The 114,486-nt window shown below is 72.0% G+C and carries 102 protein-coding genes (2 of these 102 only partly in view); 67 read left to right on the top strand and 35 right to left on the bottom strand.

The annotated features are described in order from the left end of the window. On the top strand, positions 1 to 689 hold the 3' portion of the coding sequence (locus ACTFTM_RS22485; protein WP_449562459.1) for an ATP-grasp domain-containing protein. Its footprint begins 232 nt before the window's first position; only the last 689 of its 921 coding nucleotides appear in the window; the start codon falls outside the window, past its left edge; the stop codon is at positions 687 to 689. A gap of 816 nt (positions 690 to 1,505) precedes the next feature. On the opposite strand, the gene ACTFTM_RS22480 is transcribed toward ACTFTM_RS22485, so the two are convergent. Next, entirely contained in the window at positions 1,506 to 2,447 is a 942-nt protein-coding gene (locus tag ACTFTM_RS22480) for a COX15/CtaA family protein (protein ID WP_449562458.1), read from the bottom strand. Positions 2,448 to 2,563: 116 nt separating this feature from the next. Between ACTFTM_RS22480 and ACTFTM_RS22475 the strand changes: the two genes are divergently transcribed. The 13 genes from ACTFTM_RS22475 (at position 2,564) to ACTFTM_RS22415 (ending at position 13,127) form a co-directional block, all read left to right on the top strand. Next, a complete protein-coding gene (locus tag ACTFTM_RS22475; RefSeq protein WP_449562457.1) occupies positions 2,564 to 3,361 on the top strand; it encodes a helix-turn-helix transcriptional regulator in 798 nt (265 codons plus the stop codon). Then, positions 3,358 to 4,788, top strand: a complete 1,431-nt coding sequence (sufB, locus tag ACTFTM_RS22470; protein WP_449562456.1) for a Fe-S cluster assembly protein SufB — start codon at positions 3,358 to 3,360, stop codon at positions 4,786 to 4,788. Before ACTFTM_RS22475 ends, sufB begins: the two co-directional genes overlap by 4 nt. Positions 4,789 to 4,852: 64 nt before the next feature. Continuing rightward, positions 4,853 to 5,998: a Fe-S cluster assembly protein SufD gene (gene sufD / locus ACTFTM_RS22465; RefSeq protein WP_449562455.1), complete on the top strand. Its 1,146-nt coding sequence runs from the start codon at positions 4,853 to 4,855 to the stop codon at positions 5,996 to 5,998. Next, positions 5,998 to 6,324, top strand: a complete 327-nt coding sequence (locus tag ACTFTM_RS22460; protein WP_449562454.1) for a non-heme iron oxygenase ferredoxin subunit — start codon at positions 5,998 to 6,000, stop codon at positions 6,322 to 6,324. Before sufD ends, ACTFTM_RS22460 begins: the two co-directional genes overlap by 1 nt. Continuing rightward, positions 6,324 to 7,097: a Fe-S cluster assembly ATPase SufC gene (sufC, locus tag ACTFTM_RS22455; protein ID WP_449562453.1), complete on the top strand. Its 774-nt coding sequence runs from the start codon at positions 6,324 to 6,326 to the stop codon at positions 7,095 to 7,097. The genes ACTFTM_RS22460 and sufC overlap by 1 nt, the downstream gene beginning before the upstream one ends. A gap of 20 nt (positions 7,098 to 7,117) precedes the next feature. Further along, on the top strand, positions 7,118 to 8,422 hold the full coding sequence (locus ACTFTM_RS22450) for a cysteine desulfurase (protein WP_449562452.1): 1,305 nt from the start codon (positions 7,118 to 7,120) through the stop codon (positions 8,420 to 8,422). A 2-nt stretch (positions 8,423 to 8,424) separates the two neighbouring features. Continuing rightward, positions 8,425 to 8,898, top strand: coding sequence for a Fe-S cluster assembly sulfur transfer protein SufU (gene sufU / locus ACTFTM_RS22445; RefSeq protein WP_449566700.1), 474 nt, complete (start codon positions 8,425 to 8,427; stop codon positions 8,896 to 8,898). Continuing rightward, the gene (locus tag ACTFTM_RS22440) at positions 8,895 to 9,329 is read left to right on the top strand and encodes a metal-sulfur cluster assembly factor (protein WP_449562451.1); all 435 of its coding nucleotides are present in this window, start codon (positions 8,895 to 8,897) and stop codon (positions 9,327 to 9,329) included. The genes sufU and ACTFTM_RS22440 overlap by 4 nt, the downstream gene beginning before the upstream one ends. Before the next feature lie 177 nt (positions 9,330 to 9,506). Next, positions 9,507 to 10,115 carry a TIGR03086 family metal-binding protein gene (locus ACTFTM_RS22435; protein ID WP_449562450.1) on the top strand — a complete coding sequence of 203 codons (609 nt, stop codon included), beginning with the start codon at positions 9,507 to 9,509 and terminating at the stop codon, positions 10,113 to 10,115. Positions 10,116 to 10,679: 564 nt separating this feature from the next. Further along, on the top strand, positions 10,680 to 11,312 hold the full coding sequence (locus ACTFTM_RS22430) for a LysE family transporter (RefSeq protein WP_449562449.1): 633 nt from the start codon (positions 10,680 to 10,682) through the stop codon (positions 11,310 to 11,312). 221 nt (positions 11,313 to 11,533) lie between these two features. Further along, entirely contained in the window at positions 11,534 to 12,187 is a 654-nt protein-coding gene (locus ACTFTM_RS22425) for an acVLRF1 family peptidyl-tRNA hydrolase (RefSeq protein ID WP_449562448.1), read from the top strand. Between the two features lie 272 nt (positions 12,188 to 12,459). Next, positions 12,460 to 12,765: a muconolactone Delta-isomerase family protein gene (locus ACTFTM_RS22420; protein WP_449562447.1), complete on the top strand. Its 306-nt coding sequence runs from the start codon at positions 12,460 to 12,462 to the stop codon at positions 12,763 to 12,765. Beyond that, positions 12,762 to 13,127, top strand: coding sequence for a YybH family protein (locus ACTFTM_RS22415; RefSeq protein WP_449562446.1), 366 nt, complete (start codon positions 12,762 to 12,764; stop codon positions 13,125 to 13,127). Before ACTFTM_RS22420 ends, ACTFTM_RS22415 begins: the two co-directional genes overlap by 4 nt. A gap of 64 nt (positions 13,128 to 13,191) precedes the next feature. On the opposite strand, the gene ypfJ is transcribed toward ACTFTM_RS22415, so the two are convergent. Continuing rightward, positions 13,192 to 14,118, bottom strand: coding sequence for a KPN_02809 family neutral zinc metallopeptidase (gene ypfJ, locus ACTFTM_RS22410; RefSeq protein ID WP_449562445.1), 927 nt, complete (start codon positions 14,116 to 14,118; stop codon positions 13,192 to 13,194). Between the two features lie 262 nt (positions 14,119 to 14,380). Between ypfJ and ACTFTM_RS22405 the strand changes: the two genes are divergently transcribed. Continuing rightward, the gene (locus tag ACTFTM_RS22405) at positions 14,381 to 15,985 is read left to right on the top strand and encodes an ABC-F family ATP-binding cassette domain-containing protein (RefSeq protein ID WP_449562444.1); all 1,605 of its coding nucleotides are present in this window, start codon (positions 14,381 to 14,383) and stop codon (positions 15,983 to 15,985) included. A 34-nt stretch (positions 15,986 to 16,019) separates the two neighbouring features. On the opposite strand, the gene ACTFTM_RS22400 is transcribed toward ACTFTM_RS22405, so the two are convergent. Continuing rightward, a complete protein-coding gene (locus ACTFTM_RS22400) occupies positions 16,020 to 16,619 on the bottom strand; it encodes a cadmium resistance transporter (RefSeq protein ID WP_449562443.1) in 600 nt (199 codons plus the stop codon). 198 nt (positions 16,620 to 16,817) lie between these two features. On the opposite strand from ACTFTM_RS22400, the gene ACTFTM_RS22395 reads away from it, so the two are divergent. From ACTFTM_RS22395 to ACTFTM_RS22385, 3 genes are all read left to right on the top strand, one after another. Beyond that, positions 16,818 to 17,045 carry a helix-turn-helix domain-containing protein gene (locus ACTFTM_RS22395; RefSeq protein ID WP_007462679.1) on the top strand — a complete coding sequence of 76 codons (228 nt, stop codon included), beginning with the start codon at positions 16,818 to 16,820 and terminating at the stop codon, positions 17,043 to 17,045. 46 nt (positions 17,046 to 17,091) lie between these two features. Continuing rightward, the gene (locus ACTFTM_RS22390; protein WP_449562442.1) at positions 17,092 to 17,859 is read left to right on the top strand and encodes an enoyl-CoA hydratase/isomerase family protein; all 768 of its coding nucleotides are present in this window, start codon (positions 17,092 to 17,094) and stop codon (positions 17,857 to 17,859) included. A 113-nt stretch (positions 17,860 to 17,972) separates the two neighbouring features. Further along, a complete protein-coding gene (locus tag ACTFTM_RS22385) occupies positions 17,973 to 19,949 on the top strand; it encodes an ABC transporter ATP-binding protein (protein ID WP_449566699.1) in 1,977 nt (658 codons plus the stop codon). A gap of 4 nt (positions 19,950 to 19,953) precedes the next feature. Here the strand turns inward: ACTFTM_RS22385 and ACTFTM_RS22380 are convergent, their stop codons facing one another. The 8 genes from ACTFTM_RS22380 to ACTFTM_RS22345 all read right to left on the bottom strand — a co-directional run bounded on the left by ACTFTM_RS22380 (position 19,954) and on the right by ACTFTM_RS22345 (position 25,327). Further along, positions 19,954 to 20,439: a hypothetical protein gene (locus ACTFTM_RS22380; RefSeq protein ID WP_449562441.1), complete on the bottom strand. Its 486-nt coding sequence runs from the start codon at positions 20,437 to 20,439 to the stop codon at positions 19,954 to 19,956. A gap of 98 nt (positions 20,440 to 20,537) precedes the next feature. Then, a complete protein-coding gene (locus ACTFTM_RS22375; RefSeq protein WP_449562440.1) occupies positions 20,538 to 20,804 on the bottom strand; it encodes a hypothetical protein in 267 nt (88 codons plus the stop codon). A gap of 130 nt (positions 20,805 to 20,934) precedes the next feature. Further along, positions 20,935 to 21,540 carry a G/U mismatch-specific DNA glycosylase gene (gene mug, locus ACTFTM_RS22370; RefSeq protein WP_449566698.1) on the bottom strand — a complete coding sequence of 202 codons (606 nt, stop codon included), beginning with the start codon at positions 21,538 to 21,540 and terminating at the stop codon, positions 20,935 to 20,937. Positions 21,541 to 21,617: 77 nt separating this feature from the next. After that, positions 21,618 to 22,379, bottom strand: a complete 762-nt coding sequence (locus tag ACTFTM_RS22365; RefSeq protein ID WP_449562439.1) for an SDR family oxidoreductase — start codon at positions 22,377 to 22,379, stop codon at positions 21,618 to 21,620. Further along, positions 22,364 to 22,918: a hypothetical protein gene (locus tag ACTFTM_RS22360; protein ID WP_449562438.1), complete on the bottom strand. Its 555-nt coding sequence runs from the start codon at positions 22,916 to 22,918 to the stop codon at positions 22,364 to 22,366. The genes ACTFTM_RS22365 and ACTFTM_RS22360 overlap by 16 nt, the downstream gene beginning before the upstream one ends. Then, a complete protein-coding gene (locus ACTFTM_RS22355) occupies positions 22,915 to 23,733 on the bottom strand; it encodes a DUF692 domain-containing protein (RefSeq protein WP_449562437.1) in 819 nt (272 codons plus the stop codon). The genes ACTFTM_RS22360 and ACTFTM_RS22355 overlap by 4 nt, the downstream gene beginning before the upstream one ends. Then, entirely contained in the window at positions 23,730 to 24,650 is a 921-nt protein-coding gene (locus ACTFTM_RS22350) for a TIGR04222 domain-containing membrane protein (RefSeq protein ID WP_449562436.1), read from the bottom strand. Before ACTFTM_RS22350 ends, ACTFTM_RS22355 begins: the two co-directional genes overlap by 4 nt. A gap of 104 nt (positions 24,651 to 24,754) precedes the next feature. Next, a complete protein-coding gene (locus ACTFTM_RS22345) occupies positions 24,755 to 25,327 on the bottom strand; it encodes a TetR/AcrR family transcriptional regulator (RefSeq protein ID WP_234591495.1) in 573 nt (190 codons plus the stop codon). A 77-nt stretch (positions 25,328 to 25,404) separates the two neighbouring features. Here ACTFTM_RS22345 and ACTFTM_RS22340 point away from each other — a divergent pair, with 77 nt between their 5' ends. The 3 genes from ACTFTM_RS22340 (at position 25,405) to ACTFTM_RS22330 (ending at position 28,091) form a co-directional block, all read left to right on the top strand. Beyond that, the gene (locus ACTFTM_RS22340; protein WP_449562435.1) at positions 25,405 to 26,265 is read left to right on the top strand and encodes a carbon-nitrogen hydrolase family protein; all 861 of its coding nucleotides are present in this window, start codon (positions 25,405 to 25,407) and stop codon (positions 26,263 to 26,265) included. Positions 26,266 to 26,329: 64 nt separating this feature from the next. Then, positions 26,330 to 26,974, top strand: coding sequence for an HAD family hydrolase (locus ACTFTM_RS22335; protein ID WP_449562434.1), 645 nt, complete (start codon positions 26,330 to 26,332; stop codon positions 26,972 to 26,974). A 184-nt stretch (positions 26,975 to 27,158) separates the two neighbouring features. Continuing rightward, positions 27,159 to 28,091: a serine protein kinase RIO gene (locus ACTFTM_RS22330; RefSeq protein WP_449562433.1), complete on the top strand. Its 933-nt coding sequence runs from the start codon at positions 27,159 to 27,161 to the stop codon at positions 28,089 to 28,091. Positions 28,092 to 28,140: 49 nt separating this feature from the next. On the opposite strand, the gene ACTFTM_RS22325 is transcribed toward ACTFTM_RS22330, so the two are convergent. Beyond that, positions 28,141 to 28,389: a DUF2630 family protein gene (locus tag ACTFTM_RS22325; protein WP_449562432.1), complete on the bottom strand. Its 249-nt coding sequence runs from the start codon at positions 28,387 to 28,389 to the stop codon at positions 28,141 to 28,143. 465 nt (positions 28,390 to 28,854) lie between these two features. Between ACTFTM_RS22325 and ACTFTM_RS22320 the strand changes: the two genes are divergently transcribed. The 9 genes from ACTFTM_RS22320 to ACTFTM_RS22280 all read left to right on the top strand — a co-directional run bounded on the left by ACTFTM_RS22320 (position 28,855) and on the right by ACTFTM_RS22280 (position 38,570). Further along, the gene (locus ACTFTM_RS22320) at positions 28,855 to 30,192 is read left to right on the top strand and encodes a cytochrome P450 (RefSeq protein ID WP_449566697.1); all 1,338 of its coding nucleotides are present in this window, start codon (positions 28,855 to 28,857) and stop codon (positions 30,190 to 30,192) included. Next, positions 30,189 to 31,106, top strand: a complete 918-nt coding sequence (locus ACTFTM_RS22315; RefSeq protein WP_449562431.1) for a terpene synthase family protein — start codon at positions 30,189 to 30,191, stop codon at positions 31,104 to 31,106. Before ACTFTM_RS22320 ends, ACTFTM_RS22315 begins: the two co-directional genes overlap by 4 nt. After that, on the top strand, positions 31,099 to 32,712 hold the full coding sequence (locus tag ACTFTM_RS22310) for a prenyltransferase (RefSeq protein WP_449562430.1): 1,614 nt from the start codon (positions 31,099 to 31,101) through the stop codon (positions 32,710 to 32,712). The genes ACTFTM_RS22315 and ACTFTM_RS22310 overlap by 8 nt, the downstream gene beginning before the upstream one ends. A 123-nt stretch (positions 32,713 to 32,835) precedes the next feature. Next, positions 32,836 to 35,388, top strand: a complete 2,553-nt coding sequence (locus tag ACTFTM_RS22305) for a nitrate- and nitrite sensing domain-containing protein (protein ID WP_449562429.1) — start codon at positions 32,836 to 32,838, stop codon at positions 35,386 to 35,388. A gap of 91 nt (positions 35,389 to 35,479) precedes the next feature. Then, positions 35,480 to 35,902, top strand: coding sequence for a roadblock/LC7 domain-containing protein (locus tag ACTFTM_RS22300; protein ID WP_433534743.1), 423 nt, complete (start codon positions 35,480 to 35,482; stop codon positions 35,900 to 35,902). 5 nt (positions 35,903 to 35,907) lie between these two features. Further along, positions 35,908 to 36,294: a DUF742 domain-containing protein gene (locus tag ACTFTM_RS22295; protein ID WP_449562428.1), complete on the top strand. Its 387-nt coding sequence runs from the start codon at positions 35,908 to 35,910 to the stop codon at positions 36,292 to 36,294. Further along, the gene (locus tag ACTFTM_RS22290) at positions 36,275 to 36,886 is read left to right on the top strand and encodes a GTP-binding protein (protein WP_449562427.1); all 612 of its coding nucleotides are present in this window, start codon (positions 36,275 to 36,277) and stop codon (positions 36,884 to 36,886) included. Before ACTFTM_RS22295 ends, ACTFTM_RS22290 begins: the two co-directional genes overlap by 20 nt. 84 nt (positions 36,887 to 36,970) lie before the next feature. Further along, positions 36,971 to 37,306, top strand: a complete 336-nt coding sequence (locus ACTFTM_RS22285) for a YciI family protein (protein WP_449562426.1) — start codon at positions 36,971 to 36,973, stop codon at positions 37,304 to 37,306. Positions 37,307 to 37,310: 4 nt separating this feature from the next. Continuing rightward, positions 37,311 to 38,570 carry an RNA polymerase sigma factor gene (locus ACTFTM_RS22280; RefSeq protein WP_449562425.1) on the top strand — a complete coding sequence of 420 codons (1,260 nt, stop codon included), beginning with the start codon at positions 37,311 to 37,313 and terminating at the stop codon, positions 38,568 to 38,570. Positions 38,571 to 38,901: 331 nt separating this feature from the next. Here ACTFTM_RS22280 and ACTFTM_RS22275 read toward each other — a convergent pair whose 3' ends face one another. Next, a complete protein-coding gene (locus ACTFTM_RS22275) occupies positions 38,902 to 39,339 on the bottom strand; it encodes a DUF6228 family protein (protein WP_449562424.1) in 438 nt (145 codons plus the stop codon). A gap of 109 nt (positions 39,340 to 39,448) precedes the next feature. Next, positions 39,449 to 42,301: an aconitate hydratase gene (locus tag ACTFTM_RS22270; RefSeq protein WP_449562423.1), complete on the bottom strand. Its 2,853-nt coding sequence runs from the start codon at positions 42,299 to 42,301 to the stop codon at positions 39,449 to 39,451. 261 nt (positions 42,302 to 42,562) lie between these two features. Here ACTFTM_RS22270 and ACTFTM_RS22265 point away from each other — a divergent pair, with 261 nt between their 5' ends. Continuing rightward, the gene (locus ACTFTM_RS22265) at positions 42,563 to 43,294 is read left to right on the top strand and encodes a DedA family protein (RefSeq protein ID WP_449562422.1); all 732 of its coding nucleotides are present in this window, start codon (positions 42,563 to 42,565) and stop codon (positions 43,292 to 43,294) included. Positions 43,295 to 43,370: 76 nt separating this feature from the next. Here the strand turns inward: ACTFTM_RS22265 and ACTFTM_RS22260 are convergent, their stop codons facing one another. Both ACTFTM_RS22260 and ACTFTM_RS22255 read right to left on the bottom strand, forming a co-directional pair. After that, on the bottom strand, positions 43,371 to 44,033 hold the full coding sequence (locus ACTFTM_RS22260; RefSeq protein ID WP_449562421.1) for a C39 family peptidase: 663 nt from the start codon (positions 44,031 to 44,033) through the stop codon (positions 43,371 to 43,373). Between the two features lie 652 nt (positions 44,034 to 44,685). Then, positions 44,686 to 44,865 carry a hypothetical protein gene (locus ACTFTM_RS22255; RefSeq protein WP_449562420.1) on the bottom strand — a complete coding sequence of 60 codons (180 nt, stop codon included), beginning with the start codon at positions 44,863 to 44,865 and terminating at the stop codon, positions 44,686 to 44,688. A 19-nt stretch (positions 44,866 to 44,884) separates the two neighbouring features. On the opposite strand from ACTFTM_RS22255, the gene ACTFTM_RS22250 reads away from it, so the two are divergent. The 5 genes from ACTFTM_RS22250 to pulA all read left to right on the top strand — a co-directional run bounded on the left by ACTFTM_RS22250 (position 44,885) and on the right by pulA (position 53,315). After that, the gene (locus ACTFTM_RS22250) at positions 44,885 to 45,664 is read left to right on the top strand and encodes a hypothetical protein (protein WP_449562419.1); all 780 of its coding nucleotides are present in this window, start codon (positions 44,885 to 44,887) and stop codon (positions 45,662 to 45,664) included. A 50-nt stretch (positions 45,665 to 45,714) separates the two neighbouring features. Then, a complete protein-coding gene (locus ACTFTM_RS22245; RefSeq protein WP_449562418.1) occupies positions 45,715 to 46,104 on the top strand; it encodes a hypothetical protein in 390 nt (129 codons plus the stop codon). 135 nt (positions 46,105 to 46,239) lie between these two features. Then, positions 46,240 to 46,905, top strand: a complete 666-nt coding sequence (locus ACTFTM_RS22240; protein WP_449562417.1) for a cellulose binding domain-containing protein — start codon at positions 46,240 to 46,242, stop codon at positions 46,903 to 46,905. Positions 46,906 to 46,998: 93 nt separating this feature from the next. Next, on the top strand, positions 46,999 to 47,691 hold the full coding sequence (locus tag ACTFTM_RS22235) for a cellulose binding domain-containing protein (protein WP_449562416.1): 693 nt from the start codon (positions 46,999 to 47,001) through the stop codon (positions 47,689 to 47,691). 110 nt (positions 47,692 to 47,801) lie between these two features. Further along, a complete protein-coding gene (gene pulA / locus ACTFTM_RS22230; protein ID WP_449562415.1) occupies positions 47,802 to 53,315 on the top strand; it encodes a pullulanase-type alpha-1,6-glucosidase in 5,514 nt (1,837 codons plus the stop codon). 73 nt (positions 53,316 to 53,388) lie between these two features. Here pulA and ACTFTM_RS22225 read toward each other — a convergent pair whose 3' ends face one another. From ACTFTM_RS22225 to ACTFTM_RS22215, 3 genes are all read right to left on the bottom strand, one after another. After that, positions 53,389 to 55,035 carry a hypothetical protein gene (locus ACTFTM_RS22225; RefSeq protein ID WP_449562414.1) on the bottom strand — a complete coding sequence of 549 codons (1,647 nt, stop codon included), beginning with the start codon at positions 55,033 to 55,035 and terminating at the stop codon, positions 53,389 to 53,391. 338 nt (positions 55,036 to 55,373) lie between these two features. Continuing rightward, positions 55,374 to 57,116 (bottom strand): right-handed parallel beta-helix repeat-containing protein, encoded by a 1,743-nt coding sequence (locus ACTFTM_RS22220; RefSeq protein WP_449562413.1) that lies wholly within the window; start codon positions 57,114 to 57,116, stop codon positions 55,374 to 55,376. 517 nt (positions 57,117 to 57,633) lie between these two features. After that, a complete protein-coding gene (locus tag ACTFTM_RS22215; protein ID WP_449562412.1) occupies positions 57,634 to 59,115 on the bottom strand; it encodes an aminopeptidase P family protein in 1,482 nt (493 codons plus the stop codon). Between the two features lie 133 nt (positions 59,116 to 59,248). Here ACTFTM_RS22215 and asnB point away from each other — a divergent pair, with 133 nt between their 5' ends. Beyond that, positions 59,249 to 61,210, top strand: coding sequence for an asparagine synthase (glutamine-hydrolyzing) (gene asnB, locus ACTFTM_RS22210; RefSeq protein WP_422735861.1), 1,962 nt, complete (start codon positions 59,249 to 59,251; stop codon positions 61,208 to 61,210). Positions 61,211 to 61,292: 82 nt separating this feature from the next. On the opposite strand, the gene ACTFTM_RS22205 is transcribed toward asnB, so the two are convergent. Beyond that, a complete protein-coding gene (locus ACTFTM_RS22205; RefSeq protein WP_449562411.1) occupies positions 61,293 to 62,441 on the bottom strand; it encodes a lytic polysaccharide monooxygenase auxiliary activity family 9 protein in 1,149 nt (382 codons plus the stop codon). 400 nt (positions 62,442 to 62,841) lie between these two features. Here ACTFTM_RS22205 and ACTFTM_RS22200 point away from each other — a divergent pair, with 400 nt between their 5' ends. The 3 genes from ACTFTM_RS22200 to ACTFTM_RS22190 all read left to right on the top strand — a co-directional run bounded on the left by ACTFTM_RS22200 (position 62,842) and on the right by ACTFTM_RS22190 (position 66,923). Further along, a complete protein-coding gene (locus ACTFTM_RS22200; RefSeq protein WP_449562410.1) occupies positions 62,842 to 63,978 on the top strand; it encodes an XdhC family protein in 1,137 nt (378 codons plus the stop codon). A gap of 94 nt (positions 63,979 to 64,072) precedes the next feature. Continuing rightward, complete coding sequence (locus tag ACTFTM_RS22195) at positions 64,073 to 65,008, top strand: PfkB family carbohydrate kinase (RefSeq protein WP_449562409.1); 936 nt, start codon at positions 64,073 to 64,075, stop codon at positions 65,006 to 65,008. An 88-nt stretch (positions 65,009 to 65,096) separates the two neighbouring features. Then, positions 65,097 to 66,923 carry an RICIN domain-containing protein gene (locus tag ACTFTM_RS22190; protein WP_449562408.1) on the top strand — a complete coding sequence of 609 codons (1,827 nt, stop codon included), beginning with the start codon at positions 65,097 to 65,099 and terminating at the stop codon, positions 66,921 to 66,923. A 107-nt stretch (positions 66,924 to 67,030) separates the two neighbouring features. Here the strand turns inward: ACTFTM_RS22190 and ACTFTM_RS22185 are convergent, their stop codons facing one another. After that, positions 67,031 to 67,861 carry an MBL fold metallo-hydrolase gene (locus ACTFTM_RS22185; RefSeq protein WP_449562407.1) on the bottom strand — a complete coding sequence of 277 codons (831 nt, stop codon included), beginning with the start codon at positions 67,859 to 67,861 and terminating at the stop codon, positions 67,031 to 67,033. Beyond that, positions 67,858 to 68,262 carry a thioesterase family protein gene (locus ACTFTM_RS22180; protein ID WP_449562406.1) on the bottom strand — a complete coding sequence of 135 codons (405 nt, stop codon included), beginning with the start codon at positions 68,260 to 68,262 and terminating at the stop codon, positions 67,858 to 67,860. The genes ACTFTM_RS22185 and ACTFTM_RS22180 overlap by 4 nt, the downstream gene beginning before the upstream one ends. A 116-nt stretch (positions 68,263 to 68,378) precedes the next feature. Here ACTFTM_RS22180 and ACTFTM_RS22175 point away from each other — a divergent pair, with 116 nt between their 5' ends. Beyond that, positions 68,379 to 69,455, top strand: coding sequence for a phosphatase PAP2 family protein (locus ACTFTM_RS22175; RefSeq protein ID WP_449562405.1), 1,077 nt, complete (start codon positions 68,379 to 68,381; stop codon positions 69,453 to 69,455). Between the two features lie 113 nt (positions 69,456 to 69,568). Here ACTFTM_RS22175 and ACTFTM_RS22170 read toward each other — a convergent pair whose 3' ends face one another. The 3 genes from ACTFTM_RS22170 to ACTFTM_RS22160 form a co-directional block, all read right to left on the bottom strand. Further along, a complete protein-coding gene (locus ACTFTM_RS22170) occupies positions 69,569 to 71,116 on the bottom strand; it encodes a PH domain-containing protein (RefSeq protein ID WP_449562404.1) in 1,548 nt (515 codons plus the stop codon). Between the two features lie 43 nt (positions 71,117 to 71,159). Beyond that, positions 71,160 to 71,744 carry a PH domain-containing protein gene (locus ACTFTM_RS22165; protein ID WP_449566696.1) on the bottom strand — a complete coding sequence of 195 codons (585 nt, stop codon included), beginning with the start codon at positions 71,742 to 71,744 and terminating at the stop codon, positions 71,160 to 71,162. A 234-nt stretch (positions 71,745 to 71,978) separates the two neighbouring features. Further along, complete coding sequence (locus ACTFTM_RS22160) at positions 71,979 to 72,209, bottom strand: hypothetical protein (protein ID WP_449562403.1); 231 nt, start codon at positions 72,207 to 72,209, stop codon at positions 71,979 to 71,981. Between the two features lie 241 nt (positions 72,210 to 72,450). Here ACTFTM_RS22160 and ACTFTM_RS22155 point away from each other — a divergent pair, with 241 nt between their 5' ends. The 3 genes from ACTFTM_RS22155 to ACTFTM_RS22145 are packed head-to-tail and all read left to right on the top strand — an operon-like array spanning position 72,451 to position 75,484. Next, positions 72,451 to 73,557 (top strand): AAA family ATPase, encoded by a 1,107-nt coding sequence (locus tag ACTFTM_RS22155; RefSeq protein WP_449562402.1) that lies wholly within the window; start codon positions 72,451 to 72,453, stop codon positions 73,555 to 73,557. Beyond that, positions 73,536 to 74,537 (top strand): DUF58 domain-containing protein, encoded by a 1,002-nt coding sequence (locus tag ACTFTM_RS22150; protein WP_449562401.1) that lies wholly within the window; start codon positions 73,536 to 73,538, stop codon positions 74,535 to 74,537. The genes ACTFTM_RS22155 and ACTFTM_RS22150 overlap by 22 nt, the downstream gene beginning before the upstream one ends. Further along, positions 74,534 to 75,484: a VWA domain-containing protein gene (locus ACTFTM_RS22145; RefSeq protein WP_449562400.1), complete on the top strand. Its 951-nt coding sequence runs from the start codon at positions 74,534 to 74,536 to the stop codon at positions 75,482 to 75,484. The genes ACTFTM_RS22150 and ACTFTM_RS22145 overlap by 4 nt, the downstream gene beginning before the upstream one ends. Before the next feature lie 475 nt (positions 75,485 to 75,959). On the opposite strand, the gene ACTFTM_RS22140 is transcribed toward ACTFTM_RS22145, so the two are convergent. The 4 genes from ACTFTM_RS22140 to ACTFTM_RS22125 form a co-directional block, all read right to left on the bottom strand. Next, positions 75,960 to 77,147 carry an acyltransferase family protein gene (locus tag ACTFTM_RS22140; RefSeq protein WP_449562399.1) on the bottom strand — a complete coding sequence of 396 codons (1,188 nt, stop codon included), beginning with the start codon at positions 77,145 to 77,147 and terminating at the stop codon, positions 75,960 to 75,962. After that, positions 77,144 to 78,040 carry an alpha/beta hydrolase gene (locus ACTFTM_RS22135; RefSeq protein ID WP_449562398.1) on the bottom strand — a complete coding sequence of 299 codons (897 nt, stop codon included), beginning with the start codon at positions 78,038 to 78,040 and terminating at the stop codon, positions 77,144 to 77,146. Before ACTFTM_RS22135 ends, ACTFTM_RS22140 begins: the two co-directional genes overlap by 4 nt. A gap of 101 nt (positions 78,041 to 78,141) precedes the next feature. Further along, complete coding sequence (locus tag ACTFTM_RS22130; protein ID WP_357128104.1) at positions 78,142 to 78,804, bottom strand: response regulator transcription factor; 663 nt, start codon at positions 78,802 to 78,804, stop codon at positions 78,142 to 78,144. Continuing rightward, positions 78,801 to 80,021, bottom strand: coding sequence for a sensor histidine kinase (locus ACTFTM_RS22125; protein WP_449562397.1), 1,221 nt, complete (start codon positions 80,019 to 80,021; stop codon positions 78,801 to 78,803). Before ACTFTM_RS22125 ends, ACTFTM_RS22130 begins: the two co-directional genes overlap by 4 nt. Before the next feature lie 154 nt (positions 80,022 to 80,175). On the opposite strand from ACTFTM_RS22125, the gene fabG reads away from it, so the two are divergent. The 4 genes from fabG (at position 80,176) to ACTFTM_RS22105 (ending at position 83,603) form a co-directional block, all read left to right on the top strand. Beyond that, positions 80,176 to 80,880 (top strand): 3-oxoacyl-ACP reductase FabG, encoded by a 705-nt coding sequence (gene fabG / locus ACTFTM_RS22120; protein WP_449562396.1) that lies wholly within the window; start codon positions 80,176 to 80,178, stop codon positions 80,878 to 80,880. Between the two features lie 28 nt (positions 80,881 to 80,908). Next, positions 80,909 to 81,676, top strand: a complete 768-nt coding sequence (gene fabI / locus ACTFTM_RS22115) for an enoyl-ACP reductase FabI (RefSeq protein ID WP_355052726.1) — start codon at positions 80,909 to 80,911, stop codon at positions 81,674 to 81,676. A gap of 102 nt (positions 81,677 to 81,778) precedes the next feature. After that, the gene (locus tag ACTFTM_RS22110; protein ID WP_449562395.1) at positions 81,779 to 82,831 is read left to right on the top strand and encodes a ferrochelatase; all 1,053 of its coding nucleotides are present in this window, start codon (positions 81,779 to 81,781) and stop codon (positions 82,829 to 82,831) included. Continuing rightward, positions 82,824 to 83,603: an HAD-IIA family hydrolase gene (locus ACTFTM_RS22105; protein ID WP_421472120.1), complete on the top strand. Its 780-nt coding sequence runs from the start codon at positions 82,824 to 82,826 to the stop codon at positions 83,601 to 83,603. Before ACTFTM_RS22110 ends, ACTFTM_RS22105 begins: the two co-directional genes overlap by 8 nt. Before the next feature lie 158 nt (positions 83,604 to 83,761). Here ACTFTM_RS22105 and ACTFTM_RS22100 read toward each other — a convergent pair whose 3' ends face one another. Then, a complete protein-coding gene (locus ACTFTM_RS22100; protein WP_449562394.1) occupies positions 83,762 to 84,556 on the bottom strand; it encodes a hypothetical protein in 795 nt (264 codons plus the stop codon). Between the two features lie 321 nt (positions 84,557 to 84,877). Here ACTFTM_RS22100 and ACTFTM_RS22095 point away from each other — a divergent pair, with 321 nt between their 5' ends. Next, positions 84,878 to 85,690: a DUF3097 domain-containing protein gene (locus ACTFTM_RS22095; protein WP_449562393.1), complete on the top strand. Its 813-nt coding sequence runs from the start codon at positions 84,878 to 84,880 to the stop codon at positions 85,688 to 85,690. A 24-nt stretch (positions 85,691 to 85,714) separates the two neighbouring features. Here ACTFTM_RS22095 and ACTFTM_RS22090 read toward each other — a convergent pair whose 3' ends face one another. Beyond that, the gene (locus ACTFTM_RS22090) at positions 85,715 to 87,016 is read right to left on the bottom strand and encodes a serine hydrolase domain-containing protein (protein WP_449562392.1); all 1,302 of its coding nucleotides are present in this window, start codon (positions 87,014 to 87,016) and stop codon (positions 85,715 to 85,717) included. A gap of 110 nt (positions 87,017 to 87,126) precedes the next feature. Between ACTFTM_RS22090 and ACTFTM_RS22085 the strand changes: the two genes are divergently transcribed. The 9 genes from ACTFTM_RS22085 to ACTFTM_RS22045 all read left to right on the top strand — a co-directional run bounded on the left by ACTFTM_RS22085 (position 87,127) and on the right by ACTFTM_RS22045 (position 99,404). Continuing rightward, positions 87,127 to 87,600 carry an NfeD family protein gene (locus tag ACTFTM_RS22085; protein WP_449562391.1) on the top strand — a complete coding sequence of 158 codons (474 nt, stop codon included), beginning with the start codon at positions 87,127 to 87,129 and terminating at the stop codon, positions 87,598 to 87,600. 5 nt (positions 87,601 to 87,605) lie between these two features. Then, entirely contained in the window at positions 87,606 to 88,712 is a 1,107-nt protein-coding gene (locus tag ACTFTM_RS22080; RefSeq protein ID WP_449562390.1) for an SPFH domain-containing protein, read from the top strand. Between the two features lie 200 nt (positions 88,713 to 88,912). Next, positions 88,913 to 89,710: a hypothetical protein gene (locus tag ACTFTM_RS22075; protein WP_449562389.1), complete on the top strand. Its 798-nt coding sequence runs from the start codon at positions 88,913 to 88,915 to the stop codon at positions 89,708 to 89,710. A 491-nt stretch (positions 89,711 to 90,201) separates the two neighbouring features. After that, positions 90,202 to 91,197: a hypothetical protein gene (locus ACTFTM_RS22070; RefSeq protein WP_449562388.1), complete on the top strand. Its 996-nt coding sequence runs from the start codon at positions 90,202 to 90,204 to the stop codon at positions 91,195 to 91,197. 223 nt (positions 91,198 to 91,420) lie between these two features. Beyond that, positions 91,421 to 92,422 carry an L-histidine N(alpha)-methyltransferase gene (locus tag ACTFTM_RS22065; protein WP_449562387.1) on the top strand — a complete coding sequence of 334 codons (1,002 nt, stop codon included), beginning with the start codon at positions 91,421 to 91,423 and terminating at the stop codon, positions 92,420 to 92,422. Between the two features lie 13 nt (positions 92,423 to 92,435). Continuing rightward, positions 92,436 to 93,938, top strand: coding sequence for a class I SAM-dependent methyltransferase (locus ACTFTM_RS22060; protein ID WP_449562386.1), 1,503 nt, complete (start codon positions 92,436 to 92,438; stop codon positions 93,936 to 93,938). A gap of 56 nt (positions 93,939 to 93,994) precedes the next feature. Further along, on the top strand, positions 93,995 to 96,694 hold the full coding sequence (locus tag ACTFTM_RS22055) for a hypothetical protein (protein WP_449562385.1): 2,700 nt from the start codon (positions 93,995 to 93,997) through the stop codon (positions 96,692 to 96,694). A gap of 26 nt (positions 96,695 to 96,720) precedes the next feature. Then, positions 96,721 to 97,110: a hypothetical protein gene (locus ACTFTM_RS22050; RefSeq protein ID WP_449562384.1), complete on the top strand. Its 390-nt coding sequence runs from the start codon at positions 96,721 to 96,723 to the stop codon at positions 97,108 to 97,110. Between the two features lie 92 nt (positions 97,111 to 97,202). Further along, a complete protein-coding gene (locus tag ACTFTM_RS22045) occupies positions 97,203 to 99,404 on the top strand; it encodes a transglycosylase domain-containing protein (RefSeq protein WP_449562383.1) in 2,202 nt (733 codons plus the stop codon). Positions 99,405 to 99,546: 142 nt separating this feature from the next. Here the strand turns inward: ACTFTM_RS22045 and ACTFTM_RS22040 are convergent, their stop codons facing one another. Continuing rightward, on the bottom strand, positions 99,547 to 99,909 hold the full coding sequence (locus ACTFTM_RS22040) for a DUF1330 domain-containing protein (RefSeq protein ID WP_449562382.1): 363 nt from the start codon (positions 99,907 to 99,909) through the stop codon (positions 99,547 to 99,549). Between the two features lie 179 nt (positions 99,910 to 100,088). Between ACTFTM_RS22040 and ACTFTM_RS22035 the strand changes: the two genes are divergently transcribed. After that, positions 100,089 to 100,649, top strand: a complete 561-nt coding sequence (locus tag ACTFTM_RS22035; protein ID WP_449562381.1) for a TetR/AcrR family transcriptional regulator — start codon at positions 100,089 to 100,091, stop codon at positions 100,647 to 100,649. Positions 100,650 to 100,766: 117 nt separating this feature from the next. On the opposite strand, the gene ACTFTM_RS22030 is transcribed toward ACTFTM_RS22035, so the two are convergent. After that, on the bottom strand, positions 100,767 to 102,614 hold the full coding sequence (locus tag ACTFTM_RS22030; protein ID WP_449562380.1) for a thiamine pyrophosphate-requiring protein: 1,848 nt from the start codon (positions 102,612 to 102,614) through the stop codon (positions 100,767 to 100,769). Positions 102,615 to 102,733: 119 nt separating this feature from the next. Here ACTFTM_RS22030 and ACTFTM_RS22025 point away from each other — a divergent pair, with 119 nt between their 5' ends. From ACTFTM_RS22025 to ACTFTM_RS22015, 3 genes are read left to right on the top strand one after another with little or no spacing between them, the layout of a single operon-like run. Continuing rightward, entirely contained in the window at positions 102,734 to 103,546 is an 813-nt protein-coding gene (locus ACTFTM_RS22025) for a TrmH family RNA methyltransferase (RefSeq protein WP_449562379.1), read from the top strand. Between the two features lie 28 nt (positions 103,547 to 103,574). Continuing rightward, positions 103,575 to 105,026, top strand: coding sequence for an argininosuccinate synthase (gene argG, locus ACTFTM_RS22020; protein ID WP_449562378.1), 1,452 nt, complete (start codon positions 103,575 to 103,577; stop codon positions 105,024 to 105,026). Between the two features lie 52 nt (positions 105,027 to 105,078). Continuing rightward, the gene (locus ACTFTM_RS22015) at positions 105,079 to 106,752 is read left to right on the top strand and encodes a PucR family transcriptional regulator (protein ID WP_449562377.1); all 1,674 of its coding nucleotides are present in this window, start codon (positions 105,079 to 105,081) and stop codon (positions 106,750 to 106,752) included. A gap of 146 nt (positions 106,753 to 106,898) precedes the next feature. Here the strand turns inward: ACTFTM_RS22015 and ACTFTM_RS22010 are convergent, their stop codons facing one another. Further along, positions 106,899 to 108,248, bottom strand: a complete 1,350-nt coding sequence (locus ACTFTM_RS22010; RefSeq protein WP_449562376.1) for a hypothetical protein — start codon at positions 108,246 to 108,248, stop codon at positions 106,899 to 106,901. An 82-nt stretch (positions 108,249 to 108,330) separates the two neighbouring features. Between ACTFTM_RS22010 and murD the strand changes: the two genes are divergently transcribed. Further along, positions 108,331 to 109,677, top strand: coding sequence for a UDP-N-acetylmuramoyl-L-alanine--D-glutamate ligase (murD, locus tag ACTFTM_RS22005; RefSeq protein WP_449562375.1), 1,347 nt, complete (start codon positions 108,331 to 108,333; stop codon positions 109,675 to 109,677). A gap of 51 nt (positions 109,678 to 109,728) precedes the next feature. Here murD and ACTFTM_RS22000 read toward each other — a convergent pair whose 3' ends face one another. Then, a complete protein-coding gene (locus ACTFTM_RS22000) occupies positions 109,729 to 110,679 on the bottom strand; it encodes a hypothetical protein (protein WP_449562374.1) in 951 nt (316 codons plus the stop codon). Positions 110,680 to 110,751: 72 nt separating this feature from the next. Here ACTFTM_RS22000 and ACTFTM_RS21995 point away from each other — a divergent pair, with 72 nt between their 5' ends. The 4 genes from ACTFTM_RS21995 to ACTFTM_RS21980 all read left to right on the top strand — a co-directional run. After that, on the top strand, positions 110,752 to 111,636 hold the full coding sequence (locus tag ACTFTM_RS21995; protein ID WP_449562373.1) for a hypothetical protein: 885 nt from the start codon (positions 110,752 to 110,754) through the stop codon (positions 111,634 to 111,636). Continuing rightward, positions 111,633 to 112,349 (top strand): hypothetical protein, encoded by a 717-nt coding sequence (locus ACTFTM_RS21990; protein WP_449562372.1) that lies wholly within the window; start codon positions 111,633 to 111,635, stop codon positions 112,347 to 112,349. Before ACTFTM_RS21995 ends, ACTFTM_RS21990 begins: the two co-directional genes overlap by 4 nt. Positions 112,350 to 112,450: 101 nt before the next feature. Further along, a complete protein-coding gene (locus ACTFTM_RS21985; protein ID WP_449562371.1) occupies positions 112,451 to 113,749 on the top strand; it encodes an aspartate aminotransferase family protein in 1,299 nt (432 codons plus the stop codon). Between the two features lie 44 nt (positions 113,750 to 113,793). Further along, positions 113,794 to 114,486 carry the beginning of a CoA-acylating methylmalonate-semialdehyde dehydrogenase gene (locus ACTFTM_RS21980; protein ID WP_449566695.1) on the top strand. 795 nt of this gene lie beyond the right edge of the window, so the window shows 693 of its 1,488 coding nt (coding positions 1-693); its start codon is at positions 113,794 to 113,796; the stop codon falls past the right edge of the window.

Below are 114,486 nucleotides of genomic sequence, written 5' to 3'. Positions count from 1 at the left end.
CCTGGGCCGCCACCGTGCCCACCCTGGTCAACCCCGCCGACGTGGTGCGGTGGAACACCGACAAGCGTTACCTCGGCGAGCTGAGCGCCGCCGGGGTGCCCACCGTGCCGACCTCCTGGGTCGAGCCGGGCGAGACCTGGTCCCCGCCCGCCGACACCGGCGAGTACGTGATCAAGCCGGCGGTCAGCGCGGGCAGCCAGGACACCGGCCGCTACCACCTGGCCGACCCGGAGCACCGGGCCCTGGCCGAGGCGCACGTACGCCGCCTCTCGGCCGCTGGCCGGACGACAATGGTCCAGCCGTACCTGCGCGCCGTCGACACCGAGGGCGAGACCGCGCTGCTCTTCCTGGCCGGCCCGGACGGTCTCGCGTTCAGTCACGCCATCCGCAAGGGGCCGATGCTGACCGGCCCGGACCTCGGCCCCGACGAGCTGTACAAGGACGAGGAGATCAGCCCGCGTACCGCCCGGGCCGAGCAGTTGGCGGTCGCGGACCGGACCCTCGCGGCGATCCCCGGCGGCACCCGGCAGCTGCTCTACGCCCGCGTGGACCTGATCTCCGGCCCGGACGGCGGCCCGGTCCTGGTCGAGGTGGAGCTCGCCGAGCCGTCGCTCTTCCTCGGGTACGCCGACAACGCGCCCGACCGCCTCGCCGCCGCGATCGCCACCCACCTGACCCGCCCGGCCTGACCTCGTCGGGCTGGGGCGCCGTCCCGGCGTGGCCCTTCGGGACGTGCGGCGGGGTTGCTGCGCCGTGGCGTGTCGAGGCGGCGACGGGCCTGGAGGTGCACGGATGCTGGGCGGGAGCCGATGCGGCGCTGCCTCGACGTTGGCGGCTGGGCCAGCTCCGCCGACTCGACGGCGACGGCGCTCAAGATCGCGCTGCATCCAGGATGTAGTGGTATCGCGGACACGTCGACGCCACTACATCCTGGTTCGAGCGTGACCATGAGTACTGCGGGGCGCCCCACCGCCGCGCCGGGTCTGCCGCGCCGCTCGCCCGTCCTCGCGCCCCGCGCCCCTCGTCAAGATCCGCGCCCCTCGCCCCTCGCCCCTCGTCAAGATCCGCGCAACTTCGGGGATGTTGCTGTCTCCCGCGTCCCGGAAGCAGCAACATCCCTGAACTTGCGCAGATCTTGGGCGAGCGTGCAGACGCGGAAGCGCAGGCCGCGGCGGCGTGCAGCCCGGACGCGCGCCAGCGCCCGGGGCGCAGTCGCGCGTCCGAGAGGCGCGGGCACCAAAACGCGAGGGCGGGGCCGCGGACACCTCGCCCGTCGCGCCGATCTTGCACTTTCTGTCTCGACCTGTCGGGCGAATCTCGACACTTCGGCCTTCACAAGTGCAAGATCGGCGCGTGTGCGGGGTGAGGCGTGCGGGGTGAGGCGTGCGTCCCTCGTCAGGATCCGCGCAACTGCGGGGATGTTGCGGCTTCCCGCATCCCGGAGGCGGCAGCATCCCTGGAGTTGCGCGGATCTTGCGGGGGCGCGCGGCGGGGGCGCGTGGGGGTCAGGCGGGGACGGGTTCGGTCTTCGTTGCGGGGATGGTCTGGGGTTCCGGGGTGACCGGGCGGCGTTCGCGGGTGGACCACTGGACCGCGAGCGCGGCCAGGAGCACCAGGCACGAGCCGAGCATGTGCGCGCCGACCAGGAGTGCCGGCACGTGGGTGAAGTACTGCACGAAGCCGATGAGTCCCTGGCCCAACTCCACCGCCAGCAGGACCACGGCGGCCCGGGCGGCCCGTCGCGCGCCCACCGCGCGGAACGCGAAGATCAGCGCCACCGACAGGCCGATCAGCAGGAAGACAGCGTCGGCGTGGACCTGGGAGATCGACTCCGGGTCCAGGCCGTTGCGGGCCGCGCCGTGGTCGCCGGCGTGCGGTCCGCTGCCGGTGACCCAGGTGCCGATCACCAGCACCGCGACGGTGACGCCGGTGGTGACCCGGGCGAGCGTGCGCAGGGGAGTGGGCACCACGGCGACCGTCGGGCCGTCCGGGTCGCCGATCCGCCGCCAGAGGGTGTACGCGGCGGCGATCACCGCCATCGAGGCGAGGAAGTGCAGCCCGACCACCCACGGGTTGAGATTGGTGAGCACCGTGATGCCGCCGACCACCGCCTGGGCGGGGATGCCCAGGAACACGGCGACGGCCAGCGCGAGGAGCCCGGGTCGGCGGGGCCGGTGGATCAGCACGGCCAGCAGGGTGGCCAGCGCGATGAGGCCGACCGCGAAGGTCAGCATCCGGTTGCTGAACTCGATCACCCCGTACACGCCCATCTCGGGGGTGGTGACGTACGAGTCGTCGGTGCACCGGGGCCAGGTGGGGCAGCCGAGTCCCGACGCGGTCAGCCGGACCGCCCCGCCGGTGACGACGATCGCCACGTTCGCGATGATCGAGGCGAGCGCGAGGCGGCGCAGCAGGACGCCGGATACCGGACGGACGATTCGGTTCACGGCGCAAATCCTACGCACCGTAGTGATCGAGGTTCGTCCGACTCCGTCGACTCGGTGGTTCGGATCACCGGGGCCCGGGTTTGCCACCCTCCGGCCAATTACGTAACGTTGGCGTTGTGAAAAACGCGGCGGCGCTCTCCGGGCACCAGCCGGCGGCTGTCCCGGCCGTCGGCGCGTCCGCGTCCGCCCCCGTCGGGGCCTCGCCGTCCGTCCTGGGCGGCTCGGCGACGGAGACCCCCACCCGGGACCGCGTCACCCAGTTGCTGTTGGAGCGCGGCGCGACGACCGCCGCGCAGCTCGGTCTGGCGCTCGGCCTCAGCCCGGCGGCGATCCGCCGGCACCTGGACGCGATGCTCGCCGACGGTGACGTCGTCGCCCGCGAGCAGGCGGTGCAGGGCAGTCGTGGCCGGGGCCGTCCGGCCAAGGTGTTCGTGCTGACCGAGGCGGCTCGGGTGCGCTGTGGCACACACCACTACGACAACATGGCCACCGCGGCCCTGCGCTGGATCGCCCGCAGCGGCGGCCCGGACGCGGTCGAGGCGTTCGCCGCCGAGCAGGTCTCCGCGCTCGAATCGCGCTGCCGTGCCGCCATGGAGGACGCCGGCGACGACCCTCTGGCGCGGGCCGAGGCACTCGCCGGAGCGCTCACCGCCGAGGGTTACGCTGCCAACGCGACCACGATTGCCTCCGGCGGCCAGCTCTGTCAGCACCACTGCCCGGTGGCGCACGTGGCCGCCGAGTTTCCCCAGCTGTGCGAGGCCGAGACCGCGGTGATCTCCCGTCTGGTCGGCACCCACGTGCAGCGCCTGGCCACCATCGCGCACGGCGACGGGGTGTGCACGACGCACATCCCGACCCAGCCGGGCCGTGCTCCATCCGGTAATCCCGTCACCACTGTGAGGACAGATAGATGACCGAGCAGATCGTCCAGCCCCTGACCCAGGAAGAGCAGCTCGCCGCCCTGGGTCGCTACGAGTACGGCTGGTCCGACCCGGACGCCGCCGGGGCGGTCGCCCAGCGCGGCATCAACGAGGCGGTGGTACGGGACATCTCGGCCAAGAAGAACGAGCCGGCCTGGATGCTCGACCTGCGCCTGAAGGGTCTGCGGCTGTTCGGCCGCAAGCCCATGCCGGCCTGGGGCGCCGACCTCACCGGCATCGACTTCGACAACATCAAGTACTTCGTGCGGTCCACCGAGAAGCAGGCCACCAGCTGGGAGGACCTGCCCGAGGACATCAAGAACACGTACGACCGGCTGGGCATCCCGGAGGCGGAGAAGCAGCGGCTGGTCGCGGGTGTCGCGGCGCAGTACGAGTCGGAGGTCGTCTACCACAAGATCCGTGAGGACCTTGAGGAGCAGGGCGTCATCTTCCTGGACACCGACACCGCCCTCAAGGAGCACGAGGACATCTTCAAGGAGTACTTCGGCACGGTGATCCCGGTCGGCGACAACAAGTTCGCCGCCCTGAACACCTCCGTGTGGTCCGGTGGCTCGTTCATCTACGTGCCGAAGGGCGTGCACGTGGAGATCCCGCTGCAGGCCTACTTCCGGATCAACACGGAGAACATGGGCCAGTTCGAGCGGACGCTGATCATCGTCGACGAGGGTGCGTACGTGCACTACGTCGAGGGCTGCACCGCGCCGCTCTACTCCTCGGACTCGCTGCACAGCGCGGTTGTGGAGATCATCGTGAAGAAGAACGCGCGCTGCCGCTACACGACCATCCAGAACTGGTCGAACAACGTCTACAACCTGGTCACCAAGCGCGCCGTCTGCCACGAGGGCGCGACCATGGAGTGGGTCGACGGCAACATCGGCTCCAAGGTGACGATGAAGTACCCGGCGGTCTACATGACCGGCGAGCACGCCAAGGGCGAGGTGCTCTCGGTGGCGATGGCCGGCGAGGGCCAGCACCAGGACGCCGGCGCCAAGATGGTGCACGCGGCTCCGCACACGAGCAGCACCATCGTGTCGAAGTCGATCGCCCGTGGTGGCGGCCGGACCTCGTACCGGGGCCTGGTCCAGGTGCTGGAGGGCTCGCACCACAGCCGCAGCACGGTCAAGTGCGACGCGCTGCTGGTCGACACCATCTCCCGCTCGGACACGTACCCGTACGTGGACATCCGCGAGGACGACGTGTCGATGGGGCACGAGGCGACCGTCTCCAAGATCAGCGACGACCAGCTCTTCTACCTGATGAGCCGGGGTCTGAGCGAGGACGAGGCGATGGCCATGATCGTGCGCGGCTTCATCGAGCCGATCGCCAAGGAGCTCCCGATGGAGTACGCCCTGGAGCTGAACCGGCTCATCGAGCTCCAGATGGAGGGCGCGGTCGGCTGACGCCGCCCGTACCGTCCGGTCGACCAGACACCGTCGTCGTAGCACAGAACAGACCAAGGAAGAGATGACTACCCAGGCTTCCGCGCCGCCGCCCAGCACCAAGTCGCAGGCGCTGCGCTCGTACGACGTCGCCGACTTCCCGGCCCTCACCGGCCTGGAGGAGGACTGGCGTTTCACCCCGCTCAAGCGCCTCCGTGGGCTGGTGGCCGACGTTCCGGCCGCGACCGGAACGGTCCGGCACGAGTACGGCGACCTGCCCGAGGGCGTGTCCGTCACCCGGATCGGCCGCGACGACGAGCGGGTCGGCAGCGTGCTCACCCCGGTGGACCGGGTCAGCGCGTTGGCGTACGGCGCTGCCTCCGACGCCCTGCTGGTGCGGGTGGCGCAGGATGTGGTGCTCGGCGAGCCGGTGACCCTGCGGGTGGTCGGCACGGGCGCCGAGCAGGCGGCGTTCGGGCACACGTTCGTCGAGATCGCCCGCTTCGCCGAGGCGACCCTGGTGCTGGAGCACGTCGGATCGGCCACCCTGGCCGACAACGTCGAGGTCGCCGTGGCCGACGGCGCGAAGCTGACCCTGGTCACGGTCGCCGACTGGGCCGACGACGCGGTGCAGGCCCAGCACCTGAAGATCAAGCTGGGTCGGGACGCCAAGGTCGTCCACATCCAGGTGTCCCTGGGCGGCGACCTGGTCCGGCAGTTCACCTCGGTGGAGTACACGGGCCGGGGCGGCGAGGCCGAGCTGTACGGCGTCTACTTCGCCGACGGCGGCCAGCACCTGGAGCACCGGCAGCTCGTCGACCACAACGTGCCGGACTGCCGCAGCTACGTCGGCTACCGGGGCGCGTTGCAGGGCGCGGACGCGCACACCGTCTGGGTCGGCGACGTGCTGATCCAGGCCGAGGCGACCGGCACCGACACGTACGAGATCAACCGGAACCTGCTGCTCACCGACGGCGCGCGCGCGGACTCCGTACCCAATCTGGAGATCGAGACCGGCGAGATCGCCGGCGCGGGCCATGCCAGCGCGACCGGCCGCTTCGACGACGAGCAGCTGTTCTACCTGATGGCCCGGGGCATCCCGGAGGGTGAGGCCCGGCGTCTGGTGGTCCGCGGCTTCTTCGCCGAGGTGATCAACAAGATTCCGGTGGAGCCGCTGCGCGAGCGCCTGGGCGACGCGATCGAGGCCCGCCTGAGCAAGGCCGGCGCCTGATGATCCGGATCTGTTCCACCGAGGACGTGCCGAAGGGCACCGCCATCAGGGCGGACGTCGACGGCACGCCGATCGCCCTGGTGCACGCCGAGGACGGCCAGTTCTACGCCGCCTACGACGAGTGCTCGCACGCCGCGGTCGCCCTCTCCGAGGGTGAGGTCGACGGCTGCACGCTGGAGTGCTGGTTGCACGGCTCGCGCTTCGACCTGCGCACCGGCGCGCCCACCGGCCTGCCCGCGACCGAACCCGTACCCGTCTACCCCGTCGAAGTCCGCGACGGCGACATCTACCTGAGCCTGACGCCGAGTAATGGAGTGACCCGATAATGAGCACCCTGGAGATCCGCGACCTGAAGGTGTCGGTCAAGCTGCCCGAGGGTGAGCTCAAGCCGATCCTGGCCGGCGTCGACCTGACCGTGAAGTCGGGTGAGACCCACGCCATCATGGGCCCGAACGGCTCCGGCAAGTCGACCCTGGCGTACTCGATCGCCGGTCACCCCAAGTACGAGATCACCGGCGGCTCGGTGACCCTCGACGGCGAGGACGTCCTGGCCATGACGGTCGACGAGCGCGCCCGCGCCGGCCTCTTCCTGGCCATGCAGTACCCGGTCGAGGTGCCCGGCGTCTCGGTGGCGAACTTCCTGCGGACCGCCAAGACCGCCATCGACGGTGCGGCGCCGAAGCTGCGCACCTGGGGCGGCGAACTGCGGGGCGCCATGGAGCGCCTCCAGATGGACCCGGCGTTCGCCCAGCGCAACGTCAACGAGGGCTTCTCCGGCGGTGAGAAGAAGCGGCACGAGATCGTCCAGTTGGAGCTGCTCAAGCCGAAGATCGCCATCCTCGACGAGACCGACTCGGGTCTCGACGTGGACGCGCTGCGCGTGGTCAGCGAGGGCGTCAACCGGGTCCGCGACACCGGCGACACCGGCGTGCTGCTGATCACCCACTACACGCGGATCCTGCGCTACATCAAGCCGGACCACGTGCACGTCTTCGTCGCCGGCCGGATCGTCGAGCAGGGCGGCCCGGAGCTGGCCGACAAGCTCGAGGCGGAGGGTTACGAGCGGTACGCCGCCGGGGCCGGCTCGGCCAAGGCCTGAGTGGAAAGGGCGCTGCCGAGATGACCAGCATCGCGATCCCCGAGGGGATGCCGCAGTACGACGACGTGCCGCGTTTCGACGTGGCCCGGGTGCGCGCCGACTTCCCGATCCTCGACCGTGAGATCAACGGGCGTCCGCTGGTCTACCTCGACAGCGCCAACACCTCGCACAAACCGCGCCAGGTGCTCGACGTGCTCGACGAGCACTACGCGCGGCACAACGCCAACGTGTCGCGCTCGGTGCACACGCTGGGTACCGAGGCCACCGAGGCGTACGAGGGGGCGCGGGCCAAGCTCGCCGCGTTCATCAACGCGCCGAGCGTCGACGAGGTGGTGTTCACCAAGAACTCCACCGAGGCGATCAACATCGTGGCGTACGCCTTCTCCAACGCCTCGCTGCGTCCGGACGGCGACCCCCGGTTCCGGCTCGGTCCCGGCGACGAGGTGGTGATCTCCGAGATGGAGCACCACTCGAACATCGTCCCGTGGCAGTTGCTCTGCGAGCGCACCGGCGCGACCCTGCGGTGGTTCCCGGTGACCGACCAGGGCCGGCTGGACGAGTCGGGCCTGGAAGACCTGGTCACCGAACGGACGAAGATCGTCTCGCTGGTGCACATGTCGAACATCCTCGGCACCGTCAACGCCACCTCCCGGATCACCGCGCGGGTGCGCGAGGTGGGCGCGCTGCTGCTGCTGGACTGCTCGCAGTCCGTGCCGCACCTGCCCATCGACGTGGTCGACCTGGACGCCGACTTCATCGTGTTCACGGGGCACAAGATGCTCGGCCCGACCGGCATCGGCGTCCTCTGGGGGCGCGGTGAGCTGCTGGCGGCCATGCCGCCGGTGATGGGCGGCGGCTCGATGATCGAGACGGTGACCATGGCCCGGTCGACGTTCGCCGCGCCGCCGGCCCGCTTCGAGGCGGGCACCCCGCCGATCGCCGAGGCGGTCGCGCTCGGCGCGGCGGTCGACTACCTCACCGGCATCGGCATGCCCGCCGTCCAGTGGCACGAGAAGGAGCTGACGGCGTACGCGCTGGACGCCCTCGGCTCGGTGCCCGACCTGCGGATCTTCGGTCCGACCGTACCGATCGGCCGGGGCGGCACGATCTCGTTCGCCCTGGGTGACGTGCACCCCCACGACGTGGGCCAGGTGCTCGACTCGCTGGGCGTGCAGGTGCGGGTGGGTCACCACTGCGCCAAGCCGGTGTGCAGCCGGTTCGGCGTGCCGGCGATGACCCGGGCGTCGTTCTACCTCTACACCACCACCGGGGAGATCGACGCCCTGGTGGGCGGTCTGGAGCAGGTACGGAAGGTGTTCGACTGATGGTGCAGCTGGACCAGCTCTACCAGGAGATCATCCTGGATCACTACAAGCACCCGCACGGGCGGGGCCTGCGTGACGCGGACGACCCGGCCGACCAGGTCGCGGAGGCGCACCACGTCAACCCGACCTGCGGCGACGAGGTGACCGTCCGGGTCGCCACCGACGGCAGCGTGCTGCACGACATCTCGTACGACGGCATGGGCTGCTCGATCAGCCAGGCGTCGGCGAGCGTCCTGCACGAGTTGCTGCGCGGTCGGGGCGCCGGGGAAGCATTCGAGGTGCACGAGGCGTTCGTCGAGTTGATGTCCGGACGTGGCCAGGTCACGCCGGACGAGGACGTACTCGGTGACGGGGTCGCTTTCGCGGGCGTGGCCCGCTATCCCGCCCGGGTCAAGTGCGCGCTGCTGCCGTGGATGGCGTTCAAGGACGCCGCGGCACGCGCCGGTGTGGGCGTGAGCCCGGAGGTGAAGGCATGAGCAGCGAGGATACGGCTACTGCGGCGACGCCGGAGGCCGGCGACACCGTCACGGCGCAGACCGGCGCGGTCGGTGGCGACGCCGCCGCCCCTGCGGGCGGCGTCAGTAAGGCGATGATCGCCGACATCGAGGAGGCGATGAAGGACGTCGTCGACCCGGAGTTGGGCATCAACGTGGTCGACCTGGGCCTGGTGTACGGGGTGCACGTCGACGACGAGAACGTCGCGACCCTGGACATGACGCTCACCTCGGCGGCGTGCCCGCTGACCGACGTGATCGAGGACCAGGCCCGGCAGGCGCTCACCACCGGTCCTGGTGGCGGGCTGGTCAACGACATCCGGATCAACTGGGTGTGGCTGCCGCCGTGGGGCCCGGACAAGATCACTGACGAGGGTCGGGACCAGCTCCGTTCCCTCGGCTTCAACGTCTGACCCGACTCCCGACCTTCTTCGTCGAGCGCGGTGCCCTGTGGGGGTGCCGCGCTCGACTCGTTCTGGTGAAACTTGTTGTGGAACGGATCGTTCCGATCTGCTAGGCTGAGTTCAGAACGGAGCGGAACGTTCCGTTTCACGGGGAGACCCGGTGGATCAGCGGAGAGGGTCGGGACAATGAGCGAGACGGCAGCGGGGCAGTGGCGGATCGTGCTCGACGAGGCGCACCGGGCGCTGCGGACCACCGCCGAGGGGATTTCCGCCGACGCCTGGGACCTGTCCACCCCCTGCGAGCGGTGGACGGTCACCCAGGTGCTCCAGCACGCCACCGGCGACCAGCTCGCCTACGTCGCGGCCATCACCGGCGGATCGGGGCCGGAGGAGGACCCGTTCGCCCCCTCCGGGCGGATCGAGGGGAACAAGCTCGCCGGCCTGTACGCCGCCCTCGACGCGTCGGCAGGTGCCTGGGTGGGCGTCGCCGACGAGGATCCGCAGGTGCCGACGCCGCTGCCGCACGGCGCGCTGCCGGTCCACACGGCTGCCGTCGCCGCCGCTATCGACGCGGCGGTGCACGCCTGGGACATCGCGGTGGCCACCGGCCAGCCGTCCCCGATCGACAATGACCTGGCCCGCCCCCTGCTCGAGGTCGCCCGGCAGATCGTCGAGCCGCTACGGGCCTACGGCGCGTACGCGGCGGCGCTCGACCCGGGCGCGGAGGCCGACGACGTGACCGCGCTGCTCTCCTACCTCGGCCGCGACCCCCGGTGGGCCGAGTCGCGGCACTGATCCCTTGCGATCCGGCCAAGATCGCGCTCGATCATGGATGTAGTGGCCTCGGCGGCGCACCGAGGCCACTACATCGTGGTTCGAGCACGATCTTCGACTGGCGCCCGCGGCTCGCCTGCCGGGCGGGCTCACCGGTCGGCAGGCCCCGTCAAGATCTACGCAACTTCACCGATGTTGCTGCTTCCCGCGCGGGGGATGCAGCAACTTCACCGATGTTGTGAGGATCTTGGCGCGGGGCGCGGGGCGCGGGGCGCGGGGCGCGGGGCGCGGGGCGCGGGGCGCGGGGCGCTCTCGCCCCGTCGATCTTGCACTTACTGTGGCGACATAGAGCGCGAAGCGGGACGGATCGGCAACCGAAAGTGCAAGATCGGCGCGACGGCGCGACGGCGCGAGGATTCACGATCGACGCGGGGCGCACGAAACTCCTTTGCGGAGGGGTGTTTGTGGCGTGCAGGATGCCGATGTGATCGAGGCGTACGCGATGCGGGTTCTGGTTCCTGCGACGACTGCCGGTCGTCGACAGCGGCCGGTACCGGGGCGGGCCTCGATCCTGCGCCGACGGCCATGAGCGGGGCGTTCCTCGCCGGCCTGGTGGCCGGCTACGGCGTCGCCATCCCGGTCGGCGCGATCGCGATCCTCATCCTGGGGCTCAGTGCCCGTACCTCGTTCCGGGTCGGCGCGGCGGCGGCGCTCGCGGTGGCGACGGCCGACGGGCTCTACGCCTCGGTGGCCGCTTTGGGCGGTGCCGGCCTGGCCGGGGTCATCGCGCCGGTCGCCGGTCCGCTGCGGGTGGTCGCCGCCGTGGTCCTGCTGGGGCTCGCCGGGCATGGCCTCTGGCGGACCTGGGTCGCCCACCGCTCCCGTCGGACGCCGTCGGCGCGCGGCGGTCGGGGTATGGGTACTCCGGGCCGGGCCTACGCGGCGCTGCTCGGGTTGACCCTGCTGAACCCGACGACGGTGCTCTACTTCGTCGCGTTGGTCCTCGGTCGTCCGGACACGACCGATGCGGGACTGTGGTCGGCGGCCCTGTTCGTGGCCGGCGTGTTCCTGGCGTCGGCGAGCTGGCAACTGCTCATCGCCGGCGGCGGCACGGTGGTCGGTCGGGCGCTGACCGGTCCGCGGGGCCGACTGATCACGGGCGTGCTCTCCAGCGTTCTCATCGCCGCGCTGGCGGTGGCCGCGCTGCTACCCGGCTGACGGTCCCGCCTGCCCCGGATTGGTCAAGCCCAAGGGGCCGCGCTGCTGCCCGACTGACGGTCCGCCCGCCCCCGACTGGGCAAGGCCAAGCTGCCCCGCTGTCCACGACGTCGCGTCGGCCGTCCCTGCCCGCCGTTCCACGACGCCGCGTCGGCCTGTCCGCACGCCGGTCGGGAGGCCGGGCTGGCCGTCAACCCGAGCCGTCCGTGTACGGTCGGGCGGTGACCAGTCGACCCGCCGCCGGGGGAGGCCGGTGGGTCGAGGTCGATCCGGCCCGCGTCGGCCGCTGGGTCGAGGGCTTCGCCGACCGGCACGGCCCGCCCACCACCACCGTCCGGGAGTACGGGCTGCTGCTCACCGCCCCCGACGGAGCTACCGCCGAGCTGCACACCCCACCCGGGTCGCCCGCCAGCGACGACGTGGCCGCCTTCGTGGCCGCCGCCGGCACGCCGTCCCGGATCGGTCTGCTGTTGGCCCGCAAGGGTGCGGTGGCGATCGGTGTGGCCCAGGGCACGGAGCTGGTGGTATCCAAGGTGGACACCCGGTACGTGCAGGGGCGCACCGCGGCGGGTGGATGGTCGCAGCACCGGTTCGCCCGGCGGCGCGACAATCAGGCGAAGGCGGCGCTGGGTGACGCCGCCGACCTGGCCGTACGGCTGTTGTTGCCGGAGGCGGCGAAGCTGGCGGCCCTGGTCTGCGGCGGTGACCGGAAGGCCGTGGACACGGTGCTCGCGGACCGGCGCCTGGCCCCGCTCGTGCCGCTGCGGGCCGAGCGGCTGCTCGACGTGCCGGAGCCTCGGCACGCGGTGCTGGTCGCGGCGGTGGGGGCGGCCCGGGCGGTACGGATCCGGTTGCGCGACCCGGCCCCGGACTGACCGCGACGGCAGCCGCCCGGCCCGGACTGACCGCGACGGCAGCCGCCCAACCCCGGGCTGACCGCGACGGCGGCGCCCGGCCCGGACTGACCGCGACGGCAGCGCCCGGCCCCGGGACTGAACCGCGACGGCAGCCGCCCAACCCTGGGCTGACCGCGACGGCAGCTGCCCGGCCGCCGGCTGGTCGCCCGGTCGGGTCCGGAGCGGAGACGACCGCCACCCGTACGGGGGTTCTCGGCGTGGTGCGGCGCGGGTGGTCGGAGGATGGGCGCGTGGAGTTCCTGGTGGACATGGTGACGACGGTGCCCGACGGCACGTCGGAGGACGGGGTTGCCGAGATGCGTGCGCGTGAGGCGGCGCGTTCGGCCGAGTTGACGGCGCAGGGCAGTCTGCTGCGCCTGTGGCGGCCGCCGCTGGCGCCGGGGGAGTGGCGTACGTGGGGGCTGTTCGAGGCTGCCGACGCGGACGAGTTGGAGGCGGTCCTCGCGTCGATGCCGCTGCGCGCCTGGCGGCGGGAGACCGTCACGCCGCTGACGCCGCACCCGAACGACCCGGGTCAGCCGGGGCGGCGGCCGTGACCGCCGGCGAGGCGGAGATCCTGCGCACGGTCCTGGACCGGTGGAGGTCGGCGGTCGACGCCCACGAGCCGGAGCGCGTCGCGTCGCTCTTCGCCGAGGACGCGATCTTCCAGGGCCTGCACCCGTACGCCGTCGGCCGGGACGGTGTCGCCGCGTACTACGCCGCACAGCCGCTCGGCCTGACCGCCGCGTACGAGGTCCGGGAGACCCGGCGGTTCGCCGCCGACGTGGTCCTCGGCTATCTGGAGGTCGAGTTCGGCTTCGTCGACCGGCCGGCGTTGACCGTGCACCTGAGTGTGGTCGTGCGGCGGGTCGGGGACGACTGGTTGATCGGGCACTACCAGGTGTCGAAGCTCGACTGAGCGCCGAAACGACGATCGTGGCAGGCCCGCCGGGCGGACCTGCCACGATCGTGCGGTACGGGTGTCAGAGCTGGTCGGTGCCGAAGGTGTCGCAGGTCTTCGGGTCGCCCTGGTCGTAGCCCTGGCTGAACCAGCGCTTGCGCTGCTCGGACGTGCCGTGGGTGAACTGGTCGGGGTTGACCCGTCCGCCGGAGCGCTCCTGGATGCTGTCGTCGCCGATCGCCTCGGCGGTGTCGACGGCCTGGCTGATGTCGGCCTCGGTGATCGACTTGAACAGCGGCTCCTTGCCGGTCTTGTCCTTGCTCTCGGTGGCGTGCTTGGCCCACGCGCCGGCGTAGCAGTCGGCCTGCAACTCCAACCGCACAGAGGCGGACTCGGGCCCGCTCTGGTCGCCCTGGCCGGCCTTGGCGTTGGTGCCGAGCAGGTCCTGGACGTGGTGGCCGTACTCGTGAGCGAGCACGTACGGCTGGGCGAACTCGCCCTTGGCCCCGAACCGGGTGGCCAGCTCGTCGTAGAAGCTCAGGTCGATGTACACCTTCTGGTCGGCGGGGCAGTAGAACGGGCCGACGCCCGAGTCGGCCTGCCCGCAGCCGGTGTTGACGGCCTGCTGGAAGAAGTTCGTGGTGGTGGGCTCGTAGTTGCCGTTGCCCAGCTCCGGGTACGCCTTCTTCCAGTAGTCCTGGATGCTGTTGACGAAGAGCAGGTTGCGGCAGCGCGCGTCCTGAAGGCGGTCGGCATTCTCGGTGGAGCACACCTGGTCGATGTCGTCACCCCCGGCCTGGCCGCCCTCGTCGCCGTTGTTCATCGCGTTCAAGCCGAAGCCGCCGCCGAGCAGGGCGATGATGACGGCGACCACGATGCCGATGATGCCGCCCCGGCCGCCGCCTCCCGGGATGGGGATGCCCATGCCTCCGCCGCCCCCGCCGCCGCTGCCGCGGCCCAGGTCGTTGGCCTGGGAGGTGTCGAGCTCGGCCCGCTCGTTGAGTTCCATGCTGACCCCGATCGCCTGAAGTCGGTGAATGTCGTGTGTATGTCGTTTCGTCGCCTGGGTGCCGGACGGGGTCCGGACAGGCGTTCCGGTACCCGATGATCTTGATTGGTAATCCGGGCGGGTGGTACGTGAGCGCCCGGTACACTTGTCGCCGTGCCGCGCTGCGAAGGCTGAACCGCCCCGCGCCGACGGGCCCACCGCCCGCCGGCGCTTTCGCGTGCCCTGTGTCAGCCTTCCAGACCCCGAGAGCGAGTCCCACGAGATGATCACTGCAACCGGCCTGGAACTGCGTGCCGGCTCCCGGATCCTGCTGTCCGACACCACCCTGCGCGTGCAGCCCGGTGACCGGATCGGCCTGGTCGGCCGCAACGGCGCCGGCAAGACCACCACGCTGAAGGTGCTCGCCGGTGAGGGGCAGCCGTACGGCGGCCAGATCGACCAGCGCAGCGCCATCGGCTACCTCCCGCAGGACCCCCGCACCGGTGACCTGGAGGTCACCGGCCGCGACCGGGTGCTCTCCGCCCGCGGTCTGGACGTGCTGATGTCACAGATGAAGGAGGTCGAGGAGCGCCTCGCCGAGGACGCCGACGAGAAGCTGGTCCGTCGCTACGGCGCGCTGGAGGACCAGTTCGCCGCCCTGGGTGGGTACGCCGCCGAGGCCGAGGCCGCCCGGATCTGCGCCAACCTCGGTCTGCCGGACCGCGCTCTCGCCCAGACCATCGGCACCCTCTCCGGCGGTCAGCGTCGGCGCATCGAGCTGGCCCGGATCCTGTTCCGCGACGCCGGCGAGAACGGCGGCGGCATCCTGCTGCTCGACGAGCCGACCAACCACCTCGACGCCGACTCGATCACCTGGCTGCGTGGCTTCCTCGCCAACCACAAGGGCGGTCTGATCGTGATCTCCCACGACGGCGCGCTGCTGGAGTCGGTGGTCAACAAGGTCTGGTTCCTCGACGCCACCCGCTCGGTGATCGACGTCTACAACCTGGGCTGGAAGGCGTACCTGGAGGCCCGCGAGACCGACGAGCGACGCCGCCGCCGCGAGCGGGCCAACGCCGAGAAGAAGGCCGGTGCGCTGATGGCGCAGGCCGACAAGATGCGGGCCAAGGCCACCAAGACCGTCGCCGCGCAGAACATGGCCCGCCGCGCCGAGAAGCTGATCTCGGGCCTGGAGGAGGTACGCGTCGCCGACCGGGTGGCGAAGGTGCGCTTCCCCAGCCCCGCGCCGTGCGGCAAGACGCCCCTGACGGCGACCGGCCTCTCCAAGTCGTACGGCTCGTTGGAAATCTTCACCGACGTCAACGTGGCGGTGGACCGGGGTTCCCGGGTGGCAATCCTCGGGCTCAACGGCGCGGGCAAGACGACGCTGCTGCGGATGCTCGGTGGCCTGCTCAGCCCCGACACGGGCGAGGTGCACGCGGGGCACGGCCTGCGGTTGGGCTACTACGCGCAGGAACACGAGACGCTGGACGTGGAGCGGACGGTGCTGGAGAACATGCGCGCCGCCGCCATCGAGCAGTCCGACACCGACCTGCGCAAGATCCTCGGCGCGTTCCTGTTCTCGGGCGACGACGTGAACAAGCCGGCCGGGGTGCTCTCCGGCGGCGAGAAGACGCGGCTGGCCCTGTCCACGCTGGTCTGCTCGGGCGCGAACGTGCTGCTGCTCGACGAGCCGACCAACAACCTCGACCCGGTCAGCCGCGAGCAGGTGCTCGACGCGATCGCCAACTACCCGGGCGCGATCGTGCTGGTCACGCACGACCCGGGCGCGGTGCTCGCGCTCAAGCCGGACCGCGCGATCCTGCTGCCCGACGGCGACGAGGACGCCTGGAGCGACGATCTCCTCGAACTGGTCGAGCTGGCCTGACCGCGCACGACGGCCGGGTCGCGCCGCGCGGCCGTCAGCCCAGCAGGTCGACCAGCCGGCCGAGCACGCCGGAGCTGACCAGGATCACCACGCCGATGCCGACGAAGATCGCCGGCACCAGCCAGTGCCCGGCCCGCTCCACCAGGGCGACCACCCGCCGGTGGCCGCCCAGCCAGGCCGCGGCGGCGCACCACAGCCCGATCAGCACCACGAAGACCAGCAAGAACATCGCGCTGTCGCCGGGGCCGAGGGCCCGGAACACGGGTACGTAGACGGCTACGTTGTCGGCGCCGTTGGCGATGGTCACCCCGGCCACGCCGAGGGTGCCGGTGACGACCGTGGCCGGCTCGTCGTCGTCGCGGTGCCAGAGCGCGCGGACGCCCAGCGCGATCGGCAGCAGGCCGAGCAGCCCGGTCCACGGGTCCGGCACGACCAGCAAACCGGCGGCGACCACCGCGCTGACCAGGGCGAGCGCGCCGATGCCGAGGTACTGGCCGGCGACGATCTGCGCGGTGCGGGGCCGCCCGGTGGTCCGGGCCGCGACGAAGAACAGCGTGAGGATGACGATGTCGTCGATGTCGGTGGCGGCGAAAACGACGGCCGCGCCGGCTGCGGTGCCGAACAGGTCGATCACCCCGGGAGCGTACGGGTGGGGGCGTCACGGGCCGAAGTGGCCCGCGCGGAACCTTTCGGGAGGATCACTCTATCGGGAACCTGACATTGCATAGCGTGTCGGTTGGCGAAGAGTTGATATCTGGCGCATGATCGTCCGAGGCGGTCTAATAGGTGGGACCGTATCCGAACCGCACAGTCTGGGACGTGAGGACACAGCATGGCAGCCACTGGCACAGCCACCAGCACTGAGAAGGGTCGCCGGATCGTCGGAGCCGAGCGTCAGACGCTCGCCAAGGACCTGGTAAAGCGGTACACCTCGGGGGAGAGCATCCGCGCGCTGGCGGCCTCGACCGGCCGTTCCTACGGGTTCATCCACCGAGTGCTCACCGAGTCCGGGGTTCAGCTGCGTCAGCGCGGCGGTGCCCGGCGCCGCAAGAAGGCGTGACCCGCCCCTTCGCGTCGTTGACCAACGCCGCGCCCCGGGTAGTCCGGTGACCACCGAGGCGACCGGGGTTCGGCTGACCTGCGACGGGCCGGTCGCCACGGTGACGTTGTGCCGGCCCGACGTACTCAACGCTCAGACGCCGGCCATGTGGCGCGCGATGAGCGAATTCTCCCGCGACCTACCCGGCGACGTACGGGTGGTGGTGGTGCGGGGCGAGGGGCGTGCGTTCTCCGCCGGCCTCGACCTCGCGGTGGCCGGCGCGTCCGGCCCGGGGTCGTTCGCCGAGCTGGCCACGCTGCCCGAGGACGAGTGCGCGGATCTGATCGCCGAGTTCCAGGGCGGCTTCACCTGGCTGCACCGGCCGGACGTCATCTCGGTGGCGGCGGTGCAGGGGCACGCGATCGGCGCCGGCTTCCAGCTCGCCCTCGCCTGCGACCTGCGGGTCCTCGCCGCCGACGCGAGATTCTCGATGGCCGAGGTGACGCTCGGGCTGGTGCCCGACCTGGCCGGCACGAAGCGTCTCGTCGAGCTCGTCGGCTACTCCCGGGCGCTGGAGATCTGCGCGACGGGCCGTCGGCTCGACGCCGCCGAGGCGGACCGGATCGGGCTGGCCACTCTCGTCGTACCCCCGGCGGAGCTGGACGACGCGGTCCGTGACCTCACGGCGGGCCTGTTGGCCGGGCCGCGCGACGCGGTCGTGGAGATCAAGGCGCTGCTCGCGGGCGCGGCCGGGCGGTCGCACGCCGACCAGCAGCGCGCCGAGCGTGAGGCGCAGACCCGCCGCCTCCGCGATCTCGCCGGCCAGGGCGAATAGTAAGGACCGCACGGGAAGATCCGGGTTACGACCGAGGTTGTCACAGCTGTCGGGAGAATTGACCCGACGGTACGGTTCGCCCGACGACCCGGAGGTGATCGGTGTCCAACCCGATGTCCGGCGGTGGCATGGCCGGGTGGAGCATGCTCCGGTCGATGCGTAACCGCGACGAGGTCTCGGCCCACCGCCTCAAGCGTGGGGTGGCCCGTCGCATCGTGGCCTTCGCCCAGCCCTACCGGCGCGACATCGTCGTCTTCCTGGCCACCGTCGTGCTGGCCGCCATCATCGGTGTCGCCACGCCGGTGCTCGCCGGTGACGTGATCAACGCGATCAACCGGGGCGGCACCGAGGCCGGTCGGCTCGTCATCCGGTTGGCGCTGTTCATCGCCGGGCTGGCGGTCGCCGACGCGTTGCTGTCCCTGGCCCAGCGGTGGTATTCCGCCCGCATCGGCGAGGGCATCATCCTCGACCTGCGCACCCGGGTCTACGACCACGTGCAGCGGATGCCGTTGCAGTTCTTCACCCGCACCCAGACCGGCGCACTGGTCAGCCGGCTCAACAACGACGTGCTCGGGGCCCAGCGGGCGTTCACGTCCACCCTGTCCGGCGTGGTCAGCAACGTCATCCAACTCGTGCTGACCGCCGCCGTGATGTTCACCCTGTCCTGGCAGATCACCGCGCTGTCGCTGGTGCTGCTTCCGATCTTCATCATCCCGGCGCGTCGGGTGGGTCGGCGGCTGGCCGACATCACGCGTGAGGCGTACAACCTCGACGCCAAGATGAACGCGACGATGACCGAGCGGTTCGGCGTGTCCGGCGCGCTGCTCGTGAAACTCTTCGGCCAGCCCGACATCGAGGCCCGCCGGTTCGCCGGCCGCGCCGAGCGGGTCCGCGACATCGGCATCCAGTCCGCCATGTACTCGCGCACGTTCTTCGTGGCGATGCTGCTGGTCGCCTCGCTGGCGCAGGCGCTCACCTACGGTCTCGGCGGCTGGCTCGCCGTCACCGGGGGCGTCAGCGCCGGCACGGTCGTGACCCTCGCGCTGCTGCTCACCCGCCTGTACGGGCCGCTCACCGCGCTGTCCAACGTCCGCGTGGACGTGATGAGCGCGCTGGTCTCCTTCGACCGCGTCTTCGAGGTGCTCGACCTCCAGCCCGGCATCGTGGAGAAGCCCGACGCCGTGGCGGTGCCCCGGGGCGCCGGCCGGGTCGACTTCCGCGACGTGCGCTTCCGCTACCCGAGCGCTGCCGAGATCTCCCTCGCCTCGCTGGAGGAGGTCGCCACCCTCGACCGTACGGTCAACGAGCCGGTGCTCAAGGGCGTCTCGTTCAGTGTCGAACCGGGGCAGATGGTCGCCCTGGTCGGCCCGTCGGGCGCCGGCAAGTCGACGCTGTCGATGCTCGTCTCCCGGATCTACGACGTCACCGACGGCCAGGTCCTGGTCGGCGGCGTGGACGTGCGCGACGCGACGCTCGCCTCCCTGCGCGACGAGATCGGCGTGGTCACCCAGGACTCGCACCTGTTCCACGAGACGATCGCCGAGAACCTGCGCTACGCCAAGCCCGACGCCACCGACGACGAGATCTGGGCCGCGCTCGCCGGCGCCCAGGTCGCCGATCTGGTCCGGTCGCTGCCCGACGGGCTGGACACGACGGTGGGGGAGCGCGGCTACCGCTTCTCCGGCGGCGAGAAGCAGCGGATCGCCATCGCCCGGCTGCTGCTCAAGGCTCCGTCGATCGTCATCCTCGACGAGGCGACCGCACACCTGGACTCGGAGAGCGAGGCCGCGGTGCAGCGTGCGCTGTCGGTGGCGCTCGCCGGACGTACCGCCCTGGTGATCGCGCACCGGCTCTCCACCGTTCGTGACGCCGACCAGATCCTCGTCCTCGACGGCGGTCGGATCGTCGAGCGGGGCCGGCACGACGAGCTGGTCGCGGTCGGCGGGCTCTACGCCGAGCTGTACCGCACCCAGTTCGCGGTCGCCGACTCGCCCCGCCCCTTCGTGGACGCGACCGGTCCCGAGCCGGTGGTCATGCCCCTGGGCACGTACGTCGCCGACGAGGCGATGCCGCCCGCAGCCGCCAACTGACCCGTCAGGCGCCGGTCGCGGGGCGTGGCGAGTCGATCGTGCGGATGCCCCGGGAGCGCAGCAGTGCGTTCATCCGGTCCGTTGTCTGCGGGTCGGGCCTGCGCAGCATCCAGACGCGACCCACGAGGACCGCGTTGTTGGGGCCGGGCACGTCCCACGGCCCGCCGTCGGGGTAGACGGCCAGGGCCACCTGGCCGAAGCCAGGCCGGGTCAGTCCCGCTTCGCGGATCTCCTCCCAGCGGTAGCGACGGGTGACCCGGCCGCGACGCCGCACCCACAGTCCGGTCTCGTCAGCCAGCAGGGCGTCGTCCCGCTGCCGCCAGGCCACGACGACCGTGGTGAGAAGGAGGGCCACCGGCACGAAGGGGAACGTTGCCCGCCAGATGCCGACGGCGACCAGCGCGGCGAGCACCCCGGTCGGGATGAGCACCGCGGGCCACAGGCGCGAGGCGAGGATCTCGTCCCGATCAGGCTCGTGCGGGTCGGCCATGCGGCGTTGATTCCCCGTCCACCATGGAACGACACCTCTCGATCATCGTGCGAGGCGATCCATCCCCCGGCCGGCAGCCGTACCGACGACCGACCGGGCTACGGCATCCCGCCGGAATCGCTCGTCACGCCCGCGTCCATGGCCCGGTTCTCGTCACCGCCGCCGCCCTTGCCGCGAAGGCTGCCCCGGCGACGTTGGCGGCTCTCGCGGGCGCTCTGGCGGATCGCCTTGCGTGCGGAATCCAGCCCCGCCGCCCGGTCGTCCGACCGAACGGCCCGGCGCCGACGCCGCAGTGCCACGACGACGACCAACGCGATGACAAGGACCAGGGACACTGCGAGCAGCGCGAGGCGAATGCCGGTCATGCGCGCAGGGTATCGGCACCGGGCAATGCACCTCGGGCGCCGCCGGCCACCCTGGTTGACCATGAAGTTGTTGCCACTCGCATCGGCGTGTCGTGGCCACAACTTCATGATCAGCGCGCTTGGGGGTGGGTCAGGTTGGGCGGCGGTCGGGCAGGTCGGTGGCCGCGCGCAGCTCGGCGAACGCCGCGCCCAGCGTCACCGGGGTGAAGTGCGCGTTCAGGCCGCTCGGGTTCGGCAGTACCCACAGCCGCGCCCCCGCCAGCGACTCCGGCTGCGGTCCGAAGGTGGCTTTTGGTCGCTGGAAACCGATCCGGTACGCCGTCACGCCCACCACGGCCACCCACCGCGGCCGGTTCCGGGCCACCTTGTCGGTCAGGATCGCCGCGCCGTCGAGAAGTTCCTGAGGGCTCAGCTCGTCGGCGCGGGCGCTGGCCCGGGCGGCCATGTTGGTGATGCCGAGCCCGAGGGCCGGCAACTCGTCCTGCTCGCTCGGGTGCAGCAGGCGGGGAGTGAACCCGCCCAGGTGCAGCGCCGGCCAGAACCGGTTGCCGGGTCGGGCGAAATGCCAGCCGGTGGCCGCCGACCAGAGGCCGGGATTGATGCCGACGAACAGCACCGCCAACCCCGGGGCGAGCACGTCGGGGATGGTCCGGTCCGCGGCCGCGGCCAGGTCCGCCCGGGTAGGCCGGGGATGCGCGACGCCCGCGCCGGCACGACCGCCCGGCGCCGGCGGCACAGCGCCGGCACGGCCGTCGGTGCCCGGAGTCGGAGCGCCGGCACGGCCGTCGGTGCCCGGAATCGGAGCGCCGGCTGTCACAGGCCGCGTAGCGCGCCGCCGTCGACCGGCACGGTGAGGCCGGTCAGGTAGCTCGCGGCGGGGGAGAGCACGAACGCGGCCACCCGACCGAACTCGGCCGGGTCGCCGAGGCGTCGCAACGGGATGATGGCCTCCGCCTCGGCTCGGGCGCGGTCCGGGTCGCCGGTCGCGGCGAACAGCTGCCGGTTGCGATCGGTCATGATCCGGCCGGGCAGCAGGCCGACGACGCGTACGCCGCGCGGGCCGTAGTCGTCGGCGATGTCCTTGGCGACGCCGACGAGGCCGGGCCGCAGGCCGTTGGAGATGCCCAGGCCGGGTACCGGACCACGGGCCGAGGTGGACAGCACCAGGCCGATCGCGCCTCCCTCGGGCAGCGCCCCGGCAATCGTGCGTGCCGCGCGGACGGTGCCCAGGAAGACGGTCTCGAAGGAGTGTCGCCACTGCTCGTCGGTGATCGACGCCGCGTTGCCGGCGGGCGGGCCGCCGACCGAGATCAGCGCGCCGTCGAGCCGGCCGAAGTGGGTACGGGCCGCCGCGACGAGCCGTTCCGGGGTCTGCGGGTCGGCCAGGTCGGCGGCGACGCCGACCGCCTTGCCCGGACCGCCCAGTTGCTCGGCTGCGGCGGCCACCGCGTCCGCGTCCCGCGCCGAGAGCACCACCCGGGCGCCGTCGGCGACCAGGCACTGCGCCGTCGCGTAACCCAGGCCACGGGAGGCGCCGGTGAGCACGTACACCCGGTTGGTCAGTCCGAGATCCATAACGCCGATCCTGCCCCATCCGGCGGGGCCCCGCCAACGTCCGCCGGTGGACGGGTGGCGGGACGCAGCAGTCGTACCCGACCGGCGATCTGCACCGCGACGGCGCCGCCGGCGCGGGCCACGGCCGGCAGCCGGCGCGGACGTGGCGCGGTGTGCCCGTCGTAGCGCAGTCCCGCCTCCCGAACGGCCAGCTCCTCCGCGCCCGACGGCGGCAGGGAGTCGCGCTGCCGCAGCGTCCGGGCCAGGTCCCAGCCGTCGCGCAGCGAGCCGGCGGTGGGGCGGTCGGCGGCCCAGTCGGCGAAGGTCGTGGGCCATGCGACGCCGAGGCCGGCGGCGAGCAGTGGCCAGTGCCGGGCCACCTCGCCGGCGCGTTTGCGCAGCAGCGCGGCCCGGGCGGCGGCCAGCGGCCCCGCCGCGAACCCGGCCGGCGGCGGACCTCCGGCGACCAGCGCCGCCACCAGCTCCGCCTGCCGCGCCGCGAGACCAGAGTGCGGCGGCTCGTGCCCGCTCTCCCGGTCGTGAGCGACAGCTCCGGTCATGTCACGGCCGGGAAGCCGGACGCGGCGGCCAGGGCGTCCAGTTCGGCGCGCAGCTCGGCGGCCGGCGGGTACCCGCCGTCGCGTTCCAGCAGCAGCGCCGGCGGCCGGTGCCGGGCGCAGAGCGCGCCAACCAGCTCCAGCACCTCCGGCGGCACCGGGTGGGTGTGGGTGTCGTGGTAGAAGCCGCCGTGTTCCGCCCCACCGGCCACGTGCACGTAGCCGATCCGGTCCAGCGGCAGCCGGTCGAGCAGCGCGAGCGGGTCGGTGCCACGGTTGCGGGCGTTGGCGTGCACGTTGGCGATGTCCAATAGCAGCAGCGCGCCGGTCCGGTCCAGGATCTCGGTGAGGAAGTCCGCCTCGTCCAACTCGTCGTCCGGCCAGTCGAAGAGGGCGGCGATCGGTTCCAGCGCGATCGGCACCGGTAGCTGCTCCTGCGCGCGGGCCACGTTCGCGCAGACCGCGTCGACGGCCTCCCGACTGCGGGGCAGCGGCAGCAGGTGCCCGGCCTCCAGCCCGCCGGCCCGCACGAACGCGATGTGCTCGCTGACGAGCGGGGCGTCCACCCGTTGCGCGACCGCGGCCAGGTGGGCGACGCGGGCCGGGTCGACCGGCTCGGCGCCGCCGAGGGAGAGCCGCACCCCATGGGGTACGACTGTCACACCGCGCTCGCGCAACTGCGCCAGCCCGGTCTCCAGTGGCCCGGTCGACGCCACCGACTCGGCCACCACCTCGACGAAGCGCAACCCGGGCAGCTCGGCCACGAAACCGGCGATCTCGGGCCGCCAGCCGATGCCGACGCCGTACGGGCCGGTCATCCGCCGCACCCACCGCCGCCGCATCCGCCCCCGCCCCCGCAGGAGCTGCCACCGCCGCAGGAGCTGCCGGTCGTACCCGACGACCCGGTGCCGGCACCCGACGACCAGCCGCTGCTGGCGATCGCCTGGCGCTGGATCTCGGCCTGCTCGGCGAAGCCCGGGTCGATGGCCCACAGCGACGCCGTGCCGTACAGGGCCACACCCATCGCCGCGCCCGCCGCGCCGTAGGTCGCGTACGCGGGGGAGGAGTCGGGCGCGAGGTGGTGGTGTCGGGTCCGCAGGTCGCGCAGCGCGTGGCGACCGGCCCGCGTGGTCTCGGGCACCCGCCAGAGCAGCAGCACGGCCACCCCGACACCGAGGAGGGTGAGCAGCAGGAAGCCCACCGGCCGCCCGTTGGCGAGGCCGGCGAACAGCCGTACGACGCCGAACAGCAGCAGTGCGGCGAGGACGAGCCTCCACTGTCGCGCGGAGGCCCGCCGCGCCTGGCTGACGCGCAGCCCCCGCCCTTCGAGGCTGGCCCCGAGCTGGTCGAGCGCGGCGGCCACCCGCTGGTCCTGGGCGAGGTCCCGGGCCCGGGTGCCCTGGTGGGCGGCCCAGTGGATCGCCTGCTCCAGCGGGGTGAGTCCGGTCGGGGCCGGGCCGGTGGTGAGCAGCCGGCGATCCGGACCGACGTCGATCGCGCCGCTGCCCCGCAGGCCGCCCAGCGCGGCGTGCACCGCGAGGGCCGGCCCACCGTTGAGGTAGGCGACCTCCTGGGGGCCGAGCGGCTCGGCGACGAGGGGTTCGGTGCCGGTGGCGAGGCGTACCCGGTGCAGCACCGCGAGGGCGGCCACGACGACGGCCGCCACGAGATAGAGCCGGAGGAAGGTCGGGCCGGGGATGCCCCAGGTGTCACCCGAGGCGGCATGGACGATCATCGGCTGCTCCTGTCGCCGGAGGGGTCGGCGGCCCCATTGTGGAGCACCGTCGCCATGCGGGCCGGCCGGGGCACCCGCGCTGTCCCCGGCGACGGAGACACCGCTCAGCGGCGGCGGACCGCCTCCTCGACCAGGTCGAGCACCGGGCCCAGGTCACCGGCCGGTCGGCCCATGGCCAGGTGCAGCACCAGGCCGTCGTAGGCCAGCTCCAGGAACTGGGCCAGCACGTCGATGGGTACGTCCTCGCGCAGCACCCCGGCGTCGCGCTGGCGGGCCAACCGGTCCCGGGTCGCCTCGGCGATCGCGGCCGACCGTTCGGCCCAGCGCTTGGCGAACGCCGGATCGGTGCGCAGCCGGCGGGAGACCTCCAGTTGGCTGCCCAGCCAGCCGGTGGTGTCCGGCGAGACGGCGCGGGCCAGCAGGTCGCGCATCACCTGCACCAGACCGTTACGGGCGACCGTTTCGACCATGGCGGCGGCGTCGTCCTCCGCGACGGCGAGAAAGAGGGAGTCCTTGTCGCGGAAGTGGTGGAAGATGGCGCCCCGGGAGAGCCCGGTGGCCTCCTCGAGGCGGCGGACGGTGGCCCCCTCGTAGCCGAGTCGGGCGAAACACGCCCGGGCCGCGGCAAGGATCTCCTGCCGGCGCGCGTCGAGCTGGTCCTGACTTACTCTGGGCACACCTCGATCGTCGCAGGTCACCCCGGGCGGTGCAAACCGTACGTACGGCTTGGTAACGTGCCGTTTACGATCCACCCGTGACCCGCTCGTACCCCGCGCCGTCCGGCCCACTGACCGTCGCCACCGTCCAGGCCACCCCGACACCGGGTGACGTCGCCGGCAACGCGGCGGCGGCCGCCGAACTGGTTCGGCGCGCCGCCGGGCAGGGCGCCCGCGTGGTCGTCCTCCCCGAGCTGTACCTGTGCGCGTATCACCCACCGACCCTCGCCGCCGATCCGGCCGGCACCCACGTGACGGCCGATCCCGCCGGGGCGGTCGCCGACGGCCGGCTCGACCCGCTGCGCGACGCGGCACGCACCGCCGGGATCACCGTGGTGGTCGGCGCGGCCGTCCGGCACCCGGACGACCGGCGGACCATCGCCGCTCTCGTGGTCGACCACGTCGGCGTGGTCCGGGTCGGGTACGACAAGCAGCAGCTCTGGGGCGACGAACGCGACCTGTTCAGCCCCGGCGGGCGGGGGTCCACGCTGCTCGTCGACGACTGGCGGCTCGGGCTGGGCATCTGCTACGACGGCTGCTTCCCCGAGCACGGGCGGGCCGCCGCTCTCGACGGCGCGCACGCCTACCTGTGTCCCAGCGGCTACCTGGCCGGCTCCGAGCACCGCCGGGACCTGTACTACGCGGCGCGGGCCCTGGACAACACGATGTTCGTGGTCTTCGCGAACGTCGTCGGCGGCAGCGACCCGTGGCGCTTCAACGGTGGGGCGGCGATCTACGACCCGCAGGGACGTACGCTCGCCCGTGGCGCCGACGAGGGCACGGACACGCTCGTGGCGACCCTCGATCCGGCCGTGCTCACGGCCACCCGGGCGGCCCATTCGATGCTCGCCGATCTGCTGCCGGGCCAGGGCGGCCCACGCGTGTCGCTGACCGGTTAAGCCCATCGTGAAGTCGAAACACGTGGGTCTGTTGGCGGACACGTCGGTCCCGTAGGGTGCCCGAGTGCCACTGCTCCTGCTGGACCTGGACAACACCCTGCTGGATCGGGCCGGGCCGTTCCGCCGCTGGGGTGAGCGCTTCCTGGACGGCATCGGCGCGCCCCCCACCGACATCGACTGGCTGGTCTCGCTCGACGCGGACGGGTTGACCGACCGCTGGGACCTGGCCGACGCGATCCGGGACCGCTACGAGCTGCGTATCCCCTCGATCGACCTGGTGGAGGAGCTGCACGACGGGGTGGTGGCGCAGACCCGGCTCGATTCGCTGACCGCCTGCGCGCTGCGCATCGCCGACGACGCGGGATGGGTGCCCGTGGTGGTGTGCAACGGCACGGTACGCCTGGAGGACGCCAAGATCCGTCGTACCGGCCTGGACCGCTACGTCGCCGACTGGGTGATCTCCGAAGAGGCCGGGGTCAGCAAACCCAACCCGCGGATCTTCGCGCTCGCCGCGCAGCGGGTCCGCATGCCGTTGCGCGGCGCGTGGGTGGTCGGCGACAGCCCGGAGGCGGACATCGGCGGCGCCGCCGCGGTCGGGCTGCCCAGCGTCTGGCTGCACCGGGGGCGGACCTGGTCGGACGTGCGGTTCGCGCCGAGCCGCACGGTGGACGGGCTGATCGCGGCGGTCGCGACGGTGCTCGCGAGCTGACGCGGCTCGCTGCTCGCGTCCCCGCCGTAATTCGGTTGACCCGTGCTCGGAGCTGCCGCGAGGATGGGCGGCGCATCGTGCACCGGGCGAGCAGCCCGATCGAGGAGAGGAGGCCGGTCATGACCGTCTTCACCTGTCGCTTTCCGCTGCCTACCTCCGCCTCGACCAAGGGAACCTCACCACAGTGCGCGATCATGACCTTCCGGCGCTGGAGCGCCGGACCCGCGGCAAACGCCGCTTCGACGACGACGAGCCGCAGTTCCTGAAGCGGGCCCGGCCCACCGAGCCGCCCGTCGATCCCGACACCGAGCCCGATCCCGACACCGGCGAACGCTGGTCGTCGTGGGACGACGCGGTGCACGGGCCACAGCCGTACCCGGCCTGGTTGGTCACCGAGTTGGCCGCCAAGGACACCGAGTTGGGTGTGCTGAAGACCGGCAAGGAGGCGGACGTCCACCTGGTCCGCCGCGCGGTACCGGACACGGACCGGTCCTGCCTGCTGGCGGTCAAGCGGTACCGGGACGCGGAGCATCGGCTGTTCCACCGCGACGCCGGCTACCTGGAGGGTCGCCGGGTGCGGCGTTCCCGGGAGATGCGGGCGATGGCCGGCCGGACGGCCTTCGGCCGTCAAATGATCGCCGGGCAGTGGGCGGCGGCCGAGTTCGCCGCCCTGACGCGGCTCTGGGAGATCGGCGCCGGGCACGACCGGATCGCCGTCCCGTACCCCGTGCAGGTGCGGGGCACCGAGTTGATGTTGGAGTTCGTCGGCGACGCCGAGTCGGGCCTGGCAGCGCCCCGGCTGGCCCAGCTACGGCCCGGCCCGGCCGAGCTGCGCGACCTCTGGGGCCAGATGGTCGAGGCGCTGCGCGTGCTGGCCCGGGCGGGCTACGCCCACGGCGACCTGTCGCCGTACAACCTGCTCGTGCACTCCGGGCGGCTGGTCGTGATCGACCTGCCGCAGGTGGTCGACGTGGTGGCGAACCCGCAGGGGCCCGAGTTCCTGGCCCGCGACGTGCGGGTGGTCAGCGCCTGGTTCGCGGCCCGGGGGCTGGGCGCCGAGCACGTTGACCCCGGGAGGCTGACCGGGGAGTTGCTGCGCGAGGCGGGCATCCGCTGACCGGAGCGGGTCGGGTGGCCACGGTGACCGCCCGACCCGTCCGTGTCGATCACTGCAGGTAGCGCTCCACCTCGGGCTTGGGGCGTTCGCCCTGCGAGTCGGGGTCGCCGTGGGTGGCACGGGCGGCCCGGCGGCGGCGCAGCAGGTCCCAGCACTGGTCGAGGGATTCCTCCAGGGCGCGCAGGCGCTCGCTGGCCTCGCCCTCGGTGCCCGACTCGTGGGCCTGGGCTTCCGCGCGCAGCCGGTGCTCCTCGTCTACCAGCTCGGAGATCCGGTTCAGGATGGTCTTGTCGTCCATGCCACAGAGCCTGGCACAGGGTGCCCGCCATCGCCCGGATTCGGGGGTACCGGTGCGTCCTTGCTCACTGCGCTGCCCGCCCTCTGGGATCGCACGGGCGCGACCCCGACCGACGGGGCCCGTGGCCCACCGGACCGTGGGCCCGTCGTCGTCCGGGCCCGCCGACGACGACGGCCGATCGGTGTACGGGCGCGACCTGCGCCGGTGCCGGCACCTGACGATCCACTCAGGACAACGGGCCGCTACGGACATCGATGCTCGTCTGGGGCATCGGTGAAATCTCACCGGTCACAGATCTAGAGGTGTCCTGGAATTGGTGAGATGCTTCCGACGCCCAGAAGGTGAAAATTCCACAGCCCCGACCGGCCGAAGTGGACCGCTTAGGTCGTCGGGGCGACGAGGAGACGACGCATGTCCCAGGTGTCCGATGCCGGCCCCGCCCCCGTCAGCACCGAACCCCGGATGATCCCACTCCGTCGTGCCCTGCCCGCGCTGGTCCGCGATCCGCTGGGCGCGCTCGTCGGCTTCGCCGACGCCGCCGGCGGCGAGGTGGTCCGGCTGAACCTCGGCTCGTTCCGCCCGTACCTCGTCAGTCATCCCGAGCATCTGCAACGAGTGCTGCGGGACAACGTTGCCAACTACACCCGCGACGGCGAGGGTCTGTTGTGGCGGCCGGTCCGCCGGATCGTCGGCGACGCCATCCTGGTCGCCGAGGGCGAGATCTGGGAGTCCAGCCGGGGCGCGCTGCAACCGCTGTTCACCGCGAAGCGGGCCGAGACGCTCGTCGACAGGATGGCCGAGGCGATCAACGAGGCCGTCGACGAGTGGTGGGAACCGGCCCGCGAAGGCCGTCCGATCGACGGCGGGGCCGAGCTGACCCGGATCGTGCTGCGGACCACCATGCGGGTGCTCTTCGCCGACCGCATCTCGGTACCCGACGCCCTGCGGATCAGCGCGGCGCTCGACACCGTCACCACCGCGATGCTCCCGCGCCTGCTGGTGCCGTTCGTGCCGTACGCGGTGCCGATGCCCGGCGACCGGCGCTTCCGCGAGGCGGTGCGGACCATCGATGAGGTGGTGCTGCCGATCATCCGGGAGGCCCGGGCCCGGCCCACCGACGGCGAGGACATCATCTCCACCCTCTGCCGGCCGCGCGCCGACGGCAGCGAGCCCGACGAGTACGCGATCCGCGGCGACGTGGTGGCGATGTTCTCCACCGCCACCGAGACCACGATCGCCCTGCTCTCCTGGCTGTGGCCGGTGCTGGCGTCCCGGCCCGACGTGGCGGAGCTGATGACCGGGGAGATCGAGCGGGTGGTCGGCTCCGAACGGGTCGGCCGCGAGCACCTGCCGCACCTTCGCTACGGCCGCATGGTGCTCGACGAGATGCTGCGGCTCTACCCGGCCGGCTGGATGATCCCCCGTACCGCCGTGGGCGACGACGTGCTGGGCGGTGTGCGGATCAAGGCCGGTGGCACCGTGCTGGTCAGCCCGTACGTCACGCAGCGGATGTCGACCTTCTGGGACGACCCGACGCTGTTCGACCCGGAGCGCTTCGCGCCCGAGAAGCCCCGTCGACGCTACCGCTACTCCTACTTCCCGTTCGGCGGCGGCCCGCACCAGTGCCTCGGGCAGTACCTGTTCCTGCTGGAGGCGCAGCTCATCGTCAGCACCGTGCTGAGCCGCTACCGCTTCCGGCTGCGTGAGCCGGTCGGCCTGACACCCCGGCTCGGCGCCTCGCTGCAACCCAAGCAGCGGGCCGAGCTGATCGTCACCCCGGTCGAGCGTCCGGTCGCCTCGTGACCGGCGCGCCGTGGCCGGTGCAGGCCGGGCCCGACGCCGTCGCCGAGCAGGGCCGGGTGTGCGCGCTCGCCGTACGGGGCGTCCGCGACCTACAGGGTGTCACCGCCGCCCACCCGGAACTCTTCGACGCCGCGCCCTTCGACGCCGCGCTGCTCAGCTCGGTGGCCACCGCGATCGCGTTCACCGCGCCGTGGCACACCGCCGCCGAACTGCGGATCACCACCCGTACCCTGCTCTGGGTCTTCGCCGCCGACTGGCAGGTGGACTACCTGGCGCGGTCCGCCGACGACGTCCGGGCGATCGTGACCGACTGCCTGGCGGTCGCCGACGGCGCCGCGCCCCCGCCCGGCCGGCACCTCGCGCGGCTGCTGGCCGACCTGCGGGACGAACTGGCCACCGTGCCGGCGTTCCTTCGGCTGCGCCCGATCTGGCGCGACGAGCTGGGCCGGATGCTCGCCGCCGTGTCGCGCGAGTGGGACTGGAAGAACCTGCCCACCGACCCGACCACCGGGCAGCGTCTGCCGGACCTCGACCGCTACCTGGACAACGCCGACAACCTGGCCTGCTCCTTCGTCAACGTCACGCACTGGATCGCCACCGGCGACGACAAGACCCTCGCCCAGCTGACCGACCTGCTCGACGCCGGCCGTGGCGTGCAGCGGGTGCTGCGGCTGGTCAACGACCTCGCCACGCACGAGCGGGACGCCGAGTGGGGCGACCTCAACGCCCTGCTGCTGGTCGACGACCCGGCGCGGGTGCACGCCCGGCTCGCCGAGCTGACCAGTCGTGCCCGGGGCGACCTCGCCGCCCTCGCCGAGCGCTGCCCCCGTCAGGCGGACTACCTGCACCGGCAGATCTCCTTCACGGGCGGCTTCTACCAGGTGTCCGACTTCTGGGGAGCACGCGATGAGTGAGGGCACGGGACACGTGCTGGTCGAGCCCGCGACCGACGCCGCGCGTGAGCTGATCGCCGGCCTGGCGCTGCGACCGTGGGGGCAGGTCGCCCCCTCGGTGTACGAGAGCGGCCGGCTGGTCGCCGACGCGCCCTGGCTGCCGGGGCACCACCAGCGGATCGGGTTCCTGCTGCGCGAGCAGCGCCCCGACGGGGCGTGGGGCCCACCCGACGGGTACGCCCTGGTGCCCACGCTCAGCGCCACCGACGCCCTGCTCGCGGCGCTGGCCGACGGTGGCTCGGCCGGCGCGGACCTGGTCGCGCCGGTGGGGCGCGGGCTGCACGCGCTCACCGGCGGGCTGCTCGCCACGCACGCGCGCGCGCTGCCGGACACCCCCGCGCTGGACCTCATCGTCCCCGCGCTGGTCGAGTCCATCAACGGCCGCCTGTCCCGGCTGTCCCGGCTGGCCCGGGCGACCGCCGAGCGGCTGCCGCGCTCCCCGCTGGCGCTTCCGGCCGGGCTCGGCCCCGACCGGCTGCACGCGGTCCGCGCCGCGGTCGCCGCCGGGGTGGTGCTGCCCGCGAAGCTGGCCCACTTCTACGAGGTGCTGGGCGCGACACCGGCCGACGCCGGACCGACCCTCACCGCCGTCGGCGCGTCACCCGCCGCGACCGCCGCCTGGCTCAGCGTCGTCGGCCCGGACGCCGGCCCCGCCGCGCACACCTTCCTGCGGACGCTGATCCGCGACGGTGACGGGCCGGTGCCCTGCCCGACGCCGATCACCGTGTTCGAACGGGCCTGGGTGCTCAGCGGCCTGCGTCGCGCCGGCGTCGCGGTCAACCCGCCGGCGAGCCTGCTGCGCACCCTGGCCGGCGCCACCGCCGCCGAGGGCGTCGCCACCGGCGAGGGCCTGCCGACCGACGCCGACACGACCTCGGTCACGCTGGACGCCCTGGCCCGGCTCGGTCGCCCCGCCGACCCGGCCAGCCTCTGGGCGTACGAGACGGCGGACGGCTTCTGCACCTGGCCGGGGAGCGAGGACGGTTTCTCGGTCACCACCAACGCGCACGTGCTCGACGCCTTCGGCCAGCACGTGGCCGCCCACCCCGGCGCGGACGCGCGGTACCACCGGACGGTCGACCGGCTCAGCGCCGTGCTGCCGGCACACCAGCTCGCCGACGGCCGCTGGCAGGACCGGTGGCACGCCTCGCCGTACTACGCCACGGCCTGCTGCGTGCTGGCGCTGGCGGAGTTCGGTCGGGGCGGCATGGCGGCCGAGGCGCTCGACCGGGCGGCCCGCTGGGTCCTGGACAGTCAGCGGGCCGACGGATCGTGGGGGCGGTGGGGTGGCACGGTCGAGGAGACCGCGTACGCCCTGCAGGTGCTGGTGGCCGCGCCGACCGGAGCGCCCCGGGTCGACGACGCGGTGACGCGGGGCCACGCCTACCTGCATCAACCGTCGGGCCGGACCGACCCTCCACTGTGGTACGGCAAAGAGCTGTACTGTCCTACCGCGATCGTTCGCGCGGCGATCCTGGCGGCCTGCCGGCTCGCCTCCGTCCATCTGGGCGGGGTCGACCGATCGGTGGTGGATTGTGGTTACCAGGCAACAAAAACAGCGACTTGAGGGGTTGTGTGGACACTGCTAGCGTACGCAGAGCCTCAGCCCCGTACGCCCCGTCACGGCGGGACGTCGTCCTCCATGATCACCCGTTGATGAGCTGAGTCAACCCCTGCCTGGGACGGTTCAATGCGTTCTCGCGGTACGAGTATCCGCACCAAGGTTGTCGCCCTGCTGCTCTCCCTGGTCGCGCTCTGGATGTTCGCGGCCTGGGTCACCCTGCGTGACGGATTCAACCTGCTCGGTGTCCAGCTGCTCAACAGCAAGGTCTACGCGCCCAGCGAACCCCTCCTGCAGGAGTTGCAGTTGGAGCGGCGACTGACCCAGGCGTACCTGAGCAACCCCGACGCCGCGCAGCGCGCGGCGCTGGAGACCGAGCAGCGCAAGGCCGCCCAACTGGCCGACGACTTCGCCGGCTCGGTCCGCAACTGGCAGGTCGACGTGGCCGGCAGCTCGGCCCTCGATGCCCAGCTGGACGCCACGATCTCGCAGGTCGAGGAGCTGAAGCAGACCCGCGCCGACGTGCTCGCCCGCAAGGTGGACCGGATCTCCGCCGCCGACGCCTACACGGAAGCCATCGGATCGATCTTCCGGATCTACGACGTCACCGGCAGCCTCGACGACAAGGAGATCGCCGCCGACGCGGCCGCCCTGATCCAGCTCAACCGGATGAAGGAGCTGATCTCGCAGGAGGACGCGCTGCTCAGCGGCCTCTTCGGCACGGGCCGGATCAGCGGTCCGGAGTACGCCCGCTACGTCAGCCTGGTCGGTGCCGAGCGGTTCCTCGGCGAGGAGACCCGGGCCCGGCTCGCCGACGCCGACCAGCGCCGCTACCAGCAGCTCGTCGAGGGGGAGCCGTTCACGCGGCTGCGCGCCGTACAGGACAGCATCATCCGTGACGGCCGGCCGGCGACCCAGCTCCCGGTCAGCGCCGAACAGTGGCGTGGCACCGTCGAGCCGGCGCTCGCCGAGGTGAACGACGCCGTCGTCGACGGTGGTGAGGGCATCGTCGGTCGGGCCACCGGCGTGGCCGTCATGGTCGTCGTCCGACTCGTGCTCGCCACCGGTCTGGGTCTGCTCGCCGTCATCGCCTCGGTCGTCGTCTCGATCACCACGGCTCGTACCCTCCTGCGCCAGCTCGACCGGCTGCGGCAGGCCGCCTGGCAGCTCGCCGACGAGCGGCTGCCCGGCGTGGTCGCCCGCCTCGGTCGCGGCGAGGAGGTCGACGTCGCCACCGAGGCGCCCCCGCTGGAGTTCGGCACCGACGAGATCGGCCAGGTCGGCAAGGCGTTCAACGCCGTCCAGGAGACCGCCCTGCGCACCGCCGTCGAGCAGGCCGAGCTGCGCCGCAACGTCCGCGAGGTCTTCCTCAGCCTCGCGCGGCGTACGCAGGCGCTGGTACACCGCCAGCTCACCCTGCTCGACGCCATGGAACGGCGGGAGCACGACGCGGAGGAGCTGGAGGACCTCTTCCGGGTCGACCACCTGGCCACCCGGATGCGGCGCAACGCGGAGAACCTGATCGTGCTCTCCGGCTCCACCCCGGGCCGGGCCTGGCGGCGCAACGTCCCCATGGTGGACGTGGTGCGCGGCGCGGTCGCCGAGGTGGAGGACTACACCCGCGTCAACGTGCTGCCGCTGGGAGCCGTCTCGCTCGCCGGCCGGGCGGTCGGCGACATCATCCACCTGCTCGCCGAGCTGATCGAGAACGGCCTGTCGTTCTCGCCGCCGCACACCACGGTGGAGGTCCGCGGGCAGCTCGTGGCGAACGGCTTCGCCATCGAGATCGAGGACCGGGGCCTCGGCATGAGCGAGGAGGACCTGGCCGCGGCGAACCACCGCATCGTCGACCAGTCCGAGCTGAACCTCGCCAACGCCGCCCGACTCGGCCTCTACGTGGTGAGCCGGCTGACCGAGCGGCACGGCGTGCGCGTCCGGCTCAAGGAATCGGCGTACGGCGGCACCACCGCCGTCGTCCTCATCCCGTTGGAGCTGATCACGGCGAACGGAACCGGCCCGGAGGACTCCGGCGCGATCCCCGCCAGCCCGACGGCCATCGCGTTGCCCGCCGGCCCGACCACCGCCGGCCCCGTCGAGGGCGGTCGTCCCGCCAGCCTCTCGACGGTCGCGGTCGCCACCGCGACAACGAACACCAGCGCTGAAGGCGCGCCGCAGCCGGTGACCCCGGTCGCTTCGGCGCCGACCGAGAGCAGCACCACCACCGAGCAGACGGACGGGAGCGACAAGGACGTCGTACTCCCCACCCGCCAGCGCACCGCGGCGGCGGACCTGCCGACCCGGTCCCGGCGTGTCCTGGGCCAGCCGGCCCTGGAGGGCCCGACGGTGCCCACCGGCCTGCCCGCGGTGGAACGGGCCGGAACGGGCGGCGGCGAGCCGAACGCCGACGGCGGACCGGTCCCGGCGCGGGCCGAGACGGACCGCACCGGCTCCGGCCTGCCGGTCCGCGTCCGCCAGGCGAACATCGTGCCCGAGCTGCGCGACGATCCGGCGGTGACCGAGTCCGACGAGGAGGACGTGGTACGGCCCCCCGAGCAGGTACGCCGGATGATGAGCTCCTATCAGACCGGTACCCGGCGCGGTAGGACCGACGCGGCGCGGCTGCTGGGCGGCGCGTCGGGCGCGACGCCCGAGCCGACCGACGAGGACCCACAAGCCACCTGACCGAGCGCCGGCGCTGCGGGTTCCCGCGTGGTGTGACGGTCAAGCCCAAGACGAATACGGCGCAACTGCCGGGCGAGAAGAGGACGACGAAGTGGCCCAGAAGACGGCTTCGAGTGCCGACCTGACGTGGTTGCTGGATGATCTGGTAGGCCGGGTGAAGCAGGCCGAGCATGCGGTCGCGCTCTCCACCGACGGGTTGTTGATGGCTTCCTCGCAGGGGCTGAGCCGGGACGACGGCGAGCACCTCGCGGCGATGGCGGCCGGCATCCAGAGCCTGGCCCGGGGCGCCGGCAAGCGCTTCGGCGGCGGGCAGGTGCAGCAGACAATCATCGAGATGCAGTCGTCGTTCCTGTTCGTCACCGCCGCCGGCCGCAACGCCTGTCTGGCCGTCCTCGCCACCGAGGACGCAGACGTCGGGCTCATCGCGTACGAGATGGCGATGCTCGTCACCCGCGTCGGCAAGTACGTGGCATCCCCGTCGCGGGGCGCCGAACAGTCGGCTGGCGAGAGGTAACGGCCATGACGGTGCACGGGGATTCCGCAGAACATCAGTGGGTGGATGACCATGCGGGCCCGGTGGTGCGCCCGTACGCGGTGACGCGCGGGCGGGCTCGCCCGGTCACCGGCACGTTCGACCTGATCTCCCTGGTCACCGCGACCCGCGCCGACGTGACGCCGGAGGTCGGGATCGGTCCTGAGCACCTGGCGATCGTCGGCCTGTGCCAGCGAATACAGTCCGTCGCCGAGATCGCCGCCCACCTCGACCTGCCGGTGGGAACCATCCGGGTGCTCCTCGGCGACCTGGCGGCCCGCAACCTCGTGCAGGTACGCGAGCCGCAGACCACGGCCGGCCTTCCCGACAACAGCATCTTCGAGGCGGTAATCAATGGACTACGGGCACTCTGACCGGCCGGCGGGAGCGACGCCACTGCCCACCGCGATCAAGATCCTGGTCGCCGGCGGTTTCGGCGTGGGCAAGACCACCATGGTCGGAGCGGTGAGCGAGACCCGGCCGTTGCGCACCGAGGAGGTGCTGACCGAGACCGGCGTCGGCATCGACGACCTGTCCGGGGTGGAGAGCAAAACCACCACCACCGTGGCGATGGACTTCGGCCGGATCACCATCAGCGACGACCTGGTGCTCTACCTGTTCGGCACGCCCGGGCAGGACCGGTTCTGGTTCGTCTGGGACGAGCTGGCGCTGGGCGCGATCGGTGCGGTGGTTCTGGCCGACACCCGTCGGCTGGCCGACTGCTTCCCGTCGATCGACTACTTCGAGGGCCGGGGCACCCCGTTCGTCGTGGCGGTCAACTGCTTCGAGGGCGCGCGCACGTACCGGCTCGACGAGGTGCAGACCGCGCTGAACCTCGACCCGGGCGTACCGGTGCTGCTCTGCGACGCCCGGCAGCGGGAGTCCAGCAAGGAGGTGCTGGTGACCCTCATGGAGCACGCCATGAAGACCCGCGAGGCTCGTCGGCGCGCCGCCAGCGGGGACTGACCGAGTTTTTTTCCGGGGAGGCTGTCCGGATCGCTCCTGTCCGCTCGTCATGCTGGCGACAACCCGAGAGACAGGGAGCGACCGATGAAGTTCATGATGTTCGTCTGTAGCGACACCGCGCCGGACACCGACCCGACCGAGCTGCCCGACATCCACAAGTGGGTGGCCGACAACGACGCCCGGGGCCGCCGCCTGACCGGCAACGTGCTGGCACCGGCCAGCGCGGCCACCACGGTCCGTGTTCGGAACGGCGAGCTGCTGGTCTCCGAGGGGCCGTTCGCGGAGACCGCCGAGGTGATCGTGGGCTTCGACCTGCTCGACTGCGCCGACGTGGACGAGGCGATCGAGGTGGCACGTACCCACCCGATGTCCCGGGAGGGGCGGCTGGAGCTGCGCCCGTTCGGCGCTCTGCCCAGCTGATCCGATGATCCGCACCGACACCACGACCGGTGCGCCGGACAGCGTCGGCCCGGCCGCGGCGGCGCGGGCCGTCGCGGCCGCCGGCATGGACGCGTACCCCCGGATTGTCGCGACCCTGATCCGACTGACCGGGGACTGGGCGTTGGCCGAGGACTGCGCCCAGGAGTCGCTGGCCGCCGCGCTGGAACGCTGGCCCGGCGACGGTGTGCCGGCCAACCCGGGTGGCTGGCTGATGACGGTAGCCCGTAACCGCGCGATCGACGTGCTGCGCCGGGCCGCCGTCGAGCGTCGCAAGCTGCACGAGCTGGCGGTGCTCGCGCCGGAGGACCCACAGCCCGAGGCCGGAGCGGGGGAGGACGTGGTGGACGACCGCCTACGGCTCATCTTCACCTGCTGCCATCCGGCGCTCGCCCTCGACGCCCGGGTGGCGCTGACGCTGCGGACCGTCTGCGGGGTGCCGACCGTCGACATCGCCCGCCTCCTGCTGGTCAGCGAGTCGACGATGACCCGCCGGCTGACCCGTGCCCGGACCCGCATCGCGCAGGCCGGCATCCCGTACCGGGTGCCGAGCGGACCGGCGCTGGCCGAACGCCTGCCGGGCGTGCTCGCCGTGCTGTACCTGCTCTTCACCCCCGGCTACGTACCCGACGGCGAACCGGCGTTCGCCGACGAGGCCGTGCGCCTGGCCCGGCTGCTGGACGGGTTGCTGCCGCAGCAGTCCGAGGTCGCCGCGCTGCGGGCGCTGCTGCTGTTCCAGCACTCCCGTCGGGACGCCCGTCGGGACGCCGCGGGCAACCTGCTCACCCTCGCGCGGCAGGACCGCACGCGGTGGGACCGCGCGGCCATCGCCGAGGGCCAGGCCGCTCTTGCTCGGGTACGCGACGACGGGCCGTACGCGTGGCAGGCCCGGATCGCGGCCTGCCACGCCACCGCCACGTCCGTCGACGCCACCGACTGGGCGACGATCGCCGGCGCCTACGACGCGCTTGTCGACATCCGGCCGTCGCCGGTGATCGCAGTGAACCGCGCGCTCGCGCACGGCTACGCGTACGGGCCGGCCGCCGGGCTGGCCCTGCTCGCCGAGGCGCGTGCCGAGGGTGGGCTGTCCGGGAATCCGCTCGCGGTGGCGGTCGAGGCCGACCTGGTGGCCCGGCAGGGCGATCCGCTGCGGGCCGTCACGCTGTTCCGGCAGGCGGCAGCGACGGTCGGCTCCGCCGCCGAGCGCCGAGCCCTGCTCGACCGGGCGGACGAACTCTCCCGCTAACAAACCCGCCCCACTCCGCCCCACCCGCCCGGCCCCGCCCCGCCCCGCCCCGCCCCACCCCCGCGCGTCGCCGATCATGGAGTTGTGGTGGGCAACAAAAACCCCGTGCAACCTCAAACCAGGCACCACAACTCCATGATCGGCGGGCCGGTACCGCCCCCGCCCAGCGATCTTGCACGTTCTGCTGCGGCAAAAGGGGTATCCCACTCATGTGGACGGCAGAAACTGCAAGATCGGCGCGATCTCCCCGCTCGGCCCACTCAAGGCCGCCGGGTCGAAGGCGAGTGACGGTCGCGACGGGAAGACGGATGGCTGTACCGCTCGACCGGCCCTATCCGCCGAGGAGATGACGGATGTCAGCCGCCAGTCTGGTCATCTCCTCGCCAGCTTCCACCATCAAGACCGTCCGGGCCGACCACGCATCGTCGGCATACGCCTGCCGAGCACGCCTCAGCGTCACGCCGATGGCTACGTGGCCCCGCCCGTCATGGTGCGCATCTATCTGCAGCTCACCGTCGAGCGAGCACCAATTTCGTTTGCCCTCCCAGCCCCGCCAGTCGTCCGCCAGGGACTGAAAGAACCACTCAAGAGTCTCGTCCTCGGGCGCCCACCGACCCGCCAACGTGGCGCTCGTCTTCGCCATCATGCCCTCGTCGGAGATCTCTGATCGCACAGCGAGGATGTAGCCGTCGCCGTAGGGGTCGGTTGGAGGGTGCAGTGCCCAGTGGCAGCTTGTCCCTGGCGGATTCAGCACAAAGGGCTCTTGCATGGTCAACATGATGGCCCATGCATTCGCTACGTCCCGAGGAGCCACCTGGACACGACGCAGGCTCCCTCCCGCCGAAGCGGAAAGGAGCCTGCGAGACGCCGGTACGTGATCAGTTGGCGATCATGCGGCGCAGCACGTACTGCAGGATGCCGCCGTGGCGGTAGTAGTCCGCCTCGCCCGGGGTGTCGATGCGCACGACGGCCTCGAACTCCACGCCCGTGTCGGTCGTGACCGTCACCGTGCGCGGGGTCTCGCCGTCGTTCAGGGCCGTCACACCGGTGATGGTGAACATCTCGGTGCCGGTGAGGCCCAGCGACTCGGCGGTGACGTCCACCGGGAACTGCAACGGCAGCACGCCCATGCCGATGAGGTTGGAGCGGTGGATCCGCTCGTACGACTCGGCGATGACCGCCCGTACGCCCAGCAGCATGGTGCCCTTGGCCGCCCAGTCCCGCGACGAGCCCGAGCCGTACTCCTTGCCGGCCAGGATGACCAGCGGGATGCCGGCCTCCTGGTAGGCCATCGAGGCGTCGTAGATGGAGGTCTGCTCGCCGGTGAGGTGGTTGACGGTGAAGCCGCCCTCCACCCCGGGCACGAGCTGGTTACGGAGCCGGATGTTGGCGAAGGTGCCCCGGATCATCACCTCGTGGTTGCCCCGACGCGAGCCGTACGAGTTGAACTCGTGGCGCGGCACGCCGTGCTCGGCCAGGTAGGTGCCGGCGGGGGAGTCCGCCTTGATCGCGCCGGCCGGCGAGATGTGGTCGGTGGTCACCGAGTCACCCAGCTTGGCCAGCACCCGCGCGCCGGAGATGTCGACGACCGGGCTCGGCGTCTGCTGCATGCCCTCGAAGTACGGGGGCTTGCGCACGTAGGTCGAGTCGCTGTCCCAGGCGAAGGTGTCGCCGGTCGGCGTGGGCAGCGACTGCCACCGCTCGTCGCCCGCGAAGACGTCGGCGTACGCGGCGCTGAAGCCGGTCGCCCCGATCGCCTGGGCGATGACGTCCTGGATCTCGGCGCTGTTCGGCCAGATCTCCCGCAGGTAGACCGGGTTGCCGTCGCTGTCCTCGCCGATCGGCTCGTTGGCCAGGTCGATGTCCATCGTGCCGGCCAGGGCGTACGCGACGACCAGCGGCGGGGACGCCAGGTAGTTCATCTTGACGTCCGGGTTGATCCGGCCTTCGAAGTTGCGGTTGCCGGAGAGCACCGAGACGACCGACAGGTCGTGCTCGTTGACCGCGGCCGACACCTCCTCGGGCAGCGGGCCCGAGTTGCCGATGCAGGTCGTGCAGCCGTAGCCGACCAGGTTGAAGCCGAGCTTGTCCAGGTACGGCGTGAGCCCGGCCCGCTCGTAGTAGTCCATGACGACCTTCGAGCCCGGGGCCAGGGTGGTCTTCACCCACGGCTTGCGGGTCAGGCCCTTCTCGACCGCGTTGCGGGCCAGCAGGGCCGCGCCGATCATCACCTGCGGGTTGGACGTGTTGGTGCAGGACGTGATCGCGGCGATCACCACGGCGCCGTGGTCCAGCTCGTACTCGACGCCGTCGGTGCCGGTGACCCGGATCGGGTTGCTGGCCCGACCGCCGGCGCCGGTGGCCGCGGTCTCCAGGTCGCGCGGCTCGTCGGCCGGGTCGCTGAACTCGTTGGCGGGCGGGTCGCTGGCCGGGAACGACTCGGCGCTGGCCTCGTCGGCCGGGCCGTTCGCGCCGCGCGGCAGCTCCTCGCGGGCCACGCTCGGCTTGAGGTCACGCTCGCCGGTGGAGTCGTCGGCGACGTAGTCGGTCAGCGCCGAGCGGAACAACGTCTTGGCGCTGCCCAGCGGGACCCGGTCCTGCGGGCGCTTCGGGCCGGCGAGCGACGGCTCGATGGTGCCCAGGTCCAGCTCCAGGCGCTCCGAGTACGACGGCTCGGCGGCCGGGTCGTGCCAGAGGCCCTGCTCCTTGGCGTACGCCTCGACGAGCGCGACCTGCGCGGCGTCGCGGCCGGTCAGCTCCAGGTAGCGGACGGTCTCGGCGTCGATCGGGAAGATCGCCACGGTGGAGCCGTACTCCGGGGACATGTTGCCGATGGTGGCCCGGTTGGCCAGCGGAACGGCGCTCACGCCGGGGCCGTAGAACTCGACGAACTTGCCGACCACGCCGTGCTTGCGCAGCATCTCGGTGATGGTCAGCACCAGGTCGGTGGCGGTGGTGCCGGCCGGCATCTCGCCGGAGAGCTTGAAGCCGACGACCCGGGGGATCAGCATGCTGACCGGCTGGCCGAGCATCGCGGCCTCGGCCTCGATGCCGCCGACGCCCCAGCCCAGCACGCCCAGGCCGTTGACCATCGTGGTGTGCGAGTCGGTGCCGACGACGGTGTCCGGGTACGCCTGCCCGTTGCGTTCCATGATCGTGCGGGCCAGGTACTCGATGTTGACCTGGTGCACGATGCCGGTGCCCGGCGGGACGACCTTGAACTCGTTGAACGCGGTCTGGCCCCAGCGCAGGAACTGGTAGCGCTCCCTGTTGCGCTCGTACTCCAGCTCGACGTTGCGGGCGAACGCGTCCTCGCGGCCGAACAGGTCGGCGATGACCGAGTGGTCGATGACCAGCTCGGCGGGGGCGAGCGGGTTCACCTTGGTGGCGTCGCCGCCCAGGTCACGCACGGCCTCGCGCATGGTGGCCAGGTCGACCACGCAGGGCACGCCGGTGAAGTCCTGCATGAGCACCCGCGCCGGGGTGAACTGGATCTCCACGCTCGGGTCGGCGGTCGGGTCCCAGCCGCCGAGCTGCTGGATGTGGTCGGCGGTGATGTTCGCGCCGTCCTCGGTCCGCAGCAGGTTCTCCAGCAGGATCTTCAGGCTGTACGGCAGCCGATCGTGGCCGTCCACCTTGTCGATCTTGAAAATCTCGTAGCTCGCGTCTCCGACGCGTAGCTGGGTCTTCGCACCGAAGGTGTCGAGGCTCGCCACGTCGTACTCCTTCACACCAGCGACCGTGAGTAGTCCTGAGCAGTCTGTCGCACCGGCCGGGGTGCCGCCGAGGTTAGGTAGCACTTACCGCCGATTCCGTTCTCAAACAAAACCGTACGTCCGTCTTGCTATTTGCGCAACCCGGCAGGCCCGCTCCTCCATGCCTTACCCCTAGCCTCCTAGGACGCGCTACGCGGTGTGCGCTATGAGCCGAGGGACCGGCCCGGCGCGCCCACCGCGGGTAGGGTTCGAGGCCCGGCCGGAGGAGGGTCACCCGTGTTCGACGTCCAGCACTGGCTCGTGTCGCTGCCGCCGGTCGCGGTCTACCTGCTCGTCGCCGGGGTGATCGGCGTGGAGAGCATGGGCGTCCCGCTGCCCGGTGAGATCGTCCTGGTCAGCTCGGCCCTGCTCGCGGCCACCGGCGTGGTGGAGCCGGAGTGGGTGGCGACGGCTGCCGCGACCGGAGCCATCGTCGGCGATTCCATCGGGTACGCGGTGGGTCGTCGCGGGGGACGTCCGTTGCTCGCCCGCCTGGGCCGACGCTTCCCCCGTCATCTCGGCCCCGCCCAGCTCGCCCGCGCCGAGCAGAGCTTCGCCCGGCACGGTGTGTGGGCGGTGTTCTTCGGCCGGTTCGTGGCGCTACTGCGGATCCTGGCCGGCCCGCTGGCCGGGGCCCTGCACGTGCCGTACCGGCGGTTCCTGCTGGCCAACGCCGCCGGTGGGCTGGTCTGGGCGTTCGGCACCACGTACCTGCTGTTCAGCGTCGGCCGGGCGGCCGAGCACTGGCTCAAGGACATCTCCTGGGCCGGCCTGGTCCTCGCGGTGCTGGCCGGCCTGGGCAGCACCTGGTGGCTGCGTCGACGTGCCCACCGTCTGGAAGCCGCCGAGCCGGTGCCGTCCACGGAGGCAGTGCCGTCCACGGAGGCAGTGCCATCCACGGAGGCAGTGCCATCCACGGCAGTGGCGTCCGCCGAGCCGATGCCGTCCGCCGGGCGACCGCACGCCTGAACACTTCCCGTTCGGAACTAGAAACGCCGAAAGGGCCGGACCCCGTGATCGGGGTCCGGCCCTTGTCGGTTGCTCCTTAGCTGGTGGCGTAGCCGCGGGTGGCGATCCAGTCGGCGAGGTGTTCGACGGTGATGTCGTAGGCGGCGGTGTTCGGGTCGGCGGAGTCGGCGATCCGTACCACGTTGCCGTTGTCGCGGTAGCCCACGACGCTGATGTAGTGCCCGCCCTCGAAGGAGTGGATACCACCGTCGGTGTCGGTGCTGGTGCCGGCGATGTTGGCGACCACGGCGCGGCCGTTGTCGACGGTCTTGACGATGTCGGCGCGCAGCTGGTCGGTCTGCTTGGCGTCGGCGTCGGGCTTGCTGATCTCGACCGAGTGGTAGGCGTCGGTCTTGCCGGTCTCCTTGTTCAGGACCGGGGTGATGTCGTTGATGGAGTTGGTGCCGGCTTCGGTGGTGCCCATCTCCTTGGCCATGGCGTCGACGCTGATGTTCTTGCCCTGCACGCTCAGGGCGTTGCGGGCGGCGGCGGGGCCGCAGTAGTAGAAGTTGGGCTGGGCTTCGTAGCGCACGCCCAGCTGCCGCTCACCGTGGCCCTTGCGGTCGTTCTGGGTCTGCGACACGGGCTTGGCGGTGCTCTGCGCGGCGAACGCGGTGGTGACGGGGCCGGCGATGGCGCCGCCGGTGAAAGCGAGGCCGGCAGCGGTCAGAGCGGTCTTGCGAATCAGATCGGTACGCATGATGGCGTGCTCCTCTGCTTCATTCGGGGGAAACGCACACGGCACACGGGGGCGTGCCGGGCGGGAAAGTCCGTGTAAGCGGGGATCGGTCCCGGCGACCCGACAAGGGGGGTCTGCGCGGGGGGTGGTGCAACGGTCCGGGCCGGCGGGTCATTCCCGCCGCGGACCGGGGGCCGGCCGGGTGCTGCTCGGCCGTGCGGGGGTGTAACGACGCCGGCCGGGCGGGTGTTCCCGGCGGGCGGCTACCGGCTCTGGGCCGGGTGGTACTCGGTCGCGCGGGGGTGTAACGACGCCCGCCGGCCGGGTGTTCCCGGCGGCCACCCGGTGACCCGGGGTCGCGGCGGCGTGCCAGGTATAACGACCCCGCCCGGCCAGCGATTTCCGCCGCCAGGGTGCGACCCGTCACCGCACCCGCGCCTGAACGGGACAAACCACCCAGGCGGGACAGGCTGCCGGGCCCCACGGGTGATGATCGACTCGACATCGCCGACCTGGCGGCATCTGCGCACGGAGGATGCTCCGACAAGATCGTGCTCGAACCAGGAAAGAGGCCCCTCAGCGTGCGATCGAGGCCACTACAACCATGATCGAGCACGATCATGCCGGCACGCCACGTTCCACACGGACGTCCCCAGGTCGCCCGGAAGGTTGGTTAGGCGGAGTCCGCTGACTCACCGGCCTGGGCGTGACGTTCCCGCAGTCGCTGCCGGATCTCCTCCGGGGTGTACGCGCGCCGCCGCCGCTCGGCGCGGGCGATGACCACACCGGACGCTGCCACCCCGGCGAGGCCGGCCAGACCGAGAATCTTCCACCACCGCATTCCCTGCCGCATCGGCCTAGGCTAGTCCCTCATGAGCATCAGCCTGGATGAGGCCGTCGAGTTGACCCGCACCGGCGACGTGTGGGTGTTCCGGGGTCGTAGCGTGCCGGACCGGGCGATCCAGTTCACGACGAACAGTCCGGTCAACCACGTCGGAATGGCGGTGGTGCTCGACGACATGCCGCCGCTCATGTGGCACGCCGAGTTGGGCAAGTCGCTGCCCGACCTGTGGTCGGGCACGCACCAGCGTGGTGTGCAGCTGCACGACCTGCGGGACGCGGTCTCCGTGTGGGCCAACCGGTACGGTCAGCGGGCCTGGCTGCGGCAGCTCGATCCGCCGGCCGAGGGTGAGATGGAGCGCGCGGTGCTGCGGACCGTCGCGCGTCTGGACGGTACGCCGTTCCCGTCGACGGCGCAGTTGGCGTGGCGGTGGGTGCGCGGCCGGGTGCCGTCGATGCCGGGTCCTGGCCGGGCGGCCCTTCGAGCCGTGTCGCGGGCCGCCCAAGCCGTTCCGGGGATGCCGGCCACCCCGGACACGCCGGCAGGCCCAGGCACCCCGGAAAGCTCAGGCACGCCAGCAAGTCCGGGCACGGCGGCCGTTCCGAGCAGCTCGGCGGCCAAGGAGCGCGCGTTGGAGACGGCGTACTGCGCCGAGGTCGTGGCCGTGACGTACGAGGCGATGGGCCTGCTGCCGGCCGGTAAGCGTCCAAACTGGTACGACCCGGGTCGGTTCTGGAGTGGTGACGACCTGGGGTTGGCCGGGGGCGCCCGTCTGGGTACGGAGATCGAGGTGCGCGTTCCGCCCAGGTGAGGGCTCGAGCCGAGGTTTGGCCCACCCGGTGAGCGGCAATTGCTGTGCCCGTGAACGCCTCCACGGATCTCGACACGCTGACCGGCTTCTTCGACCGGTACGGCGCCGCGTTGACCTCGGGCGACCTGCCGTCCCTCGGTGGTTGTTACGCCCTGCCCGGGCTGGTGGTGGCGGACACGTACAGCTTCTCGTTCACCTCGCTGGCGGCGGTCGCGTTGTCCTTCGTGGGCGCCGCACCCGACTACCAGGAGCGGGAACTGATCGCCGCGCACGCCCGCATCGAGGACGTGCAGCCGGTGTCGGCGCTGCTGACCCTGGTGTCGGTCGAGTGGGAGTTCCTGGACAGTCAAGGGCGTGCGGTGCCGGGGGAGCGGTACCGCTACCTGCTGCGGAACTCGGGTGAGGGTCCGCTGATCTGCACGGTCGTCCGGACGGCCTGACCGGCGGCGGACCGTCGACGCGGCCGAGCCGTTTTCTGCGCGGAGGGGGCCGGTCGGTCTGATCCGTACCCGCCCGGTTTCTCCTCCGGCCGGCGCTGGCTACGCTGTCGCGTCGGTGGGACGAGGGGAGACCTGATGGCGGTGGGGCCGGACGGCGCGGGAGGTCCGCGGACGGCGCGAGTGGTGCTGTCGTTGCCGTGGATCGTGGTGCTGGTGGGCGTCTGCGCGCTGGCGGTGCTGTTGGTGGTCGCGCTGTTGTCGTTCCGTACCCGCGAGCGGGAGGGCGCGCCGCGTGCCGCGCCGCCGGTGTTCCTGCCGACGACGCCGGCCGTGGCGTCGTCGGCGCCGACACCCGGTGGGCTGGAGCGGCGGACGGCGTCGCCGCGTGCCTCGCGCAGCAGCCGGACGCCGTCGCCGCGCGCCACCACGAAGTCGCCGTCGGCGGGGGCGACGAGCGCGGCGGCGCTGGCGACGAGGGACCCGGCGTTGTCGGCGCAGTACAAGGTCGGTACGGATGGCTGGAACGCGACCGAGGCCACCCTGTCGGTGACCAACGAGTCGGACGGGTCGGTGGACTGGCGGGTGGAGTTGGCCTTCGCGGACGACACGCGGGGCCTGCGGGTGAGCGGCGCGGCGGGGATCTCGGTGGCGGCGCAGGGTGACGGCGCGTTCGTGCTCAGCGGCGGAGAGTCGTTGGGTGCGGGTGACACGCAGACCCTGCGGTTGCGGGTCAGTTGGGATGGATCGGCGCAGCGTCCGGTGCGGTGCGTGGTCAACGGGGTGGAGTGCCGGCTCAGCTGACCGGGCGTCGGGTCGGGTCGCACGCGACGCCGGCGCTTTCCGGGGCGGGCCGTCGATCGCTAGGCTGCCCGGACGGCCCGCTGAGGGAGGTACATGTCCGGCATGCGTCGTGCCCCGCGACCATCGCACGGTCCGGCGGCCATCGCGTCGTCGCCGTGGATCGTGGTGGGTGCCGGCGTCGTCGTGATGGTGGTCCTGCTGTTCGTGGCCCTGGGCGCGTACCGGGGGCGTAGTCCGGCGCGGGACGACGGGCCCCCACCGGCGGGTCTGCCGTTGCCGCAGGCGCCGGTGTCGCCGTCCGGGCTGTCGCCGACGCCGCTGCCGCAGAATTCGGCGCTGCTGCCCGGGTTGTCGCCGCGGGCGACCGGGTTGCCGCCGAGCACGCCGGCCATGTCGCGGCCGCCGGCGGTCGGCCCGTCGGTGGCGTCGACGTCGGCGCGGCCGGCGTCCCGGCCGCCGCCGCAGCAGCCGCCGGCGGTGGGTGGACGCTACCGGGTGGTGCAGAGCTTCGACGGCGGTTTCATCGGCGAGGTGCTGATCGTCAACGCGTCCGGTGTGGACCGCGGGTGGACGGTGCGGTTCGAGTTCGCCGGTGGCCGGTTGGTGACCACCTGGGTCGAGGGCGTGCCCCAGGGGACGGTGCGGCAGTTCGACGGCGGTTTCACGTACGTCAGTGGGGTCGACGTGCCGGCCGGTGGGTCGGTGGCGCTGCGCTTCCACCTGGAGCGGGCGTCCACGACGCCGCGCGGGTGCACTGTCGACGGGGCGCGTTGTAGCGGGTTCTGAGCGACGCTTGCGCAAGTTTGCTGTCCTGTTACGACTTTGTTTGCAAGGTATTGCAGATCGTTGCGGCAAGGGTTAGCGTGCGGCCAATCACGACCAGAGGAAGGTTGTCGATGAAACCCCCGCCGATCCCCCGTACCGCCCTGCTCGCACTCGCCTGCCTGCTCACCGTCACCCTCGTCGGTACGCCGGAATCCGCGCGTCCACTCGGCGCCGACGCCGACGCCGACGCCGACCCCCGCCCCTCCAGCACCGAGCCCCTGGCCGCGGCCGGCGCCGTGCAGTGGCGTGACGAGCCCACCGCCGACGCGCTGCTGGCAGCGGGCGCCGACACCGCGCGCGCCGAGCAGTTCTACTTCGTCCTGCCGGACCGGTTCGCCAACGGCGACCGGCGCAACGACTCCGGCGGGCTCACCGGCGACCGGCTGCGCACCGGACTCGACCCGACCGACAAGGGCTTCTACCACGGCGGCGACCTCAAGGGCGTGATCGACAAGCTGGCCTACATCCAGGGCCTGGGCACCACCGCCATCTGGCTCGCGCCGATCTTCAAGAACCGCCCGGTGCAGGCCAGGGGGGACGACATCTCGGCCGGCTACCACGGCTACTGGATCACCGACTTCACCCAGGTCGACCCGCACTTCGGCACCAACGCCCAGCTCAAGGAACTGGTCTCGCTGGCGCACCGGCGGGGCATCAAGGTCTATCTCGACGTCGTGGTCAACCACACCGCCGACGTCATCAGGTACGCCGAGGACCGCTACGCCTACGTGGACAAGGCGACCTCGCCGTACACGGACGCGCAGGGGCGGGCCTTCGAGGACCGCAACTACGCCGACGGCAGCCGGGACTTCCCGACCGTCGACGCGAACGCCGGCCCGTACACGCCGGTTTTTCCCGAGCCGGGTGACGCGACCGCGAAGGCGCCGGCCTGGCTCAACGACGCCAGCATGTACCACAACCGGGGCGACTCCACGTTCTCCGGCGAGAACAGCGAGTACGGCGACTTCGCTGGCCTCGACGACCTGTGGACCGAACGTCCCGAGGTGGTGCGGGGGATGACGAAGGCGTACGGCGACTGGATCGGCGCGACCGGCGTCGACGGGTTCCGGCTGGACACCGTCAAGCACGTCAACATGGACTTCTGGCCGCAGTTCACCCGGGGTGTCGAGCGGGCCGCCGAGAAGGCCGGCAAGCGGGACTTCTTCGTGTTCGGGGAGGTCTACAGCGCCAACCCGGAGATCACGTCGACGTACGTGCGGCGCGGCGGCCTGCCGGCCACCATCGACTTCGCCTTCCAGGAGGCGGCGCGGGGCTACACGGCGGGCGGCGGCTCGGCGAAGGCCCTCGCCGACGTGTACGCCCGCGACGACCTCTACGCCGCCCGCGACACCGACGCCGGCCGGCTGACCACCTTCCTCGGCAACCACGACATGGGCCGGATCGGCTCGTTCATCGCTGGCGGCGGCACCGACCCGGCCAGTCACCTGCGCCGCGACCAGCTCGCCCACCAGCTCATGTTCCTCACCCGCGGCCAGCCGGTGATCTACTCGGGTGACGAGCAGGGCTTCACCGGTCCCGGTGGGGACCGGGACGCCCGGCAGGACATGTTCGCGTCGAAGGTGCCCGACTACCTCGACGACGACCTGCTCGGCACCGACCGCACCCATGCCAGTGACCAGTTCGACACCGCCCACCCGCTGTACCGGACGATCTCCGAGTTGGGCCGGCTACGCCAGGCGCACCCCGCGCTGCGCGACGGCATCCAGGTCACCCGGTACGCCGCCGACGGTCCCGGTGTGTTCGCCGCCTCCCGCGTCGCGCCCGCGGACCGCACCGAGTACGTCGTCGCCGTGAACAACGCCGCGACCGCGCAGACTGTCAGCGTGGACACCTGGTCGGCCGGCGTCACCTTCACCGGCATCTACGGCGGTTCCGCCAGCGCGAAGGCCGGCGGCGACGGGAAACTCACGCTGACCGTGCCGCCGCTGTCGGCGGCCGTGTACCGCGCGGGCAGCCCCATCGCCCGGCCGAGCGGCGCGCCGACCATCGCCATCACCACCCCCGCCCCCGGCGCGTCGGTGGCCACCCGCGCGGCGGTGACCGCGAAGGTGACCGGCGACCCGCTGGCGACCGTCACCGTGGCGGCCCGGGTCGGCGGCGGCCGGTGGACGTTGCTGGGCAGCGCCGACCACGCGCCGTACACGGTGCACCACGACCTGGACGGGCTGGCCGGCGGCACCCGTGTCGAGTACCGCGCGGTCGTCCGTGACGGGCGGGGCCGCATCGCCACCGCCCGGTCCGTCGCCGTCGTCGGCACGCCCGAGCTGGGCGGATCCCGCGACTGGGCGGTGGTGCACTACCAGCGTCCGGCCGGCGGGTACGACGACTGGGGGCTGTACGCCTGGGGCGATATCGACCCGGCGTACGTCACCGAGTGGCCCAAGGGGCAACCGTTCGCCGGGGAGGACTCCTACGGCCGGTTCGCCTGGGTGAAGCTCAAGCCGGGCGCGAAGTCCGTGGGTTTCGTGGTCGTCGACTCCGGTGGCACGAAGGACGTCGCCCAGGACCGCAGCATCGACGTGACGACCACCGGTGAGATCTGGCTCAAGCAGGGCGACGCGACCGTCTATCCGAGCAGGCAGGCGGCGACCGGGCAGCCGGACCCGGCGGTCGAGGAGGGCACCGCGGTGATCCACTACCGGCGGGCCGACGGCAACTACGACGGCTGGGGTCTGCACCTGTGGGACGGCGCGGCCAACCCGACCGACTGGGCCAGCCCGCTCGCGCCCACGTCGACCGACGCGTTCGGCGCGGTGTTCCGGGTGCCGCTGGCGGCCGGGGCCACCGGGCTGAACTACATCGTGCACAAGGGTGACACCAAGGACCTGCCCGACGACCAGCGGCTCGACTTCGCCAGCGCCGGACGGGAGGTGTGGCTGCTCGCCGCCACCCCGGGGCGTCTGCTGCCGGGCACCGCGACCAGCGCCGGAGGGGACACCGACATCGGCAAGCAGAAGGCGCACTGGATCGACCGGTCCACCATCGCCTGGCAGACCCCACCGACCGACGGCCGGGTGTACGCCCTGGTGGCCGCACCGGCCGGCGGGGTGAGCGTCGTCGACGGGGAGCTGTCCGGGGCGTACACCAGTCTGCCGTTGCGCGCGCAGCGCAACGGGCTCACCGAGGCCCAGCGCGCGGCGTTCCCGCACCTGTGGTCCCACCGGGCCTTCACCCTCGACCGGGGTGACCTGGCGAAGGTGCCGGCGGCGCTGCGCGGGCAGCTCCTGGTCACCGAGCGCGACGCCCAGGGAAAGCTGCTCGCCGCCACCGGCGTGCAGATCCCCGGCGTGCTCGACGACGTGTACTCACGAGCCACCCAGGTCACGCTCGGTCCGACCTTCGCCGGCCGGACGCCGAGCCTCGCGCTCTGGGCGCCGACCGCCCGGACGGTGGAGCTGGAACTGTTCGACTCGCCCACGGCCGCGTCGAGGACGGTGCCGATGCGCCGCGACGACCGCACCGGCGTCTGGTCGGTACGCGGCAGCCACGCCTGGACGGGGAAGTACTACCGCTACCGGGTGCAGGCGTGGCAGCCCGCCGCCCAGCGGATGGTCACCGCGTCGGTCACCGACCCGTACTCGGTGTCCCTCGCGGCGGACTCCACGCACAGCCAGCTCGTCGATCTGAACGACCCGGCGCTGGCCCCGCCCGGGTGGCGCACGCTGCGCAAGCCGGCCGCGGTGCCCGCGTCGAAGGCGCAGATCTCCGAACTGTCGGTGCGCGACTTCTCCATCGCCGACGAGACCGTGCCGGCCGAGCGGCGGGGGACGTTCCTCGCGTTCACCGACCCGGGGACCGCCGGCATGAGGCACCTGCGGGCGCTCGGCGACGCCGGCGTCACCCACCTGCACCTGCTGCCGGCGTTCGACTTCGCCACGATCCCCGAGAAGCGGGCCGACCAGCGCCAGCCGGCCTGCGACCTGGCGGCGTTGCCGCCGGACTCGGACCAGCAGCAGAAGTGCGTCGCGGCCGTCGCCGACACCGACGGTTACAACTGGGGGTACGACCCGCTGCACTACACCGTTCCGGAGGGCGGCTACGCGGTCGACCCGAGCGGGGCGGCGCGGACCGCCGAGTTCCGCCGCATGGTGGCCGGGGTGAACGACGCCGGCCTGCGGGTCGTCATGGACGTGGTCTACAACCACACGGCGGCGGCCGGCGTCGACACGAACTCGGTGCTCGACCAGGTGGTGCCCGGCTACTACCACCGGTTGCTCGACGACGGCACGGTCGCCAACTCCACCTGCTGCGCCAACACCGCTCCCGAGCACGCGATGGTGGGCAAGCTGGTGGTCGACTCGCTCGTCACCTGGGCCCGTCAGTACAAGGTGGACGGTTTCCGGTTCGACCTCATGGGCCACCACCCGAAGGCGAACATCCTGGCCGTCCGTACGGCCCTGGACAAGCTGACCGTCGCCCGGGACGGCGTGGACGGCAAGGCGATCATGCTCTACGGCGAGGGCTGGAACTTCGGCGAGGTCGCCAACGACGCCCGGTTCGAGCAGGCCACCCAGGCCAACATGGCCGGCACGGGCATCGGCACGTTCAACGACCGGCTGCGGGACGCGGTGCGTGGCGGCGGCCCGTTCGACGTCAACCCCCGCGCGCAGGGCTTCGCCTCCGGGCTCTACACCGACCCCAACGGCGACCCGGTGAACGGCTCGACGGCCACGCAGAAGGCCCGACTCCTGCACTCCCACGACCTGATCAAGGTGGGCCTCACCGGCAACCTGCGGGACTACCGGTTCACCGACACCTCCGGGCGTACGGTCACCGGGGCGCAGGTGGACTACAACGGCTCACCCGCCGGGTACACCGCCGCGCCGGGGGAGGCGGTCACGTACGTCGACGCGCACGACAACGAGATCCTGTACGACGCGTTGGCGTACAAGCTGCCGCAGCACACCAGCGCGGCGGACCGGTCCCGGATGCAGGTGCTCGCGCTCAGCACGGTGGTGTTGGGGCAGGGCACCGGGTTCGTCACCGCCGGTACCGAACGGCTCCGGTCGAAGTCGCTGGACCGCAACTCGTTCAACTCCGGTGACTGGTTCAACCAGATCCGCTGGGGCTGCGCCGACGGCAACGGGTTCGGCGTCGGCCTGCCACCGGCGCAGGACAACCAGGACAAGTGGCCGTACGCCAAGCCGCTGCTCGCGGACCCGGCCCTGGTGCCCGACTGTTCGGCGATCGACACGACCGACGCCCGGTACGCCGAGCTGCTGCGCATCCGGGCGTCGTCGCCGGTGTTCGGGTTGGGTAGCGCCGAGCAGGTGCAGCGGCGGGTGGCGTTCCCCCTGTCCGGCGAGTCGGAGACCCCGGGCGTGCTGACCATGACCCTGGACACCCGCGGCCTGGGCGGCACGTGGACGTCGCTGACGGTGGTCTTCAACGGCACTCCGGAGACGACGAGGCAGACGGTGACGGGTCTGCGCGGCGCGGACGTGTCGCTGCACCCGGTGCTGGTGAACTCGGCCGACCCGACGCTGCGGACGGCGTCGTTCGACCGGGCGGCCGGCGTCTTCACCGTACCGGCGCGCAGCGTGGCGGTGTTCGTTCAGAAGTGAGCGGGGACCGGCCCCCTCCCGCGTCGCGCGGAAGGGGGCCGGTCCGTGTGGTGCTTCGTGCGTCGTTCGTCGATCAGGCGAAGCAGTTCTCGATGGCGCCGCCCGGAATGGCCAGGCAGTTCGTCGGACGGTTCGCGGTGATGGCGGACTTGTCGTCCACGTTCACCGGCCCGAAGAAGGTGAACACACCGCCCGGCGCGAAGGTCGAGAAGTTGTTGGCGACCTTCGTCTTCGACAGGTTGACCTCGCCGAAGATGTTGAAGATGCCGCCGCCGACCCCGATCGGGCCGATGGCCCGGTTGCCGACGACCTCGGTGCCGCGCAGCGTGAGGACGCTGCCGGCGTTGAAGACCCCGCCGCCGAAGAAGCCGGCGGTGTTCTCCTTGATCCAGCTGTCCTCGACGGTCACCGCGCTGTCGAAGGCGATGGCGAGACCGCCACCGACCCCGGCGGTGCTGTTCTTCGCCACCGTCACCTTGTGCAGGTTCAGCTGGCTGTCCGCCGCCGCCAGACCACCACCGGCGAGGACCGCCGTGTTCGAGGTGATCTCGGTGTCGTACGCGGTGGTGTTGCCCTCGATGTCGAGGTAGCCGCCGCCGAAGCCCAGCGTCTCGTTGTCGCTGATCACGGCCTTCTTCAGCTCGACGGTGCCACCGTCGACGTCGTCGGTGAAGATCCTCGCGGCGCCGTTGGAGATGCCGCCACCGCCGATGATCGCGGTGTTGTCCTTGATCTTCGACTCCTCGACGTTGAGCAGGCCGGCGTTGAACACACCGCCACCGAAGAAGAACGCGGTGTTGCCCGCGACGGTGCTGTGCCAGATCTTCGTGGTGCCGAAGTTGGCCACGCCGCCGCCGTTGCCGCCGGACTGGTTGAGGACGACCTCGGACTCGATGATCTCGGCCGTGCCGCCCGGCTGGACCAGGATGCCCGCGCCGTCGTTGTCATCCGGCTCCTCGACGAGCGGCGTGACGGCGCCCGGCGCGGCCTTCGTGGTGGCCTTCGCCGTCACCTTCGGCGCGGCCTTCAGGCCGGCCTTCGGGTTGGCCTGCCGCGCGGCGAGGGCCTGGTTCAGTGGAGTACCGGCCTTCACCTGCGCCGCGATCGCCTCGGAGTCCGAGTAGGACGCCCAGACGGCCGCCGGCTCGACGGCGCTGAACAGCTCCAGGGTCTGACCACCCTTGATGGTCAGGCCCTTGATGGTGAGGTGTCCGCCCGCGCCGACGTTGAGGATCCGGAAGTAGTCGGCCGTGGCCTCGCGGGCGATCGTCGTGTGCTCGCCCTTGAGGGTGATGCGCTCGGTGATCACCGGCAGGCCGTTGCCCTCGTAGTCGTTGCGGGTCAGGTTGTAGGTGCAGCCCTTGGCCAGCTCCAGCACACCGCCGTGCTTGTTGTTGGCGAACACGATCGCCTGGATCAGCTTGTCGGTGTCGCAGGGCACCTCCTTCCCGCGCTCGTGGTCCTTGTCCCGGTCCTTGCCCTTGTCCTTGTCCCGGTCCTTGTCCCAGTCACGACCCTCGTCACCGTGCTGGTCGCCGTCCTTGCTGACCTGCGCGGTGTTCCAGTTCAGGCCGACCGCCCCGGCGCTGCCCGCGACGCCCACCGCCGCGAGACTGATCACGCCCGTCAGACCGGCCACGCCGCTGGCGAGCCAGAGCTTGCGACGGCGTTTGGCCGTCGCCCGCCCGGAGGCTTCGTTGTTCGTTAGGTAGTTGGACATCGGAGCTCTCTGCCCTCTCCTCGTACCAGACAGGGTCGCCGCCCTCAGACGGTCGTCCCCTGCTACAAATCGGTTGTAGCTCCCAAGAACACCGTATGAGAATGTTCCTCGCCTCGCGGGAGTATCCGAAACAACCCCACATTCGGTTCATGTTGGGCGTTGATGACTCGGGCGGGCACGCTCGGCACCGTTGGTGGCGGACCCGCCCGGAGGCCCCGGCCGGGCACGCCGCCCCCAAGCCGGGCTGTCAGGCCCCTGACCAGCCGAAACGGGTACGCCCCTCCGTGCCGCTGCCGGCTCGGAGGGGCGTGCCCTCTATGTGGTTCAGCCCCGCCCGGTCAGGCGAAGCAGTCCCGAACGTTGAAGCAGTTCGTCGGCCGGTTGGCGGTGACCGCAGACTCGTCGTCAAGCAACACGGTTCCGCCGAGGCTGTTGAAGATGCCCCCCGGTGCGAGCGTGGAGAAGTTGTGCGCCACCGTCGTCCGGTGGAGCGTGACCTCGCTCCCCTCGGTGTTGAGGATGCCGCCGCCACGGGCGAACGGACCGATGGCCCGGTTGCCGACGACCTCGCTGTCGCGCAGCGTCGTGCGGCTCTCGTCGTTGAAGAGGCCGGCACCGCCGGACCCCGCGGTGTTCTCCGTGATCACGGTGTCCTCGATCGTCGCGGTGCTGTCGGAGACGACCGCCAGACCACCACCATCGCGGCCAGTGCTGTTCCTGGCCACCGTGGCCTGCTTCAGGCTGAGCTGGCTGTCGGCCACGGCCACGCCGCCGCCCGCCAGAACCGCCGTGTTGTCGGTGACCCTCGTGTCGTGCAGGGTCGTGCTGCCCTCGACGTCCAGGACGCCGCCACCGAAACCGAGCGTCTCGTTCTCGGTGATCTCGCTCTTGTAGACCCAGACCGCGCCACCGTCGACACCGTCGGTGAGGATGTCGGCCGCGCCGTTGGCGATGCCGCCGCCACCGATGATGCCGGTGTTGTCCTTGACCGTGGACTCGTCGACCTGGAGCACGCCGGCGTTGAAGATGCCGCCGCCGTAGAGGAAGGCGGTGTTGTGTGCCACCGTGCTCTTGCTGAGCCGCGTCGAACCGAAGTTCGCCAACCCGCCGCCGTTGCTGCCGGACTGGTTGTAGAGCAGTTCGCTGTCCAGGATCTCGGCCCGACCCCCGGGCTGTACGAGCACCCCGGCACCGTCGTTGAAGCCGGGCTCCTCCACCAGCGGCACGATCCCCGTGGCGGCCACCGGCGTGGCGGTCGCTGTCGGCGTGGCCGTGGTGGCGGACCGGGCCGCCGCCCCCTTGGCCGCCGCCTTCGTGGCCGCCGCCGCCTCGGCCGTCGTGGCGGCTGGTGCCGTGGGCTGCGCCGGCTTGGCTGCCGCCTGCTTGGCTGCCGCCTTCGTGGCTGTCGCCGGCTTGGCTGCCGTCCCGGTGGTCGGCTTGGCTGCGGTCGTTGGCTTCACCGCAGCCGGCTTGCCGGTGGTGGCCGTCGCCGTGGCGGCTGGGACGGAGGTCGAGTACGACCCCCAGACCGTGGCCGGCTCCACCGTGGCCGCCTGCCGGATGGTTTGCCCACCCCTGATGCTCAGGCCCTTGAGGGTGAGGTTCCCGCCCGGACCCACGTTCAGGATCCGGAAGTAGTCGGCGTTGGCAGCGCGGCCGATGACCGTGTGCTCGCCCTTGAGGGTGATGGGCTCGGTGATCACCGGAAGACCGTTGCCGTCCTGGCTGCGGGTCAGCGTGTAGGTGCAGCCCTTCGCCAGTTCGAGGACGCCTCCGTCGCCGCTGTTGGCGAAGGTGATCGCCTGGATCAGCTTGTCCGAGTCGCAGGGCACCTGCCTGCCGCGGTCCTTGTCGTGGCGCTCGTCGTCACCGCCGCGAGCGTCGAAGCCGCTCCAGTCGTCGCCGCTGGACCCTTCGTCGTCGCTTCCCTTGTTCTCGTCGGCGTTCCCGCCGGCGTCGCTGACGTTCTGCCGGTTCGTCGACGGCTGGGCGTCGGACACCCGATCGGAGGTGGGCTTGTCGTCCCGCGCGGCGATACCGCCGAGGGCGGCCAAGCCCACCACCCCGGTCAGGCCGGCCACGCCGGCGACCCATAGCGCCCGTCGTCGTCGTGTCGGCGGCGCCGTGGAGGCCCCGCCCTCGGTACTCGTTATGTCATCGGACATCAGAGCCTTCCGCCCTTCCTACTACCAGACGGGGTCGCACCGCCCGCAGCGCCACGACCAGCTACAAATGGCATGTAGCCTCTGATGCTCACCGTATGAGAACTATCTTCGCGAGGCGGACGTATCCGAGAAAAGCCCGCATATGCCTCAGGTTAGGGCACGGGCCACTAAGGGGTCGGGCTGACCGGAAGGGGCGTGAGCAGGCCAAACGCCCGGTAGTCGGGCATCCTGCTCGGTCGTGGGGCGCTTGGCGCGGTCTGATCGACTCGCGTTCCCTGAAGACGCGGTGTCCGAGCACGGCCGACGCCCCGACACCCCGGAAGCCGAGTCGATCAAGCCTGAGTCGGCCGGAAGAGCCGGCCGGGGGGCAAGAAAGCGCGGGCCGGGCCGGACGTTGAGGCGTCCGGCCCGGCCCGCGGGTCGTGCGTGTGTGTCAGCCGGGCAGGCGAGGGCCCGCCTCGCGCTGCTCGGCCAGCCAGGTCTCCACCTCGTCGGAGGTGCGTGGCAGGCCGGCCGACAGGTTCACCGCGCCGGTCGCGGTGACCAGGACGTCGTCCTCGATGCGGATGCCGATGCCGCGCAGCTCGGCCGGGACCAGCTCGTCCTCCGGCTGGAAGTACAGCCCGGGCTCGACGGTGAGCACGTAGCCCTCGCCCAGCGCGCCGTCGCGGTACGTTTCCTTGCGGGCGTTCGAGCAGTCGTGCACGTCGATGCCGAGCATGTGACCGAAGCCGTGCAGCGTCCAGCGCCGGTAGACCGAGGACTTCTCGTCCATCGCCTCGTCCACGCTCACGGGCAGCAGGCCCAGGTCGGACAGGCCCTCGGCGAGCACCCGCATGCAGGTCAGGTGGACGTCCTTGAACTTCACGCCGGGGCGGATGGCATCCATGCCGGCCTGCTGCGAGGCGTACACGATGTCGTAGACCTGGCGTTGCAGGGCGGTGAACCGGCCGTCGACCGGCAGCACCCGGGTCACGTCGGCGGTGTAGAGGTTGCGCCCCTCGACCCCCATGTCCATGAGCAGCAGGTCACCCGGGCGGGTGGCGCCGTGGTTGTGCACCCAGTGCAGGATCGTGGCGTGCTCGCCCGCGCCGACGATCGAGCCGTACCCGACGTCGTTGCCGTCGTGGCGCGCACGCAGCGCGAAGATGCCCTCCAGCAGCCGCTCGGAGACGGCCCGGTCGGCCGGCAGGACACGGGCCACGTCCTCGAAGCCGCGAACGGTGGCGTCGATCGCGTCCTGGAGTTGGCCGATCTCCCACTCGTCCTTGACCAGCTTCATCTCCGAGATGGCGATGGCCAGCTCCCGGTCGCGGGCCGGCTGCCCCTCGGCGCGCGGCCCGTCGTAGGGGCGCACGGCCGCGTCCACCTGGGCGTCGAAACCGCGCAACACCCGGGTACGCCCCGGAGCGAGGTCGGCCAGCGCCGCCTCCAGACCGGTCAGGTCGGCGGTGGACATGCCCAGCTCGGTCGACTTCTCCCCGAGGGTGTGCCGCCGGCCCACCCACAGCTCACCGTGCCGGCTGCGGAAGAACTCGTCGGTCTCGCGCGACGAGCGGGGCCGCATGTACAGGGTCGCGTCGTGGCCCGAGCCGTTCGGGCGCAGCACCAGCACGCTGTCCGGGTCGTGGTCACCGGTCAGGTACGCGAAGTCGCTGCCCGGCCGGAACGGGTACGCGGTGTCGTTGGCGCGGACCTTCTCGCCGCCGGTCGGGATGACAAGCGTCTCGCCGGGGAAGGCGGCGGAGAGCGCGGCCCGCCGCTTGGCGTAGTTGGGGGCCTCGGGACGCGGCGTGACCGGGAGTTCGGTGTCGCGCCAGCCCTGCCGCATGAACGACAGGAACGCCTCCGGGAAGTCCGGATCGTGCGATTCCGTGCCGTCTGTCGGCGTGCCGTCGGTGCGTTCCTCGGTCATAGCGCCGCTCCCTTCCGCTCGTGGCTGGTCCCGACGGTACCGCGCGCCCGGTTCGCGGTGGTGGGGGCCGGGAGCGCCCCCGAACGACGGACGGCTGCGACGGGCCGACGGAGCGCGTGGAAAGATGACGACCATGTGCGGACTCCTGGCCTTCTTCAGCGCGAACGGCAACGCCGCAGCGCACCGCGACCACATCGCCGGAGCATTGGAATGCCTGCACCACCGCGGCCCGGACGAGACAGGGGTCGAGGTGGTCGGCGACGCGTCCGGCCGGTACGCGGACGGAGTGTTCGCCCACAAGCGGCTCGCCATCATCGACGTCGCGTCGAGCCACGAGCCGCTGCCGTACGCGAACGGCCGTTACCTGCTGACCTTCAACGGTGAGATCTACAACTACATCGAGCTGCGCGACGAGCTGATCCGGGACTTCGGGGCGCAGTTCGCCACCGCTGGTGACGGCGAGGTGATCGTCGCCGGTTACCACTACTGGGGCGAGCAGGTGCTCACCCGACTGCGCGGCATGTTCGCCTTCGTCATCTGGGACCGGCAGGAGCGGCGCGCGTTCGGCGCCCGCGACTACTTCGGCATCAAGCCGCTGCACTACCTGGAGACCGCCGACGGCCTCTACCTGGCCTCGGAGAAGAAGGCGCTGCTGCCGTTCGCGCACAGCAACTACCAGGGCGACGCGGGCGTGGACGCGGCCAACCTGAGCCACTACCTGACCCTGCAGTACGTGCCGGAGCCCGGCACGCTGCACAAGGGCATCAGCCGGATCGGCTCGGGCGAGTACCTGACCTGGACCCCGGGCGGGCGGATCGACGTACGCCGGTGGTACCGGCCGGTGTTCCGGCCCGCGCCGGTCGACGACGAGCAGAAGCTCTACCACGAGATCCGCGAGACGCTGCGCGAGAGCGTACGCATGCACATGCGCTCCGACGTGCCGGTCGGGTCGTTCCTGTCCAGCGGCATCGACTCGACCGCCGTGGTCGCGCTGGCCCGCGAGTTCAACCCGAACATTCTGACCTTCACCGTCGGCTACGACGTTCCGGGTTACTCCGAGATCGACGTGGCCCAGGACTCGGCGCGGCACCTGGACGTCACCACCATCCCCACCAAGATCGGTCCGCAGGACATGATCGACGCGCTGCCGAAGATCGTCTGGCACCTGGACGACCCGGTGGCCGACCCGGCGCTGGTGCCGCTGTACTTCGTGGCGAAGAAGGCCGCCGAGCACGTCACGGTGGTGCTCTCCGGTGAGGGGGCCGACGAGTTCTTCGGCGGTTACACGATCTACCGGGAGCCGCTGTCGCTGGGCGCCGTCAACGGTCTGCCCGGTGGCGTGCAGAAGGGCCTGCGCGCGGTCTCCAAGGCCATCCCGCAGGGCGTCAAGGGCAAGAGCTTCCTGGAGCGCGGCACCACGCCGATCGAGGAGCGCTACTACGGCAACGCCCGGATGTTCACCGAGGAGGAGAAGCAGCACCTGCTGCGTCGCTACGACCCTTCGGTGCGCTACACCGACGTGACCGCCCCGATCTACGCCGAGTGCACCGAGCTGGACGACGTCACCAAGATGCAGTACGTCGACCTCTACACCTGGCTGCGCGGCGACATCCTGGTCAAGGCCGACCGGATCTCGATGTCACACTCGCTGGAGGTGCGGGTGCCGTTCCTCGACCGCGAGGTGTTCGACGTCGCCGCGAAGATCCCGGTGGACCTGAAGCTGCCGCCGCGCTCCGACGCCACCAAGTACGCGATGCGTCAGGCGTTGCAGGGTGTCGTCCCGCCGGCGATCGTCAATCGGAAGAAGCTGGGCTTCCCGACCCCGACCCGGGTCTGGCTGCGCGGCGAGATGTACGAGTGGGCCCGCCACGTGCTGAGCACCTCGGGCGCGGGTGACCTGCTCGACCTGTCGTACGCGCTGCGGCTGCTCGACGAGCACAAGCGGGAGGAGTTCGACCACTCCCGCAAGGTGTGGACGGTGCTGATCTTCTGCATCTGGCACGCCATCTTCGTGGCCAAGACGCTTGACCCGGGCATCCAGCGCAACCAGTCGGCCCTGCTGACGAAGCCGGTGGTCGGCTCCATGGTCCGCTGACCCGAGGCCCTGTCGATCAAGAGGTTTGCGTCACCGGAAGCGCTCCGGATGACGCAAACCTCTTGATCATTTCAGGGGTACCTCAGCGACGGGCGCAGGTGACCGTCGGGAGGCTGTTCGTTCCTGTGCTGCTCGCCAGGAAGCCGAACGTCGTCGTGCCCTCCGGCGCGACCGTGCCGTTGTACGAGACGTTCGTCGCGGTCACCGAGGCGCCGGACGTCGTCTGTGTGGCACTCCAGATCTGGTTGATCACTTGTCCGCTGGGCCAGGTCCAGCTCGCGGTCCAGCCGGAGAACGGCGTACTGCCGTGGTTCATGATCGTGACTTCGCCCTGGAATCCGCCCTGCCAGGTGCTGGTCACCTTGTAGACCGCCATGCAGTCACCGGTCGGCGCCGGCGTGGTCGGCGGCGGGGTGGTCGGCGGAGGCGTGGTGGGCGGAGGCGTGGTGGGCGGGGGAGTCGTCGGCGGGGGAGTGGTCGGCGGCGGGGTCGTGGGCGGCGGGGTGGTCGGGTTCGACCCGCCCGGACCCACGCCGGTCACCTGGCCGCTGCCACCGTCGAAGGTCACGTCGGAGCAGCCGAAGAAGTTCTCCTGCGAGTCCGAACGCACCCAGCGGGAGTAGATGATGTGCCGGCCGCTCTTGCCCGACGGCAGGTTGCCGCTGAAGTAGTAGTGACCGTCGTTGGTGCCGACCGCGCCGCGCTGCGGCGGGTTGGTCACCGTCAGGAACGGCTGCGTCTCCAGGTCACTCCAGGCCAGCGCACGGGTCGGGCTCCAGCTGTCCTTCGTCACGTAGAAGTAGAAGGTGCCCGGGTGGTGCGCCCAGTTGCTGTACCGGAAGTCCAACCGCGCGCCGGAGGTCAGGTGGGTCAGCGGCCAGTCGGTGCGGGGCAGGTCGTAGCCCCGGTAGCCGGTGTTGCCACCGCTGCACAGCTGGCCGTCCGGGATGAAGCCGGTGGTACGGCCACCGGCGTCGGAGCGCAGCACGCTGAACCAGTTGTAGAGCGAGTTCGTGCCGCTCTGCGCCACGGCGGCGGCACACGCCGGGTTGTTCGGCCTGATCTCGCCGGTCTGGCTCATGCCGTCCTGCCAGCAGAGGTAGGTGCGGGCGCCCGGCGTCATCGCCGCGCCGTGCGCGGCCGCCGGTTGTGGACTGGACGCCAGGGCGACGGCGCCCAGCGCAAAGGTCAGGGCCGCGGTGAGCACTGCGGCCGTACGGGAACGGTTCACGGGTTCTCCTGACTCGCGAGGCGTGCCGCCCGAGCCGCCCCGCAGCAAGCGGATACGACGATCACCCTGGCGCGCTCCGGCAGAAGACGGGCCGGCGGACGCGCGCCATCGACGGTCCTGTCCAGGACCGGTGTGCCCTCGCGTCCAACAACCCGGCAACCGGCGGCGCGGCAGCCCTCGCACCGCCCGGTACGCGTCATCCCACCACGGCATCCGCCGCCGACGCAATAGTCGTTCCTCGATGTGTCAAACACGGCTGGGCTGTGCCGGCTCCGGCGACTCCCGATCGAGCCGGCCTCCGCTCTCCTATAGTGATGCTCTGATCACTCATGGTGGCGAGGGCTGTCCGCGCGGTTCCGCGCCGGCCCCGGCGTCGCGCAGGCGAAGGAGGCGGCAGCGCGTGCCCGACGTGTTCGACGAGCTGCGCCGCCGCTGCCGGACCGGCGAACGGGTCGCCCTGGCCACCGTGGTCGCCACCTGGCGTTCCGCGCCGCAGCCGCCCGGCGCCGCCATGCTCGTCGCCGCCGACGGGACGGTCACCGGCAGCGTCTCCGGCGGCTGCGTGGAGGCGGACCTCTACGAGCGGGCCCGCCACGTGCTCGACACCGGCGTACCGGAGCTGGTCCGCTACGGCGTCAGCGACGACGAGGCGTACGCCGTGGGCCTGACCTGCGGCGGCATGCTGGACGTCTTCGTGCAGCGGTTCGACGGCGACGCCCTGGCGCAGCTCGACCTGGTCGCCGCCGCGCGGCAGGCCGGTGAGCCGGCCGCGGTCATCACGTGTGTGGCCGCCGACGCCGGTGACACGTCCGACCCGGCGGGGCGGCTGGGTCGCCGGCTGGCGCTGACCGGGCGGCAGGTGACGGGCTCACTCGGCGACGACCGGCTGGACGACGCCGTGTCCGCCGACGCGCTCGGGCTGCTCGCGGCCGGGCACAGCGGCGTCCTTGAGTACGGCTACCAGGGGCAGCGCCGGGGCAGCGGCCTCAGTCTCTTCGTGGCCGCGTACGCCACCGCGCCCCGGATGATCGTCTTCGGGGCGATCGACTTCGCGGCGGCGGTGGCCCGCATCGGCGCGTTCCTCGGTTACCGGGTGACCGTCTGCGACGCCCGGCCCGTGTTCGCCACCGCACGGCGTTTCCCCGAGGCGCACGAGGTGGTGGTGCGGTGGCCGCACCGCTACCTGCGGGACGAGGTCGACGCCGGCCGGGTCGACGGGCGCACGGTCGTCTGCGTGCTCACCCACGACCCGAGGTTCGACGTGCCGCTGCTGGCACTGGCCCTGCGCCAACCCCTGGCGTACGTGGGCGCGATGGGGTCGCGGCGTACCCACGACGAACGGCACAAGCTGCTGCGCGAGGCGGGGCTCAGCGCCGAACAACTCGGTCGGTTGGCCTCACCGATCGGGCTGGACCTCGGTGGTCGTACCCCCGAGGAGACCGCGGTCAGCGTGGCCGCGCAGATCGTCGCCGCCCGGTGGGGCGGCACCGGCCGCCCGCTGGCCGCGCTCGACGGACCGATCCACCACCCGGGCTGATCGCGGCGCTGCGCCTTCGCCGCCCACCAGGGCGTGCGCTGTGCCAGCCTGGTGCCAGACGGCCGTCGCGGCCGCCGACGACGAGGGGGCTCCGATGGGGTACGCGCTGGTGCTCGGCGAGGCGCTCGTCGACCTGCTCGACGGCGACGTCGACGGGGAGCGGGTCTACCGGCAGGCCATCGGTGGCGGCCCGCTCAACGTCGCCGTCGGGGTGACCCGTCTCGGCGGGGCGGCGGAGTTCGTCGGCTCGCTCGGTGACGACGTGCTGGGCGGGCGGATCCGTGCCTTCCTGGGCGAGGTCGGCGTCGGCCTGGCGGGTGCGGTCACGGTGTCCGCGCCGACGACGCTCGCGGTGGTCACGTACGCCGGAGCGGAGCCGGATTTCCGCTTCTACGGCGAGCCGCCCTCCTACGGTCTGCTCGGCCCGGACGACCTGGACCTGGCGCTGACGGAGGGCGCCGACGTGCTGTACTGCGGCTCGATCGTGCTGCTCGAGCCGGGCCCGCTGGCCGCCGCCCGCCGGGCCTGGTCGCTCGCCACCGGTCTGCGGGTCCTCGACCCGAACGTCCGCCCGCGGCTGCTCGACGGGCCGACCGCGCTGAACGGGTTGCGGCAGGTGGTGGCGGAGTTCGCCGCGGGCGCGCACCTGGTCAAGTTGAGTACCGCCGACGCCGCGCTGCTCTATCCGGGCGAGCCGGTCGAGGGGGTGGCCGCCTACCTGCGGGAGTTGGGCGCGTCCACCGTGGTGGTGACGCTCGGGGCGGCGGGCGCGGTGCTGGCCGCCGCCGAGGCCGACCCGGTGCGGGTGCCGGCGCCGAAGGTGAACGCCATCGACGCCACCGGCGCCGGCGACTCGGTCATGGCCGCGCTCATCGCCGATCTGCTGCGCGACGGCGAGCCGTCCGATCCGGCGGGCTGGGTCGATTCGGTGGCGTTCGCGCTGCGGGTCGCCGGCCTGGTCTGCGAGTCGCCGGGCGGGGCCACCGCCATGCCCACCCGCGCCGACGTCGAACGCCGCTTCGGCGTTTGAGGACGGGTGACGGCTGGTTGACGTCCCTGTTATGTGAACGTTAACATCGGCGTCTGCCTATTTCCTGCGTGTTATCCGGGAGACTCCGATGAGACTCGTCTCGGTACCACCGACATTCCGCCGCCTCGCCGCCGTGCTGGTCGTCGCCCTGATCGCCGTGGGCGGCGTCGCCGCCAGAGCGCCGGAGCCGGCGCACGCCTGGGACAACGGAACGGCCAGCACCCCGCCGATGGGGTGGAACAGCTACGACTCGTTCAACTGGAGCGTCACCGAGGCCGACGTACGGGCCAACGCCGACTACATGGCCACCAACCTGCGGCAGTTCGGCTGGCAGTACATCGTGATCGACTGGGCCTGGTACTACCCCGGGCGGCACAACAACAGCCCCAACCAGGACTCCAACCTGCAACCCCGGCTCCGCATGGACGGCAACGGCCGGCTGCTGCCCGACACCACCCGGTTCCCCTCCGCCACCGGCAACAACGGGTTCAAGCCGCTCGCCGACTACATCCACGCCCAGGGCCTGAAGGTCGGGATCCACCTGATGCGGGGCATCCCCCGCCAGGCGGTGGCCGACAACGTCCCGATCTCGGGCACCAGCTGCCGCGCCAACCAGATCAACAACAGCACCACCGCGGCCTGGCTCAACCTCATGTGGGGCCTGAACATGTCCAACCCCTGCGCGCAGAGCTACCTGGACTCGGTGTTCCAACTGCTGGCGTCCTGGGGGATCGACTTCGTGAAGGTGGACGACATCGCCGCGCCGACCTACCGGCAGGCGGAGATCGAGGGCTACAAACTGGCCATCCAGCGCAGCGGCCGGCCGATGGTGCTGAGCCTGTCGCCCGGCGCGACCCCGTTGGCCAGTGGCAGCCACGTCCAGGCCAACGCGCACATGTGGCGGATCGTCAACGACCTGTGGGACAACTGGTCGTCCGTCGACGCCCTCTTCGACCAACTCCGCAACTGGACCCCGTACCGCGCCACCGGCGCCTGGCCCGACCCGGACATGATCCCCATCGGCCGACTGTCGAAGTACGGGCCGGTCGGATCAGCCCGCTACTCCAACCTGAGCGCGGACGAGCAGCGCACCCTGATGACGCTCTGGGCGATCAACCGCGCGCCGCTGATGTGGGGCGGCAACCTGGTCGAGAACCGCGCCTCGGAGCTGGCGTTGATGACCAATGCCGCCGTGCTCGCCGTCGACCAGAACAGCGCCAACAACCGTCAGCTCACCGGCGGCACCCGGCAGGCGTGGACCGCCGACGTGCCGGGCAGCACCGACCGCTACCTCGCCCTGTTCAACCGCGAGAGCGGCACGGCGAACGTCTCGGTCAACCTGGCCGACCTCGGGATCGGATCGGCCACCGTGACCGACCTGTGGTCCGGCGCGGCCCTGGGCACGGTGACCGGGACCCTCACCCGGTCGCTCCCGGCCCACGGCGCCGGGCTGTACCGGCTGACCCCGGGAAGCACCGTGCCCGTACCGACCGCGTACACCCTCGCCGCCCAGCACAGCGGGAAGCTGCTGGACGTCTCCAACAACGCCACGAACGACGGCGCCGACATCGTGCAGTGGAGCGCGAACGGGCAGGCCAACCAGCGGTGGCGCTTCCAGGACGCCGGTAACGGCTACCAGACGGTGGTCAGCGCGCACAGCGGCAAGTGCCTCGACGTGTACGGCGGCGCGAGCGCAACCGGCGACGGCGTCCGGGTCACCCAGTGGACCTGCAACGGCGGCACCAACCAGCAGTGGCGCGTCCAGGACCAAGGCACCGGCGCAGTACAGCTGGTAGCAAGGCACAGCAACAAGTGCCTGACCATCCTCAACGCCGCCACCACCGACGGCGCCCGAGCAGTCCAATCCACCTGCACCACCGCCACCAACCAACAGTGGCGCCGCACCGCGGTCTAGCTCTCCGCCCCTTTTCCGCGCCGATCTTGCACTTTCTGTTGACAACATGTCCCTTATTCAGGGCTATGTCGGCGCAGGAAGTGCAAGATCGGCGCGGGTTTGAGGGGTCAGGCTTCGCCGTTCAGCTCGGCGTAGCCGCGACGGGCGGCGATCAGGGCCGCCCGGGCGCCGAAGGGCGCCTCGGCGGCCACCCGCTCCGGCGGCGCGCTGCCGGTGTGCGCGGCCCGGATCAGCCAGGCCAGCCGTACCAGCTCGGCGTGCTGGGCGCGGACGAACCCGACGTCCACCGGATCACCGTGCCCCGGCACGACGACCGTGCCCGGCGTCGTCAGCCGCAGCAGGTCCGCGACCGCGTCCGGCCACTGCAGGGGGTACGAGTCCTCGAAGGCGGGCGGGCCGCTCTGCTCCACCAGGTCGCCGGCGACGAGCACGTCCGCGTCGGGCACGTGCGCCACGAGGTCGGCCTCGGTGTGCCCGCGCCCCGGGTGCCGCAGCACCACCCGCCGGCCGCCCAGGTCGAGCGCCGTCTCCGTGTGCACGGTGTGCGTCGGCGCCAGCAGCGGGGTGTCGGCCAGGTCCGCCGCCAGCTCCGGGTGTTCCGCGCGCACCTCGTCGTACGCCTCGCGGCGCAGCCGCTCCGGGTCATCGCGCAGAGCGGCGGCGGCCCGTTCGTGCGCGTACACCGGGCGGGCGGGGTCGCCGGCCAGGACGGCGTTGCCGAAGCAGTGGTCGTAGTGGTGGTGCGTGTTGACCAGGGTCAACGGCCGGTCGGTGATCGCCCGGACGGCCGCGGCCAGCTCGGTGGCCTGCCCCGCCGAGGAGAGCGTGTCCACCAGCAGCGCGCCGTCGTCGCCGACGACGAGCGTGACGTTGACCCGCAGCAGGGGCTCGACACGCACGTACACCCGGTCGGCGACCTCGACGAACCCGCCGCTCACGACGCCCGCCCGGCCCGGTCGACGAAGCGTTGCCGGTCCACCACGAGCCGGTCCACCCTGCCCCGGGCCACCGTCTGGTCGCCGTCGGCGACGCTGACCTCGAACGACAACCGGCGACCGTCGACGGTCGTCAGCAGCGCCTGCGCCCGTACCGTGCGGCCCACCACCGTCGGCGCGAGATGTTCCAACTCGACCCGGGTGCCGACCGTCGTCGACCCGGGCGACATCGCGCTGGCCGTGGCCGCGACGGTGGCCGCCTCCGCGAGCGCGAGCGCCCGGGGCGTGCCCAGCACCGGTACGTCCCCCGAACCGACCGCCTGGGCGGTGTCCGCGTCGGTGACGGTCAGCTCGACCTGGGCGGTCAGACCCGGCGCGAGGGCCGGCTCGGGCTGCTCCTGCATGGTCGTCAGCCTAGGTGCTCGGAGATCCCGTCGAGCACGCGCCCGGCGATCCCGGTCCCGCCCTGCCGGGTGGTACCCGTCGGTCGATGCCGTAGCCGTCGTTAACCTTGACCGCGATGGCCGTCGTGACTGACCCCCAGCCCCCCGCCCGGACCGACCCGCCCGCGTCCCCGGAAGCGGGCCGTCGGCGCATCGTCGCCATGACGATCTGGGCGGTCGCCTTCGTCGCCGCGTGGCTCGGCATCGGGCTGCCCACCGACCCGGCGTACGCCTTCGTGTGGATCTGGCTCGGAACCATCGCCTGGAACAGCGACCGCCCCTGGCGCAGCCACCTGCGCTTCGCCCGGGACTGGGTGCCGGTGGTGCTGCTGCTGGCCGCGTACAACCTCTCGCGCGGGTTCGCCGACAACGGCGCGACCCCGCACGCCATGGAGCTGATCGTCGCCGACCGGTTCATGTTCGGCTGGGCCACCGGCGGGGAGGTGCCCACCGTCTGGTTGCAGGAGCACCTCTACCGCCCGCAGGTGCACTGGTGGGACATCGCGGCGAGCTGGGTGTACTTCTCGCACTTCGTGGTGGCGCTGGCCGCCGCCGCCGTGCTCTGGCTACGCGACCGCCACCGCTGGGCCGCCTACATGCGGCGCTGGGGTTTCCTGTGCGCCGCCGGCCTGGCCACCTACTTCATCTACCCGGCCGCCCCGCCGTGGTGGGCCGCCCAGAACGGCCTGCTCACCGAGGTCGCCCGGATCTCCACCCGGGGTTGGAAGGCGTTCGGCATGCACGGCGCCGGCAACGTGCTCAACGCCGGCCAGATCGCCTCGAACCCGGTCGCCGCGATGCCGTCGCTGCACACCGCGTGGGCGTTGTTCGTGGTGCTGTTCTTCCTGCACACCACCCGCCGGCGGTGGTGGCCACTGCTGCTCGCGTACCCCCTGGCGATGACCTTCACGCTGGTCTACTCCGGCGAGCACTACGTGATCGACGTGCTGGTGGGCTGGACGTACGTCGGGCTGACCTACCTGGTCGTCGGCCTGGCCGAACGTGCCTGGAGGTCGCTGCGCGCCCGCCACCCGAAGGCCGGAACGCAACCGCCCCCCGACCCCGCCGACCCCCCGGCCAACCAGCCCGATCCCCCGACCCCCCGGGAACCGGACAGCACCACCACCCACCACGCGGTCCCCGCCGACCACTGACCCCCACCCCGACCCAACCCGGCCCGACCCCGTTGATCATGAAGTTATCGCCCCGACACGCCATGCGGGAGGGCGCTAACCTCATGATCAACGCGAGGTGGGGTGGGTCGGGGTTAGGGGGTGGGGCGGCGGGCCTGGTGGGCTCTGCGGGTCAGGTCGGCCGCCAGGGCCCAGGCCTCGGCGAGGTCGCGGTCCTGGGCCGCCGCGCCCGAGCCGCCGGCCGTGTCCGCGTACACGGTCGCGAGCCGCAGCCGGCGCTGCACCGGCCCCTGTACGACGCGCACGCTCTGGATCCGGGCGTACGGCACGATCGCCAACTGTCGGGTGAGCAGCCCGGAGCGGGTGGCGAAGACCCGGTCGAACAGGCCCGCGCCCAGCGCGCCGCGTCCGAGCGGGTGCAGCCAGCGCGTCCGGGGCGGTGGCGGACTCAGCGTCAGCGCGTCCAGGCGTACGCCGGGCAGCACCTCGCCGACGATCATCGTGGCGGTCGGCAGGTCACCCACCGGCAGCAGCCGGTCCGGGCGGTTGCGGTCGTCGGCCTCCGCGACCGAGTAGCCGGCCACCTCCAACCGCAGGCGCAGCCAGTCGTTGACCCGCCACAGCAGCGGCCAGGTGGCCCGCACGGTCTGGACCCGATCCAGCGGCACGGTCTGCGCGCGGGTCTCCAGGAGGCCGTTGTGCACGCGCAGGGTGTGGCCGTCGCGGGCCAGCCGGAAGTTCCAGTCGTCGAGGACCCGGCGGATCGGCTGGAGGAGCACACCGGCCATCGCGGTGAGCGTGCTCGCCACCGCGATGAACGACCACGACCCGGCGGTGACGAACTGCACCACGACGAAGGCCACACCGAACGGAAGCAGGAACGCCTGCGGGGTGAGCAACTGGCTGACCAGGAGGTTCTGGTTGCGTACCGCGTGCAGCGGTCGGCCCCGTACGGCCGCCGGCGTCTCGACCTGCGTCGCGGGCGTGGTGCCGGCGGGCGGCGCCGCGCGCCCGGCGAGCGCCAGCAGCCGCTCCCGCAGGCGGGTCGCGTCGGCCACCCCGAGGTACGCCAGCGGCGCTTCGGTCTTGCCTCCGCCGACGACCTCCAGGCGCAGCTCGGCCAGGCCGGTGAGCTGGGCGAGCAGGGGCCGGACCACCTCCACGGCCTGCAACCGCTCCAGCGGGATGGCCCGGGTACGCCGCCAGAGCAGCCCCTCGTGGACCCGCAGTTCGCGGCCCACCACGTGGTAGCCGGTGTTGTACCAACTGATCACCGACAGGACGGTCGCGCCGAGCGCCAGTACCACCACCATGGCGGCGAACCAACCGAAGCCGACCCGCGACAGCGTCGACCAGGACAGCCCGGCGACAACGACGACCAACGACTTGGCGCCGTGCAGCAGCGGGCTGAGCGGGTGCAGCCGCTGTCGCGGTTCCCCGGCACCGCCGCTTCCGGGGGCCGGCCAGGGCTGGACCGCCCCGGACGGGCCGGCCGAATAATCTGGCCCGACCGGATACGGCGAACCGGCGGCATGCGGCGGCCCGACCGGATACGGCGTCCCGCCGGCATCCGGGGATCCCGTGTGATGCGGCGGCGCACCGGCGTACGGCGGCCCGGCAGGGGGCGCGCTGCCGTCGGAGGGCGGCCTTACCGTGCCCGGCTCGACGGGGATCTCGCTCATCGGGCCGGCGTCCGGTGGCGTCGGCGGTCGCCCGCGTGGGTCGTCACAGCCCCTCCGCCCGGTCCTCACCGAGCGCGGTGAGTCGGTCGCGCAGTCGGGATGCCTCCGCCGGACGCAGGCCGGGCACCCGGGCGTCACTGGCGGCCGCCGCCGTGTGCAACTGCACGGTGGCCAGGTCGAAGGCGCGTTCCAGCGGGCCGGCGCTCACGTCGACGAACTGCATGCGGGAGTACGGGACGATGGACAGCCGCCGGACCAGCAGCCCGTGCCGTACGAGCAGGTCGTCGTCGCGCTCGGCGTAGCCCCAGGCGCGTACCGCCCGGACGATGGCCGTGGCCCGCCACGCGCCGAGCACCACCACGACGGCGAGGGCGAGCCCGAACAGCCAGTGACCGCTCAGCGCCCAGCCGACGGCCGTCACGGCCAGGCCGATGGCCACCACGACGGCGAGTCGGATCAACTCCACCCAGATCAGGTCGGTGGAGATCGGCTGCCACCGGACGGTGTCGGGCCACGGCTCCAACGGGCCGTGGGCCGACGTCCCAGGACCCGACCCGGACGGCAGGAGACCCGGAGGCGGCAGGTCGGGTGGGGGCGCGAGGGTGGCGTGGCCGGCGGACGGGGGCAGGGCGTTCGGCGGAAGGGGGGCTGGCGACGACGCGTCCGGTGGGGACGGGTCCGGGCCGAGCGTGCCGGGTGCCGGGAAAGCCCCGGGCGGCGGCGCGATGCCGGGCGGCGCCGCCGGGGTGGTCATCGGGGACGGGGCGGTGGGGCCGGGGGAGACCGGTGGGTCGGTGCGGTCCTCCGCGCTCACCGAGCAGATCCGTTCCGCGCCGCCGCGCTGCTGTGCCTCATCGCTCGCTCACACGTCGAGGGTAGGCGATCCGGACACCGGAGTGACGGTACGGAGGAAGCCACGGGCGTCCAGGAACGCTCCGAGCGTGTCCCGGTGGTCGGCGCAGGCCAGCCAGGTCTTGCGCCGATCGGCGGTGTGCAGGCGGGGGTTGTTCCACTCCAGCGCCCAGACGGCGGGGGCGCGGCAGCCTCGTGCCGAACAGACCAGGGCTTCGTCGGCGGGGGTGGGGACGCTCATCCGGGCCAGTCTAGGGCCGCCGGAGGCGGAAGTTTGAGCGCCGGGCGGCCACGGGGGGAGCCGCCCGGCGACGGGATGAATCGTACACGCGGCGGCCCGGTGCCTGTCCACCCGTGACGCGCGATTCGATGCTTGGGACGGCGCGGCGAAATTCGGCTTCTCCCCACCTCGACACTCAGGAAGGCATGCGAGTCTTGATACCGCACCAGCCGCGACGACCGACCAACGCTGTGGAGGACCGGTGGCCCAGCCGACCACGCCCGACGCCCCGACGCCCAACGGGGCGACACCCCAGGCGCCCGCCCCGGTGACCACGCCCGCGCAGGACGCCACGCTGTTGGAAAAGGCGTTGTTCGAGATCAAACGGGTGATCGTCGGCCAGGACCGGATGGTCGAGCGGATGTTCGTCGCGCTGCTCGCGCGCGGCCACTGCCTGCTCGAGGGCGTTCCCGGCGTGGCCAAGACCCTGGCCGTGGAGACCCTCGCCAAGGTCGTCGGCGGGTCCTTCGCCCGGGTGCAGTTCACCCCCGACCTGGTGCCGGCCGACATCATGGGCACCCGGATCTACCGGCAGTCGAGCGAGAAGTTCGACGTGGAGTTGGGCCCGGTCTTCGTCAACTTCCTGCTCGCCGACGAGATCAACCGCGCTCCGGCCAAGGTGCAGTCGGCGCTGCTGGAGGTGATGAGCGAGCGGCAGGTGTCCATCGGCGGGGAGAGTCACCGGGTGCCCGATCCGTTCCTGGTGATGGCCACCCAGAACCCGATCGAGCAGGAGGGCGTCTACCCGCTGCCGGAGGCCCAGCGGGACCGGTTCCTCATGAAGATCGTGGTGGGCTATCCGACCGACGCCGAGGAGCGGGAGATCGTCTACCGGATGGGCGTGGCCGCGCCGGAACCGACGGCGGTCTTCGACACTCCCGAGCTGATCGCGCTGCAACGCAAGGCCGACCAGGTCTTCGTGCACAACGCGCTCGTCGACTACGCGGTCCGTCTGGTGCTGGCCACCCGTACGCCCGCGGAGCACGGCATGCCGGACGTCGCCCAACTGATCCAGTACGGGGCCAGCCCGCGCGCCTCGCTCGGTCTGGTCCGGGCCACCCGCGCGCTGGCGCTGCTGCGGGGACGCGACTACGCCCTGCCGCAGGACGTCCAGGACATCGCCCCGGACATCCTGCGTCACCGGCTGGTGCTCAGCTACGACGCGCTCGCCGACGACGTGCCGGCCGACCACATCGTGCAGCGGGTGATGTCGACGATTCCGCTTCCGTCGGTCGCGCCCCGGCAGCAGGCCACCCCGCCGTCGAGCACGCCACCACCTGGCGCGGGTTGGCCCGGGCAGCGGCCGTGACCTCACCCACCCCTCGTCCCGCCCCTCTGGGCGACCGCAGCGAGGCCGTGCTCTCCCGACTCCAGTTGCTGGTCACCCGCAAGCTCGACGGTCTGCTCCAGGGCGACTACGCCGGTCTGCTCCCCGGGCCGGGCAGCGAGGCGGGGGAGTCGCGGGAGTACCGCCCCGGTGACGACGTACGCCGGATGGACTGGCCGGTGACCGCGCGGACCACGACCGCCCACGTGCGGCGTACGGTCGCGGACCGGGAATTGGAGACCTGGCTGGCTCTGGACCTGTCGGCCAGCCTGGACTTCGGCACCGGGCAGTGGCTCAAGCGGGAGGTGGTGGTGGCCGCCGCCGCCGCCATCACCCACCTGACCGTGCGCGGCGGCAACCGCATCGGCGCGGTGATCGGCACCGGCGGCGGCGCGTCCACGCCCGCGCGGCGCTGGCGGGGCGGTACGCCCGCGACCGGTCCCGGCGCGTTCACCCGCCTGCCGGCCCGCTCCGGTCGCAAGGAGGCGCAGGGTCTGCTGCGCGCCGTGGCCGGCACGACGATCCAGCCCGGTCGGGGCGACCTGGGCGCTCTCGTCGACATGCTCAACCGGCCGCCCCGGCGGCGCGGGGTGGCCGTGGTGGTCTCGGACTTCCTGGCGCCGGCCGAGCAGTGGGCCCGGCCGATGCGCAAACTGCGCGTCCGGCACGACGTGCTGGCGATCGAGGTGGTCGACCCGCGCGAGTTGGAGTTGCCCGACGTGGGGGTGCTGCCGGTGGTCGACCCGGAGAGCGGTGAGCTGCACGAGGTGCAGACCGCCGACCCTCGGCTGCGGCAGCGCTACGCCGAGGCCGCCGCCGCCCAACGGGCCACCATCGCCGCCGCGCTGCGCGGCGCCGGCGCGGCCCACCTGCGTCTGCGTACGGACCGAGACTGGCTGCTGGACATGGTGCGTTTCGTGGCCGCGCAGCGGCACGCGCGTACCCGGGGGACGACACGATGATCCGTTTTCTGCAACCGTGGTGGTTGCTGGCCGTGCTGCCGGTGCTCGCGCTCGCCGCGTTCTACGTCTGGCGGCAACTGCACCGCCGGGCGTACGCGATGCGGTTCACCAACGTGGACCTGCTGCGTACCGTCGCGCCGAAGGGCCTGGGCTGGCGGCGGCACGTTCCGGCGACCGCGTTCCTGCTCTGCCTGCTGGTGCTCGCCACGGCCCTGGCCCGCCCCGCGGTCGACACGAAGGAGCCGTTGGAGCGTGCGACCGTGATGCTCGCCATCGACGTGTCCCTGTCGATGCAGGCCGACGACGTGGCGCCGAACCGGCTGGAGGCCGCGCAGGAGGCGGCCAAGCAGTTCGTGGGCGAGTTGCCCGAGAGCTACAACCTGGGCCTCGTCTCGTTCGCCAAGGCGGCGAACGTGCTGGTGCCGCCGGGCAAGGACCGGGACGCGGTGACCGCCGCGATCGACGGGCTGGTGCTGGCCGAGGCGACCGCGACGGGCGAGGCGGTGTTCACCTGCCTGGAGGCGATCCGGTCGGTGCCGGCCGATGGTGCGGCGGGTATCCCACCGGCGCGGATCGTGCTGCTGTCGGACGGGTTCCGCACCTCCGGCCGGTCGGTGGAGGAGGCGGCGGCGGCCGCGCAGGCGGCCAACGTGCCGGTCTCCACCATCGCGTTCGGCACCGACACGGGTCAGGTCGACATCGGCGGGCAGCTCCAACGGGTGCCGGTGGACCGGCTGGCCCTCGCCGAGCTGGCCGAGACGACCGAGGGCTACTTCTACGAGGCGGCCTCGGTGAGCGAGCTGAAGCAGGTCTACCAGGACATGGGCAGCTCGATCGGTTTCCGGACCGAGCCGCGCGAGGTGACCCAGTGGTACGCCGGGGTGGCGCTGCTGCTGGCGCTCTGCGCCGGCGCGCTCAGCCTGCTCTGGTCGTCACGGATGATCTGACCCGTCGACCGGGTGACCGACGGCAGAGGCCGGACCGGCCGACGGCAGAGGCCGGACCGGCCGACGGCAGAGGCCGGACCGGCCGACGGCCGGGACAGCGGACGACCGGAGAAGGAACGGCCGGCGGTGGTCAGTGACCGCCGCCGGCCAGGACGAAGACGACGGCCACCCAGACGGCGGCGAGGGTGAAGCCCAGCGGGGCGACGTAGCGGCTCATGGACGGCTCCGAGTGGCGACTGGACGGTCCGCGAGCGGGGGCGGACCGCAGGGGGTGGGGACGCGCACATCGAAGTCGTGACCGGGCGGCTCCCGGCGACCGTCCGGTGACCGGACGGCGCGGCACACACCCCGGCGTCGGCCGAGGTGGTGGGGAGCGGAGCGGGGTCAGCTCGCCAGACTGAGTCGTGGCTCAGCGGGGCTGACCATCGGCCCGGCCACGACTAGGAGGATCGCTATCTCGCACAGCGATCACCTCCTACAGGTCGGCCCGGTCCGAACGTCGATGATCGTACACCTGAGCCCGTCCCGGCACGCACTCGGCCGACCGGTCCGCGAGCGCTCGACCGCCCGGGCGGCCCGGCCTGGCCGGACGCGCTGCCGAGCCGCTCCCGCGCCCGCCGCGTACCACCGTGATCAGCACCGTGGCGAGCAGTGGCAACCAGCAGAACCGGGCCAGCACCCACCCCGGGCCGTCCGGCGTGGTGTGCAGGCCCGGCAGGGCCAGACCACCCCGCGCGGTGAGCGCGGTCACCGCGACCAGCACCGGCTGGTGCCACAGGTAGATCCGCACGGCGTCGCCGTTCACGGCGGCCACCGCCCGGCCGGGCAGTCGCCGGTCCAGCAGCCGTTCCCACCCGGCCCGGGCCAGGAGGCCCAGCCCGACCTGGGTGACCGCCAGCGCCACCACCAGCAGCGACGGCGGGTTCAGGTTGGACACGCCGGCACCGGGCACGCCGACCGCGCTGACCGGATAGCCCACCGCCACCAGCACGGCCAGCGCCACGGCGCCGCCACCTGCCAGCAGTCCCGCCGCCCGCCGGCCGGCCAGCCGCCCGTCGGCGTACGCGACGCCGAGCAGGTACGGCACCGACCAGGCCGCCACCACGCTGACCGGTGGCACGGTGACGCCGTCGGGCAGCAGGCGGACCGCGAGGTCGCTCGCCGCCACCACGGCCACCGCCGGCAGCGCGCAGCGCGTCACTCCCCAGCGGTGTACGGCCGCACGCAGCGGGCCGCTGACGGCGACCAGGAGCAGCAGCGGCGCCAGGAACCAGAGCGGACTGGTCGCGAGCCGGAGCCCGACGGCGAGCGTGTCGTCCGGCGCGCCCGCGACGGTGGCGGCCAGCAGCACGGCGGCGCCGGTGCCCAGCAGCGCCACCGTGGGCAGCAGCAACCGGCGCGAACGGCGGGCCAGCCAGCCGCCCGAGGTGCCCCGGTGACGGGCCAACGACCGGGCCGAACCGAAGCCGGCGGCGAAGAAGAACAGGCCGAGCGTCTGCAACACCCAGGTGACCGGCGCCAGGGCGGGCAGCGTGGTCAGCGGACTGGCCTGGCGCAGCCCGCCGTCGCCGGTCAGCACCAGCCCGGTGACCAGCCAGTGCCCGAGCACCACCCCGCCGATCGCGTACGCCCGCAGCGCGTCGACCGTGCGGTCGCGGCTCATCGGGCGTCCTCGCCCGGACCGGCGCCCCGCACGACCGCCGCGACCGCGATCAGCGTGGCGGTGCCCGTGGCCAGGTAGCCGTCGTGCCCGGACACCCCGTCCACCGGCAATGGTCGGGCCCCGAACGCCGGATCGCCGGGTCGACGCCCGTAGCCGAGGCCGGCGAACCGCACCGGCGGCACCCGGCGGATCCAGTCCGACGGCGCCTCGGCCGCCCAGAACCGCAGTCCGGCGCGGAGATCGTCGGCGTGCCGCACCCCGGCGCCGACGCCGCCGAGGCTGACCACGTCGGTGACCTGTGCCGGGGCGTGCGCTGCCGCCAGCGCCGCCACCAGGGCCCCGTAGCTGTGCCCGATGAGCGTGATCGTCGCGGCCGGACGGCGAGCGGCCAACTCCCGCAGCAGCCGCGCCAGTCCGGTCGCCCCACGTCGGGCGTCGGCGTCGCTGGCGGCGCCCACCAACCCGTCGGGCGGGTCGTAGCCGAGCCAGGCCAGCACGGCGATCCGAGCCGTCGGGTCGCCCGACCGGACCTGCCCGTACAACTGCGCCGCCTGCACCGACGGCGCCCGCCGCGCCACCCCGCCCAGTCCCCGGTCGAAGTCGGCGAGCGTGCTGCCCACCCCCGGCACGAGCACCGCGATCCGGTCCGCGCCGGCCAGGTCGCCGAGCACCTCCACCGCCCGTCCGTCGCCGCGCGGGTCGAAGGCCAGGAACCGGCGTCCGCCCGCCGCCCAGTCCGCGTACGGGGAGCCGGCCGCGCGCATCGCCGCCGCCGTCTCCGGGTACGCCTCGACGAACCCCACCGGCGCGACCGGCTCCGGTGGGCCGGGCAGAACCAGGTTCACGCCGAGCAACGCGCTCACCGCGACACGTGTGGCACCTCGTCGTCGCATCACGTTCTCCCTCCCCGAATGACGTCCGAAGGGGAGAGTGCGGGTGCGCCCGGGTCGCGGGCGTCGTACCGGGGAGCCGTCTTCCGGCTGACCCTGTGGGACTACTCGCCGGCGGCGACCAGACCCGTCTCGTACGCCAGCACCACGGCCTGGGCGCGGTCGCGCAGGCCCAGCTTGGCCAGGATGCGCCCGACGTGCGTCTTCACGGTCTGCTCCGCCACCACCAGATCCGCGGCGATCTCCGCGTTGTTGCGGCCCCGGGCGATCAACCGCAGCACCTCGGTCTCGCGTGGGGTCAGCCCGGCCAGGTCGGTGGGGCGGGGCCGGCGGCGGTCCGGGCGGGCGGCGAACTCGGCGATCAGCCGGCGGGTCACCGCCGGGGCGAGCAGCGCGTCCCCGGCGGCCACCACCCGCACCGCCTGCACGAGGTCGGCTGCGGGCGCGTCCTTCAACAGGAAGCCGCTCGCGCCGGCGCGCAGCGCCTCGTACACGTAGTCGTCCAGGTCGAACGTCGTGAGGATGAGCACCCGGGGGCGCTGCGCCGAGCGGTCGCCCAACAGTTGACGGGTGGCGGCCAGCCCGTCCAGGACCGGCATCCGCACGTCCATCAGCACCACGTCCGGGTCGAGCCGGCGGGCGGCGGCGACCCCCTGCGCGCCGTCGGCGGCGTCACCCACCACGAGCAGGTCGGGTTGGGCGGCGAGCAGCGCGCCGAAGCCCTGCCGGACCATCGCCTGGTCGTCGACGATCAGCACCTTGATCACGTGTTCGGGCTCCCCACCTCGTACGGCAGTTCGGCCGCCACCGCGTACCCGCCGTCGGGCAGCGGCCCGGCGGTGAACGTACCGCCGAGCGAGGTGGCGCGCTCCCGCATGCCGGTCAACCCGTGCCCCGGGCCGCCGTCGGTCGTCGGTGGGGCGTCGGGCGGGGAGTTGTCGACGCGTACTCCCAGACCGCCCGGACCGGAACGCACGGTGACGCGCACCGCGGCGCCGGGCGCGTGCCGGGCCGCGTTCGCCAGGCCCTCCTGGACGATGCGGTACGCGGCCAGCCCGACCGGCGCGGGCACCGGACCCGCGTCGGCGTCCAGGGTCACGGCCAGCCCGGCGCGGCGGGCCGCGTCCACCATCGCGCCCAGGTCGGCCAGGTCGGGCTGCGGAGCGGTCTGCGGCCCGTTGGCCTCGCTGCGCAGCACCCCCAGCAGCCGCCGCATGTCGGTGAGCGCGTCGCGGGCCGAGCCGGCGATGGCGGCGAACTCGGCGGCGGCCGGGGCGGGCACGTCGTCGAGGCGGTACGGCGCGGTCTCGGCCTGCACGGCGATCAGCGACATGTGGTGTGCGACCACGTCGTGCAGCTCACGGGCGATCCGGGTGCGCTCCTCCAACACCGCGCGGCGCTCCTGCTCCCGCTCGCTCAGTTCGGTCTGCGCCGCGAGCGCCCGGCGGGACAGCCGGTTGCGCCGGACCAGGTCGCCGACGATCGCCAGCGCGCCGAGCAGCGCCAGGACTGCGGCCCGGTTCTCGGGGCGGACCAGGGTGAGCACCGGCACCGCCGTGATCGCCACCACCCACGCCAGCACCGGTCGGTCAACCCGCGCGAGCGTCACCGCGACCACCGCGACCGACCCGAGGGCCAACGGCGGGGTCCACGGGCCGGGCAGGTCGGCCGGCGCGTTGAACGTGCACACCAGCAGTGCCAGCACGGTCAACCGCCAGGCCAACAACGGACGCCGGGCCAGTGCCAGCAGCGGCGCCACGGTCATGGCCGCGAACAGCACCGCCACCAGCGTCGGCAGGCCCAGGTCCAGCTCCACGCCCAAGGTGATCCAGAAGAAGCCGAGCGCGGCGAGCAGTCCGATCGGGGTGACGGCTCGGGCCAGTCGGGGCCAGCGGGCCCGCAGCGGTCGACCGGCGGGGGCGTCCCGCCCCCACAGGGTCTGCCCCAGCGCTCCCAGGGCCACGACGACAGGTTGCCGGTTCACCATCCGGAGGCTACGGGGCGGGGGTGCCACCGGGCGTGCCCCCGCAGGTTGATCCCCACGTCGTACCTGGGTGGGACGCCACACCCGTTAGCGCTTACTTGCGGGTAACGCCTAGGCTCCGACGCGTCATGCTGAGCAGTCGCAAGGAGGAACCGTGGCCCGTACCGTGCTGGTGACCGGCGGCAACCGGGGAATCGGCCTGGCCATCGCGCAGGCCTTCGCCAAGCAGGGCGACCGGGTGGCGGTCACCCACCGCAGCGGCGAGCCCCCCGAGGGGCTGTTCGGCGTACGGGCCGACGTCACCGACGCGGCCTCGATCGACGCCGCGTTCACCGCCGTCGAGGCCGAGCTGGGTCCGGTCGAGGTGGTGGTCGCCAACGCCGGAATGACCGACGACACGCTGCTGCTGCGGATGTCCGAGGAGCAGTTCACCGGTGTGGTCGACACCAACCTCACCGGCGCGTTCCGGGTCGCCAAGCGCGCCTCCGGAAAGATGCTGCGGGCCAAGTGGGGCCGCATGATCTTCATCTCGTCCGTGGTGGGCCTCTCCGGCGGCGCCGGTCAGGTCAACTACGCCGCCAGCAAGGCCGGCCTGGTCGGCGTCGCCCGCTCGATCACCCGCGAGCTGGGCAGCCGCAACATCACCGCGAACGTGGTGGCGCCCGGCTTCATCGACACCGACATGACCGCCGGCCTGTCCGACGACCGCAAGGCGGAGATCCGCAAGTCCATCCCGGCCGGCCGCATGGCCAGCCCGGACGAGGTGGCCGCAGTGGTCACCTGGCTGGCCTCGGATGCCGCCGGGTACGTCTCCGGCGCCGTGATCCCGGTCGACGGCGGCCTCGGCATGGGCCACTGACCTTCTCTGACTACGGAGGAAACCCTGCATGTCCGGACTGCTCGCCGGTAAGCGGCTGCTCGTCACCGGTGTCATCACCGACGCCTCGATCGCCTTCTCGGTGGCGAAGCTCGCCCAGGAGAACGGCGCTCAGGTCGTGCTCACCGGCTTCGGCCGGCTCTCCCTGGTCGAGCGGATCGCCAAGCGGCTGCCCGAGCCCGCGCCGGTGATCGAGGTCGACGTGACCAACGCCGAGCACCTGGCCAGCCTCGCCGACCGGGTCCGCGAGCACGTCGACGGGCTCGACGGCGTGGTGCACTCGATCGGCTTCGCCCCACAGAGCTGCCTCGGCGGTGGCTTCCTCGACGCGCCGTGGGAGGACGTGGCGACCGCCCTGCACGTCTCGACCTACTCGTACAAGTCCCTCGCGATGGCGGCACTGCCGCTGATGTCGAGCGGCGGTGCGGTGGTCGGCCTGACCTTCGACGCCACCAAGGCGTGGCCGGTCTACGACTGGATGGGCGTGGCCAAGGCCGGCCTGGAGTCCGCGTCCCGCTACCTGGCCCTGCACCTGGGCAAGCAGGGCATCCGCAGCAACCTGGTCGCCGCCGGGCCGCTGCGTACCATCGCCGCCAAGTCGATCCCCGGCTTCGACCAGTTCGAGACCGCCTGGAGCGAGCGCGCCCCGCTCGGCTGGAACCTCACCGACCAGGAGCCCGCCGCGCGGGCCTGCCTGGCGCTGCTGTCCGACTGGTTCCCGGCCACCACCGGCGAGATCGTGCACGTCGACGGCGGGTACCACGCCATCGGCGCCTGACGCTCCTTCCGGCGACGCCCCCGGGGGCCGCGCGCGTGATCTGCGCGTCCGGACCGGGGGGCGTCGCCGGGCCGTCGTGGGCGAGGTAGAAGAATGACCCCCATGGCGTACGACGCGGTGGTGCTGGTGTCCTTCGGCGGGCCGGAACGGCCGGAGGACGTGATGCCGTTCCTGCAGAACGTGACCCGTGGCCGGGGGGTGCCGCCCGAGCGGCTGGCCGAGGTCGCCGAGCACTACCAGCACTTCGGTGGGGTGTCCCCGATCAACCAGCAGTGCCGTGACCTGCTGGCCGCCGTCCGCGCCGACTTCGCCGCGCACGGTGTCGATCTGCCCGTCTACTGGGGCAACCGCAACTGGGATCCGATGCTCGCCGACACCGTGGGCCAGATGCGCGACGACGGCGTGACCCGGGCGCTGGCCTTCGTCACCAGCGCCTACGGCGGGTACTCGTCCTGCCGGCAGTACCAGGAGGACATCGCCGCCGCCCGCGCCGCCGTCGGAGCCGACGCGCCGGTGATCGAGAAGCTGCGGCAGTTCTGGGACCACCCCGGTTTCGTCGAGCCCCACGTCGACGCGGTCCGGGCCGCCCTCGCCCAACTCGACCCCGCCAAGCGGGACACCACCCGACTGGTGTTCACCGCCCACTCCATCCCGTCCTCGATGGCGGCCAACGCCGGTCCGCACGGCGGCCGCTACGAGGCGCAGCTACGCGAGACCGCCCGGCTGGTGGCCGCGGCCGCCGCACCCGACCTGGCGTACGACCTGGTGTGGCAGAGCCGGTCCGGCCCCCCGCACGTGCCGTGGCTGGAACCCGACATCAACGACCACCTCGGCGCGCTCGCCGAGGACGGCACGACGAGCGTGGTGGTCAGCCCGATCGGATTCGTCTCCGACCACCTGGAGGTGGTGTGGGACCTGGACACCGAGGCCCTGGAGACGGCCAAGCAGCTCGGCCTGGACTTCGTCCGCGCCGGCACCCCGGGCACCGACCCGCGCTTCGTGGCGATGGTCCGGGAACTGGCCACCGAACGGACCGACCCGGACGGCGCGCAGCTCCGCCGGCGCCTCGGCGACCTGCCCATGTGGGACACCTGCCCGACCGTCTGCTGCGTACCGACCCGCCGACCGACGCCTGCTGGGGGCACCGATGCATGACCGCAAGCCCGTGCAGAGCTGGCTCACCGACATGGACGGTGTGCTGGTGCACGAGGGCCAGCCGGTGCCCGGGGCGCCGGAGTTCGTCAACCGGCTCCGCGCCTCCGGCAAGCCGTTCCTCGTGCTGACCAACAACTCGATCTACACGCCGCGGGACCTGACGGCCCGGTTGAGCCGGATGGGGCTGGACGTGCCGGAGGAGTCGATCTGGTCTTCCGCTCTGGCCACCGGCCAGTTCCTCGCCGACCAGCGACCGGGTGGCACCGCGTACGTCATCGGCGAGGCCGGTCTGACCACGGCGCTGCACGCGGTCGGGTACGTGCTCACCGACTTCGCCCCGGACTACGTGGTGCTCGGCGAGACCCGCACCTACAGCTTCGAGGCGATCACCAAGGCGATCCGGCTGATCAACGACGGGGCCCGGTTCATCTGCACCAACCCGGACGTGACCGGCCCGTCCGTGGAGGGCGCGTTGCCGGCCGCCGGCTCGGTCGCCGCCATGATCTCCAAGGCGACGGGGGTGGAGCCGTACTTCGTCGGTAAGCCCAACCCGATGATGATGCGATCGGCCCTGAACACGATCAACGCGCACTCGGAGACCACCGCGATGATCGGTGACCGGATGGACACCGACGTCCTCTGTGGCCTGGAGGCCGGGCTGGAGACCATCCTGGTGCTCACCGGCATCAGCAGCCGTACCGAAGCCGAGCGCTACCCGTACCGCCCGTCCCGCATCGTCAACTCGGTCGCCGACCTGCTCGACGAAATCTAACCCCGCCGCTCGCCCTTTGCCGCTCGCTCCCGTCCTCGTCGATCTTGCATTTGCTGTCGACGGTATGGGGCGTTACGTCCTTAAGGTCGCAGCAGAAAGTGCAAGATCGACGAGGCGGGGGGCGGTGACGGGGGGTGCGGTGAGGCGGGGCGGTGGCGTTAGGGGCGTAGGGGGGCGTTGCAGGCGGCCACCAGGGCCTGGCGGCAGGCCGCGGTGAGCGGGCGCAGCGCCGCGTCCCGTTGCTGCGCCTCGTAGTTGTTGATCGCGCCGCCCGGGGCGGCGTGCCCGGCCAACGCCAGCACCCGGTCGAGCACCGCCGCCCGGGCGAACAGCCGGCGGGCTCGCGGGTCGAACCCCGGCGGCAGATCGGTGGTGCCGTCCGGGCGGCGCAGTGCGGCCAGCGCACCGGCCAGCTCGGGCCGCCACTGGGCCACGTCGAGGCGGGTCAGCACAGCGGTCGTCTCGGCCAGCGCGGCGGCCAACTCGGCCTCCGCCTCGGCGGCCCCCGGCAGCGACAGCGAGGCGGCCGGCGCGTCGGCCGGCAGCGGGTACACCCGCCACAGCACCGTCTCGAAACAGTCGCCCGAGCCGGAGGTGTGGTTGCGTACCTGCGGGATCAGGCCCAGCCCACCGGCCACCACCGCCTCACCCGCCACCAGTGCCGCTCCGGCGAAGTCTCCGGGACCGGGCAGACCACGTGGGTCACCCGGCGCGGGCAGCACCAGTCGGATCTCGTCGGGCGACAGCTTGGCCAGGGTGGGCAGCGCGGCGCCCAGCGGGACGTCGGTCCAGGTGCCCGGGGCGTCCGCGACGAGGTGTTCCTCGTCACCGGCGATGGCGTCGGCGACCTCGTCGTACGGCACCAACCCGGCGCGCCACGCGCGCACCCAGGCAACGAACCGGCTCGACCGGCGCGGCGCAAGCGTGGCCGCGCCCGTTGCGGGGGTGGACATGCCGAAAGGGTACGTGGTGATCGGTGGCCCTGTCTCGGCTGCCGCTCCGGCCGCCCTGCCTGCCCCGAACTGCCCCCTTCGCCCCCTCCACTACCGCCCTGCCCCGCCTACCTCCAACCCGCCACCACCCACCCCGATCGCGCCGATCATGGAGTTGCGGTGCCTGATTGCTGGCGGTTGGCGGCGCTTTGTGCACCACCACAACTCCATGATCGACGTGGTGGGGTGGGGTGGGGTGGGGACGGGGTGGGGTGGGGTGGGGACGGTGGGGACGGTGTGTCGGGGGGAGTGGGTTGGGGAGGGGCGGCTAGCGTGATCGACATGGCGGGGCGATACGGCGAGGACGTGCTGGCCGGGGACTGGCGACGGCGGAGGGTCACCCCCGAGGTGGACGCCGAACCGGATCTCGTGGTCGAGGATGCCGACTCCGGGTTCTGCGGCGCGGTGGTGGGTTTCGAGGCCGGCGCGGTGGTGTTGGAGGACCGGCACGGTAAACGACGCAACTTCCCGCTGCTGCCGGCGGCGTTCCTGCTCGACGGGAGGCCGGTGACACTGCGCCGGCCGACCCGCGCGCCGGTGCCGGCGGCCCGTCGGCGGACCGCGTCCGGTTCGGTGGCCGTGGACAACGTCCGCGCCCAGGTGGCCAAGGCCAGCCGGATCTGGGTCGAGGGCATCCACGACGCCGCGCTGGTCGAGCGCATCTGGGGCGACGACCTGCGGATCGAGGGTGTCGTCGTGGAGCCACTCGACGGCATCGACGATCTGGACGCCGCCGTCCGCGACTTCGGCCCCGGCCCGACCCGACGACTCGGCGTGCTCGTCGACCACCTGGTGCCGGGCAGCAAGGAGAGCCGCATCGTGGCCCGGGTGACCTCGCCGTACGTGCTGGTCACCGGGCACCCGTACGTCGACGTGTGGCAGGCGGTCAAGCCGGCGGCGCTGGGCATCGCGGCCTGGCCGGTGGTGCCCCCGGGGCGGCCGTGGAAGGAGGGTGTGTGCGCGGCTCTCGGGGTGGCGGAGCCGGCCGACATGTGGCGGCACATCCTGTCCCGGGTGAACACGTTCGCCGACGTCGAGACCCCGCTGATCAACGCCATGGAGCGTCTGATCGACTTCGTCACCGAGCCGGCCTGACCGCCTGGTCCGCCGTGCCGCGGGTCAGGGGGCCTCGTCCGGGCTGCGCGTGAAGACGAACGTGGCGATGTCGATCGCCGTCGCCCGTCCGTCGTCGTCGCGCAACACCGACAGGATCTCGCCGTTCTCCGGGCCGGAGCGTCCCCGCCAGCGGTCCGTCCCCTCGGCGGCGAACCGGCTCACCCGCTCGCCGCGTACGTGGGCCACCAGGTCACCCGCGTCCCAGCTCAGGTCCAGCGAGGTGCCCATCCACCACCAGCGGCCGGTCAGCTCGCCGACCTCGGCCGCGGGCGCGGCGGTGGCCGGCCGCCACGACTGCGGCGCCGGGGGTTCGGCGTCCAGCACGTTGGTCAGCAGCCGACGGCCGAGCGTGGTGATCGGGAAGCCGTACGAGTTGGCGAAGCCGACCACGGCGGTACGGCTGGGCCGGTGCACCACGAGGGCGGCCACGTACCCGGGCATCGATCCGCCGTGCCCGACGTACACGCGTTCGCCGTCGCGGTAGAGCTCCAGCCCCAGGCCGTGCCCGCCGGTCCACGAGTCGAGGTCGCTGATCACCACGGGCGCGCACATCTCGGTCAGCGTCTCGGCGGCCAGCACCGACGGGTCGGGGTCGGCCAGGAACGCGGCCCAGCGGCCCAGGTCCTCGATCGTCGACCAGAGCTGCCCGGCCGGGGCCATCGCGCCGGTGTCGGTGCGCGGCTCCTCGCGCAAGGTGCCGTGCCAGGGGTGGACGACGTAGCCGCGGGCGTACGGCTCGGTGGCCGCGTAGGTGGTGCGGCGCAGGCCCAGCGGAGCGAGGATCCGCTGGTCGAGCAGGTCCGCCCAGGGCGTCCCGGTGAGTCGTTCGAGCAGCCCGCCGAGCAGCCCGTACGCCAGGTTGGAGTAGTGGTACGTGGTGTGCGGCGGGTGAGCGATCTTGTCGGCGGTGACCCCGGCGAGCAGGGTCGGCAGGTCGACGCCCTCGGCCCGCTCCCACCAGTCGCCCTCGGGTTCGCGTTGCAGGCCGCTGGCGTGCCCGAGGAGGTGGCGCAGGGTGAGCGCGCCGAGGCCGGTGCCCGGCAGGTGCTGCTCCAGCCGGTCGTCGAGAGCCAGTCGGCCGGCGTCGCGTAGCTGCATGATCAGGGTGGCGGTCATCGTCTTGCTGATCGAGCCCACCCGGTACTGCAGGTCGACGTCCGGGCGCGGGTGTTCGCCGGCGAGGGCCAGGTGCGCCAGCGCGCCGTCGCGGACCACGCCCAGCACCAGCGACGGAACGTGACCGTCGGCCTGTGCCTGGGCGACCTGGTTGTCGATCTGTCGGGCGGTCTCGGGCAGCAGGGGCAACGGATCTCCTCGGGTCGGTCCCCTGGGAGCGGGGGTCGGGAAGGGGCCTCGCCGAGCCTACTGATCATCGTGGGGAAGCCGCGCGAGCATTTGCATGTCACGATCGTGGGGTGGACGCCGTGGTGTGGATCGTGCTGGGTGTGGTGTTGGCGGTCGCCGAGATCTTTACGACGACCCTGTTTCTGATCATGTTCGGGGTCGGCGCGTTCGCCGCTGCGGGCGCTGCGGCCCTGGGTGCGCCGGTCGCCGTGCAGGCGCTGGTCTTCGCGGTGGTGTCCGCGCTGAGTCTGGTGGTGGTCCGGCCGGTGATCAAGCGGCACGGCCGGTCCGCGCTGGAGAGCGGCGACCAGCCGTTCGGCGTGGAGGCGATCGAGGGCTCCTCGGCGCTGGTTTTGGAGCGGGTGGACGCCGACCACGGCCTCGTCAAGATCGACGGGGAGTTGTGGAGTGCCCGGCCGTACGACACGACGCAGATTTTCGAGCCCGGACAACGGGTTCGGGTGATAAAGGTCCGGGGCGCGACCGCCCTGGTGTGGCAGGACGATGTTTCTTCCGCCGGCGAGCTGCCGGAAGCGAGAGGGTGAACGGGATGACGATAGTCGGGGTGCTGGTGATCGCGGTGGCGCTGATCGCCGTGATAACGCTGGCCAAGGCGGTGCGGATCGTGCCGCAGCAGCGCCATGACGTGGTGGAACGGCTCGGTAAGTACAAGCGCACCCTGAGCCCCGGTCTCAACCTGCTGGTGCCGTTCATCGACGCGGTCCGTACCAAGGTCGACATGCGCGAGCAGGTGGTCAGCTTCCCGCCGCAGCCGGTGATCACCTCGGACAACCTGGTGGTCTCGATCGACACGGTCCTCTACTTCAAGGTGGTCGACCCGGTCCGGGCGACGTACGAGATCTCCAGCTTCCTTCAGGCCATCGAGCAGTTGACGGTGACGACGCTGCGTAACGTGATCGGCTCGCTCGACCTGGAGCGGGCGCTGACCAGCCGGGACGAGATCAACCGGCACCTGTCCGGGGTGCTGGACGAGACGACCGGCCGCTGGGGCATCAAGGTCACCCGGGTCGAGATCAAGGCGATCGAGCCGCCGGCCAGCATCCGCGACTCGATGGAGAAGCAGATGCGCGCCGAGCGGGACCGCCGCGCCGCGATCCTGACGGCCGAGGGGCACAAGCAGTCGCAGATCCTCACCGCCGAGGGTGAGAAGCAGTCCGCGGTGCTGCGGGCCGACGGTGACCGGCAGGCCCGCATCCTGCAGGCCGAGGGTCAGGCGAAGGCGATCCGGACGGTGTTCGACGCGATCCACCAGGCGAACCCGAGCCAGAAGGTCCTCGCCTACCAGTACCTGCAGGCTCTGCCGCAGATCGCCCAGGGCAGCGCCAACAAGGTCTGGATCGTCCCGGCCGAGCTGACCAAGGCCCTGGAGGGCATGGGCGGCGCGCTCGGTGGGCTGAGCCAGATGGTGGGGGATGTGCCCGCGCCGGAGGCCGCGGACCACGCGAGCCAGGTCGAGCGCGAGGCCGCGGAGGCGGCGCGGGCCGCGGCCGACGCCGCCCAGCAGATCCACGACGAGGTACGCGTCGCCGAGGCGCAGGCCACCGGCGGCAACAAGCCGCAGGGGTTGCCCGCGCCGGAGCCGGTCACCCCGGACAGCCTGGTCAACGACCCGACGGACCAGCGCGAGCGCGGCTGACCCGTACCGCGCTGCCGGCCCGCGCGGCGCTGCGTCGACGCGCGGTCGACGTCGGGCGTCAGCCGCCTGGCCGGCTAAATGCGAGAAAGACTCATGGGGCGCTCCGACGCCTGCCACGATCGGTCCTAGGACGGGTGGTGACCAGGCAATCGGGGCGCCCCGGCGCGTCTCGCACCGCTCGCGGACGAGCGAGGTGACGCATGAAGGATCCGGCGAATCGGATGTGGTCCTCGGCCCCGGTGCCCGGCGCACACGACCCGGTCGCGCCCCTGGGCTCCCGGCGCAGCGGCGGCGGCTTCGGCGTACTGCCGTTCGTCGGCGAGCCCACCCCGCTCGCGCCGGCCACGAACGCCAGTTGGGCCTGGTCGGTACGCCGGTTCGCGCGGGCCGCGGTGTGGCTGCTGCCCGCGTACGCCATCCTCTACGGCGCCGTGGCGATGGCCAGTGACGGCGGGGTGGGCAACGACCCGTACCCGGCGGACGGCCAGGCGGTGTACCTGATCGGCTGGGTGGCGGCGGTCTGGCTCGGCCTGCTCGCGCTGCTGGCCCTCACCGGCCTGCTGGCCGCGACCCGCAGCCGCCGGGTGGCCGCCGCCGGGCTGCTGGTCAGCATCGCCGGCACGGTGCTGATGCTGCCGTTCGCCGGATTCGAGGAGCAGACGCCGGTCTTCGGCACCACCGCGCGGTCGCTGGTCCTGCTCGGCGCGACGTTCTACAGCCTGGGGTGGTTCCTCACCGGATGGGCGGTGGCCCGCTCGGGGACCTTCAGCCTCGGCGACGGGGTCATGCTGATCATCGCGGCGCCGTTGCTGGGCCTCGGCGGCGCCCTGATCGGGTCGCTCCAGACGTTCGGCGCGATCTTCGTCCTGATCGCCGGCATCGGCATCGGCTACCGCAGCGGCCGCCTGATGCCCCGCGAAACGGCGCACGACGCGGCCAACGCCAGCCTGTCGACGCCGCCACCCGCCGCTCCGGAGGGTCCCATTTCCGCAGCCTGATTCGCTCACGGAAATCCGTGCCGGGCCTCGGTGGAGATTCGCCGTCATCGCGAAGGGGATTGGCGACGATCGGTGGAATGGCGATCGGGGACCTGTCGGATCTCTGACGGTGGTGGCCGCACGCCTATTGCGACGAGCCGCACGGTGACGAGGTGCGGCGACGGTTCGCGCGATGGCGTACCGGTCGGCCCCTCGGAGCGGTCGCCGGTGCGTTGTCGCGGACGGCGATGCAGGTCGCGGGCCAGAGCGGAGCGCCGCGGCGGCCGACAGCCCTCTCGGCCGGCCACCCGTCGACACCGCCACGCCGGGCATCCACCGGCGGCCCAGCCGCGTGGTTGAGGAAGCACACAGCCCATGTCGGCCCGTCCCAATGGCGCGGAACGAATCCGTTTGGTCATTGTCGGGCGACGCAACGTGGAAGCGACCCACCGGTGGACGTGCCACCATTGGTGCTCCATTCCCGGTCATGCCGACATTCATGGAGCAATATCGTGGCTGTCCTTCCCCGATTGACCGTGCTGCTCTGCGATAGCGACAACGCCGCCGCCGGACGGCTCTACCAGGAACTCGCCTCCAGTCCGTTGGTCGAGCGGGTGGTGGCGGTCGAAAGTCTCGCCGACGCCCTCCGCGAGTCGGACGAGGGGCAGTTCGACGTCGTCATCGTCGACCCACTCAGCACCGATCTGGCCCAGGCAGGGCGGTTCCTCCTCACCAGGACAGACGGAGGAACCGCCGCGGTGCTCTATGTCGACCTGGCCCGGGTGGAGCAGCAGGCGGTGACCTTCTACCACGGAGACCGCAACCGGCTTCGAGAAGTCTTCACCCTGGACAAGCGCACACCGCCCGCCATGTTGTCGGCGGAGGTCGACCTGGTCCTGACCAACTGCCAGGCGTTCCGGTTGCTCGCCACGGGCAGGTCGCGCGCGGATCGGCTCATCGGCGAGGTGCGGGACCGGGCGACCAGCAGTGGCGACGACGAATTGGAGCGGCTGGTCGAGGACGTGGACCAGGTGCGGATTCTGGAGCATGTCCGCCCCGACCCTGGCCTGGTGCGGCCGAAGATTGCCCGTAACAGCGTCTTCCTGTCGTACCGGTTCAAGGAAGAGGACGGGTACGTCCGGGGTCTCAGCGGATTGTTGGAGGACAACGGCTTCACCGTGATCACCGGTCGGGCGGCGGACGGATACGTGGGAATGGCGGTGCTCAACCGTATTCGGGAGTGCGAGTTCTTCGTATCTCTGATGACCCGGGCCCGGCAGTTCGCCGACCCGGGGGAGAAGTTCGCGACGAGCGCCTGGCTGGTCGAGGAGAAAGGTGCCGCCCTCGCCTTCAACAAGTACATGGTGCTGCTGGTGGAGGAGGGGGTGGACGACATCGGTGGACTGCACGGTGACTGGCAACGACACCAGTTCACCGCTCCCACGTTCACCACCGCGGCCCGGGCGGCCGTGCAACAGTTGCGCAATCGTAGTGGCCGGACAGACTGACTCGCCCCGAGACGGCATTCGCTCTGCGGGCCTCAGGGTGAGCCGTTCGGTCAGAATGACGCGGCCGATGGCCGATAGCGGCGGGCTTTTGGGTCTGCTAGCCCTGCCGAATAAGGTGTCGCGATCGCAGATCGTGAAACAACCTGTGGGCAAGAGAACCATTGTCCAGCGTCATTGCCCTACTATCAGGTCGACGGCAGCTCTGGCTTCGTCGGAGGGCATTGTGGCGGAGACGATCGGCGCGGGAGGCACGGGTGCCATCGACCTGCCGGTGCCACCAGGTCCCACCGGTGAAGCGGCTCGGTGCGAGTCCCCACACTTCGAGTGCGAACGACACCGCCGGGCCGCGCTGGCTGCCATCCGCGCCGGCCGGCTGCCACTCAAGTTCGCGTACGCCGGAAGTGCGGCCCACACGCACGACGCGTACGCCGGCACGGACGACTACCTGAGCATGCTCGCCTCCGCCCGGCACGAGGCCGAAGCCCTCCTGGCCGCACGGGCGTTGACCGCCGGCGCGTTGGCGGTGGCGGAGATCGGCCCCGGCAACGGCAGACGCAGCAGCGCCTTCCTCGGCCGCTTGACCAGCCTGGGTCATCCCTGCCGGCGCTACCTCGCGTTGGACTTCAGCGCCACGCTGCTCGCCATCGCCTGTCACCGGCTGGCCCACTTCGCCAACGGGCAGATGAGCGTTGACTCTCACGTGTGGGACATCGAGTCTGGCGCGTCCGAGAGCGTGGAACGGTGGCGGCCCGGCCCTGAGCCGGTGGTGGTCTGCCTGCTCGGGCACACCCTCGGCAACCTGGAATGCCCGTCCGACGCCCTGATGAACATCCGTGCCTCACTGCGCCCGCACGACGTGCTCGTCCTGAGCGTGGTGGTGGGCCACCCGGACGAGCCGGAAGCGACGGTGTTGTCGCCGTACCGGTGCGCGGAGTTCCGTGACGCGGCCCTGGAACCACTGCGCGCCGCCGGCCTGCCCGAGGTCGACCTGGACTTCGTGCTGCGCTGGCGGGACGGGGTGGTGACCGGCGAAGCGGTCCTCCGACGCCCCGGTGTCCTGGACGGCACGCAGGTGCCGGCAGGTCACCGCATCCGCTGCTTCCAGTCTCGCAGGTTCAACTATCCCGACGTCATCGCCGCCGTCAGGGACACAGGGTGGCTCATCCAGGACGCCGCGTTGGCGCCCGGCAGCCACCATTTGGTGATCACGGCTTCGCGAGGGTGAGGGAGTGGCGGACATGACCGAACGAAAGGGGGCACCTGGGAAGGTCTCGCCCGCCGACCTGATCGACCGGGCGCGTCGGGCCAGCCTCTTCTACCGGGCGTCCTACGAGGGCACCGATCCCAACTGCGTGCGGCTGCCCGGTGCGGCGATGGACGAGCTGGTGCAGGGGCTCGTCGCGGGCGTACACGACGAACTGTGTCAGATCGTCCCGTACACCGCGGTGAGTCGGCCCGCCGATCCATTCTCCCGGGCGGTGTTCCGCCAGTTGGCGCAACGCGTGACCGTGCGTCGGATGTACCTGGTGCCGGGGGAGGACGTGGGCACCGGGGAGATCGACAAGCAGTTGGCGGAAGACCGTCGGCACGATCTGGACGCGGTCATCGTCCCCGTCTTCATCGCCGGCGAGAGACCCATCGTGCCGATGACGGACATGTGGCTGATCGACGGCCAGGTCGTGGTCCGGCAGGAGGTGGGCGGGGACGGCCTCGCGTCCTGGGTGGTCAGTGGCCACTCCGAGGAGGTGAATCGGGCCCGGCTGCTCTGGGACCGTCTGATGACGAAGTCCTGCCTCCCGGACCGTGGCCGGCCGCGTCGGCCCGGCCCGGAGTTGACCCGCTGGCTGCTCCAGTCGGCGAACATGTTGTACGCGATGGCCCCGATGTCCTGCGGACCGTCCCACCTGGACAAGAACGGGTGCTCCTGGTACCACCAGTCCTGGCAGTACCTCCGCCTGTTCGACATGGTCAGCAGCCCTCAGTGGCACGCCGAGTTCTACGCGCACCAGCTGGCCCAGGCGATCAGCGGGGGCGCGCGACGGGTGCTGATCAGCGGCACGGCCGACTACACCATCCTCGCCTTCCTCCTGGAGGCGGTGCGCTCGGCCATGGGCCAAATTCCTGCCGACCTGGACGTGCACGTGCTCGACAAGTGCCGGACGCCGCTCCTCGCCTGTGACTGGTACGCCAAGCAGGTCGGCTCCCGCGTCCAGGTACACCAGGCCGACGTGACCCGCCCCGAGGAGGTCGCCCGGCTCGTCGAGGACGGTCGCTTCGACCTGGTGCTGGCCGATGCGTTCCTCACCCGCTTCAACCGCGCCTCGGCGGATGTCGTGATCGGTAGCTGGTCCACCCTGCTGAATCCGGGCGGCTCGGTGATCACCACCGTTCGACTGCATCCCGGCAACGAGTGGCCCAAGGACGACGAGGAGCAGGACGACCGCCACCGGGTGTTGGATCTCGTCGACGACTTCGAGCTGAGGTTCCGCGAGCGGGCCGCCGGTTGGCGCGGACTGCTCTCGGTGGAGCTCGACGAGCTCGCCGACGCCGCGCGCCGCTACGCGACCCGGATGGCCAGCCACGACCTCGGGGATGCCGACGAGGTCCGGGCGGCGTTCAACCGGGCCGGTTTCCGAGTGTCCGATTCGGACGTCAAGGCCGTCGACGGTGAGCTGGTGCGGACCAAGTACCTCCGTCTGCGTGTGGACCTGCCCTGCGACAGCGGAAGGACTGACGGTTAGCATTTACCTGTCGTGGTGACGCGTTTGACCCACGGTGATCGCCGAAGGGGGGGTCGGTGCCCGACTATTCGCCCTGGTTGGCCGCGAGCGCCCTCAGCCCGACGGCGAGCGCATGGGATCTGCTCACCGCGGCCCAGAACGACCTCATCGCCCAGACCCGCATGCTCGACGAACGGCCCGCCGCGCTGCGGGTCGTGAGCGTCACGCCGGAGTTCCGCGACGACATGGGGCACGAACTGCTCATCCGGGTCGACACGATGGGGCAGCCCACCGAGGCGAGACTTTCCGAAAAGGTCGTCCGGGCCACGGTCAACGGCAACGAGGCCCACGGTGTCACACCGTTGGCGCTGCTCTCGTACGCGCTGCAGAAGGATCCGTTCGGTCCCGGCTGGCGCCCCCGGCGGGTCGGGCACGCCACCCTGCCTCCCGAGAAGGTGATGGGTTACTACGCTCGGCTGCACCGCTCGACGGCCAGCGCCACCCAGGTCGAACAGCATCTCGAGGCCGGCCGGGACGTGGTCGTCATCGGGGAGCACGGCTGCGGTAAGTCCGCGCTGGTGGCCAATGCCGCGGAGAAGCGGCTCGACAAGGGCGACGCGGTCGTGTGGCTCAACCTCACCGACCCGGCCGACGGTCCGGAGTCGATCGTGCTGGCCCTGCTGGAGCAGGAGGGCAGCCGCAGCGGCCGATACCTGGTCGTGGTGGAGAACCTGCACGCCAACCTGCCGCTGCTGAACGAGCTGTTCGCCTGCGTGACCCGGCTGCGGTCGGACTTCAAGCTCGACCTGCAGGTGCTGGCGTCGAGTTGGAAGTCGGCAGCCGACATCCTCGCTCGCGGTGAACCCACTCGTGACCTGCGCCAGGTTCTCGCCGAGGGGCGGTGGTTGGTCCAGCAGTTGCTCATCGACAGCGGCGTCGACGAGGCGAGCTGGCCGACGATCAAACGGCTGGCACAGAACGACGCACACATCGCGTTGACCGCCATCGAGTTGTACGAAGAGCGTGGCACCGTGCCGACGGAGGCGGACCTGGAGGAGTTCTACACCAGGCAGGTGACGAGCGATGACCAGCGCGAGGTGCTCTACCGCCTGGCCTGCCTGGGGTTTTTCGAGCTTCAGATGGCCACCCGGGAGGCCGGCTCGTTGGAGGCGACGTTGCGACAGTTGCGCGACGACGGTCTCGTCTACCAGATCGACGGCGCGTACCTGATCGGCTCCCGCCGCCGGGCACAGCTCGTGATGAACCACGCCCGCCGGCACTGGGACGCGGACGACCGGTGGAAGCGCCCTGAGCGGAACGTGTGGCTGCACCTGCAGCGTGGCGGGGAGCGCCTGATGCAGGCGACGCTCGGGCGGCTCGACCAACTGGTCTCGCCGGACCTGGCGCGTACCGACACCCTGCACCTGCTGAGCACCTGGGAAACCTTGATCCGACTTGGTCGGTCGATGCGCAAGCGAAGTGTCGAGGACCCGTCCTGGGGGGACAATCTCGGAGCCGCCGTCTTCGCGGCGAGCGCGCTCAGCCAGCTCAACCATGTCGACTCCTGGTACGAGATCGCCAAGGGGGTTCGGAGCCGCTGGAGCTACGACGCGCCAGGCAGCCTGCTGCCTGAGCCGGTGGGTGGGGTGACCGCCGACCACGAGGACTTCGTCGAGATCCAACAGTCGATGGCGCAGGAGGACGCGATCCTCGGGCCGGCGCCGCACCTCGCCGGCATGACCGCCGACGAGCTGGACACCGACCGGATGTACCGCAACTGGGTCCTCGGTCTCCTGCTCGGCTTCGAGGGCGCCGCGCCGGTCGTCCACCAGGACCAGAAACGGATCGACCAGCTCGTCGAGGTGGCCCGTCAGGCCCAGGAGGAGGACGGCAACTTCTATCCGGCGCGGGTGCCGTGGGTGACCGCGCGGGTGGTCCTCGGCCTGTGCCAGGCGAACCTGCGCTTCGACCACCCGGTGGTGAAGCGCGCCTGCAACTGGCTTCTGCGGCCGGTGTCCGAGGGCGGGCCGTTCGACAACTGGTGGCGCAGCGGCACCGGTTCGTGGAACCGCGAGGAGGCCACCACCGCCATGTGCCTCAGCGCCCTGGTACGCGCCGACGTGGAGATGTGGCCCGACATGAAGACCGCGCACGCCTGGTTGATGGGACGCGAAGGGGAGTGGGCCACCCCGGGGCGGGAGATCGACATGTCGCAGGTGCTGGACGCCACGCTGCTCTGCACCGGCGCCGTCAACGGCGCCCGGGAGCATCTGATGACGCTGTTCCAGCGGATCGCCACCGAGCGGAGAAGTCCGACGTTGCTGGCCACCGCGCCGGAGGAGCGGTTGCGCATTCCCTTCGTGGCGGCGCAACTCGCCGACATCGTCTGGCGGATCGTGCGGTTGGAGAGCCTGAAACTGTTAGGCGACGTCATCAACCAGGGGCGGACGGACCCGTCCGAGCCCGCGGAGGTGGCCGTCGTGGCCGAGATCGTCTCGTCGTCCTCCGCCGGGGTGACCCTGACCGCGCGCCAACTCCGCGAGTGGCAGAAGGGGTGCGAGCAGATCGAGGGGACCATCCGCGACCGCATCGCCAAGCGGGACGGGCCGATGCGTACCCCGGCGGTCGACAGGGTGATCAATGAGCACCTGGCCTACCGGGCGCGGCTCGGGAAGCTGACGGCCCAGCTCGACGAGCGGGCCGATCGGGAGTTGCTGGAACAGATCGACGCCCTCGGCCGCGAGGTCTGCGGCGTCGCCTGGCCGGACATGCCCTGACCCGACACGAGATCGGACGTACGCTCGTGAGCATCGCGGTACCAGCGCCATCGACACTGAACTTTCTGGCCGGGCTCTTCGCCGGTGCCGGGATCAACATGCTGACCTCCGTCTCCACCGGTCCGGCCGACGCGGACGTGTCGACCGGCAAGGTCGCGGTGGACTCGGCGCTCTGGGTGGTCGCCGCCGCTTTCCTGACGTGGGCGGCACACCTGTTCCAGGCGGCGGAACGGGACGCCGACCTCTACATCGATCGCGACTTCAGCGAACCCGAGAAGCAGGAGATCCGCCAGGAGTACCTTCGTCGCGCGTTGCGGCGGGCACGGCTGCCGCTGTTGATGACGGGTCTGGCGCTGGTGTGCGCCGTGCTCCTGTTGCCCGGTTTCATCCGCTGGAGCAGCGTGCTGGGCGGTTGACCAGGCGATTCGCGCCACGTTTCCGGTGAATTGCCTGACAATCGTGGCCCAGGCTTGGTCGATTGCCACAAACCGTGGCAATCCTGGGTTGCATGGCCGCCTCCCGCTCGCCGCTGTCGCGGCTGTTCACCGTGCTGCTCGCCGGCGTGCTGGCCGGGCTCGTCCTGGCCGTGGCCGCGCTGCCGGGCAACCTGCTGGTCGGGTTCGCCGCACGCGCCGCGATCGGGTCGTACGCCGCGTTGCCGGCCTCGTTGAAGACCCCGGCCACGCCGCAGCGTTCGTACCTCTACGCCAACGACGGCAAGACGCTGATCACCACGTTCTACGACGTGAACCGGACCGACGTCGCGTTGGCGGACATCGCCCCGGTGATGCGGCAGGCGATCGTGGCGGCCGAGGACCGGCGGTTCTACGACCACGGCGGCGCGGACCTGCGCGGCCTGGCCCGGGCGCTGGTCGCCAACGTCAGGGGCGGAGGCACCGAGCAGGGCGGCTCCACCCTGACCATGCAGTACGTGCGTAACGTCCTCAAGACCGACCCGACCCGTACCCCCGAGGAGCGCGCCGCCGCGACCGACCCCACCGTCGGTCGGAAGATCCAGGAGATCCGGTACGCGGGCGCGCTGGACAAGAGCCTCGGCAAGGACGAGATCCTCGGCCGGTACCTGAACATCGCCTACTTCGGCTCCGGCGCGTACGGGATCGCGGCGGCCAGCCAGCGTTACTTCGGGAAGGCGCCGGCGCAGTTGACCCTTGCCGAGTCGGCGCTGCTCGCCGGCCTGGTGCAGTCCCCGGACGCGTACAGCCCGATCAGCGGCGACAAGGACCAGGCTCTGGCCCGCCGGTCGTACGTGCTGGACTCGATGGTCGCCACCGGGGCGATCACCGCCGCGCAGGCCGCCCAGGCCAAGGCGGAGCCGTTGGCCCTGCACCCCACCGCCCAGCCCAACGGCTGCACCGCTGTCGCCCAGGGGCACGACGACTGGGGCTACTTCTGCGACTACCTGCGCCGGTGGTGGCTGACCCAGCCGGCCTTCGGGGCCACCCCCGCCGAGCGCGAGCAGGCGTTGCGGTCGGGCGGGTACACCGTCGTCACGTCGCTCGACCCGAAGATCCAGGCCACCGCGCAGCAACAGGCCACCAAGGTCTACGGGTACGACAACAAGCGCGCCCTGCCGATCGCGGCCGTCCAGCCGGGCACGGGGCGGGTGCTCGCCATGGCGGTCAACCGGCACTACAGCCTCGCCGACAACCCGGCCGGGCAGGCCAACTACCCCAACACCGTCAACCCGCTGATCTCCGGTGGGGCCAGCGTCGACGGGTACCAGGCGGGCTCGACGTTCAAGCTGTTCACCATGCTCGCGGCGCTGGAGTCGGGCCGTACCCTCTCGACCGGGTTCGACGCCCCCGCCAAGCTGCCCACCCGGTACCCGGCCGAGGGGCCGGGCAGTTGTGACGGCCACTGGTGCCCGGCAAACGCCAACCCGGACTGGATGGACGGGTACCGGATGATGTGGGACGGCTTCGGCCGTTCGGTGAACACGTACTTCGTGTGGCTGGCCGAGCAGGTCGGCCAGGACAAGGTGGTCGAGATGGCGCAGCGGCTGGGCATCTCGTTCCGCGCCGACACCGACGCCGCGTTCGCGAAGAACAACGCCGCGAACTGGGGATCGTTCACCCTCGGCGTGGCCGCCACCACCCCCCTCGACCTGGCGAACGCGTACGCCACGGTGGCCGCCGAGGGCACCTACTGCACGCCGCTGCCGGTGGTCTCGGTGACCGATTCGACGGGCACGAAGGTGCCGGTCGGCGAGCCGTCCTGCAGACGGGTCCTCGACGCCGACGTGGCGCGCGCCGCGACCGACGCGGCCCGCTGCCCGGTGGGCCAGCAGTCGCCGTACGGGCAGTGCAACGGCGGGACCGCCACCGGGGTGAACGACATCCTCGACGGCCGGCCGGTGGCCGGTAAGACGGGCAGCTCGGAGGAGAACGCCACCGAGACGTTCGTCGGCTTCACCCCGCAGGTGGCCGTCGCGGGCATCGCCGCCAACCCCGACGACCCGGGCGACTCGGTGGGTTCGGCGGTGCAGAGCAGGGTGATCGACGCGGTCGCGCGGGTCATCGCCACCGCCGTGAAGGGCCAGCCGGAGAAGGCGTTCGCACCGCCCAGCAAGGAGTTGGCCGGTGAACCCCGCCGCCCGGTGGAGCGCCCGGCCGTCCCCGAACGCCAGCAGCCCACCCCGGAGCAGGACCCGCGCTCGGCCCTGCAACGCTGGCTCGACCGTCGGGGCTGACCCCCGGATCTCAGCGGCGGCCCGGCCCACCTCGGGCCGGGCCGCCGCGCTGTTTCCACGGGTCCGCGGCTGGGTCAAGACAATCCGGGGCCACCGCCAGGCTCGGCGGTGACCGCGGAGTGACCCACGCCCGGGCGCAGCCTCAGCTGTTGGCGGAGGCTGCCGAGATCGCGGCGCGCACCTGCTGGGCGAAACCGGCGACGGTGAAGTCCGGGGCCAGGCTGTCGACCAGGATGATGTCCGAGACCGCGTTGTTCGTCCGAAGCGGCAGGATCGCCTGGTACTCCGGCGAGTTGTACCACTTCTCGGCGTCGGCGCGGGTGGGGAACTCCATCAGGACGACGGAGCCGGGCCAGGCTCCCTCGACCACGTCCACGTCGCCCTGGGCGAGCCACTTGCCGCCGTAGGGGTGCACGGTGGCCTCGACCTGTTCCAGGTACGACAGCCCTGCCTCGTTCGGGATGCCGCCGGGGATGCGCAGGTGGTTGATCAGGTAGGTGCTCATGGGGATCTCCAACCCTCCGAGTTTTAGATGACGCAGATAATCTAACCGAGGTCTGCGGCGGCGGCAAGTTTTGGATTAGAGTCGTACTCTATAATTGGCGGGTCGACCGGAGAGCACGTGAGAGGGGGAGCGCGATGGGCAGGACGTCACGTGCGGAAGCGGCGCGACACCGCGAGGAAGTGGTGGCCGTCACCTCGAGACTGCTCCGTGAACGCGGCGCGGCGGGCATGAGCGTGCAGGACCTCATGGGTGCCGCCGGGCTGACCCACGGAGGGTTCTACAAGCACTTCAGCTCCAAGGAGGAGTTGTTGGGCATCGCCGCGACGACGGCCTTCGGCGAACTCCTGGCCCTGCTGGACCAGTTCTCCGACGACCTCCCCGACTCCTCGGAAGCACGGGCCGCGCTGCTGCGGCACTACCTGTCGCCCGAGCATCGCGACACACCCGGCACGGGATGTGCCAATACCGCGCTGGCCGCCGACGCCGCCCGGTCGCCCGCCGGCAGCCCGCTCCGCACGTCGTACGCGGTAGGTGTTCAGGAGACCATCAGGCGATTGACGGACATCGAGGACGCGCCCGGCCGGGACGGGGACGAAGCCCGCCGGCTGGCGCTCGTCGATCTCGCGACGATGGTCGGTGCGCTCACGCTGGCCCGAGCGGTGGGCCAGACACCCCTGTCGGACGAGATCCTCCAAACCGCACGGGAAGCCCTGTCCAGCCCTGATGGTGACGACGGCTAGCGCCCCCGGACCCCGCCCCACCATCCCCGCGATCTTGCACTTTCGGTTGCCGATTCACTGCTCCTGTGGCGCTTTGTCCCCACTGAAAGTGCAAGATCGCGGAGGAGCAGGTCAGGTTCAGCGCTCCCGGCGGCGGGGGCGGTAGCTGGCGATCGTCGCGGGTAGGCCGCGGCGGATGATGCCGGCCCAGTCGGTGTCGCCGCGCAGGACCGCCGCGGCGGTCTTGCGGGCCTGCTCGGCGGTGAAGTGCGGCGGCAGCATCAGCTCGGCCGGATCGACCAGGGCGTTGATGACCACCGGGCGGTCGGCGGCGAGCGCCCGGTCCCAGACGCCCGTCACCTGCTCCGGCGAGTCGACGAGTTCACCGTGCAGGCCGAGCACCTGCGCCCACTGGTGGTAGCCGATGTCCGGGAGCTGCTGGCTGTCCGGAAACATCGGCGTGCCCTCGCTGGAGCGCTGCTCCCAGCTCACGAACGCCAGATCCCGGTTGTTGAGCACCAGCACCACGAACCGCGGGTCGGCCCAGCCGCGCCAGTACTTCGCCACCGTGATCAGCTCGTTGACCCCGTTCATCTGCATCGCACCGTCACCGATCATCGCGATCAGCGGCCGGTCCGGGTGGGCGAACTTGGCGCTCAGCGCGTACGGCATCGCGCCGCCCATGGACAGCAGCGTGCCGGAGAGGCTGGCCAGCATCCCGGGCCGGACCTGCACGTGCCGGGCGTACCAGGCGGTCGCCGTGCCGCAGTCCACGGCGAGCATCGCGTCGTCGGGGAGCCGGTCGCTGAGCGTGCTGAACAGCAGTTGCGGGTTGACCGGGTCGGCGGTCTGCTCGGCCAGGTCGCGTTGGGCGCGTCGCCATGCCGAGGTGGCCTCGGCGATCTCCGCCCGCCAGGCGGTCGGTCCGGGGCCGGGGCCCAGCTCGTCCAGGAGCGCCCGCAGGGTGGGCCGGGCGTCGCCGGTCAGGTTCACCTCCGTCGGGTACCGGAGCCCGAGTTGCGTGCCGTCCAGGTCGATCTGCACCGCGCGGGCCTGCCCGGGTGGCGGATAGAACTCCGAGTACGGCATGTTGCTGCCCACGATCAGCAGCCGGTCGCAGCCGGTCATGAGCTGCCAACTCGGCCGCGTCCCGAGCAGCCCGATCGCACCGGTCACCCACGGCTCACGGTGGTCGACGGTGGCGAAGCCGAGCAGCGCGGTGGCCACCCCGGCGCCGAGCCGGTGGGCGATCTCGCGCACCTCGTCCTCGGCGCCGAGCGCGCCCTGCCCGACCAGCATGGCCACCCGCTCGCCGCCGCGCAGCACCTCGGCCGCGCGGCGCACGTCGGCCGTCGGAGGGACGGTCGGCGTGCTGCTCGGCACGTTGCTGGTGTGGTAGTAGCCGTGCGCGTGCGGGGGATCCACGACGGCCGGCTCGTCCTGGATGTCCGAGGGGAGCACCAGCGCGGTGACGGTACGCCGGGCCAGCGCCGTACGGCACGCCCGGTCGACCAAGTGGCGTACCTGCGCGGGGTGGTCGAGCTGGGCCAGGAACGCCGCCGCCACGTCCTTGTAAAGGGCCAGCAGGTCGACCTCCTGGTAGTAACCACCGCCCTCGGCGGTGACCGCCGTGTGCCCGAGCAGGGCGACCACGGGCTGGTGGTCGAGCTTGGCGTCGTACAGGCCGTTGAGCAGGTGGATGGCGCCGGGGCCGCTGGTCACCAGCGCACACCCCAGCGGCCCGCCGCCGTACTTGACGTGCGCCGACGCGGCGAACCCGGCGGTCTCCTCGTGCCGCACCTGGACGAACTGTGCGCGTTCGTTGGTGCGTTGCAGAGCGGAGGTGATGCCGTTGATGCCGTCGCCGGGATAGCCGAAGTAGCGGCGTACGCCCCAACTGAACAGGCGGGAGACGATGTGGTCCGCGACGGTCGGACGCCGGGGCAGGGTGCCCCCTTCGGCCGGTGCCGTGTGGTCTGCGCTCACCTGGCTGGTCCTTCCCGTCGAGTCCGGTACACGATCGGTCGTTCCCGTTCCCGGCAGCACAAAACACCCCCGCGGGGCGGACGTCGGAGCGGCGGCCGGCCGTCCGGCAGAATCGTCGGGTGCCCGTCCACCAGATCACCGACCCTGACGACGACCGGATCGCCGACTACCGCGCGCTCACCGACGTCGAGTTGCGCACTCGCTGGGAGCCACCGCACGGCCTGTTCATCGCCGAAGGCGAGCTGGTGCTGCGCCGGGCCCTACGCGCCGGATACCCGGCCCGGTCGTACCTGGTCGACGCCAAGCGCGTCGACCAGCTCGCCGACCTGGACACCGGCGACGCGCCCGTCTACGCCGCCACCCAGGACGTGCTGCAACAGGCCACCGGCTTCCACGTACACCGGGGGGTGCTGGCGTCGTTCCACCGCCGTTCGTTGCCGACGGCGGCCGAGGTGCTCGCCGGCGCGCGCCGGGTGGTGATCCTGGAGGACGTCAACAACCACACGAACCTGGGCGCGATCTTCCGGGGCGCGGCCGCGTTGGGCATCGACGCGGTGCTGCTGTCGCCGTCCTGCGCCGACCCGCTCTACCGGCGCAGCGTGCGGGTGAGCATGGGGGAGGTCTTCGCGCTGCCGTACGCCAAGCTCGACCGTTGGCCGGCCGGTCTGGACGAGGTGCGGGAGGCGGGGTTCACCGTGCTCGCCATGACGCCGGCGCCGGATGCCGTACCCATGCAGCTGTTGACTCCGGCGCAGCGCGAGCGGGCCGCGCTGCTGCTGGGCGCCGAGGGCCCCGGCCTGACGGCGGCGGCACAGGCGGCGAGCGACGTGCGGGTGGTCCTGCCGATGCGGCGGGGTGTGGACTCGTTGAACGTCGCCGCCGCGGCGGCCGTGGCGTTCTGGGAACTGGGACGCGCCGATACGCTTGCATGACCATGCGTCTTGTTGAATAATCTTTCCCGTGTCCAAGGTTCTCACCTCCCTGCCCATCGGCGAACGTGTCGGCATCGCCTTCTCCGGCGGCCTCGACACCTCTGTAGCTGTCGCGTGGATGCGCGACAAGGGCGCGATTCCCTGCGCGTACACCGCTGACATCGGCCAGTACGACGAGCCCGACATCGGCTCGGTCCCCGGCCGCGCGCTCAGCTACGGCGCCGAGGTCGCCCGACTCGTCGACTGCCGCGCCGCCCTCGTCGAGGAGGGCCTCGCCGCGCTGACCTGCGGCGCCTTCCACATCCGCTCGGGCGGGCGGGCGTACTTCAACACCACCCCGCTGGGTCGGGCGGTGACCGGCACCCTGCTGGTCCGCGCGATGATCGCCGACGACGTCCAGATCTGGGGCGACGGCTCGACCTTCAAGGGCAACGACATCGAGCGGTTCTACCGCTACGGCCTGCTGGCCAACCCGATGCTGCGCATCTACAAGCCGTGGCTCGACACCGACTTCGTCACCGAGCTGGGTGGGCGCAAGGAGATGTCGGAGTGGCTGCTCGAGCGCGGCCTGCCGTACCGGGACAGCACCGAGAAGGCGTACTCCACCGACGCCAACATCTGGGGCGCCACGCACGAGGCGAAGACCCTGGAGCACCTCGACACCGGCATCGAGACGGTCAGCCCGATCATGGGCGTGAAGTTCTGGGACGCGTCGGTGGAGATCCCCACCGAAGACGTCACGATCGGCTTCGACCAGGGCCGCCCGGTGACGATCAACGGCAAGGAGTTCGGCAGCGCCGTCGACCTGGTGCTGGAGGCCAACGCCATCGGCGGTCGGCACGGCCTGGGGATGTCCGACCAGATCGAGAACCGGATCATCGAGGCCAAGAGCCGGGGCATCTACGAGGCGCCCGGCATGGCGCTGCTGCACGCCGCCTACGAGCGGCTGGTCAACGCCATCCACAACGAGGACACCCTGGCCAACTACCACAGCGAGGGTCGCCGCCTCGGTCGCCTCATGTACGAGGGCCGTTGGCTGGACCCGCAGGCGCTGATGCTGCGCGAGTCGTTGCAGCGCTGGGTCGGTACGGCGGTCACCGGTGAGGTGACGCTGCGGCTGCGGCGGGGCGAGGACTACTCGATCCTCGACACCACCGGCCCGGCGTTCAGCTACCACCCGGACAAGCTGTCGATGGAGCGTACCGAGGACTCGGCGTTCGGTCCGTCCGACCGGATCGGTCAGCTCACCATGCGCAACCTCGACATCGCCGACTCGCGCGCCAAGCTGGAGCAGTACGCCTCCCTCGGCATGGTCGGCGGCGCGGGAAGCCAGCGGATGATCGGCGCGGCGCAGGCGGCCTCCACCGGGCTGATCGGCGCGATGCCCGAGGGCGGCGCGGAAGCCATCGCCTCCCGGGGCGTCGCCACCGCCGAGGACGAGGCGCTCGACCGCGCGGCCATGGAGTTCGGCGTCGACTGATCGGGTACCCGGCCGGTCGAGGTCCGGGGTCACGGACGGTAGCGTGACGGCCGTGTTCCCTACCGTCCGTGAGGTTCTGGCCCTGGACCCCGTCCGCCACGGTGCTCCGCGCGTGGTGGCCGGGGACGCCGGGCTGGACCGCCCGGTCCGCTGGGTGCACGTCGCCGAGGTGCCCGACATCGCCACCCTCCTCGGCGGCGGCGAGTTGGTGCTCACCACCGGGATCGGGCTGCCGGCCGACGACGCGGGGCTGCGGGCGTTCATCGGCGACCTCGCCGACGTCGGCGTCTCCGGGCTCGTCGTCGAGCTGGGCCGCCGCTACGTCAGCGGCGTACCCCGGGTGATGATCGCCGCCGCGGAGCGGCGCGGCCTGCCCCTGGTCGAGCTGCGCCGGGCCACCCCGTTCGTGCGGATCACCGAGGCGGTGCACGCCCTGATCGTCGACGCGCAGCTCACCGAGCTGCGCGCCGCCGAGGAGATCCACCAGCGGTTCACCGACCTCTCCGTCGAGGGCGCCGACGCGGCCGAGGTGATCCGGCAGGCCGCCGAGTTGTCCGGGTGCCCGGTCGTGCTGGAGAACCTGTCCCGGCAGGTCCTCGGATACGACCCGGCGGGGGAGAGCGCCGAGCTGCTGCTGGACGGCTGGGAGCAGCACTCCCGGCGTATCCGGCCAGCCGGGCGCACCGCGTACGACCCGGACAACGGCTGGTTGGTGACCGTCGTCGGCGCCCGGGGCCAGGACTGGGGACGGCTGCTGCTGCGCTGGCCGGCGAGCGGCGACGCGCCCACTGCCGCTCCCCCCAACCGGCTGAGCATCCTCGTCGAGCGGGCCGCGTCCACCCTCGCGCTGGGCCGGTTGATCCGCCGCGATGCCGAGGGGTTGGAACGGCAGCTCCACCGCACCCTGCTCACGGCTCTGCTCGACCACTCCCGGCCGGTCGACGAGGTGGCGTTGCGTGCCAAGGCGCTCGGTGTGGCGCTGGACCGTCGGCACCTCGTCGGCGTGATGGTCCGCCACCGGGCCGACGACCCCGCCGGCGAGGGTGGCCCCGAAGCCGGTCAGGCCCGGCTGCGCGACCTCTCCGAGGACGTCGGCCAGGCGCTGCGGGAAACCAAACTGGCGGCGCTGACCAGCGCCGTCGACGACAACTCGGTGGGCGCGCTCCTGGCCCTGACCGACCCGGCCGCCGAGGACCGCGCGCTGTCCACGTTCGCCGACGCCCTTCGTCGGGTACGCCTCGACGCCGCCACGGGCCGGGCCGCGTCCAACGCCTCCGCCGGGGTGATCGTCGCCGCCGGATCCGGCGTGAACAGTCTGCGCGAGGCCCGACGGTCGCTCGTCGAGGCGCGGCAGATCGCCGAGGCCGCCCGTCGGGACCGGCGTGACCTGCCCGTCTTCCGGCTGCCGCACGTGGGTCTGGCCGGGCTGCTGCACCTGCTGCGCGACGAGCCCCGGCTCCAGACCTTCGTCGAGCGGGAACTCGGCCCACTCCTGGAGTACGACGCCCAGCATCCCCGGGAGCGGCTGCTCGACACCCTGCGCGCGTACCTGGAGCAGGGGCGCAACAAGTCAGCCGGCGCGGCCGCCGCGCACCTGTCCCGACCGGCGTTCTACGAACGTCTGGCCCGGATAGCCCGCATCCTCGACGTGGACCTCGACTCGGTGGAGGCGAGCCTCTCCCTCCACGTGGCCCTCCTGGCCCTGGAAGCAGTCCGCACCCCCTAACCCCCGGACCCCCACCCCGCCTCCACCCCACTTCCCCCCTGTGATCAAGAGGTTGGCGTCAGGAAAGTCCTCTTCCGTGACGCCAACCTCTTGATCACCGCGAGCAAGCGGGTGGAGGGGTGGGGTGGGTAGGCGGGGTGGGGGGGTTAGGAGAGGGAGGTTAGGGCTTTTGCGTAGGTTGGGGGGATGTGGTTGGGGCCGCCGGGGGTGAAGACGTCCGTGTGCGCCACTGCGGACCAGGCCGTCTCCGGGACCGCCTCCGCCAGGGCGTTGATCACCGGGGCGTCGCGCCACTGGTCCTGCTCGGCGAGCAGGCCGAGCGCCACCACCGACTCCTCGACCTCGCCCACGCACTCGAACGGCTTGTGCCCGTCGACGCCCAGCAGCTCCCGGTAGCCGGGGATCTGGTCCGGGTCGGCGAGCATGTCGCCGCCGAAGATGTGGGTGACCCGTTCCCGGGGCATGAACGGCGCCATGGCCAGGAAGACGAATCGGCACTTCGGGCAGTTCCGGCACCAGCGCTCGGACGCGTCGCGCAGCTTGAAGGCGGCGTTGCAACTGGTCACCACGTCGTCGTACCGCGTGAACTCGGCGAACAGCCGGGCGATGTGCAGCTCGGACAGCGACCGCAGCAGGGAGAAGTACGGCTCGGTGAGCCCGGCGTGCTCCGCCAGCGCCCCTCGCAGCAGCCCCTCGGCCTCCACACCCTTGGACCACTGGTGGTTGATCTCGTGACCGTTCCAGATCAGGTTCGGATCGGACGCGGAACGCTCGTTGGACATCACCACCGGCCCCAGACCGTGCAGCACGGCGGTCGCCACCGCGATCAGGGAGTTGATGGCGGTGACCGGGATGTGGCCGTTCAGCGCGCCGGCGGCGTTGAGGTCGAACAGCACCGGGTCGATCCGCCGGCGGGCGGCGAGAGGGGTCAGCCCGGACGCCTCGTTCACGGAGACGATCACGTGGTTCGGGTTCACCGAGAACGGCACCGGGTCCAACTCGGCGCGGCGCAGCGCCTCCAGGCTCACGATCGAGTCCTTGCCGCCGCCGACGGCCGAGAGCGGGCGACGGTCGGAGTTGTCGTAGACGCGCGGCGACTCCGGTGAGCCGGCCGGCACCTCCGGGCGCAGTTCCAGCACGTACGGCAGCTCGTTGCGGTACGCGTACTCGGCGAGGCCCTTGGTGTAGACGGCCGTGACGTAGTCGACGGTGGCCGCGCCCAGCGGCGCCGGCAGCACCAGTCGGGGCGGCGCGGCGGTCTTGTAGTAGCTGACCCCGGCGACGAGGTGCAGCACCTCCAGGACCCGGTTGAGGGTGGCCACCGTCTCGTCCGACGGCGGCTCCGCCGGCAGCGGGAGCGTGATCACCTCGGTGAACCGCTGCTCGCCGCCCGGGCCGGTCAACGCGTAGTCGAACAACACCTCGCCGGTGGCAAAGTCGATCGAGTAGGACGGGAAGGTGAAGGCGTCCATCCGCCGGAGCTGCTCGTTGGGCACACGCCATACTAGGCCCTGGTTCGTCCGGCCGTGTCCGGACCGGGCCCCGCCAGCCGCCGCCGTGACCCCCGAGGAGAGCCCCGTGCGCCTGTCTGACCTGCGCGGACGTACCGTCGCCGTCTGGGGCACCGGTCGGGAGGGCCGGGCCGCTGTGACCGCCATCGCGGCGCACGGCCCCGCCGAGCTGGTCGCCGTCGACGACAGCGCCAACTTCCTGTCCCTGCCGTGGGACGGGCCGCTGGCCGAGGCGGCGCCGCTGGTCAGCGGTGAGGAGGGCTTCGCCCGGCTGGCCGCCGCGGACGTGGTGGTCCGCTCGCCCGGAGTGCCGCAGACCCATCCGTGGCTGGTCGAGCTGCGGCGACGCGGCGTCCCGGTGACCCAGGGCACCGCCCTGTGGATGGCCGACCACGCCGCCCGCACCGTCGGGGTCACCGGCAGCAAGGGCAAGAGCACCACCTCCAGCCTGATCAGTCACCTGCTCACCGCGATGGGCCGATCCAACGTCTTCGGCGGCAACATCGGGGTGCCCACCCTCGACCTGCCCGACGCCGAGCTGTACGTGTTGGAGCTGTCCAGCTACCAGTGCAGCGACCTCACCGACTCACCCCGGGTCGCCGTGGTCACCGCGCTGTTCCCCGAACACCTGGACGCGCACGGCGGGGAACGGGAGTACTACCGCGACAAGCTCAACCTGCTCGCCCACGATCCGGAGACGATCGTGGTCAACGGCGCAGACCCGCGGCTCGCCGCCGAACTGGGTGAGCTGCCCGCGGTGCGGGCCGGCCGTCCCGACACCACCCACGTCGCCACCGGGGCCGACGGCACTCCCTGGTTCCACCTCGGTGACCAGCCGCTCTTCCCGCGTGCGGTGCTGCCGCTGGTGGGCCGGCACAACGAGGGCAACCTGTGCGTCGCGCTCGCCGTGCTCGACGCGCTCGGCGTCGACGTGGTGACCGCGAAGGATCACCTCGCCGTCGCCGTCGCCGAGTTCCAGGGGCTCGCCCACCGGCTCACCGAGATCATCGACCCGTCCGGGTTGACCTTCGTCGACGACACGCTGGCCACCAGCCCGTACGCGGCCATGCACGCCATCGACGCGTACGACGGGCGGCCGTTGACGGTGATCGTCGGCGGCAACGACCGGGGTCTGGACTACACCCCGTTGGCCGAGCATCTGGCCGAGCGCGAGCTGACCGTCATCGGCATCCCGGACAGCGGCGCCCGGATCGTCGAGGTGCTGGCGAACCTGCCGAAGGTGCGGACGGAGCTGGTCGACGACCTGGTGGACGCGGTACGGCTGTCCCGGGAGGTCACCCCGGCGGGCGGGGTCGTGCTGCTGTCCCCGGCCGCCCCCAGCTACGGCCGGTTCCGCAACTTCGAGCACCGCTCCGAGGTCTTCGCCCAGGCCGTCCGCGACACCGCCGGCTGAGCCCGACGCCCTGACGCCGCCGGCTGAGCCCCGCGCCGGGACTCCGCCGGCTCAGCGCAGGCTCTCGTGCAGGGCGCGCATCGAGCGGATCGCCGAGCGGACCTCCTGGAGGTAGCGGCCCGGTGTGAGGGTCTGCTCGGGCAGCACCGCCGGATCGGCCACCGCCGGATCCACCCCGACCGTGTCGATGCCGCAGCCGTACGGCAGGGCCAGGGTGCGCAGCGCGTCGCAGTGCTGGAACGGCACGTAGATGGGCGCGGTGACCATCAGCACCTCGTCACCCGGGGCGAGCCGCGCGTGCCCGGCCCAGAACCGTTGCGTGTCGGCGGTGTGCGCCCGTCGCCGGTCCGGTTCGCTGGACGGCGCGGCCAGCACCCGGACCGGTGGGAGACCCGCCGGTCGGTAGGTCCGCGACGACCAGGAGTGGTGCGGGTGGCCGGTGTCCACACCGGCCTGCTCCGTCGGTTCGGCCACCTCGAACACCCGCCGCACGGCGGTGTCCAGCACGTCCACCTCGGTCTCGTCGGCCGGCAGACCGGCGTCGGCGAGGGTGGCCCGTTCCCATTCGGACAGCGGTCGGAAGCTGCCCAGCACGGCCACCTCGCCGCGCACCGTCAGGCCGGCGCGCAGCAGGTGCTTCGCGTACCCGACGCGCCGTACGCACGCGTGCGCCAGACCGCCGAGCACGACCAGGTGGGCGTACGCGGACCGGGCCGGTGGCACCGGGTGGACGAGCCCGAGCGCGGCGGCCGCGTCGAGGACCAGCGTCGCGGTGGCCGGATCGAGGTCCGGCTCGCGCGCGTCGGGTCGTTCCCGGCCGTTGCGGAAGTCCCAGTGGCGGGCGGAGAAGTCGTCCAGGAACCGCAGCGCCTCGGCGAGGTCACCGGGCGGCTGGTCACCGCCGAAGTGCCGGACGAGGCCGCGCAGCGGGGTGGAGCGGACCCAGGCCTCGACGTCGGGGGTGATCCGCTCGGCGACCGTACCTGTCTGCGCTTCCTGCACCTGCCGGATGCTACCGGCTCGCTGTTGTGGCTGGTCTTTACGCTGGTCGCAGCGGCTGATGGGGGGACTTCGATGACCCGTGACGTGGCGCGCCCGCGGCGCAGGGGTGGCACCTCCGCGAGCGGTTTCCTCCGCCTGGTGGCGCACACCGACCCGGTGGCGCTGGTCGGCATCACGTTGTCGATCACCCTCAGCGTCCTGCTCGACCTCACCGGCGCGGCCTCGGGCGTGGAGTCGCTGCTGGCCGGCCTGATGGGCATCACCATCTCGCTGCTGGTGGACTCGCTGGCCCGCGCGGAGCGCCGGTTCCACCTGCGGACGCTGCTGGACGGTCCACCGTGGCTCGCGCACACCGCCACGGAGGTGGTCGTCGCGATGCGGGAGGCGACGGAGCAGCACGCCGGTACGCGGGTCGCGGTGGAGGCGCGGCGACGCTACGAGCAGTTCCGGCTGGAGGCCGAGGGGTTCGCGCAGGGGCGCATCATCCGCCGGGGCGACGAGGACGAGGACCTGCTCGGCGCGACCCGCGCCTGTGGACACCGGCTGGACGCGTTGACGAACGTGATGCCCCGGGCGAGTGGGGAGCTGAGCTGGTGGCGTGGCGAGATCGGCCGCCGCTACTGGGAGGCGAACCTCGACGCCCTGCGCCGGGGGGTACGGATCACCCGGGTCTTCGTCTACGCCGCGATGACCGACGAGTTGTCCGAGCTGGTGGGCCGGCAACGTGCGGCCGGGGCCCGGGTGGGTCTGCTGCCCTTCGGCGCGGTGGGTTCGCACCTCCTCGTCAACCTGACGCTCTGGGACTCGTCGAGCTGCTGGGAGGCCCGGATGACCGCCCACGGCGAGATCGGCGAGAACCAGTTCTCCGTCAACCGCGCGGACGTCGAGCGACTGACCCGGGTGTTCGACGCCTGCGCGAGCATGGCGACCTTCGAGGACACGACGCCGGCGCCATGACGTGGAGCGCCGTCCTGCTGGTGACGGCCGTGGTCTGGGCGGTGAGCGTGATCCGCTCGGTACGGCTCCGGGCGCTGGTCTACAGCCTTCCGTTGCCGATGACGCTCGCCCTGGTCACCACCGGGTACGGCGTCGGCGGCGCGCAGGTGCTCGGCGTGCTCGGGCTCAACCTCTTCTTCGTCACCGTGGCGCTCACCCACCAGCGGCTGCGCTGGCCCATCCTGCTCGCCGACGGCGCGGGGATCGCCGTCTACGTGGCGTTGAGCGCCGGCCTGGTGGCCGTCGACGTCCCGTTCGAGGTGGCTCTCGCCGGCACGCTCGTGCTCTGGGCGGCGGGCATGCTGCTGCGCAAACGTCGCGCCCGACCGGTCACCGTCAGCGCTGACGGGCCAGCCGCACCAGGGCTGCCCGTGCCGCTCAAGCTGGTGGTGATCTTCCTGGGGGCGGTCCTCACCGCGCTGCTCGGGGCCGTGTTGCGGGCGATGGTGGTGACGTTCCCGTACTCGGGGGTGCTGGTGGCCGTCGAGGCGCGACACCAGTTGTCCGAGTTCACCTGGCACTTCGCCCGCAACAGCCTCGCGCTCGTCGCGTTCCTCGCCGCCCACCACTACGTCCAGGACGTCTCGACGGTCGGCGCGCTGGGGACCGGCTGGGCGGCCTTCGCGGTGGTCGCCGCCGCCCTGCACCTGCCGTGGCGTCCGCGGGCGGCGTGACTGTCAGGTCGTACCCGCTCTGCGCTACACCCTGCCAGTTGTCCGCGCCGGCCGGCGGTGGGAGCGTGCGGTATCCACGAACGCCGCTGAAGGGTGCCACGATGACCGACGACCTGCTGGCCCGGCACCGGGCCGTGCTCCCGTCCTGGATGCCCCTCTATCACGACGAGCCGATCGAGCTGGTCTCCGGCTCGGGTCGCCGGGTCACCGACGCGCAGGGCCGCAGCTACCTGGACTTCTTCGGCGGCGTGTTGACCAACATGATCGGCTACGACATCCCGGAGATCCGGGAGGCCGTCGAGCGGCAGCTCGCCACCGGCATCGTGCACACCTCGACGCTCTACCTGATCCGTCAGCAGGTCGAGTTGGCCGAGAAGATCGCCCAGCGCTCCGGGATCCCGGACGCCCGGGTGTTCTTCACCAACTCGGGCACCGAGGCGAACGAGGCGGCGCTGCTGTTCGCCACCAACCACCGCCGCTCGCACCAGGTCCTGGCGGTGCGCAACAGCTACCACGGTCGGTCGTACGCGGCGATGGGCGTCACCGGCAACCGCACCTGGTCGGCCAGCGCGCTCAACCCGTTGCAGGTGGCCTGGTTGCACTCCGGTGACCGGGTACGCGGCCTGCTGGCACGGTTGAGCGCCGACGAGCGCGTCGACGCGGCCGTGGAGGACCTGCGTGAGGTGCTGGCCACCCAGACGTCCGGCGACGTGGCCGCGCTGATCGCCGAGCCGATCCAGGGCGTGGGCGGGTTCGTGCACCCACCGGACGGGCTCTTCGCCGCGTGGAAGAAGGTCCTCGACGAGCACGGCATTCTGTTCATCGCCGACGAGGTGCAGACCGGCTGGGGGCGTACCGGCGAGCACTTCTGGGGCTACCAGGCGCACGGCATCACCCCGGACCTGCTCACCTTCGCCAAGGGCATCGGCAACGGTTTCGCCCTGGCCGGGGTGGTCGGCCGGGCCGAGGTGCTCCAGGCGGTGCCGGGGATCAGCTTCTCCACCTTCGGCGGCAACCCGATCTCGACGGCCGCCGGCAACGCGGTGCTCGACTACCTGATCGCGCACGACCTCCAGGCGAACGCCGCCCGCGTCGGCGCGATCCTCGCCGACGGCCTGCGGTCCGCCGTGGGCGGTCTCGACTGCGTCGCCGAGGTACGGGGAAAGGGGCTCATGCTCGGCGTCGAGTTCGTCCGGTCGGGCAGCGGCGAGCCGGACCCGGCGATGACCAACCGGGTCTTCGAGGCGTGCCGCGCCGGCGGTCTGCTCACCGGCAAGGGCGGCCTGTACGGCAACGTGCTGCGGATGGGTCCACCGTTGACGCTTACCGAGGAGGAGGCCCGCGAGGGCCTGGCGATCCTCGTCGACGCGATCCGCTCGTCGGCGGAGGTGACGGCGTGAGCACCGGCGGTCCGGGCGGCGTGAGCACCGGCGGTCCGGGCGGCATGAGCATCGGCCACTTCGTGGACGGCAAGCGTGTGGGTGGCACGTCCGAGCGGCGGGGCGACGTGTTCGATCCGGCCACGGGTCGTCGTACCGCCGAGGTCGAGCTGGCCTCGACCGCGGACGTGGATGTGGCGGTGCGGTCCGCCGCCCGCGCGGCCCGCGACTGGCGCGACGCGTCGCTGGCCCGGCGGTCCGCCGTGCTGTTCGCGTTCCGGGAACTGGTGCACGCCCGCCGCGACCGGCTCGCCGAGGTGATCACGGCCGAGCACGGCAAGGTGCTCGCCGACGCCGCCGGCGAGGTGCAGCGTGGCCTGGAGGTCATCGAGTACGCCTGCGGCCTGCCCTCGGCGCTGCGCGGCGCGTTCAGCGAGAACGTCTCCACCGAGGTCGACTCGTACACGATCCGGCAGCCGGTCGGCGTGGTGGCGGTGATCTCGCCGTTCAACTTCCCGGTGATGGTGCCACTGTGGTTCGTGCCGGTGGCGGTGGCCTGCGGCAACGCTGTCGTGCTCAAGCCGAGCGAGAAGGACCCCGGCGCGGCGCTGCTGCTGGCCGAGTGGTTCGCCGAGGCCGGCCTGCCGGACGGGGTGTTCAACGTGGTGAACGGCGACGCCGAGGCCGTCGACGCGCTGCTGGACCATCCGGAGGTGCGTGCGGTGTCGTTCGTCGGGTCCACGCCGATCGCCCGGCAC

It is taken from the genome of Micromonospora sp. RB23 (assembly GCF_053585025.1).
This window is presented reverse-complemented; position numbering and strand designations above follow the sequence as displayed.

Excerpts from the sequence above, each read along its gene's own strand:
- sufB (WP_449562456.1), top strand. The coding sequence starts at position 3,358 with ATGACCGAGCAGATCGTCCAGCCCCTGACCCAGGAAGAGCAGCTCGCC.
- sufD (WP_449562455.1), top strand. The coding sequence starts at position 4,853 with ATGACTACCCAGGCTTCCGCGCCGCCGCCCAGCACCAAGTCGCAGGCG.
- ACTFTM_RS22460 (WP_449562454.1), top strand. The coding sequence starts at position 5,998 with ATGATCCGGATCTGTTCCACCGAGGACGTGCCGAAGGGCACCGCCATC.
- sufC (WP_449562453.1), top strand. The coding sequence starts at position 6,324 with ATGAGCACCCTGGAGATCCGCGACCTGAAGGTGTCGGTCAAGCTGCCC.
- ACTFTM_RS22450 (WP_449562452.1), top strand. The coding sequence starts at position 7,118 with ATGACCAGCATCGCGATCCCCGAGGGGATGCCGCAGTACGACGACGTG.
- ACTFTM_RS22440 (WP_449562451.1), top strand. The coding sequence starts at position 8,895 with ATGAGCAGCGAGGATACGGCTACTGCGGCGACGCCGGAGGCCGGCGAC.
- ACTFTM_RS22435 (WP_449562450.1), top strand. The coding sequence starts at position 9,507 with ATGAGCGAGACGGCAGCGGGGCAGTGGCGGATCGTGCTCGACGAGGCG.
- ACTFTM_RS22430 (WP_449562449.1), top strand. The coding sequence starts at position 10,680 with ATGAGCGGGGCGTTCCTCGCCGGCCTGGTGGCCGGCTACGGCGTCGCC.
- ypfJ (WP_449562445.1), bottom strand. The coding sequence starts at position 14,118 with ATGGAACTCAACGAGCGGGCCGAGCTCGACACCTCCCAGGCCAACGAC.
- ACTFTM_RS22405 (WP_449562444.1), top strand. The coding sequence starts at position 14,381 with ATGATCACTGCAACCGGCCTGGAACTGCGTGCCGGCTCCCGGATCCTG.
- ACTFTM_RS22395 (WP_007462679.1), top strand. The coding sequence starts at position 16,818 with ATGGCAGCCACTGGCACAGCCACCAGCACTGAGAAGGGTCGCCGGATC.
- ACTFTM_RS22385 (WP_449566699.1), top strand. The coding sequence starts at position 17,973 with ATGTCCGGCGGTGGCATGGCCGGGTGGAGCATGCTCCGGTCGATGCGT.
- ACTFTM_RS22380 (WP_449562441.1), bottom strand. The coding sequence starts at position 20,439 with ATGGCCGACCCGCACGAGCCTGATCGGGACGAGATCCTCGCCTCGCGC.
- ACTFTM_RS22375 (WP_449562440.1), bottom strand. The coding sequence starts at position 20,804 with ATGACCGGCATTCGCCTCGCGCTGCTCGCAGTGTCCCTGGTCCTTGTC.
- ACTFTM_RS22365 (WP_449562439.1), bottom strand. The coding sequence starts at position 22,379 with ATGGATCTCGGACTGACCAACCGGGTGTACGTGCTCACCGGCGCCTCC.
- ACTFTM_RS22360 (WP_449562438.1), bottom strand. The coding sequence starts at position 22,918 with ATGACCGGAGCTGTCGCTCACGACCGGGAGAGCGGGCACGAGCCGCCG.
- ACTFTM_RS22355 (WP_449562437.1), bottom strand. The coding sequence starts at position 23,733 with ATGACCGGCCCGTACGGCGTCGGCATCGGCTGGCGGCCCGAGATCGCC.
- ACTFTM_RS22350 (WP_449562436.1), bottom strand. The coding sequence starts at position 24,650 with ATGATCGTCCATGCCGCCTCGGGTGACACCTGGGGCATCCCCGGCCCG.
- ACTFTM_RS22325 (WP_449562432.1), bottom strand. The coding sequence starts at position 28,389 with ATGGACGACAAGACCATCCTGAACCGGATCTCCGAGCTGGTAGACGAG.
- ACTFTM_RS22310 (WP_449562430.1), top strand. The coding sequence starts at position 31,099 with ATGAGTGAGGGCACGGGACACGTGCTGGTCGAGCCCGCGACCGACGCC.
- ACTFTM_RS22305 (WP_449562429.1), top strand. The coding sequence starts at position 32,836 with ATGCGTTCTCGCGGTACGAGTATCCGCACCAAGGTTGTCGCCCTGCTG.
- ACTFTM_RS22295 (WP_449562428.1), top strand. The coding sequence starts at position 35,908 with ATGACGGTGCACGGGGATTCCGCAGAACATCAGTGGGTGGATGACCAT.
- ACTFTM_RS22290 (WP_449562427.1), top strand. The coding sequence starts at position 36,275 with ATGGACTACGGGCACTCTGACCGGCCGGCGGGAGCGACGCCACTGCCC.
- ACTFTM_RS22285 (WP_449562426.1), top strand. The coding sequence starts at position 36,971 with ATGAAGTTCATGATGTTCGTCTGTAGCGACACCGCGCCGGACACCGAC.
- ACTFTM_RS22280 (WP_449562425.1), top strand. The coding sequence starts at position 37,311 with ATGATCCGCACCGACACCACGACCGGTGCGCCGGACAGCGTCGGCCCG.
- ACTFTM_RS22275 (WP_449562424.1), bottom strand. The coding sequence starts at position 39,339 with ATGCAAGAGCCCTTTGTGCTGAATCCGCCAGGGACAAGCTGCCACTGG.
- ACTFTM_RS22260 (WP_449562421.1), bottom strand. The coding sequence starts at position 44,033 with ATGCGTACCGATCTGATTCGCAAGACCGCTCTGACCGCTGCCGGCCTC.
- ACTFTM_RS22255 (WP_449562420.1), bottom strand. The coding sequence starts at position 44,865 with ATGCGGCAGGGAATGCGGTGGTGGAAGATTCTCGGTCTGGCCGGCCTC.
- ACTFTM_RS22250 (WP_449562419.1), top strand. The coding sequence starts at position 44,885 with ATGAGCATCAGCCTGGATGAGGCCGTCGAGTTGACCCGCACCGGCGAC.
- ACTFTM_RS22240 (WP_449562417.1), top strand. The coding sequence starts at position 46,240 with ATGGCGGTGGGGCCGGACGGCGCGGGAGGTCCGCGGACGGCGCGAGTG.
- ACTFTM_RS22235 (WP_449562416.1), top strand. The coding sequence starts at position 46,999 with ATGTCCGGCATGCGTCGTGCCCCGCGACCATCGCACGGTCCGGCGGCC.
- pulA (WP_449562415.1), top strand. The coding sequence starts at position 47,802 with ATGAAACCCCCGCCGATCCCCCGTACCGCCCTGCTCGCACTCGCCTGC.
- ACTFTM_RS22225 (WP_449562414.1), bottom strand. The coding sequence starts at position 55,035 with ATGTCCAACTACCTAACGAACAACGAAGCCTCCGGGCGGGCGACGGCC.
- ACTFTM_RS22215 (WP_449562412.1), bottom strand. The coding sequence starts at position 59,115 with ATGACCGAGGAACGCACCGACGGCACGCCGACAGACGGCACGGAATCG.
- asnB (WP_422735861.1), top strand. The coding sequence starts at position 59,249 with ATGTGCGGACTCCTGGCCTTCTTCAGCGCGAACGGCAACGCCGCAGCG.
- ACTFTM_RS22195 (WP_449562409.1), top strand. The coding sequence starts at position 64,073 with ATGGGGTACGCGCTGGTGCTCGGCGAGGCGCTCGTCGACCTGCTCGAC.
- ACTFTM_RS22190 (WP_449562408.1), top strand. The coding sequence starts at position 65,097 with ATGAGACTCGTCTCGGTACCACCGACATTCCGCCGCCTCGCCGCCGTG.
- ACTFTM_RS22180 (WP_449562406.1), bottom strand. The coding sequence starts at position 68,262 with ATGCAGGAGCAGCCCGAGCCGGCCCTCGCGCCGGGTCTGACCGCCCAG.
- ACTFTM_RS22175 (WP_449562405.1), top strand. The coding sequence starts at position 68,379 with ATGGCCGTCGTGACTGACCCCCAGCCCCCCGCCCGGACCGACCCGCCC.
- ACTFTM_RS22170 (WP_449562404.1), bottom strand. The coding sequence starts at position 71,116 with ATGAGCGAGATCCCCGTCGAGCCGGGCACGGTAAGGCCGCCCTCCGAC.
- ACTFTM_RS22160 (WP_449562403.1), bottom strand. The coding sequence starts at position 72,209 with ATGAGCGTCCCCACCCCCGCCGACGAAGCCCTGGTCTGTTCGGCACGA.
- ACTFTM_RS22145 (WP_449562400.1), top strand. The coding sequence starts at position 74,534 with ATGATCCGTTTTCTGCAACCGTGGTGGTTGCTGGCCGTGCTGCCGGTG.
- ACTFTM_RS22140 (WP_449562399.1), bottom strand. The coding sequence starts at position 77,147 with ATGAGCCGCGACCGCACGGTCGACGCGCTGCGGGCGTACGCGATCGGC.
- ACTFTM_RS22135 (WP_449562398.1), bottom strand. The coding sequence starts at position 78,040 with ATGCGACGACGAGGTGCCACACGTGTCGCGGTGAGCGCGTTGCTCGGC.
- fabI (WP_355052726.1), top strand. The coding sequence starts at position 80,909 with ATGTCCGGACTGCTCGCCGGTAAGCGGCTGCTCGTCACCGGTGTCATC.
- ACTFTM_RS22110 (WP_449562395.1), top strand. The coding sequence starts at position 81,779 with ATGGCGTACGACGCGGTGGTGCTGGTGTCCTTCGGCGGGCCGGAACGG.
- ACTFTM_RS22105 (WP_421472120.1), top strand. The coding sequence starts at position 82,824 with ATGCATGACCGCAAGCCCGTGCAGAGCTGGCTCACCGACATGGACGGT.
- ACTFTM_RS22100 (WP_449562394.1), bottom strand. The coding sequence starts at position 84,556 with ATGTCCACCCCCGCAACGGGCGCGGCCACGCTTGCGCCGCGCCGGTCG.
- ACTFTM_RS22095 (WP_449562393.1), top strand. The coding sequence starts at position 84,878 with ATGGCGGGGCGATACGGCGAGGACGTGCTGGCCGGGGACTGGCGACGG.
- ACTFTM_RS22080 (WP_449562390.1), top strand. The coding sequence starts at position 87,606 with ATGACGATAGTCGGGGTGCTGGTGATCGCGGTGGCGCTGATCGCCGTG.
- ACTFTM_RS22075 (WP_449562389.1), top strand. The coding sequence starts at position 88,913 with ATGAAGGATCCGGCGAATCGGATGTGGTCCTCGGCCCCGGTGCCCGGC.
- ACTFTM_RS22060 (WP_449562386.1), top strand. The coding sequence starts at position 92,436 with ATGACCGAACGAAAGGGGGCACCTGGGAAGGTCTCGCCCGCCGACCTG.
- ACTFTM_RS22045 (WP_449562383.1), top strand. The coding sequence starts at position 97,203 with ATGGCCGCCTCCCGCTCGCCGCTGTCGCGGCTGTTCACCGTGCTGCTC.
- ACTFTM_RS22040 (WP_449562382.1), bottom strand. The coding sequence starts at position 99,909 with ATGAGCACCTACCTGATCAACCACCTGCGCATCCCCGGCGGCATCCCG.
- ACTFTM_RS21995 (WP_449562373.1), top strand. The coding sequence starts at position 110,752 with ATGACCCGTGACGTGGCGCGCCCGCGGCGCAGGGGTGGCACCTCCGCG.
- ACTFTM_RS21990 (WP_449562372.1), top strand. The coding sequence starts at position 111,633 with ATGACGTGGAGCGCCGTCCTGCTGGTGACGGCCGTGGTCTGGGCGGTG.
- ACTFTM_RS21985 (WP_449562371.1), top strand. The coding sequence starts at position 112,451 with ATGACCGACGACCTGCTGGCCCGGCACCGGGCCGTGCTCCCGTCCTGG.